Origin of the sequence: Sphingorhabdus lacus (genome assembly GCF_009768975.1) — a bacterium.
Taxonomy (GTDB): domain Bacteria; phylum Pseudomonadota; class Alphaproteobacteria; order Sphingomonadales; family Sphingomonadaceae; genus Sphingorhabdus_B; species Sphingorhabdus_B lacus.
In genome coordinates this window covers 1897761-2012076 of record NZ_CP035733.1, presented here as the reverse complement: position 1 = coordinate 2012076, position 114316 = coordinate 1897761, and the positions used below count along the sequence as shown (strand labels likewise).

Genomic DNA, 114316 nt, shown 5'->3' with positions numbered 1-114316 from the left:
GCCTGACCAAAGGCAGCAGCGATTGTATGCCCGGCTATGTCGGGATTGAATTTACCGCTTATGGCGATGACTGGCTTCAGGCCCGTATGCCGGTGAACGAGCGGACGAAGCAGCCCTATGGCCGCTTGCACGGCGGCGCGTCGGTGGTGCTTGCCGAAACCATCGGTTCAACAGGCGCGGCGATGACCGTCGATCGCAGCAAATTTGCAACCGTCGGGATGGAGATCAACGCCAACCATATCCGCCCGGTCAAGGACGGCTTCGTCACGGCAACCGCGCGCGCGGAATCGATTGGCCGCACCACGCAGATCTGGTCGATCCGGATCGAGGACGAGGCGGGCAAACTGGTCTGCATTTCGCGTATCACTATGGCTGTTATTCCGACCGACAGGGCGTAATAAGACGCGAGGACCCAGACAATTGCCGTGCGCGGGATGTCCTGCTATCGGTTATATGACACCGCTGGACAGATATTGGAAACAGACAGATGACGATCAGATATGTCCGTGAATTCAAGGGATTTGCCGGCATCCGGCTCGAATCGGATGATATCGGCACGGCGGACGATCCGTCGATCATCCTGCTGCACGGGTTCGGGCAAACCCGCAAAGTGTGGGAAGATGTCGCCGTCGGTCTGGAACAGGCCGGACGCCATGTCATCAATGTCGACCTGCGCGGCCATGGCGGCAGCGACTGGTCATCGGACAGCCGCTACGGCTTTGACGCCTATGTCGAGGATCTGCGCGCCGTGCTGGGACAGATGCGGACCCGGCCAGTGGTCGTGGCCGCCATGCACAGCGGCTGGATCGCGACCGCCGCGCTCGCCGAGGATGCCGCAACGCTCGCCTCGGGCCTGATCCTTGTCGATCCCCCGGCGGAGAAGGGCGGGCAAACCGTTCGCGCCGCGGCCGAGACAGTGTCGGCCTCGCTGCTGCAGGGTCTGGCAAAGCCCGATTATGACACGAAGCTGCTTGATCTGTTCCATGTCGACGGAACGGGCGAGCGCCTGTCGGTGGCGGCACCGCATATCAATATCCCCGTCCTCTTGATCCGCGGGGCCTTGGGCAGCGTGGAGCCCGATACCGCGTCGCCTGCCTTTGTGGCGGCCTTTCCCGATGTGGAGGCTATTGACGTCGATGGCGGCGGCTTGCTCGTCAACGCCGAACGCACCGAAGCCTTTAACGGCCTGCTCATCGACTTTCTGGAGCGCAAGCAACCGCGCTTCATTCCCGAATATCGCTCGGGCTCCGACGCCCGCACCTTGCGCGACGCGATGGGCTGCTTTGCGACCGGCATCACCATCATCACCGCGCACGCCGCCGACGGCAAACCCATTGGCCTCACCGCCAACAGCTTTACCAGCGTATCGCTCGATCCGCCGCTCCTGCTCGTCTGCATCGCCAACAATGCGGGCAGTGCGGAGACCTTGCGCTCGGCCGAAAGCTTCGCGGTCAACGTGCTGCAAATCGGGCAGCAGCCGGTGTCAAACCTGTTCGCAGGGAAAGGGGAGGACCGCTTTGCCGGAACCCGTTGGGAAGTGGGCGAATATGGCGCCCCCATCCTGCCCAGCTCGCTCGGCATCTTCGAATGCACGCGCAATGCCCTGCATGAGGCGGGCGACCATTTCCTGCTGGTCGGCAAGGTTGAAAAGGCGAGCTTTGAACCCCGCCGCGATCCGCTGCTCTATTTTCGCGGGAAATACCGGCGGCTCCACTTCACCTGAACCCCCCCGCGATTGTGGGCGCGACAAAAATGCGCTATGCTCGGGCCTTCGGGAAATAGGGGGACTTGCCGTGGCACGAACAACAGGGTGCATCTTGGGCGTCATGGCTGGTCTGGGCCTCGCGGTTCCACTCGCGGCGCAAACTGCGAAATTGCCGATCGCCGAAGGTGTCTGGGTCAAAACCGACACCAAATGCGAAACCGCCACCACCGCGCATGTCTTTGGCGGGAAACGGTTCGGCACCTTCTATTTCTACGGCCCCAAACAAAGCATGGGCCCCGCCAATGAAACCGAACCACTGGTCCGCAGCAGCAAGGTCGCAGGCGGCTTTGTCATGGTGAATGAAGGCCCGTTGGAAGTGGCGCCGCGCCCCAATGGCCAGGCGGTTGTCCGCGCCAATTCGCCCAGCCAGGGCGTGCAATGGACCGACGCGGTCCGGCTCTGCCCGCCTGCAACGCTTTCCAAAAAGATGCGCGACGCGCTGACCAAGGCGGGCCTGATCAAAGCGGCCCCCCGCCCCTAAAGCATCCGGCGTTTTTGCAGGATCGCCGGAATCTGTTCCTTGAACGGAAAGAAACCCCTGGTCGCATGGGGCCAGAAATCCTCGTCCCATTGGCGGCGGACCGGACACAGGGTGATGCCCGCCGCCTTTAAATCCTTGCCCATCTGCGCCAGATCGTCCGCCATCGGCCCCACCGGCGCATAAGCGGTCAGGACCTGCCGGACCCCGGCAAAATGGGCCGATGCAATCACCTGTTCCGATGTAATGTGCGGATAGGTCGCAACGTCGCATCCCATCTGGAAACCCACCCGCGCCGCGGTGTCGCTCAACGCGCTGTCCACAAAATCCTGTGCCTTTGCGCCCCACAAATTATTGTTCCCGCCCGACATCACCGCCCCTGCGATCCGCGCGCTTGGGGCCAACTGGTTCTCCGGCGTCATATCCTCATGCGTGACCAGCAACAGCGCGGGTTGCGCGGGGTCGAACCGCTCCACCGGCGGCAGAGGCAGGGCAGGCGGCGCGGGCTCCTCGCTCAGGTCAAAGGCTTGCGTTGCCAGCCCATCCGGCGCGAACCGGCCATTGGTGAACCGCGCGATATTCTCCCGCGTGGCGAGATAGCTTTTGCCCGCGGTCTGCAACCCCGCCACCCAGCGCCACGACAGCGTGTTGCTGGCGGCGTCCGCATCGATCAGGTGCCGCAAAAAGAAATCCGCCCCCAATTCCCACGGCAGGCGCAGCGTGAAAATCCAGATGGACGCAAACCACATCCGTGCATGGTTGTGCAGATACCCCGTATCGACCAGCTCGCGCGCCCAATGGTCAAACCCGTCAATGCCGGTCCGCCCGCCTTCGGCATCCGCCAGACCGGCGTGGTCGGTCCAACTGTCGCGCCACCGGTCGCGCCCCGCACGAAAGCGGGTCCACACCGACGGCCGCATTTCCAGCCATCCCTTCCAATAGGTGCGCCACAGCACCTCCTGCACATATTTTTCCGCCGCGGCCAGGCTATGGCGGTCCAGCACGGCGGCGACGACCTCTTCCTCTGTAATCAACCGGTACCGCACATAGGGCGACAGGCGCGACACGGCGCCCGGCTGATCCGGTCCGAAATCGGTGTTGCGGCCGGTGGCATAGGCGTGCGCGGCATGGGGCGCGAAATGGTCCAGCCGGTCCAGGGCATCTTCGCGTGTTGCCGGAAAACGGGGGGACGGTTTCATGGGGCCAGACCTATCCCAAGTCCCCCGCCCTGTCAGTTAGGGCGTTTTGCGGTAGAAAATGACGGCCACTGGTCGTGGCCGGCGTTTTAGATGGGGCTTAATTAACTGTAAAATTAGCGATGTCCTGTTTTGAACAATGTAGGACAATTCGACTCCACATTCGGATCCGGATGGGGCAGGATTATGGCTATGGAAAAGATAAAGAAATCACTCGGGTCAGGCGTTACACGGCTGTCAGAAATTGTCACTTTTTGGACGGCTCTTCCTGCGGGTGCCGTCGCCCTAATGAGTGGGTATTTATCTTCGGGTGTTAGCTGGATCGCTGCCTTAGGCCCATTCGGTGTTTTTTCAGCAGGTCTAATGGGCTTTTTCTTGTCGTCCTTGGGTCTAGCCGCAATAACTAAGAACAGACTTTGGCGGCTGCAGGTGGATACCGCAAAGCGACTTATAGGTGAGAGCTCTCCGTTTGACCCAATGGAGAGCATCTTTGTAGATAAACGGATAAAAATTGCTGACCTAATAAACCCTTATGATCAAATCATCATAGGAAAGAAATTCATCAATTGTGAGCTGATAGGACCAGCGAATATCATCCCAATGTTAGGAAACGGGAAGTTCACAGGCAATCGATTTGACCAATCTGATTCCGTTGAAATACGGAATGATGCTAAGCCTTCCAATGCTATCGGGTTTGTCGACTGCGACATTGAAAACTGTCGCTTCTTTAGAGTTACTATTTTTTGGCAACAAGGTGCACGCAAAATTGCGGATGAAATCATCACCAGTCAGAATTGGCTTACGGTTATGGAAGACTCTCAGTTGGCTTTAGAAGACAGAACTCCGGAAAACAAAGTGAACGCCAAGCCTAAAACAAAAGGTCGACTTTGAGCTCCTAAAAGATCGTTTTTGGGAGGCCCTTACTTGGCGCATTAACGCTGGATATTTACCCCACTCATTTAAGGCGCATTGGGATACTAAGCCATTGAAATGTAGGATCGCATTTGCCACTCCCAATGAGCCCTTTTCCCAACGGGAAAAGGGCGCGCTCTTTGAAATTGGGAATTAATGAAAATGTGCGGGATTTTTTCCTGCGTTGAGGGATGGAATGTCATTTTTTTTGGGGGTTTCAGCCATTGCGTTGGCGTGTGTCGGGATGTTAGCTTTTCTTTACAAAAAGGCTGTGCAGGCTTCAGCCGAGTTAACAAACGCGATAATCGCCGGTTGTAAGCCGGGCCGCTAACGGCCATAAGCGTGGAGTGCCGGAAACCCATATCATCGCCGCAATAGCCTGGGCCATCGTGCTGGGCGGGGCGGGGGGTGCCTTGACCACCATCGGTCTGTGGTACCGCAATCTCAAAAAACCGCGCTGGCAACCGCCCGACTGGTTGTTCGGGCCCGCATGGACGGTGATCCTCGGCCTTGCCGCATGGGCCGCGGTCCTTGGTTGGGAAGGGGCGGCGGATGCCGACGGGCGCAGGACGATCCTGATCCTCTATGGTGTCAACTTTGTCTGCCATTTGCTCTGGTCGCCGCTGTTCTTCACGATGCGCCGTCCGGACTGGGCCTTGTTCGAGGTGGTGTTCCTCTGGGGGTCGGTGCTCGCGCTCTGCATCGGGCTTACGCCCTATTCGCTGTTGGCGAGCTGGCTGATCGTGCCCTATCTGGCGTGGGTCAGCTTTGCAGCGATCCTGAACCTGATGATCGTGCGGTTGAACGGGCCGTTCGGGGCGAAGTTCGGGAAAGGGTGATTTGGCCCTTTGAACGGCGCCCTATGATCCGGTTTTAAAAGCCCCAAAAGCGTGGGGCTGGACCGCTGAGCCGCGACCCATGTGCCATTGAGGGGCCCGAAAAAGGGCTGTCATCGTCGACCGCGCGGATGGGGGCCACCGAACTGAACAAGGTGCGCGGCATATTGATGAACGCGTTGTCGTAACTGCCCTGCTCGATGGCATAAAGTTCATGATAGGCGCCAACGCTGTCCGTCGCCTTTACCGCTTCGTTGAATGTGGCCCAGGCAGGGGTCCGGTTCGGGAGCTTCGCGGTCGAATAACGCTCCAAATCCTCCATTGACCGCCAATATTGGATCAGAACCGTCGTGCGGCCGAACCAGGTCTGGCCCCCCAGAAAGCCGGGGTCCCCGTTGTCGTTCAGTTCGCGCAGCATTTGCGACATCTGGAACACCAGCGGAAGCCAGCGGTGGATGTGCCATGGCTTGTTGATGCGGATGCCGATCAGCAGCACGACAAAGGGCTCATCAAGGCGAGCGATCCAGCGACCTTCGTAAATCTCGTTCATCGTTCCATTTCCTTTGATTGCGGTGCCGAGGGTGGCGCTTGTGCGACCCCCAAGGCGATGCCAACACGTTGCAAGGCGGTCATTGCAAAGCCGTTTCGGGTTTCAGGACTAAGTTCCAGGGTATCGAGCGCGTCGCTGCGCATCAGGCTGACAATGCCGTGCAGGCTCGACCAGATGAACAGGGCTTCGCGATCAATGGCTTCCTGATCGAAGGGCTGCCCCCGTTCGGTGAATATGCGGTTCAACAACGTCTGGAGCACGCCAAAGGCCGCCCGCGCGCCCTGCAGCATTTCACCATGACGTTGGGGATCGGGAAGCGCGCCGCCAAAGATCAGCCGGTATTGCAGCGGCCGCGACAGGGCGAAATGGACATAGGCCATGCCCATGGCCAGCGCATCTGCGCCGATATTGTCCGTTTGGGGCGGCGCATTCAATGCGGCGGCAAACTCGGCAAAGGACCGGCGGATGACCTCGGCCAGAACATGGTCGCGGCTGGGGAAATGGCGATAGGGTGCCTGGTGGGATACGCCAAGCCGGCGCGCGACTTCGCGCAGGCTGAGACTCTCGATCCCGCGCGATTCTATGATCGCGGTGGCTTCGGTTATGCACGCTTCCCGCAAATCGAGCCGGGACGGTTGGTCAGCATCCGGCGTCATGGCCGGGGGCGCACTTTCTGTAATGGAGAAAGCAAAGCGAACGTCGCGCACATTATGAATCATCCTCGACCCGGCCCCTCATTTTACATGAGTTGACACTGTCTACAAGTTAGGCGGGAGCATATGCACTGTCAACGGGAGTCACGGAAGGCCATGTAAAGAATTGCTAAAAGCGTAGGGATATGGGGGCCCGGAACCGCGACTATGGTGGGGAGTGGAAATGGTAGACGCTGAGGGGTTCGAACCCACGACCCGCTGATTAAGAGTTCCGCATTAAGTGGTAATTCAGTGTAACTGATGGTCACTTTAGGGCTCGCAAGCTAGTAAAACCACGACATTCCAATCACTCAGCGTCATTCAGAGGCAGCCAAGGATGGCGGCCGTTCGGTGTTTGACGCGGTACTTGAAGGAGAGTGTTGAATGTCCGTATCCAATCTAACTGAAGCCCGCATCCGGGAGATGCCCTTGGGATCAGGTATACATCGAGATGCCCAAGTGAAGGGGTTGATGGTTGTTTGCCACAAAACCACAAAGACATATTCTTGCCAAGGCGACGTAAGGCGCAATGGCCGCCATGTCCGAACTGTCCGGGTCAAAATTGATCGGGTGGACAGGATTGGCCTTCGCGATGCCCGCAATAAAGCGAAGTCCATCATGTCTCAGATACAGTCAGGCATTGACCCGACTGAAGGCCCTGCCGAAACAGGTATTACCCTCGAAAAGGCATTGGATGCCCACCTTGAGGAAAAGACGCATCGCCCTCGTACAGAGGAAGGCTATCGCTACCACCTTGATCATTATCTGAAGCATTGGAGAAAGAAAGCTATTGCCGACATCTCGCGTCAAATGGTGCGTGACCTGTATGCGGAGTTGAAGCGCAAGCACGGCGAGACAACTGCTGCGAGTGTCATGCGGACGCTTCGGGCAGTCGTGAATACAGCCATGCGCATCGATGAGACATTGACTGGCAATCCGGTAGCTGCCTTGCACGTTCCATCAACGAAGCGTCGTAAGGTCGCGCCGTTGGACATTAGCGATTGGTGGCAGAAGGTGATGAAGCTGGCACCGATGCGGCGCGATTTGCATGTTGCCATGTTGCTGACTGGCGCACGCCGATCTTCGATCCTTCAGGTAAAAAGATCCGAGGTAGATGTCGAAAAGGCGATCCTGACGCTTACCCACATGAAGACAAGTGATGAGGCTTTGCAGCTGCCAATGGGTCGGAGGCTCGCCCAGATTCTCGGCGTGAGGATGGATACTGACGAACCGCTCGGCAGTGAATGGTTGTGGCCGTCAGCAAGCAGCAAATGCGGCCACGTCATGGAACCAAGGGAGGATAATCTGCCCAGTCCACATGAATATCGCCACCATGCCAGGACGCTCTATATTGCTTCTGGAGTGCCCTATGCAGAAAGTGCGCTGCTACTCGGCCAGAAGCTACCGGGAGCCTCAGGTGGCTACGTACATGCTTCACATCTTGTCGAACACCTGCGGGTTCACACTCAGGCACTGGAGGACTTCATCTTTTCCCACGCAGTGCCCAAAATTCAAGCTGTGAGGGAAACTGACTACGTCGATCCTTTGGGTTTCAAATTAGCGCTGAGTGCTCCTGAATGATGGGTTCCTGTTCCATCAACCTGAACTAGCAAGAGTGGGTAAGTCCCCAACTAAGGCCGGGCAATTTGCCCGGCCTTACTTTTTCTGGAGCTGGCAAATGCAAGAACTCACAATTGACGCGATCCGCACCGTTGTGCGGGAAGAGCTAAATCAAATTTCGACCCCTTGGTTGGATCCGGACGCAGCCGCTGCCTATCTCGGCTCGACTTCGGGAACCCTTAGGAACTGGAGGGCGAGGGGACAGGGCCCCAAATATCACATCATCCAAGATCGCTTGGTCCGCTACCATCGAGACGATCTAGACGCCTTTGTGACCAATTAACTTTCTAGACAGCTCTAGCTGATAGCCAAAAAGAGTGGGGCACTATCAACCGTAGTTGAAAGCGCCCCACGTATGAGCCGGAATGGATTGGGCTCATCCGCCAGACAGACATTGCAACTTAACTAAGAGGATTAGACTATGTCTGATGACACTAGAATTACGTCAAAAATCGCTGCCAAGCAGCCAACATTCCTTCGCAGTGCCGACTTTATCGCCCTTGCAGGTAAGCGGCCAGTTCACAAAAACTGGACTACCGATTTAAGAGTAAGGTTCGACGCCGATGAAGCTGAAAAGCGATTGCTTGAGGGTAAGAATGTAGGGGTCGTGCTTGGTGCATATGACCTTGTTGTCGATGTTGATCCTCGCAATGGTGGCGATGATTCATGGCAGCGCTTGCAGGCCGATTTAGCTATCGATGCTTCTGCTTTTCCAACCGTTCAAACTGGCTCAGGCGGGTTGCACGTTTATATGCGTTTACCCGTTGGCGTAGGTCCTTTGAAGAATGACCTCAGCAAAGAAGGCTACCCCGGCGTCGAACTCAAATGCATTGGCCGCCAAGTCGTGGCCCCCGGCTCATGTCATCCTGATACGGGTCGGGAATATGTTGTAATTCGGGATATTGATCCGCTTGAAGACGATTTGGGACTGCCATTTGCCCCATTCGAGTTGATTGCGCTTGGTGAAAAAAATGTCGCATCTTCCGCTTGTGGCAGCGGTAATAAATCACCCGAATGGCTGGCGGATGCATTAGAGCATCTGGATGTTTCAATTTATAGCGGTGACCATGACAGATGGCTGGAGTTGATGATGGCCTGTCATGACGCAACCTCTGGAGCAGGTTGTGACGAATTCGTCTTATGGTCGATTGGTGACTCTGCATATGCAGATCAAGCAGAGGTGATAGCTCGTCGTTGGGATGGTCTCAGTTCAGATGCTACAGTGCGTATTACCGCGGGTACTCTTTATAAACATTTGTCAGACGCGGGTGTTGCGCACTTGATTAAGCCTGATTTTGAAGAAGCAGCGAATGATTTCGACGACGTTGACCCATTGGACGAACCTTTACTCCTTCATGCAGTCAGCGATACGAAGGCAAAGCGACAGGCTAACGCGCAGAAGGCGCGGGAAGTGAAAGCTGAAAAAGGCAAGCTTCGCAAATTGGAAGCCGCCGCCAGCCTTGAAGACTATGCAAACTGGCTAAATGCAACTTTTGTGTATGACCGAGCTACTGGCAACCGCATAAACGTCGAAACAGGTGAAGTCTTCGATGATCGCGTGTTCGAGAATGAAAATGGCCCCGGTTGGGCTAGATCGGGCGGTAAAGGTTCGCTGCTGACTGCTATCAAGACAGGTAAGGCGGGAATAAATCTGCGCTCAGTGAAGATGGCTGCATGGTTCCCGGGGCGAGAGCGCTTTGTAGCAATCGATATGGGCACGCATGAGGATCACGCGCTTAATGTCTGGTATGACACTACTCTCGCGCCTGTCGAAGGCAATCATGAGTGGTTCGAGAACGAAGTAGAGCGTCTATTTCCCGACGATAAGCACCAGCAGTCGATACTGCTCGATTATTGGGCAGCTCGTTGTATGGAACCCGGTCGTAAAGTGCGCTGGCAACTGGTAATCGAAAGTGCGCAAGGTATTGGCAAAGGCCAGATGAAAAATGGCTTCAATACTCTTTTTGGCTGGAGCAATTGCGGAACCTTTGGTGTGACCCAGATATTGGATAAATACAATAACTGGCAGGTCTCGTCGGCAAATTTATTTGGTGAGGAAATTGGGTTTGGTACGTGGAAAGAAGCAAAGGCCGCGTATGAAAATATGAAGGCGCCGATCACTGACGACTTTATTGCTGTCCGCCCGATGCAGCGAGAAAGCCAAGTACGTGTGCCGAATGGTACGAATTATATCGTTCATCGCAACCCCGGCTATAAGTTTTACTGCCCTGATGATGATCGACGCATTTGCTATTTACAGCCATGCCCTGAAGAGATTGATGAGAAAGGCAGGCACAACCAGCAGCTTGCAAAGCATTACTCCAGTAAGGAGGATATGGCTGCTGTCCGTTGGTGGTTGATAAATGTTTGGGCGCGTGAGCGGATTGTGATGTCCGACGATGGCGTAAGCATTGCAGGTGTCGGGTCTGTTCGCTTTGATGAAGACCCGCCGATGACTGAGGCCAAGCGTAAGCTGATACGTGATAGCTTTCATGCCGATGGTAATGATGTATTGGACTATTCGAAGCTTGAGAATGTCATAAAAAAACTCGATCTGTTTGCGGCAGACGACGTGCTTACGCTTGTCAAAGAAAACCACCTCGATAGGCTCGATGCGACAGACGAACAGCTTCTGCTTGCGATCCGTAAATGGTTGAACGCGGTCGGCTATAAAAAGCACTCGCGAAATACCAATGGTGCATCAATCACTTTGTATTCGCCGATCAACGATGAAAAGTGGTCAAATATAGGACCTGCTGAGCGTGAGCGTCAGTACCTATTTCGAGCTCACTGACCCAAGACACGCTGTGTCCGGGGACAAGACATGATCGAGCCAACTATTCTTGCATATGCTCGTTTTCTAATCGTTTCTAATCCATATTTCACGTTATTGAGCAGGAAAGGGATTAGAGATGATTAGAAACAGCTACTTTTTTTTAAATTCAGATTAGAGGGTGTCGTCTTGTCAAGACACGCTGGAAGTGACTGAAACTGGCCCGATGTGTCGAAGGCAAATTGACAACCGGCGCTGATATGCCTGTTGCTTAATTTCTAAAACGCGCGCGCACGCGTGCGTGCGCCAATACTAGAGGACCCGCGCAACGATTCATCGATCAGAGCGGGTCCTTAGAATACGAGGAAGGGTTCAAACCCTCGACGAGCCTATCGTTACATGGAACTTATGTATTGGCATGCTCCAGCAGTCGCTCCTTCGCTTCCGCGATCTTTTCAGCACCCTCGCCGCGCCATGTATCGACATCATGCTTTTCTTCGTCGGCGTCCTGGCGAAGCCCGTTGATCTGCACATGATCCCATTGGTGCAGCACGTAGAACTCTTTTGCGTCGGTGTCATAGCACAGCCACCACCAGTCTTCATTCTCGGCCATGGGGCCCCTTGTCCTCGAACCTAGTTTTTCTCTCAAAATGGGCATGTAGTCTCCAATTCTTTTGTGGTGGCCACATAGGAGCGGCGGCTGAATAACGATAGGGTTAGTCTTCAAAATCCAGACCCATGCACAACCAAAATCAGACCAACTGAGTATCTATTAGGGGATATGGCTCAATCCAAGCTTTGCCGATCAACGGCTTAACCGCTGGTTGTACTCCCAAGCACCGATCACAGTACCGGCTATGCTGGTTTCTTGGATCAATACCCGCGTGCAATTACGCCCGCATGACAAAACTGACACGCAGCGAAAAGTCCATTCTCAATCGGCAAGCGCATGCTGCCGAAAGGGCAACTGTAGCCAAACCGCGTGGCCTCGATCCTCTTGATGAGCCTGTGCAAACGCGGGTTAGTCTCAAGCCAATCCCATGGAACAAGACTGTCCTTACAATCGAGGAACGAGATGCTGTCAGTGTTGCACTCTTGGGTGGTTACCCGCGTGCAGAGATCGCCGTTGCATTAGGTGTCAACGTCACCACGCTGCGTCGGCTGATCACCGATGACAAGGTGTTGATGGATGCTGTTGCTGCACGCAAGGATCTAGAAGAGGCAGAGTTATGCGACCTGCTCACAGCCAATGCCCGGCGAGGAGACAGTGCTGCGGCCATGTTCTTGCTCAAGGCGCGCCATGGCTATCGTGATCGCGACGATGCCAACCAGAAGCGAGATGAGGGTAAGAAATTCGGGGTAATGCTTATGCCAGCACCGATGTCTTTTGATGATTGGAGTGCTTCAACTGCTGCACAACAAGCTCAATTCAGGGAAGGCGATCCAACTACTAGCGCCTTTGCACCAGGAGCACAGGAACTTGCGGATCGGGCTCAACGTCATGCCCTAAGGACTCGCACGATCTTGAGTGATGGGATGAGCATGGAACGGTGTGTCTGATGCGGCAAAGTCATTCAGGTCGCGGAGCGATAGAGCAGTGTGTCCGTGGAAAATCAGCGGAACCAATCTTGATTGGCGATGGTTTAGCCCCCATATATGGAGCGTAACGTCGAAATGATACAGTGTCTGAAAAAAATGACAGCGGCGACTTCATGCAATATTACCGCGCGCAAGGGCGGTAATATTGTTGCAGGGGGTTTGTCAAGTGTGTTAGATATCCTTTGTGTTGTGATTCACACTCAGCGCCCATTCAGGTGGGCCCTACTAACGTGAATTTAACATATTTAAACGATTGAGTGCATACCCAGCGGCAACGGCCGATCCGCTGGGAAACGAGAGAGCGGATGTTTTCTCGAAGGCCAATTGAAAGGAAGTTGCTGCGGCGGATGCTGTAGCAATATGGAGTTGACCATGAGCGAACTAGATCTCTTAAAGCAAGAGTTGTTCGGCAATCCGGACAACGCTATTTCCGATATCAAGTTTTACCCCGGCGAAAGCCGTGAACACTCGATTGAGGAAATTGCTGCGTCAATACGTGCCGCAATAACCTCAGTAAAAAATGGTGGCGGTCGTCCTATTGACCTAAGCATCTAATCCACCTAGCCCTCGTCGTAGAATTTGCGATGGGGGCGGTTTTGGATTACAAAGCACTTTATAATGCGCGACAAAAGGAAGCTGAAAAGGTACCACGTGAGTGGTATGTTGATCAGTTAAAAGGGCTTCCGTGGGTGAATGATATTTCGATTAAAATCGAAGATTCACTCAAAAAAAGTGTTTTGACTGGCTTTGTTTATAGATCAGGCCTTATTTCTCACGGTGGATTAGAATATTACGATTATAACGTGATATTGGCGGGTGATCTATTAGAACCGCAAGAACGCTTTGTCGCAATCAAAGAGATCATGCATGGTTACTTTGATCCCGAAGACGTTTCGTATGCCACAGACAGTGCCGTCGCACTGGAAAACCATATGTCTCAGATGTTTGACGAATATGGTAGCGGAAAGCGCTCAAAGCATGTTCAGGCAGACGGTATGGCCCTTTGGATGGCACTTGGTGTGATTTGCCCTGCACACATCCGAGAAAAATATTTAATGGACAAAACGCCACCAGAACAGGTCGCCGAAATTCTCAATATACCCCTTAAACAAGCGCAAAATTTGCTCTCCGACAGATTTGATGCGGAGATCAGCCAAATTTTAAACTGAGGCTGCTCGGAAATCCACTGTATCAAGAATTCAAAACCTCAAATCGCGTATCTGGCGATCTGCGCTCAGTTAATAATTATATTCTAGTATCTTATCCGGTGTCAGGCCTGACTGACACCGAATTGAGCACTGCTTGGCGCTTGTTAAACAGCCCCGCGCCGGACTTTTGCTTCTCGATCAGTAGGGACTTCAGGATCTTCCCGGCGTAGCCTTGACCGATACCAAGCGATTGAGTCCTTAGTTGTTCGTGCATGGGGGAACTTATCCATCACCCTTGCTAGCACCTCTTCGTTTGTCATCCCCTTTTTGATCTCTGATTCCGCTAGCGTGCCTATCGTACGGCCCCAGTGCTCTTTGAGCAGAAACGTGTTGATAGCCTCTCTGGCAGCGTCTGACAGATTGACGCCGAGATCCTCCGCGACCTCCTCCAAACCGGCATACTGATCTTCACGCAGACTAATTGTTATACGTTTCTGCATTTTGCTGCTTGACGCATCACTTGTCATCACTTATCTGCTCCCTCACGTTGCATCACTGTGATGCTCGTAGCGAATGAGTGTAGGAGAAGCAAGATGATATACGTTAGTTTTAATGCAGCCCCTGGCGACAGAATGGAATGTGCAGTGAAGTTTGATACGGACTTTGAAGCAAAGGCACTATTGGCTGGTCAAAGCATGCCGGTCACATGCGATATTGACATTCCAATGACGCCGACGATCCAAGCTTTTATAGCAGACCTGATTGAATCCGCCGCCATTGCGCGTTTGAAAAGCGGCACCGGCTGCCTTGGGAGAGCCTGAATTGGACCAACTTCGTGAAGTAGGCAATCAAAGTGCAAGTTCGTCTAACCGAAGATAAGTAAGCCAGAACTCAAATTGCCCATTAGTACCAATCGGATGTTCGCCTCGGTGTTTATCAAGCACCGTGGCAGACACCGAAAATAGGTCACCCGGCGCTAATGTTGGTCCCGAATTTTCCCCGACCAGCCCATTCCATCATCTGTGTGTTGCACCGAGGCAAATGCGTCTCGGCCATATCCTGCGATGGCAGGTAAAAGCTTGGGCTGCGCCCGGGCATGGTCGATCCCAGAAGCTTCGAGCGAGACGCGAGAACCTTCAAAGGAGTAAAACATGCCCGCACCCACTGCAAAGCTCGGCGTCAAATGGCTGAGCCCGACCGATATCAGGTCAACACTAGACAGCATTCATACTAACCGTAATGCCCACTCAAACTTGCTTCGCCGACTGACCGAAAATGTCGAACGGCATAGGCAACAGGTTTCAGAGTCGCTCCGTAGCCTTGACGCCAAAGATCGCCCATCTGTTGTGGCGAAATCAGTAAGCGGCAAGCGTTTGGAATTAGTGCGGGAAACTGCCGACCAAAGACTGGCCCACACTCGCGAGCTAGTTGCGCTGTCAGACCGCATCAAGTCGGCAGCGATACATTACAAAAGCCCTGTGCAAATGTTGATGCGCGATACCCTTGGATCCGAACGTCGCAGCCGCATCATGCAGCAGATCGCCAACTCCGGCCCTGTGGAGCTTGCGAGCTTGGCCGAGTTCGCTGCTGCAACGTCTGATAAGGAACTGGCCGCTGCGCTTTGCAGCCGCGTCTCTGACCTTAACCGGATTGATCGACCGTTCTCATCGGTAGATCTGGCTAACGTACTATGTGGCGAGCTTCACCGAGAGCTCGGGCAGGCCATTCTGGAGGCCGAGCGGCGTGTTTTAGAGGCACTCAACGAAGATACCGAGTTCGAAACTGGAAAGCCCAATCCGCAGCGTTCGGTGGAGATCGCGATGTTGAAAAAGCGCGAGCAAGAAGTTGGAGCATATCAGGCTGATGACGAAGTAGAGGAAGGGGCAGCAAACGACGATGCTGCACTGATTGACGACACGCCAACTGGCCGCATCGAGTCTGGTCTGCAGTCCAGACGGAATCCCGGCTCAACTCCTGCTAACCCTGTATAAAGGACGGAATAGGTCATGACTGATTTTGACCCATGCTTTATTGCAGGCGCCATAGAACGCTTCTCAGGTTATCAGATCGTAGGTTTCTATGAAGCTTATCGGCTCCTTGGTGGCACTGGCGATCCAGACATGATGCCTGTCGAGATGCGTAAGAACCTGGTAAGGTTGCTCACATTTCTTGGATATAAAGAGCAGTGGGCAGGTACGAAAGAAGGCGATGACGTAAGCCTAATGTGGGCGCGAAACCCATGGCCTGCCGACTTTCTCAGTTCCGGGGAAAAAGAAACCTGGATTGCTGCCTTCGACGTCAAAAAGTAACAAAACCACCCGGTCGGCAAGACTGACCGGGCCAACGTACTAGCCGCTGATTGTGATTTGAATGCTTTCGACAGGAACGCCAAAATAAATTGCTAAGCCTTTTTTTGCTTCGGCGATATTGAATCCTGCATCGTTGTTTTTGGCTTCTGGCTCTGAAACGTTTGCGAGACCTTCGGTAGACTTTGGCATTGGTTTGAAAACTAGTTTTGCAATATCCAAGCCCATTGATTTCATGGCTGAGGTGTCGGAATAGGTTACTGGGTTTCGTTCCATGCCGCGAAATTCAGGAATTGAAACCTCTGCATATTCACTGAATAGAATTATGTATCGGTCGCGGTCGTTGCGATTATCAACCTTCCTTATTCCGGATACTTTACCAACAAGGAAAGCTGATCGGTGTGGTTCCGGTCTCACTCCGCATTCTTCGTCGTACTTTCTGTCGGCATTGCGTGTGCAAACCACATATTTAACGTGGTTCATGCTGCTTGGGTTGAGAACCCATGACTGCGTGCCTCCTGCCTCCAAGATGGCATCCACCGTTTTGGCCGTGAAAACAATTAAAGCTCCGTCGTGCATTTTCATATTCCTCTGTCTGGCACGGTCCTTACTAATAGATCAAAATATATTGTCAATAAAAAGTACATAAAAACTATAACGGATTTATAGTCAATCAGTTTGCTCAGGGCGCTTCAATTTTGATAGCCAAATCATGAAACGCCACTTTGCCAATCAGCGAGCGATGCAGGGAACGTGCGCACACCTGTTGTAAGACTATTCAGCGGATTCATTGGTGAAAATGTCACAAGATTGCGCCTCGAGCTAAACTTTTCACACGATAAGTTAGTTGATGACGCCGAAATCGATATTGCCTAATCAAGAGGCACTGAATGGAGGCCTCGCAACCCCAATTGTGCGGTTTTATGACGGATTTCGTTGATTTTGTATTTCACGCTCGGCATCCTTTTCCTTAAGTCGAACGAAAGGCTTTAACCATTTCGAGCCGGCGCGATTTCTTCCCATTAAAAATATTGCGGGTAGAGCTGAGTTGCTATTTTGTTCCCTAAAGTTGTGTGCCATACGCGATTAGATTAACGAGAGGTTTCGATATGAACGCCGTAGAATTATTTGTGGGTGCGGGCGGCATGGCACTCGGCGGCAGTAAGGCAGGCCTTAAACCTAGGGCCGTTGTTGACTGGGACAAATGGGCTTGCGAAACAATCAGACAAAATGCGCGTGCTGGGATCGCTCCCTTTTCCCGCTGGCCACTGCACGAATGCGATGTGCGCCAATTTCGTTATGACCAAATTGGTTCCAAAATCGACGTAGTAACCGGCGGCCCACCATGTCAGCCATTTTCACTTGGTGGCCGTCATATGTCATCGTCCGACTCTAGGGATATGTTTCCAGAAGCCGTGCGCGCAGTCCGGGAATTGCAACCGAAAGCGTTCGTATTTGAAAATGTAAAAGGGCTCACAAGGACAACATTTAGAAATTATTTTGAATATATTCGGTTGCAACTAAAGCACCCGGAAATTGTGCAATCTCAAGAGGAAGATTGGACCGATCATCTTCGTCGGTTAGAAGACTTTGAATCTGCTAACGCGGACCGCGGGCTTTGCTATCAGGTCTTAACGGAGGTTTTGAACGCTGCTGACTTTGGCGTCCCGCAGAGACGAGAGCGGGTTTTCTTCGTTGGCATAAGAAGCGATCTGAAAGCTGCTTGGCATTTCCCTAAGTCTACGCACTCGCGTGAGCAATTAGCCGTCGAAAAGTGGATAACGGGAGATTATTGGGAACGCAACGGGGTCGACAAGAAACGGCAGGGTGCTGCGCCAAATAAATTGCCTACGCGGAGCAAGGTTCGAGCTGGGATTAAAGCATGGAGAACAGTGCGAGAAGCTTTAGCTGACTTACCCGATCCCGAAAGAGATCCAGAACGTTGCAAGCAGATATTAAATCACCGGTTCCAACCCGGGGCGCGATCTTATCCAGGGCATACTGGAAGTCCATTAGACGAGCCGGCAAAAACTCTAAAGGCCGGAGTGCACGGTGTGCCCGGCGGAGAAAATATGCTTCGCCGCCTAGATGGTACTGTTAGATATTTCACGGTGCGCGAATCTGCTCGACTACAAACTTTTCCAGATGAAATGGCTCTACACGGATCGTGGTCTGAAGCCATGCGGCAACTAGGTAATGCTGTCCCTTCAGATCTAGCTAAGACTGTAATCGAGAGTGTTTTGAAATCTATCAAATGAAATTTGTAATTCGATCATGCATCCGCTTTAAAACCGGATCGTGAATTTGATCATTGAGTTCGGCGACTCGCTTTGCGATCAAGTCAGCAGCCACAGTCGCTCGTTCAGTTGAACCTTGTGGGCGACCGCCTCTCCCGGGATGTAATGAATCCCACAAGGGTGGCTTGCCACCCATCCGGTGCACACCCACAACTTTACTACCAAAACTCATGCCGTTCCAAGGTGGCCTAAAAACCCGTATCATCACTGACTCTGCGAGAGCAATATAGGCGTCGTTTAATACCAGGTAACGACACGAAAAATCCTCTATCGAGAGGTTTTGCACTGAATCAATTGATTTGGCGTGTTGGTCTATGCGGTCAAACAATTTTTGTTTCGAACTGGACTTAGGATTGAACCCTTGCTTCGCGCTCTCTCCGGCAGCCTTCCCTATGTAAACGGGATACTTGGCTCTCCCGGCGTCATAAGCGATTAAGTCAGCATAAGCAGGGTGTGCCCCGCGATAATACAATGCATAAATACCTGCACCTCGGAAAGGGGTTTGGGGAGGCATTTGTACAAGGGGCTGTTCGAGCAATTCAACCGCAAGAGTTACACCTACGTTCTCAACAGCAAGCGGATCGAAAGGGTTAAAGTCAGTGTCTAAAGAGCTTTGTTTTTTAGATGGCATACCTCACACAGTTGCATCAAACATTTGGCAGCTCAAGCTATAGATTCCTCAGAACTGAGATAGGTTATTAGCGTGTCGACCCGACTGCGAATTGAAGCCGCGTCGTTTGATGATCGAGCAAGCTCGTCGTACTCGATCCAATCAAAATTGATGCTTGTGTCTTCGGACGCAAAGGCATCACGGTTTGCTTCTCGCGCGCGCTCAAAGTTTAGTAGCTTTTGTCGAGTTAAGTTTGTTTGCGGGTGTTTTGAGAAAAGCACGTAATAAACAACAACCATACCACTTGATTTTAGCAGTGGGTCATTGTTTGCGAACACGGCTGTCATATCTTCTAAAGTTGCCTTAGTGCGTTCGACAACTTGCGAAAAAGCGCTTTCTGGTCGAAGCCGATTTGATTTGACGAAATCATCTAATCGAGCTTTTTTCGTATCAACGACAGTCGGATAGTATTCCTCAATGAGTAGCTTTGCTGCCACATCGTAGTGTCGATAGCGGGTTGGGGGGAAGGCAACTTTGTCCGTGAGGAATCTGTGGCCAGCTAAATTTCGAATGATGTTAGGTAATGCTCCACCAAAGGCATTGCGCTTCTCAGCCGCGTTCAGTGGAACAGCCTCATTCAGTCGAGAAAACATGTCCTCGATGAAATCGAGGTCGTCGGCCGTCACGACCATCACTGATAAGCTGCGGGCATGGAGCTTTATTAGCAACCGCGGATATTCCTTTTCGATATCCGAAAAGGTCATCCCAGCTGCGTTATATTCTTCATTTTCGTAAAACTTGAAATCAGTGGAAAGCGCAAAACTTCCGTCGATGAATTCCCAGATTGTTTCTAGCCGTTGGCGGCCGTCGATGATCGCGTAATCTTTCCCCGCGCGTGCATGGACACCGGTCAAATAATGAAAATACAATTTGGGAATATCGTAACCGTTTAAAAGGGAGTCGATGAACAATTGCTTATTTTTGAGTGACCAAACGCCACCTGGACGCTGATAATCAGGTGACAGCTCTACAGACTCTCGAATATCGTTAAGAGCCAGTACAGAAGAATCTGGCATCTCGTGAATGTGAAAGCTTTTCATTGATTACCACCGATAATTTGGTCGCGAGCGTGGTTTGCCACGTTTTGCAATTCTGGAAAAAGAGATAGGCGATTGACGTTAAGCATTTCTAAGCCTGTTCGCAATTCGGCGACCACGTCGCCAGGTATGATATAACGCCAAATATGATCTAACCGAGCTCCCTCATTAAGGGGATCGAGATTTTTATGATGTAGCGTGAACACACCTTGCTGGACTTGTATCCGCGCATTGTTGCGAGCAGCAATAGCTGCAATGGGTTCCAATGCAAAACCTGTGCGCAGAAATTGTGAGGGCAGGTAGGATTTCAAATCCTCATCATCGTCAAAACCTGGTATATCTGCTTCATGAGCACCTGCCCATTTGGAAGCCCTGTTTAGACCAATGGGATCCATGGCCCAGAGAGCCGCCGCACACTTTGGATCTACCGGACTGTCGCCATCCAACGCAAAGTACAAACCAACAAGAGCGCTTTCAGTCCAATCAAGCAAACGCGTGGGGAGACCGTGATGCTGCATAATAAAAAGCCACTCCCACTCTGTCGCAGGACGTGAAGGTACGTGAGAGAACGCATTTTGCTTAAAACGCTTAAATAACGCCCTTTCGGCATCAACCCCACCATGTCGAGTAATGTTTGGCTGAAGATCCCATGAGGCGTCGCGTTGACCTCTGTACCAAGTGGGCTGTCCTTTAGGCAGGTCTTCCTTCAGAAATTCAATCAAATCTGAAAGCGATCGAACCTCTTTATCGTCGTACTTCATTCTCAACCCCCTTACACTTGAGTTGTTGTATAGGAGTTCGCTCAACGCGGCAAAAGTATTTACGGTATCTATGCGGTGTTCGAGACACCGACATCGTACGCGATAACGATTTTTAGCTTACAAATATATGATAAATAAACAAAAAATGGTAGACGCTGAGGGGTTCGAACCCACGACCCGCTGATTAAGAGTTGGATTTCGATGGTTCCCCATGTGTCCATAAACGTCTGAAAAATAGTAAATATCTATCTTGCGCTGTCTCCATTGTTCTTGTAATGTTCACTAGTAGGTAACGCCAAATGTTACCTAGGTAACGGACAATTCTGGGTAGTTTTATGAGCGGTCAGAGGCAAGATTTGGAGTTTCAGAAGCGCTTAAAAATTGGGCTCACGGACGCCAAGATTAAGGGCTTGGCGAAGCCGCTCCATGGTCAAGTGGAGTATGCAGACCAAACCGTCCCTGGGTTAAGGTTGCGAGTAGGTGCATCGGGCGCAAAAACATTCATTTTGCGGAAACGAGTTGGCGGTCAGTCACGAAACATCACGATTGGTCGCTTTGGACCTCGATGCGGGTTGGTCGATGCCCGCCGCAAAGCTCGGCAAATGATCAACGATATCGAGGCAGGCAGCGACCCCAGCAAAGAGACAAAAAAGAGCAGGCAGGTTGCTGCCTTAACTGTTCGGAACATGTTGCCTGACTATCTTGCCTTCAAAGCTGGTCGCCGACGTATTGATGAAACCGAGAGAATATTTAACCGAAACATTTTGCCTGAAATTGGTGATCGCTTGGCAGACAGTGTGACGCGAGGGGACGTGACGCGGCTGGTGGATAAAGTTGCACGTAAGGCGCCGGTCCAAGCCCGAAATGTTTGCGCCCAGCTCAGCGCGTTTTACACATGGGCGCTGCCGCGTCTTGATCGCTTAGATTCAAACCCTTGTCGCGATGCTGGTCGGCCGCCTGCGCCAAAGGCTCGCGACCGTGTGCTTTCGGATCGTGAATTGGCAGTATTGTGGGATGCCCTGGGCAATGAGCACGAGCCTTGGACCTCGGCAATCAGACTTTTGATTTTGACCGGTCAGCGAAGGAACGAGGTGTACTGCGCGGAATGGGTCGAATTCGACACAAAGCAACGCATTTGGACAATTCCTGCCGCGAGAGCAAAAAATGGCAAAACCCACATTGTGCCGCTTTCCGATTTTGCGCTGAATATCATCGAAAAGCTGGAGCGAACAGGCACGAGTTCAAAGCTCTTTCCTGCCAAATCTAGTCCTCATAACGGCGCCAGCGGGTTCAGCAAAGTTCAGGCGCGGCTTCGGTCGGCTGTTGAGAAAAAGCTTGGGAATGTAGATGAATGGCGACTTCACGATCTGAGACGCACTGTAGCAACCGGCTTGCAAAGAATTGGTGTAAGGTTGGAGGTGACGGAAGCCGTATTAAACCATGTGTCCGGAAGCCAAGCAGGCATTGTTGGCGTCTACCAGCGCTACAGTTTTTCGTCTGAAAAGCGATCTGCTTTGGATGCTTGGGCGGATGAGGTACAGCGTATCCTGCAAAGTGAGCGGCACTAATTTGGTTTCGCTCCTACTGGTTTCGGGCAGTCAACTTCGAAGGTATTTGTGACGACCAATTCACTTCAAGTCGATCAAATCCAATTTTGAATCCTTCGACCACGACCATGCCTCTTGATGGCAACTGGACACCCTCGGTAGGTTGCAGCACCCATACGCTGTTATCAGCGGTTGTGATGATCGTTCCACGCCGACTCTGCTTGATATGGCCGGTAACGCGCAATCTCTCCGCGGTGCTCATTAGTCTCCCAAATTCCCCCGCCAAAATGACAGAATGCTCCGGACATAGGCTGGCGTCTCACCATTCATGGGAATCCCCTTCACACGAGACACTGCTCCTGGTCCAGCATTATAGGCAGCAAGTGCCAGATGGATTTGACCGAAACGGTCAAACATCTGCTTTAGGTACCGGGCTGCACCGGTAATATTGGTGTATGGGTCGAAGCGATTTGCGACGCCCAGCTCCTTTGCAGTTGCAGGCATTAACTGGCCCAAGCCGCCGGCACCTGCATGGCTCACAGCTATCGGATTGTACCTCGACTCAGTCCAGATCAGCGCATCGAGTAGCCCTGCGGGTAATCCAAACCGGGTTTCGGCGGCATAGACGTGCGGCAGAAATGCCGCTCTTCGGAAATTTGTCGGACGTTTTTTTGGTTTGAGCTGAGGACTCGTTTGCAACTGACCTGCCTGACTGCCTTCAGTGGCCGATTGTTCGGCCGCTTCGTACCGAGACCCCGCCTTCCAGTGGCCGTGTTCAATCAACTGAAATCCCGACTCGTCATTGATTCGGTAGCCGATCGAGGACGTTTCGGAGGCTTCGTTGGGCGTTGGGCTCGAAACTATAGCCTGTGGTTCATCCGGTAGTTCGCTCGCGAAAGCCGCTGAAAGCGGCACTGCGGCCAATAGTCCCAGGGCAACATATCTCATCACTTATTCCTTCTCGCGATTGTTGATGCGAGAACATACAATGAACATGTATGTGTAGGAAAACTCCACACGGTGCAGAGTGGAGGCGGCCAAGGCCACAGCGAGCCTTAGGCAACAGGAATGATCGATGACGAAGACCGCAAAGCATGTGCCCATTGCCCTCGAAAGACGCGCACGACAGATTGTTGACGCGCTTGGCGGCCGTTGGACGGGTCGGCAGGGCATGTGCTGTTGTCCGGCCCACGACGATCAGACCCCGTCGCTTTCCGTCGGGCTGACAAGCAATGCGATCCTGTTCCACTGCTTCGCGGGTTGCACGAGCGACGAAGTTCTTGAAGGCTTCAAGCGGCACGGCATCCAACCGCGCGATCTGTTCGATGGGAAGGGCGGACCGATCACTATGGCCGCGAAGCCGTTCGGACCAGATGCCAACGCTTGCAGGCTTTGGCGCGAAGCTGTTCCGCTCGCAGACACGCTCGCCGAGCGCTATCTCGTCAATCGATCCACACCACTTCGTTCATCTGAATTGCGGTATCTCGACCGAACGCCGTTGGGACGAAAGCCCAACGTTCGCTTTCTGCCTGCACTCATTGCGGCAGTGCGCATGGATATCGGCATCGTCGCGATCCAACGCACGTTTCTCGATCCAGCAACTGCGATGAAAGCCGCATTCTTCAAACCAAAGCGCGCGCTAGGGCAATTGGGGGCAGGGGCGGTTCGCCTGTCGGAGCCGTTGAATGGGAAGCTCGGATTGGCTGAAGGAACAGAGAGCGCGCTTTCGGCGCAAACTCTGTTTGGCATTCCTTGCTGGGCCACGCTCGGAAATGAGCGGTTCGGCATCGTCTCACTTCCTGAAAGCGTCACCGAGTTGCACCTGTTTGTCGACAACGACAAGGGAGGCGAGCTGGCGCTGAAGCGCGGGATGGAGGCTTATGCGCACCCAGGACGAACGATCATTCCGCACCAGCCAGATCGTCCCGGCAATGACTGGAACGATGAGCTTCTGGATCGGCTTGGCAGGACGGCGGCTGCCTGAAGGCAGCCTGGAGGGGAGGAGGCTCTAGGTCCTTTGAGGCCCGGTCGGCAATCCTGCGAAGATCGCTGGCCTCTTTCAGGAGGCCGAACCCATGAACCAGCCCGCATTCATTCTCGAATTCTCGCCCAACGAAGTCCCTGCGATCGCTGCTGCGCGTAGCCTAGCGGGCGATCTTGCTGCCAATGTGCCGATCACGCGAAAACATCTCTCAGAGACCTTTACCCGACTGACGGGCGCTACCGATGCTGACAATCGCTGGTCGCTTTCTGATACCCATGCCGCAGTGGAGCTGGCGCAACTTCTCTACTTGCAAGCTCTATCCAAGATCACTCCTGCCAGCGAAATGGCGGAAGCCTTTGATTGCTTCGACAGAATCGAAAGCCTTACGCCAATCCAGTATTACCGGTCCGAAGAACAGGTTCGATTTCAGCAATTCTCGACACCGTTGCGCCTAGCCTGGATCGCGGCGCGTGCGGCTGGATCGTCGAGCCGTAACCTGACCCTCGAACCGTCGGCCGGAACCGGCATGCTGGCCTATTGGGCGCAGCAGAGCGGCTCCAAACTTGCGCTCAATGAAATCCATGTCTTGCGGCGCGACGCACTCCATACGCTCTTCCCTGATGTAAGGACTTCGATGCACGATGGTGAGCTGATCGACGAGCTGCTCGATCCTGCGATCTTGCCTGACACCGTCCTGATCAATCCGCCCTATTCGGTGGGGCTTGAGCGCGGCGAAGATGGCCGCACAGGTGCTCGCCATTTACGTTCTTCGCTGGCCAGATTGGCAACTGGCGGCAGAGCCGTTGCGATCATGCCCGAATGGTTCGACCTCCATGCCTTTGTTGAGCGCTCACGGATGCCGCTCGCCGTCCGCCTTAATGTTTCAATGGACCGCGCCTTTGCGCGTGCCGGGACCTCGATTTCAACGCGGCTTATCGTTCTCGACAAGGTTGACGATAATCGGACTCCTGTGACCTACCATATCGGTGATCTCAGCGAGCTTGTGTCGCTCGTTGATGCCCTGCCGATCCGTGCATCGCACCAGCCGCTGCCTGTGCCCGCCCGACCCTTAAGGCCCGCTCTGCGAGTAGCGCCGCGAACGATAAGCCGCCCAATCGCGCCGGTTCCTTCGATCTCATCCAACGCTGCTGAACTGCATGCGCTCGAGTTTGTGCCGCTCGATGAAGCGGCTCCCATTTCCGAGCAGGTGGGTCACTATCTCCCATATCGGCCCAGCCGGATGATCATCACCGGCGCGCGCAATCATCCAACGCCGCTCGTGGAATCGGTCGCGATGGGCTCGATTGCTGCACCCATTCCCCATGTCCAGCCGCTGGTTATGGCAAATTGTGTTGCTGACGGACTTCTGTCCGACGCGCAGCTCGAAACCTTGGTCTATGCAGCAAATGCCTTCGAGCGCGATCTTCCCGGCCTCTATCTGCCCCATGACAATGGATGCAGTTTGCAGCCGCATGAAGAAGGCTCAGTCTATCGTTGCGGCTATTTTCTGGGCGACGGTACGGGTGCGGGAAAGGGCAGGCAGGTTGCAGCCATTTTCCTCGACCGTTGGCTGCGCGGCGAACGTCGTCATATCTGGCTGTCGAAAAACGAAGCGCTATTGGAGGACGCACGACGCGACTGGAGTTCGCTTGGCGGGCTGCCGCTCGACGTCCAGCCGCTTTCGCAATGGAAACTCGGGCATAAAGTCACGATGGCCGAAGGCATCTTGTTCGTGACCTATCCGACGCTCCGGTCGGGCCGCGCCGATGCGACGCGGCTGCAGCAAATCCTCGATTGGGCTGGCGATGACTTTGACGGTGTGATCGCCTTCGATGAAGCCCATGCAATGGCCAATGCCGCAGGTGGGGAGGGGAGCCGGGGTAAGGTCAAAGGCAGTGAGCAGGGCATTGCTGGCGTACGCCTCCAAAATCTGCTGCCGCGTGCTAGAGTTCTTTATGTCTCCGCCACCGGCGCGTCCGATGTGAATAATCTGGCCTATGCAGCGCGGCTTGGCCTGTGGGGCCCGGAAACCGCCTTTGCGACCCGCGAGCGCTTTGTCGATGATATTCGCAAAGGCGGAATTGCTGCAATGGAACTGGTCGCCCGCGATCTCAAATCGCTGGGCCTTTATACAGCACGTGCGCTGTCCTTTGCCGGTGTCGAATATGACATACTGGAGCACCAACTAACTGAGGTACAGATCCGGGTCTATGATGCTTATGCTGAAGCATGGGCGATCATTCATAGCAATCTGGGTGAAGTGCTCGAAGCCACCCGCATCGTCGATGCAGATAGCGGCATTACGCTCAACAGGGGTGCCAAGGCTGCAGCCCTTTCGATCTTCGAAGGCACCAAGCAGCGTTTCTTCGCGCAGCTTCTTCTCTCGATGAAGCTGCCAAGCCTGTTGCCAGCGATCGATACGGTGCTGGCGGAAGGGAATTCGGCGGTGATCCAGCTCGTCTCGACGGCCGAAGCCATGCTTGACCGGCGACTTGCCGATTTGACCCCGGAAGAGCGCGAGCATCTCGAAATCGATCTCTCGCCGCGCGAATATGTGGTCGACTATCTGCTGCAAAGCTTCCCGGTCCGGTTGATGCAGGTGTTCGTCGATGAAAATGGCGATGCGCGTTCCGAGCCAATGAGCGATGCCGACGGCAATCCTGTCTTGTGCCGTGCGGCCGTCGCTGCCCGTGACGCGATGATCGAACGACTGTGCGCGCTTCCGCCTGTCGCCACCGCGCTTGATGCCATCATCGAACGCTTTGGTGTCGATGCAGTGGCCGAGGTCACAGGACGCTCGCGGCGTTTGGTGGTCGGAACCGACGGTAGTCAAAAGCTTCAGTCGCGTTCGCCCCGCACCAATGTCCTCGAAACCCAGGCCTTCATGGACGGCGACAAGCGCATCCTTGTCTTCTCCGATGCCGGTGGCACAGGGCGCAGTTATCATGCCGATCTGAATGCGAAGAATCAGGAGCGCCGGATCCATTTCCTGCTCGAGCCAGGCTGGCGTGCCGATGCTGCCATTCAAGGTCTCGGCCGCACCAATCGGACAAATCAGGCATCAGCGCCGTTGTTCCGCCCCGTCACAACCAATGTTCGGGGCGAACGGCGCTTCATTTCGACAATAGCGCGGCGCCTTGACAGTCTGGGTGCGCTCACGCGCGGCCAGCGCCAAACCGGCGGGCAGAATCTGTTCAATCCTGCCGACAATCTTGAGAGCAATTACGCAAAAGACGCGCTCATCCGCTGGTTTCATCTGCTCTTTCAGGGCAAACTCGAAGCCGTCAGTCTTGACCGCTTTCAAAAATTGTCAGGCCTCAAGATTGAAGCCGAAGATGGCGGCTTGCTGGATGAGCTACCGACGATCCAGCGATGGCTCAATCGTATCCTTGCCTTTCCGATCCATTTGCAAAATGGCATATTCGATGAATATCTGGGCCTTGTCGAAGCCTGCGTCAATGCCGCGCGTGCTGCAGGCATGCTCGATCTTGGCGTCGAAACTATCGCTGTCGAGGATTATCAAATAGTCTCGGATCAAGTCCTGCGCACCGACACTGCATCGGGTGCCACGACCCATTTGCTTGAGATCGAGATTGCGCGCCGCCAGCGGCCGCTCGGCTTTGACGATCTCGCCAAAATCCATGATCTAGGGGCTGTTCATGCCCGTCCGATGCAAAACGAACGGTCCGGGCGCGTCGCGCTTGCCGTGCGTGCGCGCGGGCTTCTCACCGATGACGGCGAGCGCATCGAACGATTTGAACTCGTCCGGCCCTTGCGCGCCGAATATCTGACATCCGAGCAGCTTGGGACAAGCAACTGGCAACCGGTCGGGCGCGAACAGTTTGAGAATGGCTGGCGCGCCGAGACCGCCGAAGCGCTGGCATCGCCAAAACGCGAGCGACTCCATCTTGCGACCGGCCTGCTGCTGCCAATCTGGGACAAGCTTCCGGGCGATTATGTTCGGGTGAGCCGGATTGCAGCGAAGGATGGCCGTTCACTTCTGGGGCGCGAGATCGGCATGGGCGACATTCCAGAGTTGGCGCAAACGCTAGGCAAAGATCTCGATCAATCCCTGGATCCAGCCGATATTGCATCGGCCGTTATGAAAACGGGCAAACCATTACCGTTCCGCAGCGCGGAAGCGCTGACGGTTAAGCGCTCGCTCGTCAATGGCAGCCAGCGGCTTGAGTTGACGGGTTGGTCTGCTGACCGCTTGGATTGGTACAAAGCGAAAGGCTGCTTCACCGAGATCATTCGCTATCAAACGCGGCTGTTCGTTCCATCCAGCGATGCGGCCGCGATAGTCGCTCGCATTGCCAGCCGGCAGCCGTGATTGGGGATTTTCCGAATATGCGGCGCGATGCTTCAGCCGGATGCGGAAGAGGTCAGCTTTTCTACCTTTGCCAGGAAGAACCGCTCGCTCCAAAGATCCGCCGAGCGAAGCTCCGCTGGCCGGAGGAACCGTGCTACATCGTCACCCGCCGCCTTCCAATCGATCTTGGTGATTGCGTCGGAAAGCGCCGCTTTCAGCCACGCGATATCGACGGGAATGGTCTCATCGCCTTTCCACGGGCCTGCCTGAACAAGTGCGTTCCGCAAGAGGAGGAGATTGGGCGCGATATCGCGCGAGACATACCAGGAAAAATCGAACCAGTCGCGACCCTTCAAAAAGCCGCGACATAACAGCGCATGGATCTTGAGCGCGAAATTGGACTGCAGATCCTGATGACGAACTTCATAGTCCAAAGGAAAATCGAGAAAGCTGGTGGCCTCGCCCGAGCCCAAAGGCGGATTAACGTCGATCTCAAGCTTGATCCGGATTGCCTTCCGCCGGTCTTGGCCAGCAAAGGATAGGTCCAGCTGATTGGCAACAGAATCGTTCTTGAGAAGAGCTGCATGGATGGCCTTATCCATTCGGGCAGGCGGCTGCGCGTCAAGCTTGACGCCGAATTCGGCAGCGACTTGGATGAGCCCGCTCAGATAAGGCGACCAGTCGAATTTTGGGTCAGGTGCGCGCAGCAGAAAATCCAGATCTTCTGAAAACCGCGGCAGTCCGTGCAGGATACGCAGGCTGGTGCCTCCCTGGAACAGGGCGACATCGAAAAAGTCACTTCGCCATAGCGCATAAAGCGCAATTTCCTGGAGGATTTCCTTGACCGCATTTTCCTCTTCAAGCGGATTTGCGGCGGCATATCGGTTGAGACGCTCCTTGATCAGATCAATCATGTCTCGAACTCCGTCGGCCAGTTGCCTTCCCGCTCACCAGCGCGTCTCCGAGTTGGTCGAGAAACGCGTTTACAGCCTTATGCTTGTAGACGGGCTTCAAAGCGGTAAAATCTGCTCGATTGAGCGCAAACAGATGCGTTTCATCGATCCGCATTCCGCTCGTCAGCCACTCCAGGCCTTGCCAAGGCTGTTTGCGCAACGCTACGAGATCGAGGATGGCCCGCAAGGGCTGCGCGACGAGAACGGTATGCTTGCCGAGGACGACCCGGTCGACGCTGGTCAGCAGGCGATATTGATGGATAGCGAGTGGGTGAAAGGCAAAGCTGCCGAAGGCTTCGGTTGCATATTCTAGCGTCTTACGGCCTGGCGATACACTGGCAGTTGTAAACACGCTTTCCGGGATCCAGCCATGATAGGAAAGTGCCGTCTCGAATGAGATGTAACTGCCGGGAAGCAGGCTTTGCGCGACGGCAAAGGGATGGACCGGCTCGGTCCGATAGTCAGCTGCGAGCACATATGTGCCGCGCTTGATGCGGACAAGCGCTCCCTCCTTGATCGCACGGTTGACCAGCCCGTACCGGCGCGCGGCACTACCGCCAACAAGCTCTGCGAGCTGCCGCTCTTCAAGGACGCGGCCTGCCAATCCCGCTTTTGAAATTTCTTTGACCAAAGCTGTCATAAAATTCTCAATACTTCCAAAATATGAAAGTTTCAAGAATTTTATCCCCATTGGCCGATTGGCCTGAGCAACGCAGGATGAGCGCCGTTCGCTCATCGGAGGAGAGAGGGGAGGGTTCCTTGAGCGGTTGGGCTCTGGCGGCCGAATGGCGGCGCGTCGGCTCGCACTTCAGGAGAAATCCCATGATCAAGTCAATTCCGTTGAACAAGCTTATCGCGTCCCCCCGGAACGTCCGCAAGCGCTCTGATCCGGTTGCAGATGCTGAACTCAAAGCCAGCGTTGCAGCGCACGGCCTTTTGCAGAACCTTGTGGTCCGCGAAGGCAAGAAGGGCCAATATGAGGTTGAAGCAGGCGAACGTCGCCGCAAAGCCTTGCTCGCGCTTGCGGCTGACAAGCAGCTGGCGCGCACGTTTCCGGTTCTGTGCCTGGTTCTCGACGGCGATGAAACGCAAATCCTTGAAGCCAGTCTTGCCGAGAACTTCCACACGTTGAAGATGAACCCGGCCGATGAAGCACAAGCTTTTGCAAGCATCATCGAAACCGGCGCAACGCCTGAAGATGTCGCACGGCGCTTTGGCTTGACCGTCCGCTTCGTCGAAGGCCGGTTGCGCTTGGCATCGCTTGCCCCTGTGGTGTTCGAAGCGCTGGCCGCAGGCGAGATCACGCTCGATATGGCGAAAGCTTACGGCGCGACCTCCGATCAGGCCATCCAGGCGCGTGTCTATGATGAAGTCGTCCAATCCTGCTACCGCGCGTCGCCCGACAGCATCCGACGAATGGTCCTCAACAGCACCGTGCGCGGCAGCGATCCGCGTGCCAAACTGGTCGGGAAGGACGCCTATCTTGCAGCTGGCGGGCGGGTCGACCGCGAGCTGTTCGACGATGAAGAGAATGAAAGCTGGCTCGACGTTGCGCTTCTGGAAAATCTTGCCAACGCCAAGATGGAAGAGGCGGCAGCCAGTGTTGCGGCAGAGCAGGGCCTTGCCTGGGTCAAGCCGACGCTCGACGTCTATGTGAGCCATGACCTTGTCGAAGGCTTGCACCGCGTACCCGTCCCGCCGCGGGTTTACTCCGACGAGGAACTCGCGCGCATCGAGGAGCTTGATGCCGACTATGACGCGCAGGCGGTCATCCTCGAAGATGAAGATGCGAGCGAGGACGATACTCGTGCAGCGTCCGAAGAAATCGAGCGCATCGATGCCGAAATCGCCGCAATCCGTGACCGCCCGGTCGAACTCGACGCAGATATAAAGCGCGAAAGCGGGATGATCCTGACGCTCGGCCGCGACGGCGTGCCTACGCTCCAGCCGCAATATTTCACGGAAACGCTTGTCGTGAGCGCAGGCGAGGAAGGTGCGGTCGAGGTCGTCAGCAGTGGACCGGGTGACAAGCCCGCTCGCGCGGCGATGTCGCAGCGGCTCGTCGACGAACTTGCCATGCAACGCCGTGACGTACTGGCACTCCATGTCGCAAGCGATCCCGCGCTCGCCCTCGACCTCTTCGTGTTCATCCTGGCCGACGCGGACACCTACCGCTGGGCATCATCCCCCGGCCTCACCATCCGGGGCTCTGCCGCCTCGGGTCCGGCGCACGACTTTGAAGCGAAGGATGCAGCGGCCACCGTTGCAATCGCCGAGCTGCGCGGCGGTCTCGATGAAAGTTGGCGCGCGGGCGACAGCACTGCCGAGCGCTTCGACCTGTTCCGCCGTCTTGACGATGAAGCGCGTTCGGCATGGCTTGGCTGGGTGGTCGGCCGCACGCTTGAGGCGAGCCTCAATGTGAGCGGCAATCGCGGCAATGTCTTCCACGATCATCTGGGGCAGTTGACCGGGATCAACATGGCAGCCTGGTGGCGTCCGACGGCTGCCAATTATTTCGACAGGGTGTCGAAGGCCGTCATTCTCGAGGCCTTGACCGATGTCGGTGGCCCGACGCTTGCTTCGCGTTTCTCGGCTTCGAAGAAGGGTGAACTCGCCGCAAGTGCTGAACGCATCTTTGCCGGCAACTTCATCACCGAAGTTGAAGTCAAAGAGCGCGCGCTCGCATGGCTGCCCGCAGCCATGCGCTTTGCGGATGCATCTGGCGATACACCTGCGACCGAGGCCGATGCCGACATCGCAGCAGACGCAGCAGACGGTGCTGAACCGGATGCCGGTGGGTCGACCGCCGAAGATATGGTGATCAACCAGGAAACAACCGACAATGCAGGTGTCGAACTCGCCGCCTGACCTCCTCCTGACAGGACGGGTTTGAGCCTGCGTTGGAAGCGGCTCCCTTGGCAAGCAAGGGGGCCGCTTCTTCTCATCGCCAACCGCAAGAAGAGGAGAGGGGGCCTGTGGTCCATGTCGATTGCCGGACTGGTCCGGCCGACATTCAGGAGTTTCCCACATGGCCTATCATTCGAAACGCGCTGGCCTGTCGCCTGCGACCCGCATCACCAACCAGATCATCGAGAGGCTCGAGGCGGGAACCAAACCCTGGGTCAAACCCTGGCGTGGCCTCCCGGTGTCGCGCCCGTTGCGCAGTTGTGGCACGCCCTATCGGGGCATGAATGTTTTCTGGCTCTGGATGGTCGCCGATATGTGCGGCTACGCATCGCCCTATTGGATGACCTTCGCGCAGGCGAACAAATTGGACGCGCAAGTGCGCAAGGGCGAGAAGTCGACCATCGCGATCTTCTACAAAAGCTATTCCAAGGAGGTCGAAGCTTCCGAAGCTGGAGAACCACAGGAAGAAAGCCGCCGTGTGCTTCGTGCCTATGCCGTGTTCAATGCCGACCAGATCGACGGATTGCCCGAACGCTATCATCCCGCGCACGATCTTGCGCTGGTCGAACCCGAGGGACGCAAAACCGAGCTTGATGAATTCTTCGGTCAGATCCCGGCGGTACTTCGCCATATAGGCTCTGAGGCCTATTATGAACCGTCGCCCGACCGGATCACCATGCCGTCACCCGAGCTGTTTTCAGGCTTTGACCATTATTATGCGACGCTTGGTCACGAATTGTCGCACTGGACCGGGCATGGATCACGGCTCGACCGTAATCTCAAAAACCGCTTCGGCAGTGCGGCCTATGCCGCCGAAGAACTGATTGCTGAATTGTCGAGCGCGATATTGGGCGCTGAACTCGGACTTCCCGTTACCCATCTCGACAATCATGCAAGCTATATCGACCATTGGCTCAAGCTGTTGCGCGACGATGACCGCGCAATCCTGACTGCAGCCGCGCGCGCCGAAGAAGCAAGCGCCTTGCTTTTGAAACTCGGTGGCCGCGAATGTGGCGTCAGTGAGGCAGAGCCCATGACAGAAGCGGCCTGAATGCGGAGCATTCATCGATGCAAAGATTATACTATTCATTTGAATGAATATATGTCATTATATGCAAATGAAAGGAAGCATGATGGCTACCCGTTTCAAGGCCGATGCACAGGAGGATGCCCGCGTTCTCACCTCTGCTATTGCAAGAATAGCAGATTATTGGGGTCTGAGCACCGCCAAATTGGGGACCATTCTCGGTCTCTCGCAGGCGACCGCCTCGCGGTTGACCACCGGGCGCACCATGCTCGATCCGGCGTCCAAGTCCTTTGAGGCGGGACAATTTCTGCTGCGCTTGTTCAGAAGCCTGGACTCGCTTCTGGGAAGCGACGACGCGGCAGCGCGCCGCTGGCTCCAGACGCATAATCTTGACCTTGATGCCCGGCCGCTCGATCTCATCGACAGCTTCAAGGGCCTACTGACCGTTTGCGACTATGTGGACGCCCACCGCGCTCGCGTCTGAGGTTCGTGCCTACGAAGGCCAAGTCTGGCGGGTGGTCGAGGCGCAGCACCGCATCTCGACCAACAGGCTTGCTGCCTCGCTTGCCGATCAGGCACGGCTTGAGGCGCTTGCGGAAGCCGCCAAACCGGATTTGCCCAAGGCCGCACAAGGTCTTCATTATCTGCTGGCTTCGCCCTTCCGCTATGGCCATCGCACTCCTAGCCGATTTCGTCGTGCCGATGAACGCCCAGGCATTTTCTATGCAAGCGAAGCCGAGGCAACCGCCATTGCCGAAACTGCCTATTGGCGCTTGCGCTTTTTCTTGCGTTCACCGGGGTTCGAGCCTTCCTCAGCCACGAGCGAGCATTCAAGCTTCACGGTCGACGTTCGCTCTGAGCAGGCGATCGATCTGACCTGTCCCCCCTTTGATGCCGAGCAAGCGCGCTGGACCGATCCCAACGACTATAGCGCCTGTCAGGACCTTGCTGCTGCCGCCCGCGAGGCATCGCTCGCTTTGATCCGCACGATATCGACGCGCGATCCGGAGGCGCGCTGCAACATCGTCATCCTCGAGCCAAGCGTCTTTGGTGGGCGCGATCCCGTGACGCAGCGGACCTGGCATTTGCGCTACGAAGAGGATCGTTTGACCGCATTTGCTGCCTTTCCGGCCGAGGATCAGCTGGTGTTCACAGCCGCCGGGTTCGGATTGGTCGGTCCTGGCTAAGGGTCGCAGACGCACTTACATGAATTCCTGACGCCTGAGGCGCGCGGCCACCGCCACAGCGAGAGAGGCCCTGGGCCAGCCGCCAGCCCTGCGCAACCCGCCCGGGCAGGCCCGTGTTGCGCTTGTTACACAAGCGCTGCCCGCGCCAGCCTGCCCTTGGCAGGTTCCCCTTCCGCTTCGCGTCGGTGCGCTTGCCTGCCTTCAGCTGGCCCTGACGGGCTCTCGCTGGCGGAGAGGCCGCTAGCAGCTAACTGTCAGGAGAACCACCATGCAAACAACTTTTGCCGAGCAACTTGCCGGGCTCGATCTTTCCGGTTTCACCATAGGCCCGCCTCCCGTCACTCAGACCGACTTTCCTTGCCCCGAGGCAGTCGCGCAAACACTTGAAGGCGTCTGGTCGGATCTTTTTGCGATGTTCAGCGACACAGCGCTTGAAGCCGATGCCGAGGATCTAGGCTGGGGCCTCGTTAATCTCTTTCACCGCGCGGCGGAACGCAAATCTACTGCGCTTGATCGTGCCACCGACGAGGTACGCGCGCTTGTGGCGAGCAACGATGGTTCGGAAATTTCGACGCACGAACTCGAAACGCAGATCGAACGCGCGCAATGTGCTGAGGCAAGCATGTTGGCGCTCGAAGAGATGCGTGAATTTGCCGCCGCGCTTTACATGAACGAGTTCGGCTCGTCCTGGAAACCCGTCTCCAGTTCGCGTTTAAATCATGGCGCCATGCTCACCTCGGCTGTGGTGCAGGGTCGCGACTTTTTGCGCGCAAGGAGCGCGTCCAAGAAGCGCGCCGCGATGCCCGAAGGTACCCCCGTCATATTCGCAGGCGGACGAAGCCGCTTTCCAACCGACGATGAAGCCAAAAGCTTTGCAACCAATGTCTGGGCCACACTCGACAAGGTGCATGGCACGGTTCCCGACATGGTGCTGGTGCATGGCGGCGATACCAAGGGTGTCGACCGGTTGGCGGCATCCTGGGCCGAACGTCGCGGGATCGCCCAACTGACCTTTGCGCTCGACCGGCGACTGGGTGCGCGCGCCGGGTTCAAACGTAACGAGCAGATGCTCTCGCTCGATCCGCGTTATGTCGTCGCCTTTCCGGGAAACGGCGTCCTAGAACGTCTGGTGATCGATGCCAAAGCTGCCCGCGTGACGGTCGTTGATCGCCGCGGTCCGCTTGGCACCTCCCCGAAGGCAAAAACCCCCACATCCGGGCAATGAGCCACCCTTCATTCGCGCCAGCGCCTCCGGGCGCTGGCGTATCTATGCCCAGAGGGGAGGCGTCCTTGGAGCTGTTGAGCCGCTGTGGAGGGTCAGCAGCGGTTTCGTTCACAGGAGGACAAGGACATGAATGACTTTTCGCAATTGGCCGCCAACTATCTGGCAGGTCAAGCCGAACGAAGCGCGATCGCTGACCAAGAAATTGTGGCGATGAAAGCAGTATTGCTGCCGCAGCTTGCAGCACATGGGATACTCACCGTCGAGATCCGTTTCGATGGCTATGGCGATAGCGGCGCGATCGAAGAGATAAGCTTTTTTGGCGCCAACGGCAAGGTGATGGAATGTCCCGATGTCGATGTCGCGTGCAAGGGCAAGGATGCTGTCAAACTCGCCTCTTTACTCGAAGATTTTGCTTATGAAGCGCTCGAACGGCACCATGGCGGATGGGAGATCAACGAAGGCGCCTTTGGCGAATTGCTGATCGATGTGGCAGACGCCAGCTTCCAGCTCGACTGCAATTTGCGCTTCATCTCCCATGACAGCCATTCGACCGAATTGTGAGGGAGGCAGATCATGGCACATTGCTATTATCACGCACTTTCTTCGGTGCGCAAATGGGGCGGAACGCCAGATGATTATCTCGCGCTCCACCAATGGTTCGACCAGTCGAAAGCGATCTTCGCCGACCCGCGCCACCGGGCCTTGCGCCACCATGCCGAGGGTATCTTCATGCTCGAAACGCTCTTCGGGGCGACGATCACTAACAGCGATGGAAAGCATGTCCCTGTCCGCCTGATTGGCGAGCAGCATGTCCTTGAAGACCTGGGTTTCATCCCCAGTTTTGCCGATTGGGGCCGCCTCATTGCACCCCAGGCCTGGATGTTCAAAGGGCGCCGCCTCGACCAGCCATCGGATGACACACCGCCTGTGGAGGTTCCTTCAGCACCGTTTCCGATTGCCGCTTGAACTTTCCCGGCTGCGGGCTGGGCTGTGGCGACATGAGGATGCGAGATTAAGCCTTGCCTGAGGCGGACCGGGAAGGGCTAAAACTGCAGAACGAGGAATGAGATAGCGACAGCATCTCTTCTGCAGTCTGTCTGCACCGGGGACCATACCGGCTTTTGCGAACCGAGGTGAACCAGCCAGCGGTCGGTTGCAACCCGAACGCTGCCGGCCGTGTTGCCCTTGCAGGGCTGCCCGCACCACCCGGCGCTTGTCGGGTTTCCCGCGTGAACGCGGTGCAACCGCCCGCTTGCCGTTTCTCCTTTTCCGTTCGCAGCCGGGGATGGTCCCGGATGCAGCATTCAGGAGAAGTATCATGACCAATCTCGTTATCCTCGTCGGCCGCATTTCGCGCGACCCCGAAACCCGCTCAACCCAGGGTGGAAGCTCGATCACCACGATTAATGTTGTCACCGACCGACCCGCCCGCAACAAGGAAGGCAAGACCTACAAGGACGAAAACGGCTACACCGTGAAGGATGCCGAATTCCACCGCGTGACCTGCTTCAATGGCTTGGGAGCAAACGTCGCCAAATATTGCAAGAAGGGCCAGCTGGTGAGCGTTGAAGGCCGGCTCCATTATTCGTCGTGGGAAGACCAGGATGGCGTCAAGCGCTATGGCTGCGAAATCTATGCGGACAAGGTTGATTTCCACACCAAGCCGCGCTCGGGCGAGAATGAAGACGCGCCGCCGATCGACGAAGATTAATCGGATGCCGCCACCAAAAAAGGCCCCGCTGGCGCGAGCTGGCGGGGTCTTTTCTTTTTGTCTGTAGCGAGGGGCGGCGGCAGGGGCATCGAGCCCCGTGCCGCCGCCTATAGGCGTTCAGGCCTTGCCTACTTTGGCAAGCGCTGCATCGATGCCAAGTGCGCCTGTCTGCTTCAAGAGCAGCCGCAATTTTGCAGGCTCGATGGTTTCTGCGCCGCATTCAAGCAGCACTTTCCCAAGTTCATTGGCAGCATCGGTGCGGAGTTTAGTTTCGCGCGCATCGAGTTCGCTTCTTTGGGCTTGCAGGCGTTTGAGCGCATCGACTGCGCTGGTTTTGGACCGGGCCATAAGATGTCCTTTCGCTGGCCGTTGGTCCCCTCCGATCTGCACATTATTGGCACCACCCGCGTGTAGGAAAATGAAATCTGCAGCAAAGCTTCCAAACCCATCCAATAAGGAGTGGAGGAGGAGGCTCTCTCACAAAATTCCAAGTCTAATGGGCAGGGCCAGGGCCGCGTCAAGGACGACAGGGCCCCACCATTTTTCCGGATGCGGCTCGGCTTTGCCGTAGCGCATCCGGAAAAATCGTTGCCCCCATCGCCGCTGGCGCGACCGCATGTACCATGCGGTCCCTGACCCGTCCTTCCTGCCCATTGTCCGCATCCTGATGCGAAGCATCACTTTAACATCAGGAGGTTATCATGAACGGTTCACAAGCACTCGAAAACGCACAACGAAAAGCCGACGAGCAGGCGCTTATGGCTGCCATGCACTGCGCTTATGCACGGTCGTTTCACAGCTACTTCAATCAATATATCCTGACCGATTTCGAGCGGGGCTATATCGTCGTCGACGAAGGCGATTATGGGGCATTACCCCAACATCTGGTTGACCGGATCGTGGACTCGGTTCCAAGCCAAATGCTCGACATGTTTTGACGCAAATACGCCCAAGGGGAAGTCCTTCACGGGCTTCCTCTTTTTTCTTGCTCGCGCGCCTATATTCCAAACAGCCTTTTGGTGCTGGCTATTGGGTGAGCGCTTTTTCGATAAGATATGCAAGCCTTACACCCGCCATTCGCAACCTGTCTTCTGCGATTTGACCGTTGGTTTTCAAATAGTCCTGATTGATCGAAATTCGTTCATCGTTAGGCCTGCTGCATTCTGTGCCTGCGAGGTTTAGATTGCAGTATAGCGTATTTTCTTTGCGCGTGATTGCATAGGATTCCGCCGCCCACTGCCAAGGCTGCGTTGAAGTCCACTGGGCTTTCTCTGCGGCAGTCGTCAATTTCCTTAGCCTGTCAACCGCACGATATGTCACTGTAAATCCGGCCCAGTCCTTGCTCAGCTTTGTTTGCAAGACATATTTTTCGACAAGGCATTTGTCCCAAACTGAATGAAGATTTGATTTCTTCCCGGAACCACACAGACCTTTCACCAGAAGGTAGTTTCCGCCGCGATCATCGGCGAACGAAATATGCAGAGGTTGGTGGATGTCGCCGACCCAGTGACCAAGGCCAAGCAAAGCTTTTGCACGTTCTTTTGCTGTTCGGTTCCGGTCGCCCAAAATTTCCAAATCGCGATCAATGCCTTGAAGAATGCAACTTTCGTTTTGAGGACAAACATCATCGGAAACCGACACGCGAGTGCGATCGTAATTTATGAAATGATCATCAGGATGCTTTCTCGGCATCTCATCTTCTTCAACACAGCCATAGTTGAAGGACCGATACTCGCCATCCGCTTTCAATAGCGCGTTGATCTTCTCGCGTGCCTCATCCGATACCGTTCGATAGGCATAGTCACACACTGTCAGATGCCCAGCTTTGCTCCACGCGAATGCTTTCGTCGGGAAGGCAATAGAACTGCTACTCGCTACGACGGCTAGCACTGTTAGACCTTGAAATATCTTGCCGTTCATCGCAATTCTCCCATGTTGACCAAATTTTGATATCATGTCGAATAGATGCAGTTCGTGACATGTATCACGCGTTCAACATTTTTAATTGCCTCTATCGCGATAGGACAAGTTTATCCGTGGATGTTGCGCGGCAAAACTCGCAGTCTGTTTAGAATCTCATTACTGGTCCACCCTTCGCAGTTGGGAAAATCTAAGCACACCGTACGCGACATGTCGCTGGTGAAAAATGACGGAAATCGGTGCGAAACTAGCAAAAACTGTAAGTGGCAACTTTCCAATCATTTTCAAATCACATGCCCCGATGATTTGAATCCAAATCATCCCCGAACCGCAATGGCGGTTTTCCGGGAGCTTCAATGTTCTTGACATGTTCTTATTGATGACTTAAATCCAAATCGCCTTCCGCAAGTGTGAACGGGCTCCTTTTCAAGGAAGGAGTTCGCAATGGCACGTCCATTGTCACTGCAAATCTATGTATCGAATGACCTCGCGCACCGCGTCCGTATGGCTGCGAAGGCCAATAACTTTAGCGTCAGCGAATGGGTGCGTTTGCTGCTCATGGCAGCCTGTGACGGCGAGGATCCGGCATCAGGGCAGGCCGCCTCAATCGAGCGTATTCACCGCCAGTCGGTGTTCGCAATGGTTGGTATCGATGCGCTGCTTGCCGGCCATGTCGATCCGCAGCTACGGGACCGCGCGCATGCGGCCTATGCGCGGCGCTGCAAGCAATTGGGGATTGCGACCGCTATCGTCGAAGGAGCTTCGAAATGAAGCGCAACCTTTTGAACTTCACCCGCGGCAGCCAGCTTCTGGGTCATTTCGGTTTCATGTTTGCAGCTGGGCTCAAAGGACCGCTCATTGTCGCTGCTATGGTGATCGGCGGTATGTGCTGGTGGACGCTGTCCGGCGGGCTTTCTACCCACGAAACCTATCTCGTCTGGATGCGGATTTATGCTGCAATCTACGGTTTCATGGAGTTCGATCCCGCCAAACTCATTTCCATTGAAACAGGGCTCGGTGGCACGGTCGAGCTCCCCTTAGGTACCGCCCAACATTATCCGCCGATCATGCTTGCTTGGGAGCATATGCTGGCATTGCTCAAGCAGGCACTCACGCATGCGGCGCTACTCCTTGTGCCTACCATGATTGCTTTCTACTGGTTCGCGTCGCACTTTGGCAGCCGGTCAAAAGAGCGCAAGCATGAACGCGGTGCGATGCTTGCGACCCTCACCGAATTGGTTGCTGAAATCGGCGAGCATAATGCGCGCGAACGCAAGCGCGAGCTTAGCGAAGCATTGGGCATCAAATGGCGGTACGCGCTTCCTGGCGAGTTGCGCCGACTCTTTCCTTATGCACCCTCGCATCTGGCGCAAGTAAGCTATCCATGGCGGCTCGAACAAAGCCATGCGATGCTCATTGGTACCACGGGAATGGGCAAGACCGTGGCGCTCTCCGACATGATCGAGGAGGCAAGGGCGAGCGGCCAGCGTGCCGTTATCTTCGATCTGACCGGTACCTTTATCGAGCATTTCTACGAGAGCGACCGGGACATCATACTGAATCCGTTGGATGCGCGTTGCCCACAGTGGAGCGTGTTTGACGAATGCCGCGATGAAGCCGAATTTTCAGCGGCAGCCGAAGCGCTTGTTCCGCATGATGGCGGTGGTTCCGAACAATTCTGGGTGCTGGCCGCACGGCTCTTGTTTGTCGAAATGTGCCTCAAATTGCGCGCCAAAGGCAGTGCAACCAACGAAGCCTTGGCAAGCGAATTGATGACCGCTGACCTGACACAGGTGCACAAATTGATGCGCGGGACGATTGCCGATCCGCTGACCGCGCCTGAGGCTGCACGCATGGCGGAATCGATCCGTGCAGTGTTCAACGCCAATGCCAAGGCGTTGAAGCTTTTGCCGCGATCAGGTCCGCAATTCTCGGTGCGGAACTGGGTTGAAAGCGACAAGCGCGACGGCTCGATGCTTTATATCTCGGCGCGCTATATCGACATGAGCGTCTGCTCGCAGCTGCTGACCGTTTGGCTCGATACCGCGATGAACACGTTGATGGCGATGGATCGTACGCGCGACTTGCGGCTGTGGTTTTTCATCGACGAAATGGGTGCGCTTCACCGTCTGCCAGCATTGGAAAAGGGTCTCCAGACCGCGCGCAATTTTGGCGGCGCGATTGTCACAGGCATCCATGCCTATGCCAAACTCAAGGAAGTATATGGGGACAATATGGCGATGACCTTGTCCTCGCTTGCCCGGACCAAATTGATCCTCGGAACCGCCGACCGCGAGACCGCAACATGGTGTTCGGACTTTATCGGCCACACCCAGGTGCGCGACATGGAGGAGGGCTATACTTACGGTTATAACAATGCCCGCGATGCCGTCAGCCTGACCCCGCGCAAGAATATCGAGCCGCTCTTGTTACCCGACCAGCTGATGAACCTGCCAAGGCTTTCGGGCTATCTCAAATTTCCCGACGGCTTTCCGGCAGCACCGGTCAAGCTTGTCCCTGTATCGCGCAAGAAAAGGGCGCAGCCGTTCATCCGGCGTGCGGGCGATGACGGTCCGCCGAACCGATCACACCCAGATCAAATGCCGCAATCCGAAGGCCAGACAGGAACTGATGAACATCCGTCCTCCAACGATGATGGTGCTGGCAAACGCGTTGTTCCCAAGCAGGGTGAATTGGCGCTGACCGAGAAGAAGTCAGGCTTGGAACATGAGCGTGCGGCGCCCGACCACCAGCCGCATCCTTCAGAGGCGGAAGCCACGACCAAACCCCTAGCCAAGCCCGAACCGTTGCAGCCAGACGAACCCGACAAGAACGCTGCGCAGCCGCAAATAGCCAAGCCCGATGCCGTCCAGCCTGCAATACCAACGGACAAGGTTTTGCGGGTCGATGCCCCATCATCCGAGGGGCAAGACCAATTGTTGTCGCCGGGCAGCATGCTGCCATCCAAGCCGGCACTTCAACCGCAACATAAAGCCCCGGAGCAGGGTGCTGGCAAAGCCGATGCAGCAAGACGGCTGATGCTCGAAGACGGGATGCGCGAGAGGGAAGAAGCGAAGCACGCGGTCGATCTGGGTGACCTCGACATGGACCTATAAGACCGCTCGTGCCGAAGGTTGCCGGAAGGCGTGATCGATGCTGTCGGTAGCCAATGTCCGCACAGCAGGGGGTGCCGCCAACTACTTTGCTGCAGACAATTATTACACCCGGGCGGACGCCGACCGCTCAGGCGAATGGGTCGGGCAGGGGGCGAAAGCGCTCGGGCTGGATGGCCGTGTCGAGGCAAAACAATTTGAGGCCATACTCAAGGGCTATCTTCCGGACGGCTCGCGTTTGGGGAGCGATTTGCGGCCGCACCGGGCTGGCACCGATCTCACATTCTCGATGCCCAAAAGCTGGTCGCTGATCGCACTGGTCGGCGGCGATACTCGCATCCTCGATGCTTATGCTGCAGCGGTCAAGGAGACGCTTGGCTGGGCTGAAACCCATCTTGCCGAAACCCGGATGGAGGTCAAAGGCCAGGAGAAGGTTGTGCCGACACGAAACCTGTTGGTGGCGATGTTCGGGCACGACACCAACCGTAACCAAGAGCCCAATGCGCATTTTCATGCCGTCGTTGCCAATGCAACCAAAGGACCGGACGGCAAATGGCGTGCACTCAGAAATGACAAGCTTTGGGAGCATAATACACTGTTGAACGCCATGACGATGGCCCGCTTCCGGCTGTCGGTTGAAAAGCTTGGCTATGAGATTGGCGAACAGGGAAAGCATGGCAATTTTGAAGCCAAAGGCGTTCCCAATGACATTCGCGACGCGTTCAGTTCGCGCCGCGCGGAAATCATCGACGCTCTGTCCAATATGGATAGCAAAGGCCTCGCTGCGCGCAATGCTGCCAATCTGATCACCCGTTCTGCCAAGCCAAAGATCGAGGATCGTGCGGCACTTGCACAAAGCTGGGCGGCGAAGGCTGACGAGCTCGGCTTTGACCCGGCTGCAATCATCGAACGGGCCAATGCACGTGCGGCTTCGGACATCGGCCATGTCCCGACTTTGTCCGAAAGGGTGGCGGAGAGCGTCGGCAATATGCGCTTGTGGGCCAGTGGTCTCGCCGAAAAACTGGGGCTTTCGCCTGTCGATCCCTTGATACCCAGAGCGCTGGGAAAGCGGAGCCCCGAGCAGATTGCAGCTGTGCATGCCGTTGCCTCGGCTGTGCGCCATTTGGGTGAACGTGAGGCGGCTTTTGCAAAGACCGCAATCTATAAGGCAGCGCTCGATTTTGGCCTGCCAACCGCCTTGCCGCAGATCGAGGAGCGCGTCGCACAGTTGCTGCGCCAGGGCCATCTGGTTGCAGGCAAAGGCGTCGATCGCGGCATGGTCACCAGTGCCGATGCGCTTGCGCTCGAACAACGCATTTTGAGTGCGGTCGACGAAGGGCGGAACCGCATCGCGCCCATCGTGGAACCCGACGTTGCGGGCGAACGGCTGCAGGCCCTTTCCCAACTCAAATATGGCATGACCCTCAACCACGGCCAGGAAGGGGCGGGGCGCCTGATCCTGAGCTCCCACAACCGCATCGTCGCCATCCAGGGAATAGCAGGGGCAGGCAAAAGCACCGTCCTAAAGCCGGTCGCCGACATATTGCGCGAAGAGCGGCGCGATGTGCTGGGTCTCGCTGTCCAGAATACACTGGTCCAGATGCTCGAGCGCGATACCGGGATAGCATCGATGACTGTGGCGCGTTTCCTGCGGCGTCATGCAAGCCTCCTATCCTCACCGGATCCGCTGAAGCTTGCCGAAGCAAGGGCGCAATATAGGGGAAGCGTCATCCTGCTCGACGAAGCCTCGATGGTCGGAAATAGCGATAAGGAGAAGCTGGTGCGGCTCGCCAATTTGCTCGAGGTTGACCGCTTTGCAAGCATTGGCGACCGCAAACAGCTGGGCGCGGTCGATGCGGGCAAGCCTTTTGATGTCATGCAGAAAGCCGGTGTTGAAACCGCGATCATGAACCTCAACATCCGTGCGCGCGACAAGACGCTGCGCGCGGCACAACATGCAGCCCAGGGCGGTCAAATTGCCGAAGCGCTCAATCGCCTCAAACCGCATATCGTCGAAGTGAAGGAGGATGCAGCATTTGCAGCCGCCAGCGCCTGGCTGTCGCTGTCGCCCGCCGAGCGCGAGCACACGTCGATCTATGCCTCGGGGCGTAGTTTGCGCAGCGCGGTCAATGAAGCCGTGCAGACCGGGCTCAAAGCCAATGGCGAGCTTGGTAAAGTGGCGCTCAGCGTCGAAACGCTCGCGCGCGTCAATCTGACCCGCGAGGAATTGCGTTATGCCAAAAGCTACGCGCCCGGCATGCTGGTCGAGGTCGCCAGGCGGCAGCGCAGCCAAGGTCTTCACGAAGGCCGCTACACGGTCGCAAGCGTCGATGCAGCCCAGGGGAGCGTCACGCTTGAAAACCGGCGCGGGAAGCAATTTATCTTCCGCCCGGGCCAGTTGCGACCGCAAGGCGATCAGGATCCGTTGCGCTTGTTCGAACCAAAGCCACTTGATCTGCATCAGGGCGACCGTATCCGCTGGACCGATACCGACCATAAGCGCGGGCTTCTCAATGCCGATCAGGCGCAGATATTGGCGGTTGATGCCAAGGGACTGACGGTTCGCACGTCGTCGGGGATCGAACAGCGGCTTGGCAAGGACGATCCGATGTTGAAGCGGCTCGACCTTGCATATGCCTTGAACGCCCACATGGCGCAGGGCCTGACATCGGATCGCGGCATTGCAGTCATGGACAGCCGCGAGAAAAATCTCTCAAACCAGCAAACCTTCCTGGTCACCATCACCCGATTGCGCGACGGGCTCACATTGTTCCTCGACAACCGGGACCGGTTGCAGGCGGCAGTAGAGCGGAATTCCGGCATGAAGACATCGGCACTTGAAGCAACCGGAATGCTCAAAAAGGCAGCAGCTGCAGGGCTTGCCAAAGGGCAGGAGGTCCAGACGAGCCAGGGACGCGAGCCACCCGAACGCGATCGCTCGATCGTCAAGCCGTTCGAGATTGGAATCTAGCTGCGCAGCAGCGTTGCCTTTTTGGCTGCCCATGAAAAAGAAGACCCGCCTTGTCGGCGGGTCTTTCAAAGGAAAGGATGTTTGAACTTATTGCCCAAACCCCTTGGGTCGCAAGGTCGTACTAGGCCCAATTTGCTAAAAATTCTTGGATAGAAACGTCAGCGTGCACAAAAGGCGTTTGACAATTTCGGCCAATGCGAACGCGCGGCCCGCTCAGAAATAGCCGAAAACTGCCATGAACAGGCTAAATGCCACCAGTGCCGATGCAATCCATTTCTCGACCATCCCGATCTCGAAATGTGGACGCTGTGTGCCTTCCTTCCAGATGCGCTGGCAGGCAATATCGTTGAACCCCGATCTTGTTCCTTCGAGCATGACGCGCTCGCCGATCAAGCGGTTCACGGCGCGCGAAGGCTCGATCTGCCAGTTGCCGCCACCGGGCAGCTTCAGAAGCGGTCCCTGCGCGCTATCGACGAGCAATCCGGTCTCGCGGACAGGCTGGCTTATGGGCATCGGTGATCTCGCCAATAACGGTCCCAGCGCAGAACGGTGCCGCTCTCGACCATTGCACAGGACAGGTCTTCGCCCGAGGGCAGGGTGCAAAAGGCAGCTGTGCGCGTACCGCCTGCCGAACCGTCAGAGCGGCAGTTCATCCGCGGTCCGCGCACGATGATATGACCGGTCTCATTGGACCCTCGCGCTCCACCCAGAAAGGCAACCAGCTGGTCGCGTGCTTCAAGCGCGGACGCGTCAGGGCAGGGTTGGTTGGTCCGGCAGCTTTCGTCCATCTCGCGCGCCGCAATTCCGGACAAGCGGACATGCGGGCCTTCAGCGCACCAGATCGGGCCGTCGCCGTCCCAGACATGCGTCGGTGTACAGGTGAAATTCTGGCCGGAAGCGACAACGGTCGCAGCAAAAAGCAGGAACATGGGAAGAGCTTTACTGCAATTTTCGCCCAAACCAAAGCACTCTGCCAACGATATTGACCGAGCGTCGGTCGAGGCCATGCCAGGTCGGATAGGCAGGATTGTCGCTGATCACCGAAATCAGCCTTCCCTTAGGTTCGAGCGCAATGCGTTTGACGCTCAGCGTATCGTCCATACGCAGAACATAGATGCCATCGCGCAGACGCGCTTGCCCATCGCCCAGATCGACCATGACATCGTCCTTGTCGGCAAGCGTTGGCTCCATGGAATCGCCGAGCACATGGATGATAGAGAGGCTGGGTCCGCGGCTTGTCGTCAGTTTGCGCAGCCACTTCTCGTCAAACCCGAACTGCGTGCACTTCTGCTCCATATCGGCAAGTGCGCCATGTCCGGCGGAAGCCGACACGTCGAGTACCGGCACCTCGACCAGTTCGACCACCGGTCCGCCACGCCGCGATGGACCACCTAGCAAGCTTTCCTCGACACCGAAATAGCGGGCGAGAATGTTGCGGTCGCCTTCGGACAGCATGCGCGGCGACCCGCGTTTGATGAACTGCTGGATATAGGCAGCGTTACGCCCGAGGAGGCGCGATATCGCCGAATAGTCATCGCCGTTTTTCCGGATCAGCTCGTCCAGTACTGCACGGGGATCGCTCATCGCATTTGGTCCTTTGTCTCGCTGCTAGGAATTTATCCTAGACTCTAGGAAGTCTTCCTAATAAGAACATAGCAAGAACACAAGCAAGAAAGTGTGAGTCTATGAGGCATCCTCTCCTTGGCGAAATCGAGCAATATATCGAGCGGCACGGGCTTTCGCCCACCCGGTTCGGGCGGCTTGCGGTTAAGGATCCGCGGTTTGTTTATGACTTGAGGGCAGGGCGAACTCCGCGCCTCGTCACGCAATCGCGTGTTTCAGCATTCCTGCGACAGGCCGATAGCTAATTGCGCAACTCAAGTCGATCTGTTTAGTCGATCGTTACTATCGGTCAAAGATTGAAAATCTGTCTCGGATGGTGAGCCCAAACTTCGCTATGGTCGACTTAGAAAGTAAAAGTGCTAAGGTCGAAAGGACGTGCTATCTGACTCAGTCAATTGTTGGAAATTGAACATTGTTGATACGCAATTCTGAACTTACGAAATTGGCCAAGGATGGCGAAGAATGACTACTGCTATCTTTGGGCTGCGACAACGTCATGTCTTGGAGCTTGGTAACGTTTTTGCCAACAAGGCTGGACATTTTTTTGTTGCCGACCAGAGCTTCGTCAATCGTTGCAATGAAAACAGCCTCTCGGCGAGTGATATAGAGTTTTTGCAGGCCAATGGGCATGTGCCTGTTGACAATAACCTACGTTCCTTAAGTCAGAAATTTCAACATGAAGCACGTTCAGCAAAGCCCGACAGACTCAATTATTTGATATTGGTTCCCACGCTTCGCTGCAATCTCAGCTGCACTTATTGTCAAGTTTCTCGAGTCAATGAAGACCGGTCTGGATTTGACTGGACCGATGAAATTCGGGATCAGGTGCTGAGTTTCATCAGTACGATTGACGGGCCTGAGATCAAAGTGGAATTTCAAGGCGGAGAACCGACGCTTCGACTGGATTTGATTAAGTCCGTAATAGACGCTTGCGGACGGTTTGAAAGCGCCGAGTTTATCATCTGCACTAACCTCGCGAGCCTAGGCGCTGAGTTTGTTGCTCTTCTCAGTGACAAAAGGGTCCATATATCTACATCGCTCGACGGCAACAGGCTCGTACATGAAAAGCAACGCACTTCGAGGTCGCAGTATACTGAGCAGTTTTTCGAAAATTTGAGATACGTAATCGATTTAATCGGAGCCGAACGCGTTTCAGCGCTTCCAACTATAGATCAAAGCAATCCTCCTGACCCCCAGGACCTCATCGACGCCTATACGACTCACGGGTTCAATCAACTTTTTCTCAGACCGATCAATTATCAGGGTTTTGCTCGAAAGCGCCACCCTGCATCAAAGAGCGATCACAATCAGTGGTGGGAATATTACGCCGAGTTTATAGAAGCGCTGATCCAACGCAATTTTGCTAACCAAGCGGTAATTCTCGAAGAAACTTATCTGTCCTTGTGCCTAAAGCGCATCTTCAGGATTGGCGTTGATGGCCATGTTGATTTGCGCAACCCCAACCCAGTTGGGATCGATTATGTCGTCATCGATCACGACGGCGCGCTTTATCCAACCGATGAAGCACGTATGCTAACGCGATCAGGTGTTGTTGATCTGAAAATTGGCGCGGTTGGCGAAGGCATCGATGAAACTCTGAAGCAATTGTTCAATGCCAATGTGTCGAATGATGATGATCCTCAATGTGCAGCTTGCGTATATCAGCCCTTTTGCGGCAGGGATGTTATCGACGACCTTTCGCGCTACGGTCGCATTGATCTTCCTCGCCATGAAACCTTTTTTTGTCAGAAACATTTGCGCCTTTTCGATCTATGTATGCGGCTCATCTACTCGGATGACCCAGCCGTCCAATATTCACTAGCCAAGTGGCTTGGATTGGCCGGTGCTTCATTGCCCGGCCAACCTCGCGCCTTATGATCCCGCTCGTTCATCAATGCCGAGCAGAAGGCCTAAATCGCTTTGTAACAAGGCTGCGCTATGACAACTCCATCGCCTACCCGGGCGACAGTCTGTTGCTTGCCGTCGATGAACAAAAAATGCTGTTTTCCGGCGATCATGGGCTGATAGAAATAGCAGGTACTGGCCATGACAGTTTTGACGGCGACGTCGTTGTTGTTGACCCCTCCAAGGGTTTAGTTGAGCGCCTCATTCGGGCCAATTCTGTTCACAATACTTTGCTTGTTACTGAGCAATGCGATCAACTTTGCGTTATGTGCAGTCAACCTCCGAAGAAACATCATTTGGACCGCTTCGAGGAATACCGGAGTGCTGCTGCCTTAGCGCCATTTGGAGCTACGTTGGGCGTATCGGGCGGCGAGCCTACACTTTATAAAGCTGAATTATTTGACCTTATAGAAGCAACCTTTGAGAAGCGGCCTGATTTGAGTTGGCATGTCCTTTCGAATGCGCAGCATTTTGAAGTCGACGATGTTGACCGGCTTAGTAGTCCCGAATTCAAAAATGTGACCTGGGGTGTTCCAATCTACAGCACGGATCCACTATCGCACGATGCGATCGTCGGAAAACAAGGCGCTTATACGCTGCTCGAAGCAGGTTTGAGTATCCTGATGCAAAGCGCTGCTAAGGTTGAACTCAGAACTGTACTAATGCAGACTAATTCCAACGATTTGTCGCTCATTGCCGATTTTGTTGCCCGATATCTCCGGTTCGTTGTTCAATGGTCTATCATGCAGCTCGAAAATATTGGTTTCGCTAAAAATCGCTTTCCGAACCTCTATTTTGACCATGCTACAGACTTTTCTCAAGTTGCTCGTTCGATCGACATAGCCACGCTATTCGGTATCGACATTGCCTTATTTAACTTTACTTTATGCAGTGTTCCTGAAAGTTATCGGGAATATTGTGCAGCATCCATCTCTGACTGGAAGCGAAAATTCCCGTCAGCTTGTGGTGGATGCAGCAAGCGAGAATTTTGTTCAGGATTTTTTGAATGGCATCCTGAATCACATTTGGACGTGAGGCCTTTATGAGCAGAGCGAACTTTTTAATTCCTTCGCTGCTAGCCGCAGGGTTTCTTGCGCCAACGTCTGTCGTGGCGACGAATGGAACTTTCGCATCGGGCCGCAAGGATACTATGGAAACAGGCAGCGACGTTACGGCGCTCTTCAGAAAACAGGCGGATGTTCGTCTAGCTCAGCATCGCAGCCACTCAAGTCACAGAAGCCATAGTAGTCATTCCAGTCATCGCTCAAGTAGCGGAGGAGGGTACTATCCCGTGTACACGCCTCCACCACCGCCAACTCCCCCGACTTCACGGCCTCGGGCACCGTCTTCAGGCGTCAGTGCCACGCCGTCGTTTCCGCGAACCGGATCTGGATCTGGCGGATCGAGCTCAGAAAATCCGACAACACTTTTCGGGACCGTAGGTAGTACAGAAACAGATCCATTCATTGATACGGTGAAGCAAGTTCAACGTGGTTTGATCTCCTACGGTTACTATGATGGTACTGATGATGGTATCGTCGGCCCTAAAACCAAAGCGGCTCTTGAAAAATTTCAAGGCGATTGGGGACTAAAGGTCACGGGTACGATTACGCCCGAAGTCTTGAAAGCGTTGGATATTGTCCAATAGCGGAAATTCCGATTTCGTTTGGGTAAAAAAAGGAGCTACTCCGATTGGTTACCAATTGAATATTCAATGATTTTTAAATCAGATTTGTTTCGCTAAGCAGGTGGTAGTGTAATTTTTTGATTTGGAGGGAAGCCATGAGTGATTTGCCTGAAATGCTGGTATCGGGCGAGGCTTCCAGACTATTTCCTGTGTTATCCGAAAATTCGAAGGAAGGGCGAACCCTCTCAATTTTCCTCTCTTGCCTTGAAAATGTTGGTGAGTTTGGCCGGACCATGCTTGCTGGACTTGGCGTGAAAGCTGGCTCCCGGGCAAGAATTGATACATTTACAGAAGTCGTATTCAAAAAGACGTCTGCCGAACAGGGAGAGCGGCCTGATGGACTAATTATCCTGCGCAACGGTAGTAAGGCGTGGACTGCGCTCGTTGAAGCTAAAGTAGGCGCAAACGACCTGACAAACAAACAGATCGAGGGGTATTTGGCGTTGGCTCGTTCCAACGGGATCGACGCTGTAATAACGCTTTCAAACCAATTCACGCCACTGCCAACCCATCACCCTCTCAACATTAGCGGCAGCCTAACAAAGAAGGTAACGCTCTTTCACTGGTCGTGGGGCTATGTGATTACGCAAGCTCAACTCCTGCGCGAACAAGGTGCGATATCTGATCGCGAGCAATTTATTCTGCTTTCGGAACTTCAACGATTTCTGCTTCATCCGTCGTCGGGTGTGAAAGAATTTGATCAAATGCCGCCGGCCTGGTCGGATATCTGCGCGCAGATTGCATCAGGTGCTGGTGTGTCCTCAAAAAACAGCTTGGCTGTGGAAGTGGCTGCAGGATGGCATCAAGCTCTAGATCGCATGACAGGAACACTGAGCCGACAGATTGGCAAACATGTGCGGGTTGGCATGGTGGCTGCCGAAACAGATGATCCTGCCAAACGGTTGAAATCTACTGTGAGCTGCCTTTCAGCCGAACTATGCCTGCGAAGCGAAATTATTGTGCCTGATGCGGCTTCGCGGGTCCAGATCGCCGCCGATATCCCTAAGCGTACCATATCTTTTGGGATGAGGATTAAGGCTCCCGGCGATCGGAAATCCACTAAAGCTCGTTTAACTTGGCTGTTGCGACAGTTATCTAGCGCTGAGCCCAACGACCTGTACGTTCGGTTTGCATGGCCGGGAAGTTCGCCTAGTACTCAATATCCGCTCGCTAACTTGCGGTCTAATCCAAATCTGCCAGCGCAGGACCGCCCCGGAAAAGTGCCGCATTCTTTTGATGTCATCATTGTGCGGGAACTAGGGACCAAATTTGTGCAGAGAAAGAACTTCGTAAGCGACCTTCTCCAGTCAGCTAGTCAGTTCCATGCCTCGGTTGTCGAAAATCTTGCAACTTGGCAGCCCAAACCGCCGAAGATTTCTGATGATCGTCGTACACCCGCCTCTGTCAGCACCGTGGCGATGCGCGACGAAATGGAACAAGAAGCTATGCAGCGATCTGGCATTTAACGCTAACAATGCGGTCATAAAACGATCCTGGTCCATTTGTTATAATGCGCCATTCATTCACCAATAGAGTCGCTGGCCTCCAAAAGTATCGGAGGCCAGCAAAGCCTTAAATGTCGGTTCGCTCCGACAGCGTCAGCGCGTCATCGACATCAACACCCAGATATCTGACTGTGTTTTCGATGTTGGTATGACCCAGTAGAATCTGAATAGCCCGCAGGTTACCGGTAGCCTTGTAGATTAAGGATGCCTTTGTCCGGCGCATCGAGTGGGTACCATATTCGCGCTTGTCGAGCCCGACTATCGATACCCACTCATCGACAAGGCGTGCATATTGTCTGGTGCTGAGATGGCCCAAGTAATCGATCCTACTCGGAAATAAGAAATTGAAGATCGTGCCGCCGCGACGCCGCAGCCATGCTTCAACGCTTCTTCGCGCCTCGGTCATTATCTCGAACTGCACAGGCCTATTTGTTTTTTGTTGGATGACGGTGGCTCTATTACGGATTTGCCCTCCGCTGACGATGTCACCGATTTTCAGCTTAACGAGATCACAACCGCGAAGCTTGCTATCGATAGCTAGGTCGAACAAAGCCCTATCCCGCAGTCGCCTATGTTCATCTAGGTAAAAGCGAATTGCCCAGATGTCTCTGGGCTTTAATGGGCGTTTGCGCCCGACATTTCGCCCAGCATTCCAAGGTCGCCGTTCGTGTACGGCAGGGTCAAGATCCGAATGTCCCATGATGTTGCTCCGTTGGCCGGAATGGCCGAACAGAGACTAACAGCATGTTGCCGGCAGGTTCAGACGATGTTAGTGAGAAAGAAAATTACATCAATCTTACAGACCTTTATTGTAATTGTCTTAGAGGTCAAGCCACTCCACCTCACCACTGCCCAGCTCGTAAAAAGCGCCCACAACCTTCAGTGTTCCTAGTTCCTGCGGACGCCGCAGTGCAGGGGAGGCTTCTTCCTGCAGTTCGCGAACCACGCGTTGGACATTATGGCGGGCGGCGGTGTTGACCAGATCGTGCTGGCAATCGTCGCCAACCTCCATGATCGCAGGATAAAGCGGCTGAAGCACCTTGTTGATATTGGCTGAAAAGCCATAATGCTCTTTCACGACTGAAACGGCAGCACGCACTGCGCCGCAATTTTCGTGGCCCATCACGACGATCAAAGGCACGCCTAATGCGGTGACGGCAAATTCAAGGCTGCCGATTGCCGTTGAACACAGGCTGTTACCTGCGTTGCGCACAATGAACAGCTCGCCAAGGCCGCGCCCGAACAGCAGTTCGGGCGTGACCCGCGAGTCCGAGCAACTGAGATAGGCAGCAATCGGATGCTGGGCGGCGGCCATGCGCAGGCGGCTCATCCGGCTACCTTGGACGGTCATTGGCTCGTCAGACAGAAAACGGCGGTTCCCTTCCTTGAGCAGCGCCAGCACATCGTCAGGGGTCATCGACAGGGTCATCCGGGTTTTCCATCTTTTCTGGGCGCGAGATAGATGAGGGCGTTGCGCGCGGCCCATAGAAGCAATGCGATGACGAAGACCGTAGCTGACAGGACGAGCCACGCTCCGGCCTCTTCGTTCATCGCGGCAGCTATCCGGACAAGTGCTGTTACTTGCATGCCAGCAAAAGCAATTTTCGCGACCTGAGGCAGTTCCAGCGGCCGGCCCGAATGGCCCTGGGTGACACGGGTGACCATGGCAATCAGCAGGCTGCCAGCAAAGCCGATAGTCAGGGCATGCTCCGGCGCACGACCAAGTGGGAACCCCAAACTGGAAAGCGCAGTGAGCGCAAATCCGACAGGTGCCCATGCAAATCCGATGATGAGCACCCAGAACAGCGCAGGGGCCTTTGCACGCGGCCACCATTTCCAGCTCATCAGAGCAGTGAGGACGCACAAAATCGCTGCTGCTACCGCGCGCAATTGATCGACGTAGAACAGCTGCCCTGCGAGCAGCAGCACGGTACCTCCCCAATAGGCGCTGAGTGCCCAAAAAGGTCGCCAGCGCACATATCCCGCGACAACACTGCCCGCAAAGAACGGGATCATGCGGTGGCAGACGGTGACGAACACAGGCAACAGAAAAGCCCAGAGGCCAAAGCCATTGGCAAGCGGCAAAGTGGGGCTTGCAGGGTTCAAAAGAAACGCCATCAGGGCAATTTGCCCAATCAGACCAAACACAAATGCGGCAAGGATTGACCAGCCGTGCCAAGTAGGAGGCTTTCCATCAAGGCGTTCGCGAAGAGCAATCGAGAGCAGTACGCTGAAACCCCACAGACATGCTAATGACGCTGAGGCGAAGGCTGAAGCGAGCAGCCTATCGTTACCAGACAGCAAGGCTCCCCAAGACAGCAATGTAGCGAGGCCATATCCGCCAGCGACGGGCGCAAAGGATTCGTGTTCAAGATCCGGATAACCTATCCAGCGCGGGAACACCGTCAGCAGGAAACCGAAAAACAGAGACGGTAGTGCCAGATAAACCAGAATGGGCGCATGCAGCGGTGCCTGCGGACTATCTCCGCCTGCAGGCGCCGTCGTACCAAAATACAGCCCCGACAGCACCGCTAACCACCACATCATCATGGCCGCGAGTTGAACGACGCCGATCAGGAACAGCAGCCGATGGGGTGCAGCAAGCAGGACCGCGGGTTTTACCACAGGCCGTGGCTTCCGCCCACTGCGCCGATGGTGGCAATTGTCGATACGGCAAGTAGGATGCGGTGCATCCGTTCCATGCGCTGAAAATCCTGTTGAGGCTGTGGCGAGGCCGCCATACGTTTGTGCAGGAACAGCGGTTCGAGCGCGAACAGCATAACTGCGAATAGCAACCACACCAACAGCATCGCCCACATCCACCAAAAATGCAGATTGACAAAGCGGCTCCACAAGTCGGTACGCCAGACCATCCAGAAGCCGCTGGCACCCGCCAGCAGCACCCATATCCGCGCCTGCCAGGCAAAGCCGCTTTCTATGGCGTGGAAGGCTGATAAGCGCTCGGCGGGTGGATATGTGCGACGAATGGAAGGCATGACCACGCTTGTCACAAAGGCTACGCCGCCAATCCACATCAGGACAGCGACGACATGGATTATACGGGCGAGTGCGAAATCATCCATCATGAGCCTCGGCACATTCATGAAATTGATAATCATCAATATCATTGATTAATGTCAATTATTGTAAGTTTGTCCTGCGTTATTCATCCGGCATGGAAAAGCAAATCCTCATCCCCAGCCTCGCCGTTCTCGCGGCGCTGACCTGCACCTCTCCGGCCTTTGCGCAATCGGCGAACGAACCGCAGACGATTACGCCTTACGCCGACATTCGTTACCGGCTGGAACTGGTGGATCAGGACGGGTTGCCCGAAAATGCGACTGCATCGACCTTGCGGGTTCGTGCAGGACTCAAAACGCGCGAGTGGAACGGTTTCAGTGCCCTCGTAGAGGGTGAAGCCATCGCCCGCGTCGGGCCCCGTCATTACAACGATACGGTCAATGGCCTGACCAGCTATCCAGTTGTAGCGGATCCGTCGGATGTCCTGCTCAATCAGGCTTGGCTGCGTTACAAGCCGGTGAAGGAAGTCGAGGCGGTTGCTGGACGCCAAGCGGTGAATTTCGACAATCAGCGATGGATCGGGTCGGTCGGCTGGCGACAGAATGACCAGACGCTTGATGCCGCGCGTGTCACGGTCAAACCGGTCAAGGGCGTAGCGCTCGACTATGGCTATGCTTGGCGCGTCAACCGCGTCTTCGGCCCTGATTCCGCGCAAGGCATCTGGCGTGACGATGACATCCACATGGTCCGCGCCAGCATCGAAGCAAAGCCTGCTGGAACGGTGACGGCCTATGGCTATTTCCTTGATTTGCCCGATGCACCGCTTTCCTCTTCGAAAACGATCGGTGTCAGGCTGGCTGGCGAACAGAAGCTGTCGGGCAAAGCCAAGCTGCTCTATGCGATGGAATATGCCAACCAGCGTGACCTTGGCTCGAACCCGAGAAACTTCTCGCTCGATTATTTGCTGGTTGAGCCCGGCATTTCGGCGGGAGCGGTTACTGTCAAAGCCGGTTGGGAGCGTCTGGAAGGCAATGGCGTAAGCGCGCTGCAAACACCGTTGGCCACGCTGCACGCTTTCAACGGCTGGGCTGACAAATTTCTGAGCACGCCAGCCAATGGATTGCGTGATCTATACGCCGACGTCGCGGTGAAGTTTCCCGCTGTCGGTCCGATCAAGGGGGCTAATGCGCGGCTACAATATCATGACTTTAATTCAACACGGGGCGGGCTGAACTATGGCAGCGAATGGGGTGCCATGCTGGCAGTTCCGATTGACAAACGGCTGGCCGCAACACTGAAATTCGCGCGCTATAAAGCCGACGATTCTGCCACTGACACCACAAAATTTTGGTTCTCGCTCGACCTGAAACTCTGATTCATCCCGGCCGATCGAGGAACGGGTCAGGGCGCGCAAAGGCAGCCAGCAGTTCGGTATTGGTGATCTGCACGGTGTTGCCGGAAACGATCACACCATGCGCGGCCAGCGCACTGAACGCGCGCGAGAGATTTTCGGGCGTCATTCCAAGGAGTGACGCGAGGATACGCTTTTCCACGGGTAGATCGAACTGCACCGCGCCCCCCCGTTCACCGCTTTCGAGCAGGATGAAATTACCCAACCGCTCGACCGACTGGCGCAACTTCATATCTGTGAGCGCGCGCACAAAATAACGGAAACCGAACGCCAGTTCCTGCATCGCCCCGCGCATCAGCGACCGGTCGTTGTCGATGGCATCGCGGATCAACGGCGATGGGATCATCAGGATGCGCGATGCGGTCAGCGTGCGTGCCGACATCAGATAAGGTTGATCAGTATAGGCGGCTGCCAGAATGAAGCTGCGCACCGGGCGGACTATGGCCATCGATGTTGTGCGATCACCATTACCGGTAAACAGTTCGACCATTCCATCGATTAGGATGTGCAGGAAATCAGGTTTCTGCCCAGTGTCGAACAGCTTGAGCGCTGGCGGAAAGACCTGAAGGAAGGCAGCTGCAAAAATCTGTTCGCGTTGCTCGGGATCCATCGAGGCAAATAGGGGCAGCGCAGCAATTTCCGGTTTTTCAGCAGCGCGCACGCAGACCCCTCCGTTTCGATATACGAAGATGTAAACGCTCAATTGATTAATATCAATCGAACAAATGACAGATCGCATCGCAGCTTTTGACCGCGATCAGGCCAAACCCATTTTGCTTCTGTTGCAGAGGCAGGGTTGATCCACGTCAAGAAACTCGCCGCGCACGGTAGCAAACCGGACACCAGAATTTTCTCGCCACAAAGGGGCTGGTCATGGTTGCATCAACGGTTTCGTCAAAGCAGCAGCAAGGGGCGCTGTGGCTGAGTACCGGAGCGTTCACGGTCTGCTTTGCCGTGTGGACAATTTTCGCGATTATCGGGATCGAGATCAAGGCCGAGCTCGGCTTGAGCGACACGCAATTCGGGTTGCTCGTCGGCACGCCGATTCTGACCGGATCGCTCGTTCGCGTTTTTCTGGGCATCTGGACCGATCAATATGGCGGGCGGCTGGTGTTTCCGCTGACGATGCTTGCCTCGGCAGCGTCGACCTTTCTGCTTTCTTATGCCGACACTTATATCCTGATGCTGGTTGCTGCATTGGGATTGGGCCTTGCGGGCGGGGGTTTTGCGGTCGGTGTTGCCTATGTCTCCAAATGGTTCCCGCAGGAAAAGCAGGGCACTGCGCTTGGCTTTTTTGGCATGGGCAATGTGGGTGCGGCGGTAACGAAGTTCGCAGCCCCCTTTGTGATGGTCGCGATGGGCTGGACAGCGGTTGCGCAGATTTGGGCGGCGGCGCTTGCCATCATAGCCGTCTTATTCTTCCTGTTCGCCAAGGACGATCCGGATTTTGCCGCGCGCAAGCATAGCGGTGCGAAACCCAAATCGCTGACCGAGCAGTTGGAACCGCTCAAGCACCAGCAGGTTTGGCGTTTCTCGCTCTATTATTTCTTCGTATTCGGCGCCTTCGTCGCTCTGGCGCTGTGGCTGCCGAAATATATGAGTGAGGTATATCAAGTCGACGTAAAGATTGCAGGCATGCTGGCCGCAACTTTCTCGCTCTCCGCCAGCCTGTTCCGCGCTTATGGTGGGATGCTGTCGGACAAATATGGTGCCCGCAAGATCATGTACGCGACCTTTGGCGTGTCGATGATCTGCCTGTTCATGCTGAGCTATCCGTCGACCGACTATGTCATCCACGGGATTAAGGGTGACATCGCCTTCTCCACCTCGATGGGACTGGTACCGTTTGTGATCACAGTGTTCGTGCTGGGCTTCTTCATGTCGCTCGGCAAGGCTGCGGTCTATAAGCATATCCCGGTCTATTATCCCGACCATGTCGGCTCTGTCGGCGGCATGGTGGGTATGGTGGGCGGCCTGGGTGGCTTTGTACTCCCCATCGTCTTTGGCGTCGTCAGCGATTTGACCAATGTCTGGACGAGCTGTTTCATGGTGTTGTTCGCACTGGTAGTTGTGGCGCTTGGCTGGATGCACATGGCGATCCGGCAAATGGAGCAGAAAGCCAGCGGCATTGATTCGCGCAGCCTGCCGCAATTCCCCGAAATGGCAGAGCTGCATGATCCGTCAAAACATGCCGCAGGCGAAACCCGCGTGCTGGAGGAATGGAAACCGGAGGACAGTACATTCTGGGAAACAACGGGCGAACGCATCGCACGGCGCAACCTTTACATCTCGATCCCGGCCCTCCTGCTAGCCTTTTCGGTATGGATGGTCTGGTCGATGGTGGTGGCAAAGCTGCCTTTGATCGGTTTCGATTACACGACTGACCAGCTCTTCTGGTTGGCAGCACTGCCAGGACTGTCGGGGGCGACCTTCCGGATATTCTACAGCTTCATGGTGCCGATATTCGGCGGGCGGCTGTGGACGACGCTCAGCACGGCGTCACTGCTGATCCCGGCTTTCGGCATCGGCTATGCGGTGCAGAACCCAGATACCCCCTACATCATCTTCCTCGTGCTGGCGCTGCTCTGCGGCTTTGGCGGTGGCAATTTCGCATCGTCGATGTCGAACATCAGCTTCTTCTTCCCGAAGGCGCAAAAGGGCAATGCGATGGCGCTGAATGCCGGGCTTGGCAATCTGGGCGTGTCGGTGATGCAGTTCATCGTGCCGCTGGTGATTACCGCCAGCGTGTTTGGCGCGATGGGCGGCGATCCGCTGCCCAACAAGGAAGGCGGCGAGCTCTGGTTGCAAAATGCTGGCTTCATCTGGGTGCCGTTCATCATGGCATCGTCGCTTCTTGCCTGGTTCGGAATGAACGACATTGCCGATGCCAAGGCCAGCTTTGCCGAGCAGTCGGTAATTTTCCAGCGCAAGCATAATTGGCTGATGTGCTGGCTCTACACCGGCACTTTCGGCTCGTTCATCGGCTTCTCGGCTGGCCTGCCTTTGCTCGCCAAACACCAGTTCCCCGATGTCGACGTGCTGAAGTTCGTGTTCCTTGGACCATTGGTGGGTGCGATCAGCCGGGCTGCGACCGGCTGGGTATCAGACCGCTGGGGCGGTGGGCGTGTCACCTTCTGGGTGTTCGTCTTCATGATGATCGGCGTCACCGGTGTGATGTACTTCCTTCAAGCAGGGAACTGGTGGGGCTTCCTCGGTATGTTCATCTTCATGTTCTTCGTGACGGGCGTGGGCAATGCCTCGACCTTCCAGATGATCCCCAGCATCATGCGCAGCGAAATTCCGCGCCTGATGCCCGAATTGAGCGCGTCTGAACAGGTGCGGCAGGCAGAGAAGGAATCGGCCGCAATCGTCGGCTTCACGTCGGCGATCGCTGCCTATGGCGCATTCTTCATCCCGAAGAGTTTTGGCAGCGCGATTGCAGCCACAGGTTCGCCGATGGCAGCACTGATCGGTTTCTTCGCTTTCTACGCCAGTTGCGCCGCGCTGACCTGGTTTGCCTATACGCGGCCCGGCGGGCTGCTCCACTCCATCGAACGTGCGCCCAAGGCCACTCTCGCAACCGCTTGAAAGGGCAAAGATCATGAGCCAACTTCTCGACCGCCTGACCTTCTTCAACCGGAAGCGCGAAACATTTTCCGACGGCCACGGTGTTACCACCAGCGAGGCGCGCGATTGGGAGGATGGCTATCGCAAGCGCTGGCAGCATGACAAGATTGTGCGCTCGACCCACGGCGTGAACTGTACCGGAAGCTGTTCGTGGAAAATCTACGTCAAGGGCGGGATCATCACCTGGGAAACACAGCAGACGGACTATCCGCGCACACGGCCTGAACTGCCCAACTATGAACCGCGCGGTTGCCCGCGTGGGGCCAGCTATAGCTGGTATATCTATTCGGCCCAGCGGCTGAAATATCCGTTGATCCGTTCGCGTCTTGTCCGTTTGTGGCGCGAGGCGCGCAAGTCAATGAGCCCGGTGGCTGCGTGGACTGCGATTGTCGAGGATGACCAAAAGCGGAAAAGCTATACTGCAATCCGCGGTCATGGCGGTTTCGTCCGCGCGCATTGGGACGAGGTGACCGAGATCATCGCCGCCGCCAACGCTTACACGGCAAAGAAATATGGCCCCGACCGGATCATCGGCTTCTCACCGATCCCGGCGATGTCGATGGTCAGCTATGCCGCGGGGTCGCGCTATCTGTCGCTGCTCGGCGGCACCTGTATGTCCTTCTATGACTGGTATTGCGACCTGCCGCCCGCCAGCCCGATGACATGGGGCGAGCAGACCGACGTGCCTGAAAGTGCCGACTGGTATAATTCGGGATTCCTGATGATGTGGGGATCGAACGTCCCGCAGACCCGCACCCCCGACGCGCATTTCATGACCGAGGCGCGCTATCGCGGCACCAAGGTCGCGGTGGTGTCTCCTGATTATGCCGAGGCGACCAAATTCGCCGACCTTTGGCTCAATCCGAAACAGGGCACCGACGCAGCGCTCGCTATGGCGATCGGCCATGTCATCCTGCGAGAATATCATCTCGACCGGCAAGTTGAATATTTTGAGGATTATTGCCGCCGATACACCGATTATCCGATGCTGGTTCGCTTGGTCGAAAAGGGTGGCACCTATGTGCCCGAACGGTTGCTGCGCGCGTCCGACCTGAAGGGCAATTTAGCCGAGAAGAACAATCCCGAATGGAAAACTGTCGCCATCGATGACGCCAGTGGCAAGCTGGTAACGCCGTTGGGCTCGGCAGGTTTCCATTGGGGCGAAGAGGGCAAATGGAACCTTGAGGAGAAAGACGGCGCGGGCAGCGACGTCAAGCTGCGCACAACCTTCATCCTCGATGCTGATCGCGACGATGTGGTCGACGTTTCCTTCCCCTATTTCGGCAACCGCGAGCACGACCATTTCAAGGGCACCGATCATCCCGATGTGCTCAACCGGCGCGTGCCCGTGCGACAGATCGAGACCAAAGAAGGTAAGACATTTGTTGCTACCGTTTTTGACCTGTTCTGCGCCAATTACGGCCTCGACCGCGGGTTGGGCGGTGAGCATGTGAGCAGCGATTTTGCCGACAATGTCCCTTATACTCCCGCTTGGGCTGAGAAGATCACCGGCGTTCCCGCCGAACAGATCATCACCGTCGCGCGCGAATTTGCGACCAATGCCGAAATGACCAAGGGCAAGTCGATGGTTATCCTCGGGGCCGGTCTGAACCACTGGTACCATATGGACATGAACTATCGCGGCATCATCAACATGCTGGTGATGTGCGGGTGCATCGGTCAGTCGGGTGGAGGCTGGTCGCATTATGTCGGGCAGGAGAAACTGCGCCCGCAAACCGGCTGGGCACCGCTGGCCTTCGCGCTCGATTGGGCTCGTCCGCCGCGGCAGATGAACTCGACGAGCTTCTTCTACGCGCACACCGACCAGTGGCGTTACGAAACGCTGGATGTGGATGAAATCCTCTCACCGACGGCACCCGATGGCGATTGGTCAGGTTCGCTGATTGATTACAATGTCCGCGCTGAACGCATGGGTTGGCTGCCCAGCGCACCACAACTCAAAACTAATCCGCTCGAGATAACTAAGGCAGCCAAGGCTGTAGGGATGGAGCCAAAGGATTATGTCGCCTCGGCGCTGAAATCGGGCGAACTGGAGATGTCATGCCGCGATCCGGACGATCCGGCCAACTGGCCGCGCAACATGTTTGTCTGGCGTTCGAACCTGCTCGGTTCGTCGGGCAAGGGGCATGAATATTTCCTCAAGCATCTGCTCGGCACGCAGCATGGTGTGCAGGGCAAGGATCTGGGCGAAACCGGCGCGCAAAAGCCGCAGGACGTCGTCTGGCATGACGATGCGCCACAGGGGAAACTCGACCTGCTGGTAACGCTCGATTTCCGCATGTCGACGACGTGCGTCTATTCGGACATCGTTCTGCCGACCGCCAGCTGGTACGAAAAAGACGATCTCAACACGTCGGACATGCACCCCTTCATCCACCCGCTGTCGGCTGCGGTTGATCCGGTGTGGGAATCGAAATCCGACTGGGAAATTTATAAGGCGATTGCGAAGAAATTCTCCGAAATCGCGCCTGAGGTGTTGGGGGTAGAAGAGGATGTCGTGCTGACGCCGATCCTGCACGATACGCCGGGTGAGATTGCCCAGCCATTCGATGTCGAGGATTGGGGCAAAGGCCAGACGCCGCCCATTCCGGGCAAGACGATGCCCAATGTAGCGGTTGTCACCCGTGATTATCCCAACGTCTATAAGCGCTTCACCGCGCTCGGCCCGCTAATGGAAATGATCGGCAATGGCGGCAAGGGGATCGCATGGAATACCGAGCATGAAGTCGATCTGCTGCGCCGCCTGAACGGCGAGGTGCTTGATGAGGGCACGTCGAAAGGCATGGCAAAGATCGAAAGCGCCATCGACGCTTGTGAAGTGATCCTCAGCCTCGCGCCAGAAACCAACGGCGAGGTCGCGGTGAAAGCCTGGGCGGCGTTGTCAAAGAACACTGGCCGCGACCACACGCATCTGGCCCTGCCCAAGGAAGAGGAGAAGATCCGTTTCCGCGACATACAGGCGCAGCCGCGCAAGATCATTTCCTCACCCACATGGTCGGGTCTGGAGAGCGAGCATGTCTGCTACAATGCCGGCTATACTAATGTTCATGAACTGATTCCCTGGCGCACGCTGACCGGGCGGCAGCAGCTTTATCAGGACCATAAGTGGATGCGCGCCTTTGGCGAGGGCTTCTGCGTCTATCGCCCGCCAATCGATACCAAGGCTGTGAAGCCGATGCTCGACGAGGCGAAGGATGCGCCGCATGTCATCCTCAACTTCATCACCCCGCATCAGAAATGGGGCATCCATTCGACCTATACCGACAACCAGCTGATGCTGACGTTATCGCGCGGCGGGCCGATTGTGTGGATGAGCGAGACTGACGCTGCCAAGGCGGGGCTGGTCGATAATGACTGGGTGGAGGCGTTCAATTCGAACGGGGCGCTGGTCGCTCGCGTCGTCGTCTCGCAGCGCATGAAAGAAGGCACGCTCTTCATGTACCATGCGCAGGAAAAGATCGTGAACGTCCCTGGATCGCCGCTGACTGGCCAGCGCGGGGGCATCCACAACAGCGTTACCCGCGCCGTCCTCAAACCGACGCACATGATCGGTGGCTATGCGCAGCAGAGCTACGGATTCAACTATTATGGGACCGTGGGCTCCAACCGCGATGAATATGTCATCGTCCGCAAACTCTCAAAAGTCGATTGGCTCGAAGGCCCGGCGACGCATCTGGAGGCAGCAGAATGAAAGTTCGCGCACAAATCGGCAAGGTTCTGAACCTTGATAAATGTATCGGCTGTCACACCTGCTCGGTCACCTGCAAGAATGTTTGGACCAGCCGCGACGGCATGGAATATGCTTGGTTCAACAATGTCGAGACCAAGCCCGGGATCGGCTATCCCAAGGATTGGGAAAACCAGAAACGCTGGAATGGCGGCTGGGACGTCAAGGGCGGTCGGCTGAAGCCGCGCATGGGAGGGAAATGGCGGCTTTTGTCGAAAATTTTCGCCAATCCCGATTTGCCTGAAATCGACGATTATTACGAACCCTTCACTTTCGACTATTCACATCTGCAGCAGGCCAGAGAAAGCCAGGCCTTCCCCACCGCGCGTCCCCGTTCGCTGATCACCGGCGAGCGGATGGAGAAAATCAACTGGGGTCCGAACTGGGAGGAAATCCTGGGTGGAGAATTCTCGAAGCGGTCGGAGGACTATAATTTCGAAGGCGTGCAGAAGGAGATTTACGGCCAATTCGAAAATACCTTCATGATGTATTTGCCGCGGCTGTGCGAACATTGCCTCAACCCCACCTGCGTTGCCGCTTGCCCCTCGGGGTCTATCTACAAGCGCGAGGAAGACGGCATCGTCCTGATCGATCAGGACAAATGTCGTGGCTGGCGCATGTGCGTTTCGGGCTGCCCGTACAAGAAGATCTATTACAACTGGAAAACCGGCAAATCTGAAAAATGCATCTTCTGCTATCCGCGGATTGAGGCGGGGCAGCCGACGGTCTGTTCAGAAACCTGCGTCGGGCGCATCCGCTATTTGGGCGTGATGCTCTATGACGCTGACCGTATCGAGGAGGCAGCCTCTGCCGAAAATGTCGAGGACCTGTATCAGGCACAACTCGATATCTTCCTTGATCCCAACGATCCGGCGGTAATCGAGCAGGCGCGCAAGGATGGCGTGCCCGAGGCCTGGTTGGAAGCAGCGCGCCACTCGCCGGTTTGGAAAATGGCGATGGAATGGAAGGTCGCTTTCCCGCTCCATCCCGAATACCGCACGTTGCCGATGGTCTGGTATGTTCCGCCATTGTCGCCAATCAGCTCAGCGGCCAATTCGGGGCAGATTTCGGTCAACAACAATATGCCGGATGTTCGCTCTTTACGCATTCCGCTCAAATATCTCGCCAACCTGCTGACGGCGGGTGCGACCGAACCGGTGGCGCTGTGCCTTGAACGCATGCTCGCCATGCGCGGCTACATGCGTTCGAAAACGGTCGAGGGTGTCGTCGACGAAAGCATCGCCCATGCCGTCGGTCTGACCGGAGCGCAGATCGAAGACATGTATCATGTCATGGCGATCGCCAATTATGAGGACCGCTTCGTCATCCCGACCGGCCACCGCGAGGATGCCGAGGATATGTATGACGAACGCGGCAGTTGCGGCTTCTCCTTCGGCAATGGCTGTTCGGGCGGGGAGACCAAAACCAACCTGTTTGGTGCTCCTGCGCGCAAGAAACTGCAAACTCCTACGCCACATATTACTGGGGAGGTGTTCTGATGGGCACGGTCACTTTACGCGCGCTATCGGCGCTGCTCCACTATCCCGATGAAGACTTGCGCGCTGCGGTTCCGGAAATCCGGCGGGCGCTTCTGCTCGAACGAATTGTCAGTGAAAAGCAGATGCTGAGACTGGAGCCACTTTTGTTTCGCCTCTCTGGCGGCGATTTGATTGCGTTGCAGGAACATTATGTAGAAATGTTCGACCGGGGCCGGACGCACAGCCTGCATCTGTTCGAACATGTTCATGGCGAGAGCCGTGACAGAGGGCAGGCAATGGTCGATCTGCGCGACCGTTATGTGGCGGCAGGGCTCGATCCGGCCAGCAATGAGCTGCCCGACTATCTGCCCCTGTTCCTCGAATATTGCTCAACCCTGCCAAGAGAAGAGGCGCTCGCCGAACTCTCCGAACCCGGCACGATCATTGCGACGCTGGCAGACCGGTTCGATGCGCGCGGCACGGATTATGCGGGCCTGCTCGCCGTGCTGCGCGAACTCTCGGGTGGTCAGAGCGTCCCGCCCGAAGCGATGATTGTGGTAGAGGATCCCGACGATCTGGAGGCACTCGACGCAGCGTGGGAGGAGGAGCAGATTAGCTTCGGTGCGATGGCGCCTGCCGCCCCAGATGCAGCCCCTGCTTGTCCGCAGGCGCAAGCCATGGTCAGCCGCCTCCTCGATCCTCTCCATGCAAACCAACCGGCAAGGAGCCTGTGACATGGCCGATTTCCTTAATCACATGCTGTTCGGCATCTATCCCTATATCGCACTTGTCGTACTCGCGCTTGGCTCCGTCATTCGTTATGATCGCGAGCCCTATAGCTGGCGATCCGGCTCCAGCCAGCTTTTGCGACGTCGGCAATTGATGTGGGGCTCGGTGCTGTTCCACGCGGGCGTATTAGTCATCTTCTTCGGACATCTCGGCGGCTTGCTAACGCCTATCGCGCTGTTCGATGCATTGGGCATTCCGCACGGTTCGAAACAGATACTGGCGATCGTTGCGGGTGGCATTGCAGGAATACTGGCCTTTGCCGGCGCCACCCTGCTGCTGCATCGTCGGCTGTTCGACCCACGCATTCGCAAGACGTCGAGCTTCAGCGACATTTTGATCCTGCTGCTGCTCTGGCTGCAGCTGGTGCTGGGGCTGGGAACCATCCCGGTTTCGATGAACCATCTCGACGGCGGCGAAATGGTCAAGTTCATGACCTGGGCGCAAGGGATATTCACCTTTCAAGGCGACGCCTCCTCTTATGTTGCCGATGCGCACATCATCTTCAAAACGCATCTGGTGCTCGGCCTGACGATCCTGTTGCTCTTCCCCTTTACCCGCCTTGTTCACATGCTCTCAGCTCCCGTCCGCTACGTCTGGCGCCCGGGTTATCAAGTGGTTCGCTCGCGCAAGTTGGGGTTGCGTCATGGCTGACGTCCTCGAGCACCCTTGCGTCATCGTGAATGGCAGGGAGATTGACGCCGCTCTGATTGCTGCCGAGGTCCAGAACCATCCCGCACCGGCACCCGATCAGGCGTGGGAGGCCGCTGCACGTGCGCTTGTCCTCCGCCAGCTACTGCTTGATGAAGCCGACCGGCTCGAAATCATGAGCGTCGGGCTGGTCGATGCCGAAGGGCGCAAGCTGGCGGAAGAAGATGCCCGGATCGAGGCGCTGCTTGAGCAGGAGGTGCAATGCCCGCACGCCGATGAAACGGTTACACGGCGTTTTTACGCGCAGCATAGCGATCGGTTCAGGTCGCCAACTTTGGTGGAAGCCGAACATATCCTGTTTGCGGCCTCGCCCGATGACAGTCTGGCTTATGGGCTGGCTACCGGCGATGCGCGGACTACGATACGCAAGTTGCAAGCACAGCCAGGGCTTTTTGTCGAATTGGCGATGAAACACTCGGCCTGTCCTTCCAAAGAACAGGGCGGTAATTTGGGACAGATCGGGCCGGGGCAAACGGTCAAAGAGTTTGAGGATGTGCTGTTCGCGTTAGAAGAGGGCATGTTGCATCTGGAGCCGGTCAAGACCCGCTTTGGCGTGCATGTGATCCGCGCCGGTCGGCGTGTCGAAGGCCAACAACTGCCCTTTGAACTGGTGCAGGAAAAAATCGCGCAATATCTGGAAGAGGCGAGCTGGCGGCGCGCGGTTGCGCAATATCTCTCCATACTTGCCTCGCAGGCGGACATACAAGGTGTGGAGTTGGGTGGGGCAGACGGGCCGCTAGTGCAATGACGGACAACCTGTCAGCCATTTCGAATCCGCTGGTACTTGCGGACAACTACGGACGTCGCTTTGAATATCTGCGGCTGTCGCTGACCGATGTCTGCAACTTTCGCTGCAGCTATTGCCTTCCTGACGGCTACCGTAAAGCCAAGGGTGTACCTACAAATCTCTCAGTCGATGAAATCCGCAGGCTTGTTTCGGCCTTCGGCACATTGGGTTTGTGGAAGGTGCGTCTGACGGGTGGGGAGCCTACCTTACGCCGGGAGTTTCTGGAGATCGCAGCGGCGGTTGCCGGGATTGAAGGCGTCGGGAAGGTCGCGATCACGACCAACGGCTATCGGCTGGCTGAACGTGCGCAAAGCTATGCCGATGCCGGTATCAGCGCGATCAATATCAGCATGGATTCGCTGAAGCCCGACAGGTTCCGCGCGATTACCGGCCATGACCGGCTATCCGAAATTCTTCGTGGTATTGATGCCTGCAGGCAAGCCGGGATAACCAGCGTAAAGCTTAATTCGGTATTGCTGAAAGGATTGAACGAAGACGAGCTTGATGACTTTATCGCTTTTGTCGTCGAGCAAGACCTGACGCTGCGCTTTATCGAAGTGATGCGCACAAACGACAATCCGGAATATTTCGCCGCACATCATCTGCCGGGGGCCTTCGTCACCAATCGCCTCGAACTACTTGGCTGGCAGCGTCTGGAGAGGCCAGCTGGGGCTGGCCCAGCGATCGAATATGCTAATGCGCTAGGGCCGGGCCGGATTGGTATCATTGCGCCTTATTCGAAAGATTTTTGCGCCAGCTGCAACCGCCTTCGCGTTTCAGCGACGGGCAAACTGCACCTGTGCCTGTTCGGCGACGCAGGCATCGATCTTCGACCTTTGTTGCAGCAGGATGGCCAAATAGACGAACTGGTTCAACGCTTGCAGCAATTGGTCGCAACCAAGGCCCCGGCACACCTGCTGCATCAAGGCAATAGCGGATCGACCCCGCACCTTGCTTCCATCGGGGGGTGACCATGGCTGGCATCAACGAAAGCCTGACTTTTTATCCGCTCGGCACGGCGGTGCTGACGATTTCAGATACGCGCAGTGAAGAGAGCGACACGTCTGGCGCTCTGCTAGTCGAACGGCTGACAAAGGCAGGGCACAAACTGCTTGACCGCGCCATCGTGCGTGACGATGTCGACGCCATTCAGGCGGTCTTGCAACGCTGGATTGCCGATCCTGAAATAGAGATCATCCTCACAACCGGCGGAACCGGATTTTCGCCGCGCGACAACACGCCCGAAGCGGTGAAGCCGCTGCTTCGCCGCGAAATGGACGGCTTCGCCATCGCCTTTCAGCAAAAGAGCCTACAGACCGTTGGCGTGGCGGCAATGCAATCGCGCGCCTTTGCCGGACAGGCGGGTGACAGCTTCATATTCTGCATCCCCGGTTCGACCGGCGCTTGCCGCGACGCATGGGACGGTTTGCTAGAGCTGGAGTTCGATAGTCGTCACAAGCCTTGCTCGATTGCGGGGGCGCTGCCACGGCTGCGGGATGTCTGTTCCTAGCTGAAGTACCTGAAAGGGAGCGAACTGGGACGGCGACAGGATTTGCCATCTCAATTATTAGATATGGCCGTGAACGGACGTCTGGAAAGCCTGATGCTCGCATGGAAAGCGGACTTTCCGGAATGTCCAACAAAGCAGTCACCATGTCGGAGCGGATTTCTCCGAAACCCGCTCGCAAATGAGCGGGAGATTTTAGGGTCGCTCTCTGGCCTCACAGGTTCGGCCAGGGTGCGGCGCTTTTGTCTGACCCGCTGACACTCTTGCCTCTCTCCTTGCTGGATGCCCGCAGGCGCACATTCCCGCGCGCAGGACGTCCAGCGTCGTCGCGCCGTTGCAAGGGTGTCGTCTTGGTGGCTCGCGCTGCGAGCCCGGGGCGCGATGTTTTGTCGAAACCATCTGCGATCCCCCGCCACGAATTCACACAAAAGACCATCAGCAAAGTCGTGCGTTCTAACGAATTTGCTGACTTCGAGGGTTCGTTCGGCTATTATCAAATCACACACTGCAGAGTTGAGGTGGCCAGCGAGCAGTCAGAAAGGAATTAGCTCAATGGACAACAAACCCGTGACATTTGAGGATCGCGAACCGAGCGATGCGGGCCGACAATGGTCTGGCTTCGCTGAAATCGATCAGGCAATCGCCGAGAACCGATTGACAGAGTATCGGCTGCGTAAATCATGGAGTGATCCATTCGCTCGGCGTTTGGGGATCGTGATCGCGATCATGTTTGCCGGCTTCGCCGCCTTCGTCATTATCCAGGACGTTTTTTGAGCGCCTATCTTTTCCATTCTTTCACTGCATCGGCGGCTTCTTCGCTTGCGCCTTGCGCACCTTTGGTGGTGCCATCGAGATAATCGCGAATGGTATCGATACGCCTGCGACCGGATTGTTGAGCAGCCTTCACCTCTCCACGAACGAAGCCCGGAGTTGCGTTACCCCCTGCCGGCCGGGCACTGCCAATGCCAACCTTCGAGTTACCCCTGACGTCAGCTGCTGACGATACGCTAGGCTTGGAGACCGGCTTTCCAGGTGCAAGGACCAGCTTGTCTTCTATTCTTTCGCGCAGGGTGTCCGCATAGCTGTCGACAAAGCGCGCTTGGAGCGCTTGGCCCTCTGCACTTAGTTGGAAGTCTATGTCATCAAACCGCGCATTGCCGTAAAAGTCGCGGTTGCGCTCCATCTCGCCCAGACCCCATTCGCGGTAGGTCTGCGACAGGTTCAGGTTGCCGGAGGCGCTATTTCCTTTGAACAAAGATGCCTGTTGCTCCAGGCGGTTTGCGATCTCTTCAGAACGCCGGGCTTCTTGCGTAAAGCTTTGGGCTTCGGTCAGCGACGCGTTCATGCCATTCGCGCTGGTCGATATCGACGAGCTGGTCGACGTGCTGACAGTCCTGACGAAGCTGTCGCGCGCGCTCGACCAGTTCCGGCTGTCGGAGATCTGCTTGAGGCTACCCATGATGCGCGAACGATCTTCGGACGCTATGCCGATATCGCTGTCGGCCCAGCTTTGGTTGCGTCCGCCTTTCAGCCCAACGCCTGCACTAAATACACCGCCGTTCACCCCTGCGCCGCCATTTGCTTCACCGTTCAAAAACCAGCTAGTGGTGATGTCATCGGATGCGCGGCGGCTGAGCCCATATTGGCGCTGCAGCGCTTTCGATGCCTGATCGACCTCGTTGAACGCGGTGTTGACGCTGTCGGAGTTGGTCTGGCCGGTTGCGGTTTCGAAGCTGCTGCCCTTGCTGACCTGGTTGCGCAGTTCCTGAAAATGCGTGACTGCATTTGCTGTCGATTGCTGCGCGAGGTTCGAAAAAGTCTCGCTGTTCGATTTGGACTGGCTGGCCATTGTAGAGAGGCGCGACGTGAACTCCTGACCCAGTGTTGGTGTGAACGGATAGCTTGAATTCGGGAGCTGGTCGTAGCTGCCTTCGCCAAAGCTCGTCGTCATCGTGCCGCTCTCGCTGTAACCGCGCGTTTGGGCGGCACCATAAGTGAAGGATGGCGCGACATTGCCTTGGGCGAACTGGCGTGTCAGCACGTTCGAGGTCTCGAAGCTGGTATTGCCGAGAGAGACATTGCCGGTGCTCGCCTCGCGTGCGGCTTCCTCAGCGGCGTTCTGGCTCGGATTGAGGTAGGAGGTGGCATGGTGCGAGATCGCCATGGCCCCCTTGGCTACCCCGCCTGCCAAGAATGGCACCGAGGCAATGAGATAGCCAGCCAATATGCCGATATCGCTGTTAACGTCCGCCATGCCGGTGAAACTTGCAAGCGTCATGCCGCCATTGCTGGCAGCGGTCATGTCAGCAGCACCCTTAAACATGAGCATCATGTGGAGGATAACAAAAAGGGGCCCCCAAGCTGCCAAATAGAAGAAGCCTGTGACATAGCCTTTGAGCGCAAGAGGTCCGGTCTTGGGCATCAGAAACAGAGGGAAGAGGACCGGGAAGAGCGCATAAAACAGGACCGTCAATACGACGTTGAGGAGCGGTACCCATTTCATGGCATTGCTCGCGATCGAACTGTAGGTTCGCTCGGTCTGGATATCGGCACGGGTTTGGGCATAGACATCGACATTGCCAGCCCCGCTTGCGCCGCCCATTGCGTGCATGGCCTGGCTCATCGCGTTGATGGTGAGTGTCTGTTTGAAGATCGCCGTTGCGTTCGATGAAACCCCGGTCAGATATTGATAGGCGACCGGCAGATCAGCAAAGAGCTTGGCCTTGGCGAGGGCTGCTGTCTGGTTGGGGTAGAGCTGTCGGCCAAATATATTTCCCATGCCGTCAATGAGCTGCACCCATTGGCCGTTGAGGCTGGTATAGGCCTCCCGGCAGGTGATGATATTGGCGGTAACTTCGCCGGTTGATGTGTCGCGGGTCAGGAAACGCTGTGCGCGCGCCTGGCTGCCCGGCGCAATCGTCGCCCAGATGTCGGTACTTTCGGCGAGCTGCTTCATCGAATAGCGGCCAAGCAGCACGTCGTAAAAAACGCATTGCCGGAAATGCTCGTCGAGATTGGCAGCAAATTCTGGATCGGAAATGCGCAAGGATCGCGTCGCGTCATACAGCCGCGCGCCGTATATCATCCCGTTCTTTGAATAATTGAGGTCGCCGGGCAGCCCGAACACCACTTCGGCCGAGCCGGTAAGATAATCGCCGATCTGGCTGGTAAAGCTTGCCATGAGCGCGAGGCCCAGCGGCACATTGGCAACCTGCGACGGCGCGAGGCTCGGATTGAGCCTGTCGGTCACCTGCACATCGAGCCGCGGGACCATCAGGCAGCTGTACATCAGGGTCGCTCCCAGGAACCAGTTGATCCATGCGCGCCAGTCCTGATTGAACGCCAGCATCAGTGCAGAAAAACCCAGTCCCATGACCATGACGACCTGGAGCAGTCCTTTGTAACCGCCATTGCCGGTCCACGCCGCGACCGCGTTAAAGACATTGACCAGATAGTCGCCGCCACCGACCGTGAAGACTTCGACCATGTTTGATTTTCCTTGTTCGTCAGTTCGCGAGGCTGCGGGTCTGGACCGCGCGCGACCAGTCGAGCGATGCCGCCATGCCGGGCGACATCGAGGCTGCGAGCACATTTTCGAGGAAGGCTGTCTTCTCGATGATCTGCATGATCGCGTTGACGCGGAGATGCGTGTTGGCTTGCCGGTCAGCAAGGCTCTGGCGGACCGCATTTACCTGACCCTGCCACATTGCGATCTTGGCTTCATCGGCACCGATAAAACTCGACATCGACCGGCCTGCTTCGCCGGTGATGCGGTCGAGAATGGCAAAGAGCAGGTCGACGCTTGCAATCTCGGCCAGGGTTTCGCGGTCATCGGTCGGCATGCCGCGGCCATAAGCGGCTTGCACAGTGAGGATCTTGTAGAGTGGCACCGACGCCACCTGCAGCAGCTCCTTTTGCGCTTCGGTGATCGGCGTATCGTCGCGGATCGCCTGCACCATACCTTCGATGAGCGCTGCCACGCGCGGGCGCAGCGCCTTGGACGTAGGAAGGTTCAGCGTCTTGAAGGTAGGGTTGAGGCATTTGTCAGGCTCGTCGCAGTCGAAGATTTTGACGGGCGCGCCCTGGGTGCCGTCGAGCAACGCGGTTACGAGCGTCGAAGACGCATCGCCTGCAAAGGGTACAAACTTGCCTGCTTCCTCGTCCTTTGGCGGAACATAAATGATCGTGCCGATGAGCGTCATCGCATATTCGGCGAGCTCGCGGTCGAATGTCCCGCCCGGTGAAAAGAAGGCCGATTTTTTGAGGATGGTCCAAGTGTAGTTTCTGGGGACGCCGCTGTTCACATCATCATATTTGCCAGCCCCCTGGGCAGTCGTGCTCGCGCGCTGGCCGCGCGTGCCGCAGCCATGTTTGGCAGCGGCATAGTCTGTAAAGATGCCTTCGCTATTGCCGATGGCTTCGCAGATCGCTTTGTCGGCGAGATCGCCCTTGGGCCAGATGCCGCCGACCAGACCTTGCGCCATCTCGCAGCTGTTGATGTTGAGATTGTTCATGAGCTGAGCTTTCTGTGAAAACTCCTGCATGATCTTCGAGCATTCGGGGCAGACAGTGTCGATCGCGAGACTGAAGGCAAAGCCGACCGCATTATTGGCAACGGCTTTGAGCATTGCCACAATCTCGCTTGCGTTGATGAAGCTGAAGCTGCCTGCAAAAATATCGATCCCGCCGCAGCCTGCACGCGCTCGCGGCAGCTGCAGATTGGCGATGCTGGTCGTCTTTTGCGGAAAGCGCGTCCAGACATTGCCGAGACTATAATAGCCCGCCGACTGGCCTTCGAAGGCGGTCGGTCCTGTCACATTGGCGGCGCCGCCGACATCGTTCAAGAACGAGTCCATCGAACTGCCGACATCGGCCTGGGCGGAGGTCAAAGGCAGCGTGAAAGCGAGGAGCGCGGCGATTGCCTGTTTAAGTCTAATAGTCATGGCCGGCTTCCTTTTGCGTGAGGAGATAGATGCGGTCCTGCAGTTCATCGGCAGACATCACGCCATAGCCGATAGGGATGGGGCGGCCCTTCAAGGCGTCCCAGAGCACGACCGCGGGCGTGACCTTTGGCTCCAACCCCATTTTGGCCCGCTGGTTGGTCTCGACGATATAATTGGGAAAATGGCGGGAAGGCCCGCCATCGGTCGAGATAGCGCGCACAGTGATACCCCAGGTTCCGGTGACCGAGCGCACAATCGGTGCCATGACCTCGCAGGCACCGCAGCTTTGTGCGAAGAAATAGAAAAGCCCGTAGCGCGCTGAGAGCCCCGCCATCACGCCGTTGCGCTCAGTAGCCCGGCTATCCTGCCATTGCCGTTTGGCGAGCGTCGAGACCGGGCGCTGGAGCGTGTAATCGAGATCGGGATCCTGCCAGATCGCGCGCTGCCAGACGTCGCTAAACAGCGACGCCCGGTCGAGCTGTTCGCGCTGGAAGCGCACATAGGCCGTCACATTGGCGGGCGTTGGCTCGAGGATCGCGCGTGCTTTCAACTCGCGCAATTCAGCCGTGATCGCCTCCATACGGGTGACGGCATCGGGGATTGGTACGGGTGCCGCTGTTTCTGACTTTGGCGTTGGCTTGGGCCTGGTGCAGTAGAACCAGTAACCGAGCTTTCGCTCCTCGCAGTAAAAGGCGTCATTTTCTGCAGGTGCGTCGGTGGCGCCGGTCTGAGCAACTGCTGATTGAGTGCTGAAGGCTGTGATTGCGAGCGCGATCATGCCGGCGCGCGCATAGCGGTCAAATCTGGGCATTGGCATAATAATCCTCGATTTTCTGCTGGATTTGGCTGGCGGCTTCGAGTTCGTCGGGAAGGCGCGCTGCCGCTGTGAATTCGGCATAGACTTCGGAGAAATCCATGGCTGAGAGATCGAGCCGGGCAAATTCGTCGATGGTGAAGCCTGCACAGCTTTCGGTCTTGGGTTTGCCCCAAGGCTTTGGCAGCTGCTTGCGACCCTGTTCCTGGAGGATGCGCGAGAGCTTCGATTCAAAGCAGCAATAGACCTTTTTCTTGGTGAGGCAGACGCCCAGGAAACTGTCCGAACAATAGGTCCCGACATAAGCGCAGAGGCCTTGCGCATCACGCTCGTGGAGGAGTAGTTCCTGCGCGCTGCACCCAAGCGATACCAAGAGACTGATACCGGGGATGAGCGGAAAACCCTTGCCCTTGCAGCAGTTGAGGACGCCGAAGACCTTGGACGAGCAAGTGTTGCGCGTGCCGCGGAACAAGGTGAGCGACGCGGGGTCAAATTCGCGGCGTGCCTGATCGAGCGCATTCAATGCGACAACGGCATCCTTGAACTCATCATTGGCCTCGCGCTCGATCGTCTCGCAACTGCCATCGATGCAATAGACATCGCCGTCACAGATGAACTGGCTGGGGGATTGGGGCTGATCGGGGACCGGACAGTCATAGACCCGCTCCCATGTCCGGCAGGGTTCATCGGTCAGACAATCCTCGCGCACCAGATTGCAGCCGGGCGTTTGCGAAAGGCTTTGGCAGTCCTCCGCTTCGGCAAAGCTCCGGCAAGTGTAGCTGCGCGCCCAGGCCCAGCAGGGCTGGGTGACGGCAACGCCGTTGATGATGCGTGTCACCGGATCGCTGTCGGTGCAGGTCTCGCTATCCTGTGTGCAATCAGGATCGGCTGCGAGCGGTGCACATTGGCTCTCATCACGCGCCGCGACGATGCTGTTCTGGGTCGTGGTAGCGCGGACCGTGCCGCCTGCCACTTGCGACGGGCAGCTCAATATCGTGACCGGTTCGCCGGGCTCGATGCAATAGCGCTGGTTGTTGGGACGGGTCTCCCATTCGAGACAGGTGCCGGGTCGCTCGCCTACATAGTCGCATTGCTGATTGTCGAAGAGCGCGCAGTCATCGACGCGGTTGAACAAATGCGTGCCAAAGGCGCTGCACCAATAGGTGTAGCGCGTGGCGGGCGTCACCGAGACATTGAGCGGAATATTGCAGCCTCTCTGCTCTTCGGCAGCGGTAAAGCCCGTATTGCAGGTAGCAAAATAGCGCGTTGACGTGCCGTTGGCCGAGGGCAGGGGAACGCAGCGGCCTTGGGTGCCGCTTACCGTCATTCCGCTGGTGTAGGTGAGCGGATCTTCGCTGATCGTCTTGCTGCGCGCGATGGTCGCATCGAGATCGACCGGTGCAAAGCGCACGCGGTTGTCGATTGACGAGCGCATCGCGCGATAGCCGTCGTGACTGCTCGTCTGGCCTGCCGCGGCACCTGCCATGCTATCTGGATCATCGAAATAGTCCGATTGCAGTGGATTACCATCAAAATTGGGAACGCGCCCGGCATCGGGATCGGTGCTCGCTGCACTTTGTGCGGCTGCCGCCTTCTCGCGGCCAAAAGCCGTGCCTTCGGCCTTGGCGGCGGCCGTCGATGTCTGTGCTGCTGCAGGGGATACCAGCTGCGGGCCTGCAAGCATGAGCATGGCTGCAAGCCATTTGGGGGCAGCGCGCGTCATGGCCTGGCCTTTCGAAGCGCTTTGAGGTGGAGGCCCGCAAGCCGGGCGCCGGGACCACCGCCTGCGACAAAAGTTTCAAGCGCATGTTCGGCGCTGACATTGCCTGTCATCCGGTCGTGCGGCGGGACGTTCGACACACAATCAAAGCCGTCGCAAAGATCGAAGTCGCTTGCGGTGACGACATAGGCAGGGACGGCGTCGATGTTGAAGGCGCGGAAGAGGCGGGGATCGAGCCCGACACTTGCTGGCAGGTCTTCATTGCCGCTCACCTTGAGCAAGGCTGAGGTGAGCGCCTTGGCGCTTCCTTGCGGGAAGCCGCGAAACACGACCACACCGCCTGCTTGTGCGACATCGGCGATCATCGCTTTGAGCGCAGGCACCGGCATCGACACGCTGGCAAAGGCAATGAACCGCGGCGCTTCGCCGATCTGTGCTTCGTCAAAATCGGCTGTGTCCGCGACAAGCCGGTCGAAATCGAAAGGGAGGCCCGGCGAGGGGCGAGGAGCGGCTTTTGCAGCGCTCGCGTACCGGCTGCCATTGGCTTCGCCTGCTTGGGCGCTGGCTTTAGCACTTTCATGCAGTTCTGCAGCGCGCGCCCGGGCGGTGTCGCTTAACGCCTTGGCATCGGGTTCGGCTTCAGCCGCGCGTGCACGAATGGCGGCCAGATCGAGCTCGGTCTCGGCGCTTTGCGCGGCAAGCCCTGCAACAGCAGCCGTGCCAATCGACAGCGTGAAGGTCGCAAGGAGGAAGGGATGTTTCATAGCGCGCAGCAATTCCGTTTGCGCCAGACCAGATAGCCCATATCCTCACCGATCGCGGGGATGACCTGGCCTGCCGAATTGAAGGTGGTCGAGGCGCCAATCGGCGCGCAGGCATAGCGGCCCTTGGTCAGCGGATTGGGGTTGGTGGGCTGGAAGCGATATTGTTGCTTCCTCATCACCGGCATCAGATATTTGCCGCACAGGCCTTTGGAGCCCATCGTTCCCCACGCCACAAGCTGGCGGTGGAGCTTGTAGGCAAAGCGCGACAGCGCGAGCTTCGACGCCTGGACATGGCCGATCGTCGCCGAGACATTGCCGTTCAGCGGATACATCGAGCCCTGACAGCCCGCGCACCAGAAGAGCTTGTCTGAAGGGAGTTTGCGTGTTGCCATCACACAATCAGCGGCGCAGGCGGCGAGCGCCAAGGGGTTGGCAAACAGCACCGCTTCGGGGTTGATGATCGCGGTGAGTTCGGAATCCTGCCAGAGCGGATCAATCTCGGTGATGTAGAGAATATCGACCGAGGCGGCTTCGAGGCAGAGAAAATCTGCGACCAGCTCCATCCAGTAGATGAGCGGATAGGCATACCAGTGGATATGCCATTGCGAGTTATACTGCGTTGCACCGCCCACCGCTGACGGCCCGGCGATCGTCTTGAAGCCGATGTCGAAACCGGGATCGAGCTTCAATCCACCCAGATTGACAAAACACCAGGGCTTCATCGAGACGTCGGCAAGGCGCACCGGCTCCCAGAAGCCCATGGCAATGCCGGGGCGGATCCCGCACAGGCATAGAGGCGAGTCCGTATTATCGGGATCGGGGCGGTTCGATGGCCAGATTTTGAGGCTCCCCACCGAAATCGGAAACAGGCACGACCAGCAAATATCGGTAATCGGGTTGACGAACTTGCCGGTGCAGCGCCCGGGACCCGCATCGGCTGACGCAGGCGTTGCTGCCGCACCGAATGCAAGAATCAATGCCAGAAATGTACTGTAAAGCCTTGATTTAATGTTCATGATGGCTTCTCCATGGCCTTGGCGAGCGGCACTTCGCGCAAATGGAGGATGCGTCCCTGCTGCTCGACAATCGCCGGAACCGCGCGGATGCCGAAGCGTTTGACCAAAGTCCCGCCCTGGTCGAAATAGAAGCGCCGCTGGCGCGCGCGCATCAGATCGAGCGGCGCGCCTTTAACAAGGATCAGCTTGGCATCCGCCTGCTTGTAACGTGCAATTGCCCAGGCGAGCTGACCTGCATCGTCGCCGTCGATGAAAATGAGTTTCTGTCGCAAGCCTACGGTATCGAGCGGGTTGACGCGCGTGCCGGCAGATATGATCAACCGGCCCTTGTCGTCGCTGATATCGGCTTCGACCGTGATCGACGGATCGAACGTCCATTGCCTTGGGCTGCTCGCTGTCCCGAGACCCGCAACCGGCTCGGGTCTGTTGACCCGCGCGATTGTCCGCCGCTTGAGGTCGGTGTTCAACCGTGCGGTTTCGCCGCTGGCTTCAAGGCGCTGCAATTTGGCGCGGATTTGCTCGAGCAGATCGGGTTCGACGATCGGAAAGACCGTGCCTTGCTGGCCATAATCTTTCGCGGCAGCGGGCGCTGTCGCACATAACAGCCCGAGAAGGGCGACCAAATATTTCACAGGATCGCCCTCCCGACGCCAAGGACGCGCGGGCGGCAGATCCAGCCAATTGCTCCATAGCGGCTGTCAAAGCCGTCGACATGGTCGGTGCCGACATAATAGCAGCCTCTGGGGATCGTCCCTGTCGGCCCTAAAGCCAGCTTCTCGCCGTTGCGGCTCTGGACCTTGGCTTTGGCGACAGGCTTGCCGTTGATGAAATAGGTTCGTGCCTTTTCGCTGATGTGGTCGCCTGCAACGCCGAGCACCTTCTTGGCAAAGGGCTTGGGTTCCTCGCCAAAATGCGCATCGAGCAGCGCCGAGGGCGGAGGATCGAACACGATGATCTCGCCGCGCGTTGGCATCACTCCGCGCTCGAGCCATATCGCCCAATAGGGAAGGCTCGGGGAGACATTGATCATTAGCGCATGGTCGCGGGCAAAGGCCGACAGGCTTGAAAGACCCATCGCCGCAGCTGCCAGCCCGCCCCAAAGCGCGAGCCTTTTGGGAATGCGCGACACAAGGTTTTTGCTATTTTTGGTCATCGACCTTGCTCTCGAGACGGCGCGCGACATCGGCGCGGACGGTTTCGGTGAAGTCGGGGGCCGAACCTGCAATCACCGCTTCAGCGACCAGCACGGTGCGTCCTTCTATACGCAAGGTTGCAACCGAAGCTTCGACGGCTTTCAGATAGCGTTCGACCCGAGCTTTCATGATTTCGGGTGGGTTGCCGCTCCGGGCTTCGGCCTCGACAAAGGCGCCCATCATGCCCGCAAGCTCGACGGTCACAACTTCGCGTTTCTTGACCTCGACGAGCGCGGTGGTTGCCCAGCTCGCCCAAAGCCCTGCCAATAGGATGCCGCCAAAATTGGCGAGCGTGGTCAGCGAATAGCCCGCAAAGCGGCGTTCGGGCTTTGGCGCATCAGATGTTGCCAGTATGTTCTCCATCACTTTTTTCCTTCATCGAGCGCGCGCATAAGTTCGGAGACAAAGCGCGGCGTGCGCCAAAGCGCGATCAGGACTACGGCTGCGAAAAATCCCGTTTGCAATTCACCCGAAAAGGCGAGTTGGCGCGCGGTCTCGGCGCCCAGATAGCGGTTGGCGATGTTATCGAGCTGGAGGAAAAGCAGGTCCATGTTCCAGCCAGAAATCAGAAGGAAGAAGAAGAGCGGCAGACCCAGCGTCATCAGGAAGGTGGTTACGGCAAAGCCGCTGCTTCGGATCATGATATAGCAGCTGTCTGAGAGGAAACGCCGCCAGGGAAAAGCGCTCTCTCTTGAAACATGTTTACCGGCATCGGCCGCCCGGTCCATGGGTGTTGTGAAATCAAATGTCATTGTATCAATTCCTTATTCGGTTAGTTTCAGAAGTTCTGTGGAAAGGCGATGCGCTCGATCGCGTCCGCCAACTGCATCCCGCGCGCAAGTTCGGCATCGATTTTGGCGAAGGTGTCGGGCGAGCTTGAAAAGAGCGTTGCTGAATAGTCATCGAGCACCAGCCGTCCGATGCTCTCGACCTCGGGGCCCTTGATGAAGACCTCGCTATAGTCTGAGCCCGAGCGTTTGAGGCTGCGAATGAGCGTCTCGGTGCGGTCGTCCATGTCGAGGCGGCTTGCGCGCTTGAAGTCGGCAATGGTTTCGGGCTTTTGCTGGAGGATGAGCATCCAGTCGCTGTTCTCGAGCGCTGCTGTTGCTCCATCGGATTTGTAATAGTCGTTCAATGATTGCGTCGCGGTTGCGAGCGCCCCGCCATATTTGCGGCAGGTGCGCGCATAGGTCTCGACAAATTCGCCCATCGACCCGCCCTTGAGCATCGACCAGGCCTCGTCGATCAGTAGCAGTTTCCTGACCGAGCGCGGGCTCCGGGTCATCGCCTGGCTGGTCATAAACATGATTGCCGAAAGCACGACGCTTCTGAGATCCTCGCGGGTGGCCAAATCGGACATTTCAAAGACGGTAAAGTCGGCGTCGAAGTTCAGACTCGCTTGGCCCGCAAAGAAAGCGCCATAGCTGCCGCCTGCCATATAGGGTGCAATCGACACTGCGAGATTTTCGGCAATCGGATTGGCGGTCGCCACTAGTGCGCGCGCAATGGCATTGATCGAGCCGCGCGTCCCGTCCTCGGTCCAGACCTTCATCACCGCTGAATCGACAAAGCCGCGTTCGGCATCGCTCAAGGCTTCGCTGTGCCGCGCCATCTGGCCGATGATGGCCTTGACCATCCCGAAACAGTCGAGCCGGTAATCCTCGTCCTCGCTCGCCCGCTCGGCGTCGATCATCGAAAAGGGATTCAAGCAAAAGCCCGAGGCAAGCGTGAACTCGACAAAGCGGCCACCCTGAAGCTTCACCGAATGTTCAAAGCTCCGGCCATCGTCGATCACGACAACCTGCGCGCCAGCGCCGCGAAGTGCTGCACACATTTCCTGCAAGAGCACCGACTTGCCCGACCCCGATTTGCCGCAGATTGCGACATTATGGTTGCCGGCTTCGTTTTCGAAGGGCGACCAGAAAAAGGGCTGGCCGCGCCTGCCGACGAACAGCAAATGCGGCAAGGGTCCGCCCAGATATTCGCCCTGCAGCGGTGCGATGTTGGCGGCCGTTGTCGAGAGCAGCGTTTTCATGCGTTTCAGCCTTTCCATGTCTTTCGCCAGCCCGTCGGCAAGTGTGAGCGGCATGGCTGCGAGCAGTCCCTGGATTTGCAGGAAGCGCTCGTCGATCAGGTCCCAGCCTGCCGCCTTGTAGATCGACTTGATCGCGCGCTCGTTGCGGTCGCCGGCACCCAATGGCGAATAGGCCGTGACCCCGTAAAAGACCTTGGCGAGCTTTCGGCCTTCCTGCAGCTCGGCCTGGACATGTTGCCATTCGGCGGATTGCTCGGCGATTTTGGGCAAGAAACGCGCACTTTTTGTGCCTGCAAGACTTGTCGTGCGCATGAACTTGTATCCAGCGCGCGCAGAGGCTGCTTCCTGCGAGGGATAGGAAAGGCATAGCATTGTGGCGGTCGGGCAGGGGAAGCGGAGCTTGTCGGTGAAAAGGTCGCCGATCAGCCGCGAACATTCCCACGGTGCCCAGCGCTGGGGCATGTTCCGCACCCCATAATGGCGGATGTCGAAACAATCGGGATAGACGGTACCGATTTCGGGAACGCCCTCATTTTCTTCGCCGGTGGCGCGAAAGCGCTCGGTTCGCAGCAGCATCCGGTCTTCCTCGACCAGAAGTTCGATGTCGCGGCGCACGACCTGCGCTGATATCGGATCGAGCGGATTATAGGGGCAAGCATCATCCTGCGGCGCGGTCGTTGGCGAGGTCAGATCGTCGATCAGCGCAATCAGCCCCTGGGGTTCGATCTCGCGGACGCCAAGGTTCAGCGAGCGCAGCATCGCCATCAGCCCGTCGCGGGTCTGGACCAGTTCTTCATCGCTGATCTGGGCGTTCGTCGGCACACCAAGCGATACGAACAGCTGGTGGTGGCGGGTATGAAAGGGCGCATCGCCGCTCCCTGAATTCCAAACGAGGCCGTAAAGCCGCTTCGCCCTGTGCCTCGCGATCGCTTCATAGACGCCGCCCTGGGCATAGCGCGGCGCAAACCAGGGTGCGACGATTCCGCTGATCCGGGGGCTTGCATGATGCAATATCTGCAAACAGGCACCCGGCGGCAGCCCCTCGGAAAAGAACTGCCCCAATATCTCGCCGGTCCGTTCATCAGCGCCAATGAGCGGGGTGACCCCGAGGACAAAGCCTTTCGAGCGCGCATTGAGGTAGAGCCTGCTCCGCGGATCAAAGACGCGGTAGGGAAGCCAGTCGGAGAGCATGTCGAGCAGCAGCCCGCCGCGCGGGGCTTCGACCGCTTCGGCATCGCCCAGCAAGCCTTCCAATAGGCGCGATTTCAACGAAGCAAAGCCGAGCGCCATCATTCAGGCTCCTTTGCGGACCTGGCAGCGTCGATCGCTTCGGCGCTCGGATAGACGGGTGCTTCTTTGCTATCAGGGTGTCGAGGGGTCCGGACATGCGGGAGGGGGGCTGACATGTCGAACCCCTCGACCGCCGGTGCGCTGGCACCGGCAACAGCCTCGCGCGCCGTGGAGGGGAGAGCCAGCGGCGAGGCTATGGAAAAGGGATCTTCGGAAAAGCTGGTATCTGGCGAGGCCTGTTGACGTTCAACGCTCGCCGGGGTGGCAACAGACGGCAATGCCTGCGCAGCCTTTAGGGCGCGCGCGACCGAGCGAGCATAGGCGCTTGTGCCATCCTCTGCTTTGCGACGGAGCCGCGCGGCCCAGTCAGTCCGGTCGATGACTGCCCAGGCAACCGCTTCTTCATGAAGGATGCCCGCTTCATCGACGTGGGCTGGAAAGACGATACGTACCGTGCGTTCGCGGCTGCGCGTCCGGTCACCTTGCGCGACAGCCGCGCGGGGCAAGCTCGTCTGCGCATTACTATCGCTGCCAAGCGTTGCCATTGCCGCAGCATCGATCCGGCTTGCAGGCTGGCAGTGCTCGATATTGTTCTTGTCCTTGGCGCGGCATTCAAAATCGCCCGCGATGTTGGTGGCAAAGGTTGCACAGCCGCTGGTCGCTAAAAGGAGTGGTGCGGCAAGGATCAAAAGGGGGAGGGGGCGCATCGGGGTCATCCGTTGGTTGGAGCGGCGTTGCTCATGAGAAAGGCCTTGAGCTCGGGACCTGCGCGGTAGCCTTCGAGCACCGCGCCATCGGACGGACGCACGACCACGGGCGTACCGCCAAAGCCGTGCGCCTTGGCAAAGGCCTCATTGGCATCGAGCCCCTTGGTGTTACAGGCTTTGGTAGCTGTGAGGGGCTGGCCGGCATAGGCTTTGCGCAGAGCCGTTGCAGGCTCGACGGCACAGAGCACGGCTTCGGCAAGCGTGCGGCTTTCCTTTGCGAGAATCGAAATCGGCCGCTCTTCGACGCGTGCGCCGATTGCGATCAGTTCGGCCTCCAATTTCTTGCAATAGCTGCAGTTGAAATCCGAAAAGACGATCGCCTTGGGGCCGTTTGCAGGCCCCCAATGGATCGCACCTTTGGGATCGAGCCCCGAAAGCGAGACCTTGGCAGGTGTCGCACGGGACGGCGCTGCGCTGTCATCACTTGCATCCGGACGGCGGGCGGCACCTGCCGCCAATAGATCGGGATTGAGGGCAAGCAGCCTGGCCGCGGTCAGGTCCTGGCGGGCTTCCATGTCATAGATGCGGCCAATGACCAGATATTTGGCTTTATGGTCGACATAGAAGAGCGTGGTCTTCGAGGCGACCTCGCACAGCCCCGCCAGACCCTTGCAGTCAATTGCATCGATCGGCGTTTTGGGGAGCCGCAGCTTCAATGCTTCGCGCACCTGGGCGATATCGGGGCTTGCGATTGCGGCTCCGCCATAACGGGCAGCGCTCCAGCCTGTGGCAGCGGACAGGGCTACCAAAGCGAGCCCGAGCCCGCCTGCCTTCAGCCAGAAGCGGCGTGGTTGTGTGTCTTCGGTCATTGTCTGTTCCTCACATAGACGCCGTCGAGAAAGACGATGTCGACACTGATCCCGGTCGGCATTTCGACGACGGGCTGATATTGTTCGGCGCGTTCGATGAGATATTTGCTCACCGTATCGGCAGCATCGCCGGCACCCTGGCCGAGCCCGCCGCCCAATATGTCACCGGGCGAAAGCTTCGAGCGGCTGCCATCGGCATTGGCGGTCACACCTGAAAAGACGCTATTGGCATTGGCCGAAAAGCCACGTCCGAAGCCGCCGATGATCCCGGCGAGCAGTGCCTGGGAGACCAGACTGCCTTCGCGGCTAACGACGCGGCCGCGTACGCCCGATTTGCCGGCAAAGCTGATAAAACCCTTGACCTCGGAGACCGCGACACGCCCGCCGGGCTGGTCGCAGGTCATCTTGGCAAGCTTCACATAGACCTTTTCCGACGAGAGATCGCCGCGCGCCGATCCATTGACCACGCAGCCGGTGAGCCTTGTCGTCAGCACCCGGCCATTTTGCATGACCGAACGGGCAGGGCCGGTAATCCGTAGCACCACCGGCAGCGGATCGGTCTGGCTCGAGACGCCCGCCGAGGCATCGACGCCGACGATCACCGTTGCAGGCGCATAGCTGTTGGGCGGCAGATAGTCCGGGCTATCCTCGACCAGCAGCGGCGGCAGGTCGGGACGCGATGCCTTCAGGCCGCCTGCCGCCTTGTCACTACCGAAGCTCAAGAGCTTGACCTCGCCCGGCGGCAGCATGCCGCCTGCATCTGGTCTGGATAGGGTTTGGGTGCCAGCGACGTTGCCGGCACGGCCACGCGCGTCATAGCCGCCAGCTTGCGGGCCATATGCCGGAACGGGCGGGGGAGGGGGTGCAGCTGCCTGTGCGGCAAGCTGGCCCTTCAATGCGGCGTTTTCGGCTGAGACCGCATCGATCGCCGCTTGTCCGTCGACCCGCATCGCCTGGTTCTCGGCTTTGAGCGCCGCCATCTGCGCTTCGACATCTTCGCGCGGGAGTGCCGCGTCTTTCATCGCCTTTTGCTCGCGGGCAATCGCATCGAGCCGGTTGCCATAGCTTGCGACAAATTCCTTGTGCGAGAGATTGCGGTTCACCAGACCGGTCGTGTCGATTTCCTGCGCCGCTGCCGTTTGGTCACTCCCTGCCTCGCTGTCGCTACCGAAGATGAACCAGCTGGCACCGCCCAATAGGAGCGCGCCGACGGTGCCCAGGAGCATTTGCTGGCGTTTCGCCGTGCGCGCGTTGAGCGCTGCAAGCGACAGCGATGGCGGGTGCGAAGTTGTTTGCGTTTGCGGTTGAGCTTGGGATTGCGGATTTGCGCTGGGGGTTGCGGGTTCAGTCATGACCATATTCTCCATTTGCGCCGACAATGAAGGCGGTGGTGGAAGCACCCGCAGCAAGGCTTGGCTCGTTCAAGCTGATCGCAAGCGTGTCCTTGGGCGCGAGATCGCGTTCGGCGAGCGGCAATGGTTTCTTGCCGCGATTGGTGAGGCGAAGGACCTTTCCGAAAAGTGCAGCACCCCGATATTCAGCGATCAGCTGGATTTCGAGATTTCCCACGCGCGCTGCAGGGCTTGCCGACTGGCGGATTTCAAAGCCGTCGATTGTCTGATCGGTCGCCATCGCCTGGATGAGGCGGACAGCACTTTGGTTTTGCGGGGTCTGCTGTTCCCAATTCGCAGCATCGCTCTTGGCAAGCGCCGGATTGCTGATGAACAGCTGCTGGGCTTCGATTGTCTCGGCCTTGCAGGCAAATTTGTAGACGAAGCCCTTCTTGGTCGTAGCAAAAAAGCTGATCGAGCCTGCCGCATAGGTTTCGGGGACCGAGATATAGATATCGCCGCGCACCGGCTCGTTGGTCACCGCAAAATCATTATAGGGTGTGCCGCTCGAGATTTTCGAAACACTCGCAAACTGGTCGCCGATGAGCGCGATGCGGGTGAGTTCCTGCTTCGACACCACGCATTCGATGCGCGCATTGTCGGCGGCTTGTTTGTATTGGTCAGCAAAGGCAGCGCCCGGCATCAGGCAGGCCACAATTGCACAGATGCAAAGGACGGGATTATTCCGCATCGTCATTCTCCTCTGGATTTTCGGGCGTGTTGATCTGGGTGAAGCCAGCGAGCCCCAAACGCAGGCCCTGATAGCTCCAGTCGAAACGGAAACGGCGTTCGTCGCTCGCAATGACCTGCGCGCCGACAAGCGTTTTCAAGGTGCCATGCACTTCCGACGTCAGCTTGTTCGGATCGACGATAAGCCCCTTGATGACAAAGGCTTGGGTGACATCCGAACCGCGCTGTTCTTCGACGATACGCACCAGCTCGGCCTTGAGACTGCCATGATGGGCAGGCGAGGCGAGCTCCAATATCTGCGCCATCCAGTAATCGAGCCCTTCGGGGCTGCGGTTGAGGAGCATCAGCGAGGCATCGCGGGTTACCAGTTCGAGATAGTCGGCACTCACCCCGCTTTTTGAAATACTCAACGGCTTGGCGATCGTCGGCACCAGCACGACCTCGCGGTCGCGGGTGGCAGCAAGTCCGCCGGTCACAACCAGCGCCAGACCAAGCGCGACGCTGGTCAGCGCGAGCAGGTTCCTCTGGCGAAGGAGCGACTGGCTGCGCTCGTGCGAAATATGGGTCAGCATGGTTTTCCCTCACCCGGCCAGAAGCCGGCAATGGGAGGGCGGCGTTGCGACCAGACCGGTAAACCCTGAAGGCAGATACCAATAAGCGGCATGGAGGACCCATGAACTGGCACGCCCTGCTTTTGCCTTCCGCAAGGTGAACCAGGCTCCGGCTGACACGATAATGCCGATGAAGATATGCTGGCTTAGGATTCCCCAGGTGAAGGGGATGATGATCCCGGCAAACTCGTCGAGCGTCCAGAAGCCGATAAGCTCCGGATCGTCGAGCCGCTTGGGAACAAGATATCTGTCTGTCATGGTGCCACCCTCCTTTTTGGTGTGCCGATCAGATCACAGCAGTGATGGTCGAGGTGACAATCGGCACGCCGGTGCCAACACCGATGCCAACGGCAACGGGCACAGCGATCTGGCTCAGTGTGAAGCGGCCAGAGGCAAGGCCGATGAGACCGCCTGCAAGGCTCAGCACGGTGATGATCTTGCCGCCCGAGCCTTCGAGAAAGTCGGTGAACTTGGTGAGCGCTGGGGTGAAGGTGGTGTCGGCACCGGCATAAGCAGCCGTTGCCGCAAGGGCTGCGATCGCGATCGGCAGCGCTAGACCGGTCATTTTGCCGAGCCGGGGTTTGAGGGACATTGTGGTCATTGATGCATTCTCCATCGAGAGGGTGGGCAGCGATATTGTTCGCTGTCTGTTCTTAATGATGCGCTAGGAGAGGGATAGGAAAGTGGAATGTGCTCCGAGCGTTCTATGGGGAGCGCGTTTTGCGAAAGCGCGGCAAGCACCGACTGCGAAAGCGCCAAAAGCCGTCAATCATGCGCCGACATGCGGCCGGAGAATCGGCCACCAGCGAGCGGAAAATGCGCCACAGAGGCGAATCGTCTCAAAATAGGAAATCCTATATGTTCTGCTAATGTTCTTTTCTGTTTCCTACAGGCACGATGTCCACATATTGAATCGAATCAATAGCGATGAACAACGAAAGGACATCCATCGATGCATATGGAAATAGCCGAGCGCCCCAGAGTTGATCCGGTACTGGCGCGCACATTGGCAAAGGCAATTGATGGGTCATCCAAGGCTCGGCGCACGATCGCACGTGAGACCGGACTTCATAAAGATGCTCTGCTGGGTGTTATTCGCGGGACGCGACCGGTGACGACTGAGGAAGCGCTACGGCTGCTCAGCGCTTCTGGCGTTCCTCCCAAAGGCGTATTGGCGCTTGCGCTTGCAGGACATGAAGATCTGGCGTCCGAATGGATGCATCAGGATATGGGGCAGTTCTGGGATGAGCTGTTCACTGCGCTGCCAGCGACAATTGCCGAGGCTTTGGGCGAAGATCTGCAAGAGATCAGGCCTCGCTGGGCCGTTGGGACCTCGCGGCTTGTTGCCAAATTGCTTGCTGATCATATTCGCGATGTCGTGAATCGTGATCTGTCCATTCGATAGAAGGAAATCGATATGCGATCCGAAACGTATCTTGTTCCGCAACCTTCTACAGATGTACCGATCGACGTCGTGCAGGCTAAGTCGCGTCTTATCCGGCTGCCAGAAGTGATCAAGCGTGTTGGGTTGAGCCGTTCAGCTATTTACAAACGAATGAGCGAAGGCAAATTTCCCCGATCCCGTTCACTTGGCCCTAAATGCGCCGTTTGGGTAGAGGTTGAAATTGATGCATGGATTACCCAGGTTACTGAAACAGTCTACAACTCTGACTAAAGGCTGATTTTCAAGAAGCCTACATGCGCTGCGGGATTTGTCAGAAGCGCAGTGGGAACCAGTCTGGCTGCTGCTGATGGAGCGAAGTAGCTGAGCGCATACCACTGGTGATAATCGGCTCTTCCTGTTTGGTTTGCTCCAAGTGCTGCAGACCGGGGGCGTCTGGCGCGACATGCACGAGCGACATAGCTTTCGCAAAGAACCGAATGAAGCCCTCCGCCGAGGGTCGAGACTATGTTCCTTCATAAAGTCCTCACTGAATAACCTCAGTTCAGGCTGTTGGACATATCGGCGTCAAGCATCGGTACTTCATTGATCGCTTGCAGCTTTGCGAACCCCTCGATCACTCGATCGTCAATTTCCATCCTTTTCTGATATCGGCAGGGCTGTCGTGTGTTTAATCCGGTCAAGGACTACACTTGTCCTGACGCCTGCGACATCGCCATGGCCGAGCAGTTCGTTGTTCATCAGTTTCGAGTATGCCCGCAAATCAGGGACGACAATTCGCAGAAGGTAATCGAGATCTCCCGTGGTCGAGGCGCAAGATAAGACTTCGTCCAGCATGGTCATACGGTCATGGAACTTTTTGACGACATCCGGCGCGTAAGAACTAAGCGATACCATTACATAGGCTTCCACTTGCAAACCCAACTTTTGCTCGTCCAGCAGAGCGACATGGCCGGCAATGATACCCTCATTCTGCAAGCGTAGAATTCGCCGGGATACCTGCGAGGGCGAAAGGTGAACACGCTCGCCCAGTTCAGCGTGTGAAAGGGACGAATCGCTTTGGAGGTGCTTCAGAATTCTCCGATCAATCCGGTCCATGCGTCAATCTATCACTATAAATCATAATTGCGCGAATATCGTGCATAGTAAAAGCTGTCACCCCTGATTTTCGCGCACACCACGCGCTCTGTCCTTGGTAATCAGTCACTATGCCTTCCCGGCAAGCGCAACATCACTAGCAAAGGCTGGACCCGTGATTGAACCGACACACCGACAGGACCTTTTTGAGAATCCGCTTGGACTCGATGGGTTCGAGTTCATTGAGTTTTCCGCTCCGCAGAAGGGCGTGCTTGAGCCCGTTTTTGAATCCATGGGCTTCACAAGCATTGCCCAACACCGGTCAAAAGACGTCGCATTGTGGCGACAGGGTGGAATCAATCTTATCGCCAACTATGAACCTAGAAGCCCCGCGGCCTACTTCGCAGCCGAACACGGCCCCTCCTGCTGCGGGATGGGCTGGCGTGTTCGCGATGCGGCAAAGGCCTATGCGGCGGCAATTGAACGTGGTGCTGAACCGGTTGCCATCCATGCAGGGCCGATGGAATTGAAGCTGCCGGCGATCCGCGGAATCGGTGGCTCGATCATCTATCTGGTGGACCGCTACGAAGGCCATGAAAGCGGCAGCGATCTCTCGATCTACGATATCGACTTCGTCTACGAACCCGGGGCAAACCTTCATCCGGTTGGTGCTGGCTTCCACACCATCGATCACCTGACCCACAATGTGTACGGCGGGCGCATGGCTCACTGGGGGGATTTCTACGAGCGCGTCTTCGGCTTCCGCGAAATCCGCTATTTCGACATCAAGGGTGAATACACAGGCCTGACCAGCCGCGCAATGACTGCGCCAGACGGCAAGATCCGTATTCCACTCAATGAAGAAGGTCAGGCGGGCGGCGGTCAGATCGAGGAGTATCTTCGTCAGTACAATGGCGAAGGCATCCAGCATATCGCCTTTGCCAGCGATGATCTGATCGCATCGTGGGATGAACTCAAGGCTTGCGGAACGCCGTTCATGACCGCGCCGCCGGCGACCTACTACGAGATGCTCGACGAGCGGCTGCCCGGCCACGGCGAGCCGGTGGCCGAACTGCAGAAGCGCGGCATCCTGCTGGACGGATCGACCGCGGAAGGCGATCCACGGCTGCTGCTGCAGATCTTCTCCGAAACAATGATCGGCCCGGTTTTCTTCGAATTCATCCAGCGCAAGAAGGATGAGGGCTTTGGTGAGGGTAACTTCACTGCCCTGTTCGAGAGCATGGAGCGCGATCAGCTGCGCCGCGGTGCGCTTCAGATGGAAGGAGCCGAGTGATGACGACCTCGGCACCCAGCCTGAAGCGCATCCACCATGTTGCCTATCGCTGCAAGGATGCGAAAGAAACCGTCGAGTGGTACAGCCGCGTCCTAGGCATGGAATACACCACCGCTTTCGCGGAGGACAAAGTGCCCTCGACTGGTGAAGACGATCCGTACATGCATATCTTCCTCGATGCGGGAGGCGGCAATGTACTGGCGTTTTTCGAGTTGCCCAACCAGCCGGAATTGGACCGCGACCGGAATACTCCTGCCTGGGTTCAGCATCTTGCATTCGAGGTGGCTGATCTGGACGCGCTACTGGCAGCCAAGGCCCATGTCGAAGCTCAGGGCATCGAGGTGCTCGGCCCAACATACCACGGGATCTTCAAGTCGATCTACTTCTTCGACCCCAACGGACACAGGCTCGAATTGGCCTGTAATATAGGCACACCGGAGCAATATGCGGAGCTGCGTGAGCTCGCTCCGGTTATGCTGGAAGAATGGAGCCGGACGAAGCGAGCACCGCGTCATGCGGCTTGGCTGCACACGGAGCCCGCTGAATGAGCCATATCGATCATACGCATGATCGCGAGGCGAGCAGCTGGATAGATGGAGCTGACGAGCACCCCGACTTCCCGGTACAGAACCTACCGCTTGGAATCTTCTCTCTTGGTGATGGGCAGCGACGTGTCGGAACCGCTATCGGGGACTCAATTCTTGATCTGTCCGGTCTTTCGCGTGACAGGCTCCTTCCTGACAGCGTTCGCCCAGCACTGGAAACGGGCACGCTAAATGCGCTGTTCGCACTATCCTCCGCGGAGAGACAGGAACTTCGCCATGGGGTGTTTGCGAGCCTGACGGATCGAACGAGCCGAGTGGCTTTGTTGCCGCACCTTTATCCGTCGCAGCATTGTACAATGCACCTGCCGTTCACGGTCGGCGACTATACCGACTTCTACGTCGGCATTCATCATGCCACCAATATCGGCAGGCAGTTCCGGCCTGACAATCCGCTGCTACCAAACTACAAGTACGTACCGATCGGCTATCATGGCAGGGCATCTTCAATTCGCCTCTCGGGGACTCCGGTCATTCGTCCGAAAGGGCAGCACAAGCCGTCTTACTCTGACTTGCCCGGTTACGGCCCGACCTACCGTTTGGACTACGAGCTGGAACTTGGAGTCTGGATCGCAGGAGAAAACGCGCTGGGCGAGCCGGTTCCGATCAGCAAGGCGGGCTCGCGCGTTGGCGGCCTATGCTTGCTCAACGACTGGTCGGCGCGCGACCTGCAGGCATGGGAGTATCAACCGCTCGGCCCGTTCCTGGCCAAGAACTTCCTCACCAGCGTTTCGCCCTGGGTAGTCACCGCAGAGGCCCTGGCACCGTTTCGCATAGCTCAACCTGCCCGGCCCGAAGATGATCCAGCGCCGCTGCCCTATCTTTTCGATGCAACTGATCAGGCCGAGGGCGCATTTGCGCTCACGCTCGAGACCTGGATCGCGACACGAAAAATGCGTGAAGCGGGAATGCCGCCGCATCGGCTGGGGACCGGTCCTGCCACATCAATGTACTGGACGGTTGCACAGATGGTAACTCACCACACGGCCAATGGCTGCAACCTGATGCCCGGCGATCTGCTTGGTACAGGCACGATTTCGACTCCGGATCCGTCGGGCCTGGGTAGCCTCATGGAGCTGTCCCAAGGGGGCAAGGCGCCTGTGACCTTACCGGATGGCGAAGAACGAAGCTTCCTCGAAGATGGTGATGAGCTGATCCTGTCTGCCCGTGCGGTGCGCGACGGCTTCCGCTCGATCGGCTTCGGCTTGTGTAGCGGAGTGGTGGAAGCGGCCCGAACATGATCCGATTGCACGACTACTGGCGCTCGGGTGCGGCTTATCGTGTGCGCATCGCCCTGAACCTCAAAGGCGTACCATACGAAGCGCTTAGCCATGACCTGCGCACTGGCGCGCAGCGCTACCCGTCCTTCCTGGCGGTAAACCCGCAGGGACTGGTTCCTACGCTAGAGATGAACAGTGCCTGCCTAACCCAGTCACTGGCAATTATCGAATGGCTAGAGGAGAGATACCCGGAGGTTCCGCTCTTGCCTTCAGATGCCGAAAGTCGGGCTATCGTGCGAGGCATGGCGCAGGTCATCTGCTGCGACATCCATCCGCTGAACAACCTTCGGGTCCTCAATGCCTTGCGCAACGATTTCGGTGCCGATGAGGCGGCGGTCAACGACTGGATCGCGCACTGGATCCGAGGCGGCTTCGAGGCGCTCGAGGCTTTAATTGAGAAGCATGGCGGCCAGTTCGCGTTCGGTGACACAGTAGGCTTGGTGGATTGCTGCCTCGTCCCGCAAGTTTACTCTGCCGATCGCTTCGAAGTCTCATTGGAGACCTTTCCCGCCATTAAAGCGGTAACGAAGAATGCAAGGGCGATAGCGGCTTTTGCAGATGCGGCCCCTGAGCAGCAGGCCGGGTCGGGCTGAATTCCGCCACCAATCCCTATGAGAGCCTGACCATAGAAACCAGGTCATAGCCGGCCAAGATCGTACGGTATGGCGCAAAGTACCGGCCGAACGTGGAGAAAAATTATGCATCAAAGTCAGTTCAGATCACTAGCCCAACAAACGCCTGATGCCTTGCTCGGCCTTATCCGCCTGTTTCAGGAGGACCACCGGCCGCACAAGATCGACCTTGGTGTGGGGATCTTCCGAGATGATCAGGGTCTTACGCCGGTATTGGGTGCCGTCAAGGCGGCTGAACGTATTCTGGTCGAGCAGCAGGATAGCAAGTCCTACCTAGGCCCGGTTGGTGATTCCGGCTTCGTCGATCTGACGGCACGTCTCGCGCTAGGCGATGATCTCGCGACTTCGCCATTCCTAGTCCGCTTGCAAACCCCGGGGGGCAATGGCGCGCTCCGCCTTGCATTCGAGTTGCTCGCAGAAGCCTCGAAGGATGCAGTAGTTTGGGTTGGCAGCCCGACTTGGGTGAACCATTTTCCCCTGATCGCTTCGGCAGGCCTTGAGAGCCGCTCCCATCGTTTCTACGACCCGGCGACTTTGCGGATTGATTTCGATGGCATGATGGCCGACCTCGGGTCTGCCAAGTCAGGGGACGTCATCCTATTGCATGGATGCTGCCACAATCCTTCTGGCGCGACTTTCAGTAGTTCAGAATGGACGGAATTACTCGCGCTGTGTCAGCGACAGGGCCTGCTTCCCCTCATTGATTTTGCCTATCATGGGCTTGGGGATGGTCTTGAGGCTGATGCAGCACCCGTGAGGATGTTTGTCGAGAACTTGCCTGAAGCTATTGTCGCCTACAGTTGTGACAAAAACTTCGGCATGTATCGGGACCGTGTTGGATCCCTATTCGTGAAGGCCACAACGCACGCTGAAACTGATGCTGTGCGCTCGCAGCTTTTCGGAACCGCGCGCGCTATGTGGTCCATGCCGCCGGACCATGGTGCGGCGACATGCCGAATCATCCTTTCCAGTCCCGAACTTCGATCCGTTTGGCAGGAGGAACTGGCGTCGATGCGGGAAAGGATAAACGGGCTCCGAAAGGCTGTTGCGAATTCACTGCCGCAACTGTCTGCGGTCGCCAATCAACGCGGGCTTTTTTCGCTGCTGCCCGTCTCAAAAGATGCGGTGCAGTTGCTCCGGGAGGAAAGGGCGATCTACATGGCGCCGGACGGTCGCATCAACATCGCGGGATTAAGTGAGGCGAATATGCCTCATTTTGTGCAATCGATCTCTGGATACTTAAGTTGAAAGGCGTCCAGCCTGGACCTGTCGCTGGCATGTTTGAATCAGGTTTAAGCGGAATTTTTCCTCAGCTTGGTCGTATCGAGCCCAAGCCAAAAATCCGAGAGTTTATCCAGAACGGAGGAGCTATGCTTGGTCTATAAAGTTTTGGAAATACCATATGCTTGCGAAAGTCCGAACTTCTATGATTGCACTCAATGGCTTTCCATTCTATCATGTCGACAAAGTGTCGGCAAAAAATGTAACTGTCGCTGTTGGACAAGGAGTTTAGGGCAATGAAAGAGCATGATTCGATACCTCTTCCCGATCGGATGGATTATCCTCATCCGGAGATGATCGAGCGTGCGGAAGCGTTTTACGAGGAAATGCGGAAGCGCCATACGGTAAGGGAATTTTCCGACCGTCCGGTACCTCGCGAAGTGATCGAGTACGCCGTGAAGGCTGCCGGTACTGCCCCTAGCGGGGCCAATCACCAACCTTGGTACTTCTCCATCATCGGATCGGCGGAACTGAAGAAAGAGCTGCGGGAACGCGCAGAAGCGGAAGAGCGCACATTCTACAGTGGCAAGGCAGGCGAGGAGTGGCTCGACGCGCTTACGCCACTTGGAACTGATGACCAGAAGCCATACCTTGAGACCGCTCCCTGGATCATTGCCATCTTCGGGCAACGCAAGGGGGGCATTCGCAAGGGCATCGAGCGCCAGAACTACTACGTTCCGGAGTCGGTCGGGATTGCGATGGGCTTTTTGATCTCAGCCTTGCACCATTCCGGTGTAGCGACGCTGACCCATACTCCCAAGCCAATGACCTTCTTGAATGATATGTGCGGTCGTCCAGCTTCCGAAAAACCCTATCTTCTGCTGGTGTGTGGATATCCGGCCGACGGCGCGACGGTTCCCGTCCATGCCAAAGTCAAAAAGCCTTTCGAAGAGATTGCGGATTATCGCTAGTGCCAGCGGGGTTGGGCGAACAAGGATAGCAGCTCGCCCAACCCCTAACCTGTCCCAGTAGGTGCTCATTTGGATGGTTGCGCCCTTGGTTCAAGAACCTCCAAGCTCAGCGCCGACGGATACGAAGAACCCCGCAGGATCGTTATTCGAGCCGAACGGGGGGATGCGTTGTCGGTGGCGATATCGTTGCCGGTGCCTGGATTGACGCTGATAAACGGGTAGGCGCTGCTGAAGACGGATAAACGCAAGCGATGGCCGACGCGCAGCGTATGCCCCTTCTCGCCCAGATTAACTTCGAGCTTCACGGTTTCGCCTGGCTTCAAGAGCGCAAGACGACCAGAACCGCCACGATAGCGGGCGCGTAGAACGCCGGCCCATCCGGAATCAAGACGAATGGCAGCACCATCGGGTGCTACATCCTCAAGCAAAGCAACCATGTCGAAGTCCGGCACGTCAGCCCGGACATAGATCGAAAGCCTCGCGTTTCCGAGAAGAGTGAGAGGAGTCTTGAGCGGCGGTGTAGCGTATGTAAGAACGTCGGTGCGCGCCAGTTGGTGAGAGATGTCAACCGGCCCGATTAAACCCCCAGCTATGGCCCTGTGGCCATTCGCCGGAAGGTCACTGCGAACGGGGTTTGCGGGATCGTGTGTGTACTCGTCGAGCGCGTTTTGGCTTGGAGCGGCCTCAAGGAGGCCCTGACTGGAGATTGCATTGGCTCGCCCCGATCCGCCGAGAAACAATTTTCTGGACTTCACAAGGGGACTGGGAAGGCGCTCCGTCTCGATCCAACGGTTCTGGCCCGGAACGAACATCTGAGCGGACGGCCAGGCTGGACGGCTCGCTGTTCCCTTTAAACACCAGTCGAAGAATTCCCGGGCCATCCGCTGGCCGGGCTTGTGGCCCCTGGATTCGACTGCAAGTGCGCCGATCCTGTCGATTGGCTGCCCGGTGTCACGGGAATAGCCGCCTTCTGACGCTCCGGAATGGTCCCAAGGGCCGACGATGATCCATTGGTCATCTGAAGATGCCGCAAGTCCGCGCATCGCTCGATAATTAGCAATGCTGCCTGGCAATGTTGTGTCGTACCAGCCAGTGAAAGTTAGCGCCGGTACATTGATGCGGCGGTAATCTTCGAGACTGAGATGAACGTCGGCCCACATGTTGTCTGAAGTCTGGTGTTCGAGAAACTGACGGTAGACCGGGACTTCGACGCCGTGGGCCGCAAGGTCAGCCGTCAGGAGGGGGCGATGCGAGAGTAGCTTGTCATAGTCCACTGGACCAGCTTTGCCCGCATGGGCAGGAGTTACGCGCAGCGTCCAGCCCAATGCCCAGCCTTGCATGAAGGCGCCGCCAAGGAAAGGGGGGCCGTCAAATCCACTCTGGAAGTTTGCATTGGGGCTAATGCAGGCAAGCCCCCGGGGCCTGCCAATTGCGGTCTGGATTGGGTATGTGCCACTGTAGGAACTGCCGCGCATACCGACTTTCCCGCTCGACCAGGGCTGGCCCGCAACCCATTCGACGATCTGAGGCCCGTCATGCCGGGCATCTGCCATAAAAGTGTGCGTTCCTCCGCTAGCCCCGGTGCCGCGGGCATCAACCACCATAAACGCGTAACCATGCCCTGTCCAAAAAGCGTGTTCACCCGAAAAACTGAAGGTGCTGCGCCGTCCGTAAGGCGTTACTTCAAGAATGACGGGATGCGGCCCTGCGCTGTCAGGCAAGTAGAGGTCGGCTGCAAGAGTAGTCCCATCATTGAGAGGTATCGAGACACTCTGCGCACCTTCGCCAATCTGACTTTCGCGGGCTGGAGCATCAGGATGGCGCGGCAATTCGGCAGAAGCCGGTCCAACGAAAGCGATTGCGGCAGCTATCGAACTAACTATGAAACGCATCATCCAAGCTCCTTTTCGTGAATGCTGCTTAATGCGAGCCGAGAACCGTGTTCGGTCTTGCGGAAACATCAAAGCAAATATGGCATGTTGCTGACTTCATTCGGAAGTTGCCCTTCGATGCAAACCTTCGTCGCGGTTTGGCTCAACGATTTTCCTGAAGTGTGTCAGGGACAGCGAAAACAGTAGGGCAGCCAAGGGCCCCAGAACTATTCCGACCAGCCCGAGCGAATAGCCCAGCTGCCCACTTTGGGTGAACAATCGCTCATTCAACGCGGCCGTTATAATTGGTCCAAGAGAGTAGCCGACAAGGTTCGTCGTAATGAAATAGATGGCCGCCATCCGGCCTCGCAATTCACCTGGTGTCGCTTGCTGGATCGCGAGCAGCGATATGGTCGGAAGCATGGAAACGAAGAGTACGGCTAGGCTCAAGGGCAGCAGCACAGTATTACTGGACCAAGGGGCTGCCATGCTGGCAAGCGACAAGGCGATCAGGATTGCACCAAGTCGCAGGACGCGAGCTGCCGCATCCGAAACGCCCTTCTGCTGCATCCGGCGCACGATGAAGCCCCCGGCAAGGATGCCCAACGGACCCAGGAGCAAAAACTGGATGCCTGTGAGGAGCCCCACATTGGCAGGCTGCCAGCCATATCCCCTGATCAGGTAGGAGGGCAGCCAGTTCATGAAGGCAAATGACATGATGGCCACAAGGCAGACTGCCGAAAAGTGAGACAGGATCCACTTGCGGGCTGAGAAAAGGAAATTTGCCAACCCTGCCTTGCCATCAAGGGCATAGGTTTCAAGGCGGCGCGGCGGCTCACGCGCCGACAGAGCCAGCAAAACGCCAAGAATGCCGGGCAGGCCACATGCAACAAAGGCAAACCGCCAGCCCTCTATGGGTGGCAGGCTGGCGATCTGGAGCGGTCCTATGATTTCGGAGAGGGATAGCAGCAGACCCCCGCCAACCAGAGCCAGGCCAGTTCCAAACATGGCGGCGGTTCCGTAAACGCTGGTTGCTACTGCCCGTCTCTCGGGGCGAAAATAGTCGGCGATAAGTGAAATTGAAGCCGGGCTCGCCACAGCCTCGCCCATCCCCACCACAGCCCGCGCGACAATCAAAGCTTCATAACTGTCTGCAAGACCGCAGGCGATCGTTCCTGCAGTCCAGAGGGCAATGCCAGCAGCGAGCAGCCGGAGACGATGCATTCGATCCACCATCCAGCCCAATGGGAAGCCGAACAGCGTATAGAATACCATGAAAGCTGGCCCCTGCAGGACTCCAATCTGGATATCGGTGAGAGCGAGTTCGGTTCTTATCGGGTCTACAAGCAGGTTCAGAATCTGCCTGTCGAGGATCGCAACTACGGAAATAAACATGAGAACGGCTACGCCGAACCACGCCGATATCTCCGACCCGGAAGAGCCTGATGATGATGGTTGCAATATCCTCTCCTAGGTCTTTCCGTTCTGGTCAGGTTTCGTGGTAGGCTTGGTCCGGCAATGGACAGCCTAGAAACTAGCCTGCGCTCGTCGATTTCATCAAAACGATGCCGGTCAGTATCAATATTGCGGCAACGACCCGGGTGGCAGTCGCACTCTCACCAAGGTAGAAGATGCCTACGATGAAAGCCCCGATTGCGCCGATCCCTGTCCAGACCGTGTAGGCTGTGCCCAAGGGCAGAGTCCTCATTGCGAGGCCAAGGAGTACGAAACTCCCCGTCGATGCTACGAGCGTTACGACGCTGGCACCTGGACGACTGAAGCCAGCAGACAATTTCATGGCAGTCGCCCAGACTATCTCCAGAAGACCAGCAAACAGCAGATATACCCAAGCCACAATACACTCCAACAATGAGCCGGGCGATCACTCGAACACGCAGCCGGGATTTAGAATTCCTTTAGGATCCAACGCGTTCTTAAGAGAGCGCATCATAGCTATTTCTTCGGTTGAACATGTGCGGAGGAGCCAGTCCCGCTTTTCGTAACCAATCCCGTGTTCGGCGGAAATTGTACCCCCGAACGTTTCGAGAGCTCCATATACATCTTCGTCACAGTCTTCCCTGAGAGCTTCCTTAAGGCCCGGCTTTACAAAGAAATGAAGATTGCCATCTGCGATGTGGCCCATCGTATAGCAGATGCTGTTAGGCCATCGGCGCGTCAGATTGGTCTCGACGAGTTTCACGTAGGCCGGCATGTCACCAATTGGAACGCCAACGTCGTAGCCAAAAGAGGGCTTATCGCTGAGGAATGGCTCGAGAGTTTCGCGCAGGTCCCAAATACCGCGTCGTTCCTGTTCTGATTTGGCTATGACCGCATCTGTGATGATGTTCTCGTTGAATGCAAATTCCAGAGTGTCGGTGATAACGGTTTCGTTCAGTTTCGAGTCCGCCCCTTCGGTTTCGATAATTACATAGAAGGCATGCCGATCAACAAACGGGCTGCGACGATTGAAAAAACGCAATTGCTCTTCCAGGTAAGACTGCCACATTACTTCGTAGGCCGAGAGCATTGTACCGAACTTCAATTTCGCGAGCTGCAGCAGTTGGGTTACCTGATCAAATCCGCGGAGACCGATTAATGCAGTTTGGCGATGTGGTTGCTGGGGAAACAGCCGCAACACGGCGCGTGTAACGACTCCCAATGTGCCTTCTGTGCCAATGAAGAGCTGCTTGAGGTCAAACCCGGCATTGTTCTTAAGCAATTTGTTCATTGACGAGACAATGGTGCCATCCGGTAGGACCGCTTCAAGCCCCAGAACCAGACCTCGCATGGATCCGTAGCGCAAGACATTGATGCCGCCTGCATTGGTCGAGATGTTTCCGCCTATGGTGCAGGAACCCCGAGCACCCAAGTCGAGAGGAAAAAGCATGAGGTGGCTAGCCGCCTCTTCCTGAACGGTCTGAAGAGAAGTCCCGGCTTGGACGACACAACTGGCATTTATCGGATCAATGTTCTCTATCTGATTCATGCGTTCGAGCGAAATGGCAATCCGGTCGCCTGTCGGCTCAGCTCCTGCAACCGGTCCAGTGCCGCCGCCTACTACAACTACCTGTTGCGAAGCCTCATGGCATAGGCGCAGTACAGTACTCACTTCGGACGTCGTCTTTGGACGCGCCATTGCCAATGCCGACATTGGCTGCGAATTCCACAAACTAGTGGCCCGAGATCTGAGTGCTTCACCCGTCAGGAAACCGCAAGGGCCAAGCACAGATGATAAAGCTTGCAGCAATCCGTTGGCGTTGCCTCCACCCATGTGTTCAACCTCGTCCCGAAATAAATGTTGCCGACTCATTGTCGACAAGAGTAGAGCAGCTCGAGGCCGATGCAAAGGGGCTTATTAAATGTGCGCGCCCGCTTGAAAGTCGGCGGAACTCAAATGTGAGAACAATGGGGAGCGGGCCGAGTGGAAACCAGCCAAGTGAGCGGTAGTGCAGGGCAACCCAACGGACAGCTAGTCGGTGCGCAGCCAGCCAAGCTCTTTGTCGGATATGGGGCTGTCGCAGCGCCTTATGAAATGTTACGAGCGCCTGCTCTTGCGATCCTTCCCGGGCTGTATGCCAAGGAGTTTGGTTTCGCATTGGCATCAATCTCCATCGCAATGCTTTTTCTGCGACTAACCGATGGTGCCACCGATCTCGCTGTCGGTATACTTTCAGACAAGACAAGAACGGCATGGGGGCGTCGTAAGCCCTGGCTATTCGCGAGCATCTTCCTCGCCATCCCGGCGGCCTACGGACTCTATGTTCCGGGTGATGACCCGACGATTTGGTCATTCACGATTTGCTACTTTTTCTTTTTCCTCGCTTGGACGATGTTCGAGATTCCATACACGGCCTGGTCTGCAGAGTTGGCTGACAAGTATGAAGAACGGTCGCGACTGGCAGTCTGGCGAGGTCTTGGGCAGAACACCGGCCTCATCTTGTTGAGCCTCGTGCCACTGCTCCCATTTCTTCCTTCAACGGAAATGAATTTTGCCGCGCTCCATGCCATGTTCTGGTTGATCGCAATCGCTTATCCGCTCGGGATACTCTACGCCATCTTCTGGTTACCGAACGGCCAGGCAGTGGCTCAAGCCGAACATTCGGGCTTTCGCGAGACGATTGCAGCCATTCGGGTGAACCGCCCGTTCCAGTTGTTCCTCACAGTCGCGTTCCTTTCCGACTTTGCGGTGGGGTGCATGACTGCACTCTTTTTCCTGTTTTTCGACACCTATCTCGGCGTTGGCGAATCCTTCACAGCCATTTTCTTGACTGCAATCGTGGTTTCGACATTGTCTCTCAAATTGTGGCAGCATCTGCTGAAACGGACTTCGAAGACGCGTGTCCTGCTCGTGGGTCTGGTGGGTGGCGCTATCGCCGGAGCGACAATTGCTTTGCTCCAACCTGGACCGAACGCTTTGGCATTCTTCATCGGCTTTATGGCTTTGTTCTATACTCTTGGTGTTGCCCGTGATGTGGCGCTCTACGCCATTTTCGGCGACATTGTTGACTATGATTCCTGGAAGTCGAATGGAAACCGGGCAGGAATTTACTCATCTGCCTGGATGGTCCTGCGCAAAATTGCCTATGCTGCAGCGCCTGCATTCGCCTTTCTTGTTGCCGGGCTGTTCGGCTTTGACCCTTCGGCCGGATCTCAATCAGAAATGGCGATCTTCGGACTCAAGGCAGCCAACGGCTACCTCCCTGCCTTGTTCCTGACCGCAGCGGCACTGCTGGCCGCCATGTTCCCAATCACCAGGGCTCGGCACCGGATTATCCGCCGCAGACTAGAGCAAAGATCCCTTCGAAACAGCGGATGATCGGTGTGAGATTTGCCCCCCTATGGCGCGCGGAATTTCGCGCTACTCAGCGGCTTGCCTTGCCGCTGATCCTCACAAATCTCTCCTTGACGCTAATTGGAGCGACGGATGTCGTGATGATTGGCTGGCTTGGGGCCAACGAGCTCGCCGCCGCGTCCCTCGGCTCAAGTCTGATCATGACCACAGTCATATTCTGCATGGGCCTCATCACCGCAACAGCGCCAATGATGGCAAGCGAGCGGGGCCGGAAAGCGCATAGCGTCCGGGATCTTCGCCGCACATTCCGGCAAGGGCTCTGGGTGTCCGTGGTAATCTCCAGCCTTGTATGGCTCGTACTTTGGCAAACGGCTCCTATTCTTAGGATGCTCGGTCAAAATGAGGATCTGGCATCTCTCGCAGGCACTTATGTCCGAGCTTGCATGTGGTCGATACTGCCCTATCTATGGGTGCTGTTGATCAGGAACTTCCTCTCCGTAATGGAGCGCCCCGGCTGGTCTCTTGTGGTCGGCATTGCTGGTGTATTCGTCAATGCAGGTTGCAACTATGCTCTGATGTTCGGTGGTTTTGGCCTGCCGGCAATGGGACTGGTCGGGGCTGGAATTGGCAGTGTGCTGGCCAATCTTTTCATGCTGCTGGCCATGATGGCTATCCTCAGAATGCACCCGCGGTTTCGGCGATATTCGCTGTTTGGCCGATGGTGGCGAAGCGATTGGGCTCGTTTTCGCACGCTCTGGAAATTTGGTGTTCCGATTGGCGTGGCGATGGCGCTTGAGGATGCGATATTCATTGTCGCGGTGATGATGATGGGCTGGTTCGGTCCAAATACTTTGGCGGCCCATGCGATTGCGCTCCAAATTGGCAGCATCGCTTTCATGGTGCCTCTAGGCTTGGCCCAAGCTGCCACGGTACGTATTGGCATCGGGTTCGGAAGGCAGGACCATGGCTTGATCAGACGAGCCGGCTGGACTGCCTTCTTCCTGACGATTGCTTTTATGGTCGGCATGGCGTTGCTCATAGCAACGCAGCGGGACCTATTGGTATCGCTGTTCATGAGTGCCGAGCATCCAGCCCATTCGGAGATCGCGGAACTTGCAGTTTCCTTTCTCGGGATCGCAGCGCTAATCCAGATTGCCGATGGCGTGCAAGTCGTCTGCACCGGGATGCTGCGTGGCTTGCACGATACGCGATGGCCGATGATTTTCGCCTTCTCGGGCTACTCCGTGTGGGGAATCGGATTTGGAGCCTGGTTGGCCTTTGCGCGCGGCTGGGAAGGATTGGGTATCTGGGTCGGGCTGGGCAGTGGGATCTCTGTCGTCGCCCTGCTGGTGCTTGGGCGCTGGCTACTCCGGTACAGGCTTGGTCTGCTTCCTGCATCGTCTGGCCACAATTGACGGTTGAACAAACTGCCAAATTGACCGATCGCTCTGTGATGATGGGTCTTTCTCCAGAGGTGATCGATCGGACGGGTGTCAGCTCAATGACAAGCGATTGGAAGGACGCTCGGTCAGGCGCTCCCGCATTCTGACTGCAATTGTATCAAAATCACGCCTCCCTGCGGCTTCCGCAGCGTCAGCGTCGCGTACTTCTATTGCTTCCACTATGGACCAATGCGCGTTGATCCAGTGACTTTCGAGGTCGTGATCGTCAAGTTCAGAGACATCAAGAAGATAGGAGCCTAAGATGCGTTGCCCCTGATCAAGCAACTGCCGCATCCAGTTCGCGTAGAATGCGTTTCCAGACGCGTCAGCAATCTCCAAGTGAAACTCTCGATTCAGTCGGACCATGAGCGCCATGTTGCGCTCGCGCGTCGCCACGCTGTGCTGGTCATGGATTTGCTTGATGCGATGAAGCTGGGCCTGCGTCCGATTTGTCGCAGCTAGCCTTGCCGTCAGGCGGTAGAGCAGCTCTGTGGCATCCAGAAAGCTGGGAATGGCAATCATGTCGAACGGAGCTACGATCGAACTGCGATTGCGCAGGGTCTTAACTAAGCCTTCTGCAGCAAGCCTGATCAAAGCCTCGCGGATCGGGGAGCGTGACAATCCGAATCGTTCAGCGAGATCCGTTTCGTCGAGGAGCGTGCTGGGCTCCATTTTCAGAGTTAGAATCTCTGTCCTAAGCGTCTCGTAAACCGTATCTGCGCCTGAACCGCGAACTGGCTTGCGTCCGGGCTTGGTCGCGCTCCCTTTGGCGTTACGACCAGACCGTTCTGATTGAGCCATCGTGAATCTCCTAAGCAGACAACTGTTAAAGTTGTTGTCGGCGAGGCCCTACATGAACTGACGGAAGGTCGCTACAAATAATCCGGCTACATTTCGAGTCCGTAGAACGCATGGCCGGGCACAAGCCGGCAAACAAAACAGGCCGGACCTTGTTGAAGGTCCGGCCTGCCGATCCGCCTTAGTAGCGGTAGCTAAGACCCAAGCTCCATGTTCGGAACTGGCCCGGAGGTGCGAAATTTCGGCCATCGTAGAAGGCGAAATAGCGCTGATTGGTCAAGTTCCTGCCGCTAGCCTGCAGCGACCAGTCTCCGATGTCATATTTGACTAGGACGTTGACGAGACCGGTAGACTGAAGAATGAAACGGTTGTCGGCCTTATCGAAGGCCTTGCTACGATACTGGTATTCAACCCTCGCGCTGGCTTCGCCTGGGCCAACCGCGATTTTGTCTAACGTCAGTGCGGCAGTTCCTTGGAACTTTGGAGCACGGGGCAGGGTATTACCGGAATAGTCGACCGGTTGAGCCGTTGTGTCATCCAATGTGAAGTACTCATCAAACTTCGTGTGCAAATAACCGGCGCTGAGATCAAGACGCAGATTGTCACTCAGACGGAAGTTGCTCAGCGATGCCTCAAATCCCCAGATGGTCGCCTTGCCGGCGTTGAGAACCGTATAGAACGGAACCCCGGCAGGGTCGGGATTGCCATCTGGAAGAAGCGGAATGCCGCCAACCCGAACCTGCATGTCACGATAATCGTAGTAGTAGCCAGCGAAGTTTAGGTAACCATTGTTGCCGGGCAACGTCGACTTCGCACCGACTTCATAAGCGTAGAGGGTTTCCGGTTTGACCGTGGCAGGTTGCGGCGTTCCATCAACTGCAAAACCTGTCGTGTTGTAGCCTGACTGAAAGCCCTTGGAGACTGAGGCATAGATCATCGTTCCGCCAGCAGTGGTATAGTCCAGACCGACTCGACCAGTAACCTCGCTCTGCGTGCTCCTTAAATCAAAAGATTGAGAGTCTGCAGGGCCGTTGCCTGTGAACCGATTACGGACTCGGTCGCGGTTGTAACGAAGGCCTACGTTTGCCCGGAGCTGTTCGGTGAGGTTATAGTTGAGGTCCCCGAAGACGGCAAAGGTCTTAACTGTGTTGTCGGTAGCACTGTCAAGCAATCCATTGACGACCGGGACAATATCAACTCGACGCGTCTCGCCATCCTTAGAGTCCATGAAAAGGCCGCCAATCACCCAGTTTGCCTTGTCGCCTTCGTATGCGATTTGCAATTCTTGGCTGAACTGTTCAGCATATTGCGGGAAAGAGATTACAACTTGGACCGGTTGCTGCAGTGGGTTCACGTCCAGCAGAGACCGTGGCTCGTTATAATCCGTATATCCTGTAACCGAACGCCATGAGTATCCGCCGCCCAATTCGCCGGACAGCGTGAGACCTACAAGATAATGATCACGCTCACCGACAGGTTTGGTTGGGTTGTCATAGTATCCCTTGTTCCACCCATAAAGCGGTTTGCCAGCTGAGGTCAGGGCGATGAGTTCGCCAACGCCGCCCGTTTCATTGGTGTATTGCGCGAACAAGTCGACGTCTACCGGTCCCGCTTTGCCCGTAAGAGTAAGGCGCCCACCAGTGAACTCGTTACCATCTATCCGCTTGTTGTTCGCTACGTTGATGATGCGACCGTCAGCACGGGTAAGCGTGCCCGCTAAGCGAAGCGCCCACTCACCACCGAGTGGTGCATCGAGGCCCGCATAGGCACGTACCGTATTCTCGCTTCCATATTCGAGCTTTGCACCGAAGTCGAATTCCTGACCTGGTCGACGCGTGATGATGTTGACTGCACCACCTGTGGCGTTGCGGCCGTAAAGGGTGCCTTGAGGCCCCTTTAGCACTTCAATCTGACCGACATCGAAGATCCAGCCAAGCGACGACGCCGTTGAAGGCATATAAATGCCATTCACGTGCGCGGCAACGGCCGCGCCGTTTCCGGGCACCTGCGCGCCAACGCCGCGCATGGTAATCGTAGCCCGCGTTTCGTAGTTCTCCATGAAGAAGCCCGGAACTTCGAATTGCAGGTCCTTGAAGGTGACTTTGCCGAATTCCTCGAGATCGCTGCCACCCAGAACCTGAACAGTCTGCGGCACCGATTGGATATCTTCCTCACGCTTGCGCGCGGTTACGATAATCTCAGAGCCGCCGGCCTCTTCGGCATTGGTTGCCTCTTCTGCGAATGCGGTCTGAGGAGCGAACGCCAGAGCAGCCGCCACTGCTGCCCAAGACGACAAAGTCGTCAGGCGACGCCGCAAAGCTTCGCGGCCTTTGATGCACAAATTGTTCACTTCACGCTTAGACATGTATCATCCCCTCACCTTGGCTGTGGAGCCCGCATTAAAGGCGCCTTGGTCGACATTATGTCGACAATATGTATACCAAGATTTTCCATGATGCAAGTCATTCAAGATTTGATCACTTGACACCGCATTCCCAACGATTTTCATAGTCATTGTGCGAACCACTTACAGCGAACGCTCCTCTGGTCGGACAGAGGTCATGACCAATGCACTGCCGACAAGTACCATACCCGGAACATCGACTGGCGACAGCAACTCACCAAAGACCCAAGAACCAGCCAAGACTGCGGCTCCGCCCCCTCGCTGAGATCCCGTCATGCTTCAACCTGAGAAGGAAACAGACTTTAGCCGAGTCATGGCGCGCATACCGTCCAGCCCACCTTCGATGCCCAAGCCGGACTGGCCATGCGGTTCGAAAGCCCCGGCCGTTGCGTCGAGCGCCGTTGCTCCGGGACTGCCTGCGATAGTCACAGATCCGGCCTTGACGGCTCGCGCCAAGCGGAGCGAGCGTCCAAGATCACGCGTCCAGACGTTCGCCGCGAGGCCATAGGTGGTGCTGTTGGCGATCTTGATCGCCTCGATTTCGTCGTCAAATGCAAAGACTGACAACACCGGACCAAAGATTTCCTCTTGGGCAATCCGCATGTCGCTGCGGACATCAGTGAATACGGTCGGCAACCAGTAACAAGCCTCGTTGCCTTCAGCGGGCCCACCGGGCAACACTGCAACTGCGCCTTGATCCTGACCGGCTGCAAAATAACGCCGTACTCTGTCGTGCTGTTCCCGACTGGCGAGCGGCCCAAAGCTTGTGGTCTCGTCAAGTGGGTTGCCAGCTTCAATCTGACTTGCAAGAGTGACAACGCGTTCGACCAGCGCATCGTGAATAGAACGCTCCACGAGCAGTCGTGAGCCTGCCACACAGACCTGCCCCGAATTGAACGTGATGCTTCCAACGACTGCTTCAGCAACAGCGTCGAGATATTCCATGTCGGCGAACACAATCTGCGGCGACTTACCGCCGCACTCAAGAATGAGGCGCTTCATGTTCGACTGGCCGGATAACTCGATAAGTCGCTTGCCGGTTGCCGTGGATCCAGTAAATGTCAGGAGATCTACATCCATGTGAGAGGCAAGAGCAGCACCGGCACCAGAACCCAGGCCCGGGACGATGTTCAGCACCCCGTCGGGAATGCCCGCCGCCGCCGCAAGCTTACCCAGCTGCAAACAGCTAAGGGAGGCAACTTCGGACGGCTTGAGGACGACCGAGTTGCCTACGGCGAGCGCGGGGGCGATCTTGGTGATCCCGATGTAGGCTGGGAAGTTCCAGGGCGTGATCGCGCCGACAACGCCAACCGGCTCGCGCAGATTGAGTAGCAGCGTCGAAGGATCATTAGGGATGACCTGGTCGATCAACTTGTCCGCCGCTTCGGCCGCGACCCGCACGGCGTCAGCAGCGGCCCGCATGTCTGGCGCTGAAGCGCTGATCGGCATGCCCATTTCAAGCGTATCGAGCAGCGCCAATTCGTCCGCATTGCGTTCAATGGCGTCAGCAAAATTCATTAGAATGCGAGCGCGCGCGCGTGGGGACAGATTGGCCCAGGTGCCCTGTTCAAACGCGGCACGTGCGGCGGAAACGGCGCTGTCGATCTCCGCGGCACCACAAGCCGGCAAGTCGGCTATACGGCTTCCGTTCGCCGGATTGAAAGTTGCGAAGTGCTCCGTCGTACTAGCCTCAATCTGGCGACCATTGATCCAAGGCCTAACATCAAAGCTTATGGTCTGAGCCTTTACCGCCCAGTTTGCTGGCGCGTGTTCGAAGGAATTCATAAATTCATCTCCATCATCGGATAGGCGTGATTCTTCCAGGTACGCGGAGCAGTTCGGCCGCACGCTCCCCGATCATGACGGTTGGGGCGTGAAGGTTTCCGGAAGTTACCAGAGGAATGACCGAGGCATCCGCAACCGTCAGACGATCGACACCTCTTACACGCAGCTGTGAGTCGACAACCGCAGACGGGTCGTCGCCCATCCGGCATGTGCCGCAAGCATGATAACAGATACCGGCATTTTCACGGATATAGGCTTCGAGAGCGGCATCGTCTGAAAGATCGAAATCCGGCGAAACTCGCTTGATCACACGATCCGAAAAAGGCTTGGTTCGAGCAATGCGGTCAACAAGGCGCACTCCTCGCATCAGGCGGATCACGTCGTCACGGTCACCCAGAAGGTTGGATTCGATCAGCGGTGCTACGCGGGAGTCAGGCGACCTGAGCGCGATCCGACCGCGTGAACGAGGGTGACACAGCGAAGGCGATAGAGAGTAGGTGTTGACTCTGGAGTTGAACGTGAAGTTATCTTCAAGATAGCCCCAAGGTCCAGAAAAGAGCAGCAAATCGGGTGCCGGCTCCTGTAGGCTGCTGCGCGCATAGGCCAGGATATGACTGGCACAGGAAGTTGCCTGGCCTCGCCTGGCCAAGGCAAACTGCAGACCCGAAAGCACCAACTGGTGCCATTGCATGGCCGAACTGTAGGTCCGGTCTCGGACCTCGTACTCAATGTAGAGTTCTGGGTGGTCATGGAGATTGCCACCAACTGACGGGCTGTCAGCTACTACAGTTATGCCATGCGTTTGAAGTTGCTGCGCTGGCCCGATACCAGAAAGCATCAACAGGTGTGGAGAGCCGAAGGCGCCTGCACTCAACACAATCTCTCGGCGCGCTTTAACCTCGAAACGCTTGTTGTGCACTGACAACTGCACGCCGCTTGCGTGACCTTGGTCAAAGGTTACCTTTTCGACCTGGGTGTGAGTAAGGACCCGGAGATTGGGTCGCCGCCATGCCGGGCGCAGATAAGCAGTGGCACTATCCTGACGCAGTCCGCGAAGCTGATTGGTCTGCGCGATACCGATGGCTTCACCTTGTGCTAGATTGATGTCTCTGACCGACTGGATTCCGACAGCGCTTGCCGATGCGATCAAATCCCCGGTGCTGCGATGAGGTGATCGAAGGATTTCGACATGTACGGGGCCGGACTGCCCTCGGCCTTGGAGTCCCGGACAGCGTTCAGCCCGCCGGAAAAACGGCTCAACATCCCGCCACGACCAACCCAAAGCGCCCATCTCAGCCCAGAGGTCAAAGTCGCGGGGCAGGCCAATGGCATAGATGACCCCATTGATCGAACTGCTGCCGCCAAGGATGCGCCCCCTGCGCCATATCTCGGTTCGGTCGAAACGGCTTGGATCGCTCTCGGCTTGGTACAGCCAAGCATAGCGCTCCCAATCCTTCACGAATGACTGGCCTCCCGGAATTCGGAACTTCCAGTTGCGTTCTGAGCCTCCGGACTCGACCAATAGCACGGAGACCTTCGGATCCTCACTCAATCGCGAAGCAATTACGCAGCCCGCTGAGCCTGCTCCGACGATAATATAGTCGTACTCAGCGCCACTTGGCAGGGGCTCGACGGTATTCATCATCTCAGCGACTGTCGGCTCGCCGGTAGGTTCCGTCATGGATGACCGTCCAGGTTGCACCCTTGTCTGTTGAAAGTTCCCAGTACTGCCTGTTCCCGCCATCGGGCAGCGGCGAGAAGCTCATGCGGTGGAGGCCTACCATACTGTCCAAGTCATTCTCACCAGTCAGGATAAGGGTATCGCCCTGAAACTTGCCCGAGAGGTACATTGTCGCACCATCGTCTGTAACATAGATTAGACGCCAGAGCTGATCCGACTTGTCAAAGAACATGTGCGCCCGGCCAAAGCCGCTGATCGCTCCTCGCCAATGCTCTACCAGCAAACAGCCGCCAAGTACCGATTCAACTTTACTCTCGCCAGCCGGCTCGCCTCCAATGCCGGTAACTTTGAACTCTCCGATCTTGAAATCGAGTTGACGGTATACTGGATCTGTGCACCCTGTGCCGGGAGGACCTGCCTGCACCTCTGCACGGCTAACGCAACCGCTGACGGCGACCAGGGCAGCAGTGAGCCAGATGCCTCTCCTAATATGTTCCATCATCACACTTAACTCCCTACAAAACATAGGCACTAGCTGGATAAATTCTTGTCGACACATTCAATACACATTGTATGTTAAGGCCGCAACTGTTTGATACGAGAGACGTGATGACCATAATTAGCGATAATGCCCCAGGCAGCCGGGGGCGCGCAGATTACTCCGTCCGATTCGTGCGTGTTCCAATGCGCGATGGAGTCGAGCTTGGCGCCATTCTTTACCTGCCGATAGACCGATCCGACCGGCTGCCGACGGTGATGGAAATGACCCCCTATCTGGCAGACAATCTGCATCGTGAAGCCATATCGTTCACACGGGAAGGCATGGCATTTCTCGCGGTTGATTGCAGAGGTCGGGGGGGGTCGAATGCCGAGTTCCAGCAGTGGGTCAATGACGGACCGGATGGATATGACACGATCGAATGGATTGCCGCCCAGTCGTGGAGCGACGGCCAGGTTGGCCTGACAGGTGGGTCATACACTGGCTGGAACCAGTGGATGATCGCGGGCACTCTGCCCGCATCCTTGAAAACCATAGTCCCTTCCGCGGCGTTTATGCCAGGGTATGACATTCCTCGTGGAGGCATTGGTTCGCCTTACATATACAGGTGGCGACTGACCCTCAAGGGACACTCAATCTCCTGGAACATGGCCGCTGATGTGCTTCTGTTCAACCGAATCCAAGGCGACCTCTACGCACGCAACCGCTCATATCTTGAAGTACAGGATGAGCTGGGCTTCCATGCCACCGGGTGGGAAGACGATCTCCTCAGCACGACTTGGGGTCCCATTTGGGAAGCCCGGCGTCCCGCGCAAGACGCGCTTTCAAAACTCGATATTCCCGTTCTCTCACTCACGGGCCTTTATGACACTTGCCTGATCGGCACTCTCGAGCACCACAGGCGCCTTCAGCAGCATGGCAGTGACAAGGCCCGGGAGAACAACTATCTGGTCATCGGTCCCTGGGATCATCGCGGCATGGATGGATGCGACCAGGTATACGGACTGAAGTTCGGACCGGCTGCCGCATTGGATGTTCCGAAGCTGAAGTTCGACTGGTATCGGTGGGTCTTCGGCCATGGGGAAAAGCCTGCATTCTTGGACGCCCCGATCAAATATTACCTGACTGGCAACGAGGAATGGCGCAATGCCGAATCGCTGGACAGCCTTTGCTCCAAGAGCAGGCCGCTGTACCTTGCTTCTGACGGCAAAGCTGATGACATTTTCCGCTCCGGATGGCTAGCGGACGAGATCGGGAACACCCCGCCCGACAGCTTCGTCAGTGATCCGAACGACCTTCGCCCGCTCGAAACTGAATCCACTCTCAGTAATTCGCCGGAACTTGCGTCAGGCGGCGGTGCAGTTTTTCCCCGAGCTTACAACAGCCTCTTCTTCATTCTGGGGGGAGAGGATCCGACCAATGCCGTCTTCTGCCACAATACCTACGGCCAAGGTGTGATTTATCACACGCCGCCGATGGACGCGCCTGCCGAAGTAATAGGCGAACCAGCACTGGACCTGTGGGTCACCTGCGATGCGCCTGACGCAGATCTGGCCGTGCTCCTCTACGAGGTACTCGAAGACGGGTCCGTCATCTTTCTCTCTTCGAGCCAGTTGCGTTTGCGCCATCGTGACGGTGGCGACGAGACGATGCCCCTGAACACGCCTGTTCTTCTTAAGTTTCCGCGCTTCCGATTTGTTGCCCGGCGAATTGCGCGAAACTCTCGCCTGCGTCTTGTCGTGCGCGCGACAGCCTGTTCCTTCATGCAGAAGAACTTGAACTCGGCCACGCCGGTTCCGGATCAGCAGCCTGGCGAGGAACGCGTAGCCAATATCCAGGTGCTTCACGATCTAGAACATCCCTCGCTCTTTAGACTTCCCACCAGCCCGGAGTTTGCACGATGATTTCGAAAAAAGCACCTCTGGTCATCGCTGTTGCCACCATGCTGACAGTATCGGCGGTCGCCTATGCAACGGATGAGGGCAACGGCACAAAACAGCCTGCCACACAGGTTATCACCCTCGGCACAGGAGGAGGACCAGCCTATCGCGACAAGAGGGCGATGTCATCGAATGCCTTGGTGGTCGGCAAGGATGTCTATCTTGTCGACACCGGGGATGGGCTTATGCATCGCTATGCGTCTGCCGGGCTGGACGTCGGACAGGTAAAGGCCGTCTTTATCACCCATCATCATTTCGACCACAATGCCGACCTTGGAGCCCTGCTGACGTTTCGCTGGCTGGCCAACGACCTGCTTGGAGAGTCAAGCCAGCCACTACCGGTGATTGGCCCGCCGTTGACTGTCGGGTTCGTTCAGCACCTTGCAGCGGCATTCCGTCCAACCGAACTTGCGCCGATCACAATTGGCGGGACAGAGCCTGGACCAATTGCGCTGACGGTTAGGGCTCAGGATCTTCCCGGTGACCTGCTCGAGCCGAAAGTCATTTACCGAGATGACAAGGTCACGGTCACTGCCGTCCTCAACAATCATTACCACTTTCAGGAAGGCAGCGCAGCCGCTCGCAACGCCCGTTCTTATGCATTTCGCTTCGACACCACTGATCGTTCAATTGTCTTTACAGGCGATACCGGCCCATCGCCTCGTGTCGAAGCCTTGGCAAAAGGGGCCGATATCCTTGTCGCCGAAGTCATCGACCTGCCGAGGATCGAACAGCAGTGGCGCTCACGCGGTGACTCTGATCAGGCCCAAGTCGATGCCTTGATGGCCCATCTCCGGCAGGATCATCTAACGCCAGAAGATGTGGGTAAGATGGCATCGTCAGCAAAAGTGGGAATGGTCGTACTGAACCACCTTGTACCTGGCTGGGATGACGAGACCGATCCAGAGGCCTACGCACGTGGCGTGCGCCGTTACTTCACTGGTCGTGTCGTGGTCGCGAATGATCTCGACCGCTTTTGATCCGGCACTCTGCGGGATTGGCAGCTTTCGGCGATTATCCAGGATGCGTCTTGCCACTCATCCCCACAACTCCGCCTTGGGCAAACCAATCCGAAAGTTGGCTGTTTCAAGGCTGGGCTGATGGTCTTCGCTAAGCCAATGGCTGCCCAGATCCACCAGCACGGCGCTTGGCGCAAGAAGAGTGGCAGGCGCTTGGGCAAGAGACGATCCGCCGTTGCAGCCAATCATCGTCTTGTAGCCCAGCGCCACCGCCTGTCGCTGAAGCGCCAAGGCTTCAGTGAGACCACCGGTCTTGTCGAGCTTGATGTT

109 protein-coding genes (2 of these 109 only partly in view) are annotated in these 114316 nt (G+C 56.5%); 57 read left to right on the top strand and 52 right to left on the bottom strand.

The genetic code is table 11. The features are described 5' to 3' along the window. The 3 genes from EUU25_RS09460 to EUU25_RS09450 all read left to right on the top strand — a co-directional run. Window positions 1-398 carry the 3' portion of a hotdog fold thioesterase gene (locus EUU25_RS09460; protein ID WP_158900417.1) on the top strand. The gene continues 40 nt to the left of window position 1, outside the view, so the window shows 398 of its 438 coding nt (coding positions 41-438); its start codon lies off the left edge, out of view; it ends in the stop codon at window positions 396-398. A gap of 89 nt (window positions 399-487) precedes the next feature. Beyond that, on the top strand, window positions 488-1723 hold the full coding sequence (locus EUU25_RS09455) for an alpha/beta fold hydrolase (protein ID WP_158900415.1): 1236 nt from the start codon (window positions 488-490) through the stop codon (window positions 1721-1723). Between the two features lie 70 nt (window positions 1724-1793). After that, on the top strand, window positions 1794-2246 hold the full coding sequence (locus EUU25_RS09450) for a hypothetical protein (protein ID WP_158900413.1): 453 nt from the start codon (window positions 1794-1796) through the stop codon (window positions 2244-2246). Here EUU25_RS09450 and EUU25_RS09445 read toward each other — a convergent pair. Beyond that, on the bottom strand, window positions 2243-3442 hold the full coding sequence (locus EUU25_RS09445) for an FAD-binding domain-containing protein (RefSeq protein ID WP_158900411.1): 1200 nt from the start codon (window positions 3440-3442) through the stop codon (window positions 2243-2245). The two genes, EUU25_RS09450 and EUU25_RS09445, sit on opposite strands and share 4 nt — an antisense overlap. Window positions 3443-3631: 189 nt before the next feature. Here EUU25_RS09445 and EUU25_RS09440 point away from each other — a divergent pair, with 189 nt between their 5' ends. Beyond that, a complete protein-coding gene (locus EUU25_RS09440; RefSeq protein ID WP_158900409.1) occupies window positions 3632-4330 on the top strand; it encodes a hypothetical protein in 699 nt (232 codons plus the stop codon). A 368-nt stretch (window positions 4331-4698) separates the two neighbouring features. Next, window positions 4699-5190 carry a TspO/MBR family protein gene (locus EUU25_RS09435; protein ID WP_246162636.1) on the top strand — a complete coding sequence of 164 codons (492 nt, stop codon included), beginning with the start codon at window positions 4699-4701 and terminating at the stop codon, window positions 5188-5190. A gap of 34 nt (window positions 5191-5224) precedes the next feature. Here EUU25_RS09435 and EUU25_RS09430 read toward each other — a convergent pair whose 3' ends face one another. After that, window positions 5225-5737: a DUF4188 domain-containing protein gene (locus EUU25_RS09430; RefSeq protein ID WP_158900407.1), complete on the bottom strand. Its 513-nt coding sequence runs from the start codon at window positions 5735-5737 to the stop codon at window positions 5225-5227. Further along, window positions 5734-6456 (bottom strand): TetR/AcrR family transcriptional regulator, encoded by a 723-nt coding sequence (locus tag EUU25_RS09425; RefSeq protein ID WP_158900405.1) that lies wholly within the window; start codon window positions 6454-6456, stop codon window positions 5734-5736. Before EUU25_RS09425 ends, EUU25_RS09430 begins: the two co-directional genes overlap by 4 nt. A gap of 357 nt (window positions 6457-6813) precedes the next feature. Here EUU25_RS09425 and EUU25_RS09420 point away from each other — a divergent pair, with 357 nt between their 5' ends. From EUU25_RS09420 to EUU25_RS09410, 3 genes are all read left to right on the top strand, one after another. Then, the gene (locus tag EUU25_RS09420; protein WP_158900403.1) at window positions 6814-8010 is read left to right on the top strand and encodes a site-specific integrase; all 1197 of its coding nucleotides are present in this window, start codon (window positions 6814-6816) and stop codon (window positions 8008-8010) included. Between the two features lie 97 nt (window positions 8011-8107). After that, entirely contained in the window at window positions 8108-8332 is a 225-nt protein-coding gene (locus EUU25_RS09415) for a helix-turn-helix transcriptional regulator (RefSeq protein WP_158900401.1), read from the top strand. A gap of 138 nt (window positions 8333-8470) precedes the next feature. Beyond that, window positions 8471-10843, top strand: a complete 2373-nt coding sequence (locus tag EUU25_RS09410; RefSeq protein ID WP_158900399.1) for a bifunctional DNA primase/polymerase — start codon at window positions 8471-8473, stop codon at window positions 10841-10843. A gap of 385 nt (window positions 10844-11228) precedes the next feature. Here the strand turns inward: EUU25_RS09410 and EUU25_RS09405 are convergent, their stop codons facing one another. Next, a complete protein-coding gene (locus EUU25_RS09405; RefSeq protein WP_158900397.1) occupies window positions 11229-11435 on the bottom strand; it encodes a hypothetical protein in 207 nt (68 codons plus the stop codon). 287 nt (window positions 11436-11722) lie between these two features. Here EUU25_RS09405 and EUU25_RS09400 point away from each other — a divergent pair, with 287 nt between their 5' ends. The 3 genes from EUU25_RS09400 (at window position 11723) to EUU25_RS09390 (ending at window position 13590) form a co-directional block, all read left to right on the top strand. Beyond that, the gene (locus EUU25_RS09400) at window positions 11723-12382 is read left to right on the top strand and encodes a hypothetical protein (RefSeq protein ID WP_158900395.1); all 660 of its coding nucleotides are present in this window, start codon (window positions 11723-11725) and stop codon (window positions 12380-12382) included. A gap of 411 nt (window positions 12383-12793) precedes the next feature. Next, window positions 12794-12976 (top strand): ParB N-terminal domain-containing protein, encoded by a 183-nt coding sequence (locus EUU25_RS09395; protein WP_158900393.1) that lies wholly within the window; start codon window positions 12794-12796, stop codon window positions 12974-12976. Between the two features lie 41 nt (window positions 12977-13017). Continuing rightward, a complete protein-coding gene (locus tag EUU25_RS09390) occupies window positions 13018-13590 on the top strand; it encodes a hypothetical protein (RefSeq protein ID WP_158900391.1) in 573 nt (190 codons plus the stop codon). Window positions 13591-13733: 143 nt separating this feature from the next. Here the strand turns inward: EUU25_RS09390 and EUU25_RS09385 are convergent, their stop codons facing one another. Then, window positions 13734-14096: a ribbon-helix-helix protein, CopG family gene (locus EUU25_RS09385; protein ID WP_246162991.1), complete on the bottom strand. Its 363-nt coding sequence runs from the start codon at window positions 14094-14096 to the stop codon at window positions 13734-13736. Between the two features lie 117 nt (window positions 14097-14213). Here EUU25_RS09385 and EUU25_RS09380 point away from each other — a divergent pair, with 117 nt between their 5' ends. The 3 genes from EUU25_RS09380 (at window position 14214) to EUU25_RS09370 (ending at window position 15878) form a co-directional block, all read left to right on the top strand. After that, window positions 14214-14390, top strand: a complete 177-nt coding sequence (locus EUU25_RS09380) for a hypothetical protein (RefSeq protein WP_158900387.1) — start codon at window positions 14214-14216, stop codon at window positions 14388-14390. A gap of 330 nt (window positions 14391-14720) precedes the next feature. Then, window positions 14721-15560, top strand: a complete 840-nt coding sequence (locus tag EUU25_RS09375; protein ID WP_158900385.1) for a hypothetical protein — start codon at window positions 14721-14723, stop codon at window positions 15558-15560. Window positions 15561-15575: 15 nt separating this feature from the next. Further along, complete coding sequence (locus tag EUU25_RS09370; RefSeq protein WP_158900383.1) at window positions 15576-15878, top strand: hypothetical protein; 303 nt, start codon at window positions 15576-15578, stop codon at window positions 15876-15878. 39 nt (window positions 15879-15917) lie between these two features. On the opposite strand, the gene EUU25_RS09365 is transcribed toward EUU25_RS09370, so the two are convergent. Continuing rightward, window positions 15918-16460: a hypothetical protein gene (locus tag EUU25_RS09365; protein WP_158900381.1), complete on the bottom strand. Its 543-nt coding sequence runs from the start codon at window positions 16458-16460 to the stop codon at window positions 15918-15920. A gap of 524 nt (window positions 16461-16984) precedes the next feature. Between EUU25_RS09365 and EUU25_RS09360 the strand changes: the two genes are divergently transcribed. Then, window positions 16985-18133: a DNA cytosine methyltransferase gene (locus EUU25_RS09360; protein ID WP_158900379.1), complete on the top strand. Its 1149-nt coding sequence runs from the start codon at window positions 16985-16987 to the stop codon at window positions 18131-18133. On the opposite strand, the gene EUU25_RS09355 is transcribed toward EUU25_RS09360, so the two are convergent. From EUU25_RS09355 to EUU25_RS09345, 3 genes are read right to left on the bottom strand one after another with little or no spacing between them, the layout of a single operon-like run. Next, complete coding sequence (locus tag EUU25_RS09355) at window positions 18126-18803, bottom strand: Eco29kI family restriction endonuclease (RefSeq protein ID WP_158900377.1); 678 nt, start codon at window positions 18801-18803, stop codon at window positions 18126-18128. The two genes, EUU25_RS09360 and EUU25_RS09355, sit on opposite strands and share 8 nt — an antisense overlap. A gap of 32 nt (window positions 18804-18835) precedes the next feature. After that, entirely contained in the window at window positions 18836-19882 is a 1047-nt protein-coding gene (locus EUU25_RS09350; protein ID WP_158900375.1) for a DUF262 domain-containing protein, read from the bottom strand. Then, on the bottom strand, window positions 19879-20640 hold the full coding sequence (locus EUU25_RS09345; RefSeq protein WP_158900373.1) for an FRG domain-containing protein: 762 nt from the start codon (window positions 20638-20640) through the stop codon (window positions 19879-19881). Before EUU25_RS09345 ends, EUU25_RS09350 begins: the two co-directional genes overlap by 4 nt. Before the next feature lie 335 nt (window positions 20641-20975). On the opposite strand from EUU25_RS09345, the gene EUU25_RS09340 reads away from it, so the two are divergent. Then, window positions 20976-22208, top strand: coding sequence for a tyrosine-type recombinase/integrase (locus tag EUU25_RS09340; protein WP_158900371.1), 1233 nt, complete (start codon window positions 20976-20978; stop codon window positions 22206-22208). Between the two features lie 13 nt (window positions 22209-22221). Here EUU25_RS09340 and EUU25_RS09335 read toward each other — a convergent pair whose 3' ends face one another. Beyond that, a complete protein-coding gene (locus EUU25_RS09335; RefSeq protein WP_158900369.1) occupies window positions 22222-22449 on the bottom strand; it encodes a DUF5818 domain-containing protein in 228 nt (75 codons plus the stop codon). After that, the gene (locus EUU25_RS09330; RefSeq protein ID WP_158900367.1) at window positions 22449-23135 is read right to left on the bottom strand and encodes a lytic transglycosylase domain-containing protein; all 687 of its coding nucleotides are present in this window, start codon (window positions 23133-23135) and stop codon (window positions 22449-22451) included. The genes EUU25_RS09335 and EUU25_RS09330 overlap by 1 nt, the downstream gene beginning before the upstream one ends. A 127-nt stretch (window positions 23136-23262) precedes the next feature. Between EUU25_RS09330 and EUU25_RS09325 the strand changes: the two genes are divergently transcribed. Together EUU25_RS09325 and EUU25_RS09320 are read left to right on the top strand one after the other, a co-directional pair. Next, the gene (locus EUU25_RS09325; RefSeq protein ID WP_246162634.1) at window positions 23263-24171 is read left to right on the top strand and encodes a DUF7146 domain-containing protein; all 909 of its coding nucleotides are present in this window, start codon (window positions 23263-23265) and stop codon (window positions 24169-24171) included. A gap of 91 nt (window positions 24172-24262) precedes the next feature. Next, window positions 24263-28504, top strand: coding sequence for a strawberry notch family protein (locus tag EUU25_RS09320; RefSeq protein ID WP_158900365.1), 4242 nt, complete (start codon window positions 24263-24265; stop codon window positions 28502-28504). A gap of 32 nt (window positions 28505-28536) precedes the next feature. Here EUU25_RS09320 and EUU25_RS09315 read toward each other — a convergent pair whose 3' ends face one another. Beyond that, window positions 28537-29397, bottom strand: coding sequence for a nucleotidyl transferase AbiEii/AbiGii toxin family protein (locus EUU25_RS09315; RefSeq protein ID WP_158900363.1), 861 nt, complete (start codon window positions 29395-29397; stop codon window positions 28537-28539). Continuing rightward, the gene (locus EUU25_RS09310) at window positions 29390-30076 is read right to left on the bottom strand and encodes a type IV toxin-antitoxin system AbiEi family antitoxin domain-containing protein (protein ID WP_158900361.1); all 687 of its coding nucleotides are present in this window, start codon (window positions 30074-30076) and stop codon (window positions 29390-29392) included. Before EUU25_RS09310 ends, EUU25_RS09315 begins: the two co-directional genes overlap by 8 nt. A 182-nt stretch (window positions 30077-30258) precedes the next feature. Here EUU25_RS09310 and EUU25_RS09305 point away from each other — a divergent pair, with 182 nt between their 5' ends. From EUU25_RS09305 to EUU25_RS09270, 8 genes are all read left to right on the top strand, one after another. Then, complete coding sequence (locus tag EUU25_RS09305) at window positions 30259-32304, top strand: ParB/RepB/Spo0J family partition protein (protein ID WP_158900359.1); 2046 nt, start codon at window positions 30259-30261, stop codon at window positions 32302-32304. A 160-nt stretch (window positions 32305-32464) separates the two neighbouring features. After that, a complete protein-coding gene (locus tag EUU25_RS09300) occupies window positions 32465-33394 on the top strand; it encodes an ArdC family protein (protein WP_158900357.1) in 930 nt (309 codons plus the stop codon). 79 nt (window positions 33395-33473) lie between these two features. Beyond that, window positions 33474-33854, top strand: coding sequence for an antitoxin Xre/MbcA/ParS toxin-binding domain-containing protein (locus EUU25_RS09295; protein WP_246162633.1), 381 nt, complete (start codon window positions 33474-33476; stop codon window positions 33852-33854). Further along, window positions 33826-34557: an RES domain-containing protein gene (locus tag EUU25_RS09290; RefSeq protein ID WP_158900355.1), complete on the top strand. Its 732-nt coding sequence runs from the start codon at window positions 33826-33828 to the stop codon at window positions 34555-34557. Before EUU25_RS09295 ends, EUU25_RS09290 begins: the two co-directional genes overlap by 29 nt. 268 nt (window positions 34558-34825) lie before the next feature. Continuing rightward, the gene (locus EUU25_RS09285) at window positions 34826-35782 is read left to right on the top strand and encodes a DUF2493 domain-containing protein (protein ID WP_158900353.1); all 957 of its coding nucleotides are present in this window, start codon (window positions 34826-34828) and stop codon (window positions 35780-35782) included. Window positions 35783-35908: 126 nt separating this feature from the next. Beyond that, complete coding sequence (locus EUU25_RS09280; protein ID WP_158900351.1) at window positions 35909-36343, top strand: DUF6878 family protein; 435 nt, start codon at window positions 35909-35911, stop codon at window positions 36341-36343. A 12-nt stretch (window positions 36344-36355) separates the two neighbouring features. Continuing rightward, entirely contained in the window at window positions 36356-36748 is a 393-nt protein-coding gene (locus tag EUU25_RS09275; RefSeq protein WP_158900349.1) for a DUF6915 family protein, read from the top strand. Between the two features lie 352 nt (window positions 36749-37100). After that, window positions 37101-37493 carry a single-stranded DNA-binding protein gene (locus EUU25_RS09270; RefSeq protein WP_158900347.1) on the top strand — a complete coding sequence of 131 codons (393 nt, stop codon included), beginning with the start codon at window positions 37101-37103 and terminating at the stop codon, window positions 37491-37493. Between the two features lie 117 nt (window positions 37494-37610). Here the strand turns inward: EUU25_RS09270 and EUU25_RS09265 are convergent, their stop codons facing one another. Then, the gene (locus EUU25_RS09265) at window positions 37611-37841 is read right to left on the bottom strand and encodes a DUF6437 family protein (RefSeq protein ID WP_158900345.1); all 231 of its coding nucleotides are present in this window, start codon (window positions 37839-37841) and stop codon (window positions 37611-37613) included. Between the two features lie 353 nt (window positions 37842-38194). Between EUU25_RS09265 and EUU25_RS09260 the strand changes: the two genes are divergently transcribed. Then, a complete protein-coding gene (locus EUU25_RS09260) occupies window positions 38195-38431 on the top strand; it encodes a hypothetical protein (protein ID WP_158900343.1) in 237 nt (78 codons plus the stop codon). Window positions 38432-38519: 88 nt separating this feature from the next. Here the strand turns inward: EUU25_RS09260 and EUU25_RS09255 are convergent, their stop codons facing one another. Then, a complete protein-coding gene (locus EUU25_RS09255; protein ID WP_158900341.1) occupies window positions 38520-39413 on the bottom strand; it encodes a S1/P1 nuclease in 894 nt (297 codons plus the stop codon). A gap of 444 nt (window positions 39414-39857) precedes the next feature. Here EUU25_RS09255 and EUU25_RS09250 point away from each other — a divergent pair, with 444 nt between their 5' ends. From EUU25_RS09250 to mobF, 3 genes are read left to right on the top strand one after another with little or no spacing between them, the layout of a single operon-like run. After that, window positions 39858-40184: a hypothetical protein gene (locus EUU25_RS09250; protein WP_158900339.1), complete on the top strand. Its 327-nt coding sequence runs from the start codon at window positions 39858-39860 to the stop codon at window positions 40182-40184. Beyond that, the gene (locus EUU25_RS09245) at window positions 40181-42529 is read left to right on the top strand and encodes a type IV secretion system DNA-binding domain-containing protein (RefSeq protein WP_158900337.1); all 2349 of its coding nucleotides are present in this window, start codon (window positions 40181-40183) and stop codon (window positions 42527-42529) included. Before EUU25_RS09250 ends, EUU25_RS09245 begins: the two co-directional genes overlap by 4 nt. 37 nt (window positions 42530-42566) lie before the next feature. Continuing rightward, window positions 42567-45497, top strand: coding sequence for a MobF family relaxase (gene mobF / locus EUU25_RS09240; protein ID WP_158900335.1), 2931 nt, complete (start codon window positions 42567-42569; stop codon window positions 45495-45497). A gap of 213 nt (window positions 45498-45710) precedes the next feature. Here mobF and EUU25_RS09235 read toward each other — a convergent pair whose 3' ends face one another. The 3 genes from EUU25_RS09235 to EUU25_RS09225 are packed head-to-tail and all read right to left on the bottom strand — an operon-like array spanning window position 45711 to window position 47081. Then, window positions 45711-46010, bottom strand: coding sequence for a DUF5818 domain-containing protein (locus tag EUU25_RS09235; protein WP_158900333.1), 300 nt, complete (start codon window positions 46008-46010; stop codon window positions 45711-45713). Then, window positions 46001-46426, bottom strand: coding sequence for a thermonuclease family protein (locus EUU25_RS09230; RefSeq protein ID WP_158900331.1), 426 nt, complete (start codon window positions 46424-46426; stop codon window positions 46001-46003). Before EUU25_RS09230 ends, EUU25_RS09235 begins: the two co-directional genes overlap by 10 nt. 10 nt (window positions 46427-46436) lie before the next feature. Further along, window positions 46437-47081: a S24 family peptidase gene (locus EUU25_RS09225; protein WP_158900329.1), complete on the bottom strand. Its 645-nt coding sequence runs from the start codon at window positions 47079-47081 to the stop codon at window positions 46437-46439. Between the two features lie 101 nt (window positions 47082-47182). Here EUU25_RS09225 and EUU25_RS09220 point away from each other — a divergent pair, with 101 nt between their 5' ends. The 5 genes from EUU25_RS09220 (at window position 47183) to EUU25_RS09200 (ending at window position 52178) form a co-directional block, all read left to right on the top strand. Further along, entirely contained in the window at window positions 47183-47365 is a 183-nt protein-coding gene (locus tag EUU25_RS09220) for a hypothetical protein (RefSeq protein ID WP_158900327.1), read from the top strand. 217 nt (window positions 47366-47582) lie between these two features. Beyond that, window positions 47583-48998: a His-Xaa-Ser system radical SAM maturase HxsB gene (gene hxsB / locus EUU25_RS09215; protein ID WP_158900325.1), complete on the top strand. Its 1416-nt coding sequence runs from the start codon at window positions 47583-47585 to the stop codon at window positions 48996-48998. Beyond that, entirely contained in the window at window positions 48995-50071 is a 1077-nt protein-coding gene (hxsC, locus tag EUU25_RS09210) for a His-Xaa-Ser system radical SAM maturase HxsC (protein ID WP_158900323.1), read from the top strand. The genes hxsB and hxsC overlap by 4 nt, the downstream gene beginning before the upstream one ends. Next, window positions 50068-50673, top strand: coding sequence for a His-Xaa-Ser repeat protein HxsA (hxsA, locus tag EUU25_RS16705; protein WP_158900321.1), 606 nt, complete (start codon window positions 50068-50070; stop codon window positions 50671-50673). The genes hxsC and hxsA overlap by 4 nt, the downstream gene beginning before the upstream one ends. Window positions 50674-50807: 134 nt before the next feature. Next, window positions 50808-52178 carry a hypothetical protein gene (locus EUU25_RS09200; RefSeq protein WP_158900319.1) on the top strand — a complete coding sequence of 457 codons (1371 nt, stop codon included), beginning with the start codon at window positions 50808-50810 and terminating at the stop codon, window positions 52176-52178. Window positions 52179-52284: 106 nt separating this feature from the next. Here the strand turns inward: EUU25_RS09200 and EUU25_RS09195 are convergent, their stop codons facing one another. The 4 genes from EUU25_RS09195 to EUU25_RS09180 all read right to left on the bottom strand — a co-directional run bounded on the left by EUU25_RS09195 (window position 52285) and on the right by EUU25_RS09180 (window position 55300). Next, window positions 52285-52917 (bottom strand): tyrosine-type recombinase/integrase, encoded by a 633-nt coding sequence (locus tag EUU25_RS09195; protein ID WP_158900317.1) that lies wholly within the window; start codon window positions 52915-52917, stop codon window positions 52285-52287. Between the two features lie 120 nt (window positions 52918-53037). Further along, complete coding sequence (locus EUU25_RS09190) at window positions 53038-53646, bottom strand: carbonic anhydrase (protein ID WP_158900315.1); 609 nt, start codon at window positions 53644-53646, stop codon at window positions 53038-53040. Further along, complete coding sequence (locus tag EUU25_RS09185; protein ID WP_158900313.1) at window positions 53643-54842, bottom strand: NnrS family protein; 1200 nt, start codon at window positions 54840-54842, stop codon at window positions 53643-53645. The genes EUU25_RS09190 and EUU25_RS09185 overlap by 4 nt, the downstream gene beginning before the upstream one ends. Continuing rightward, window positions 54836-55300 (bottom strand): hypothetical protein, encoded by a 465-nt coding sequence (locus EUU25_RS09180; RefSeq protein ID WP_158903277.1) that lies wholly within the window; start codon window positions 55298-55300, stop codon window positions 54836-54838. Before EUU25_RS09180 ends, EUU25_RS09185 begins: the two co-directional genes overlap by 7 nt. Before the next feature lie 92 nt (window positions 55301-55392). On the opposite strand from EUU25_RS09180, the gene EUU25_RS09175 reads away from it, so the two are divergent. Further along, the gene (locus EUU25_RS09175; RefSeq protein ID WP_158900311.1) at window positions 55393-56613 is read left to right on the top strand and encodes an alginate export family protein; all 1221 of its coding nucleotides are present in this window, start codon (window positions 55393-55395) and stop codon (window positions 56611-56613) included. A 1-nt stretch (window position 56614) separates the two neighbouring features. On the opposite strand, the gene EUU25_RS09170 is transcribed toward EUU25_RS09175, so the two are convergent. Next, window positions 56615-57310 (bottom strand): helix-turn-helix domain-containing protein, encoded by a 696-nt coding sequence (locus EUU25_RS09170; protein ID WP_158900309.1) that lies wholly within the window; start codon window positions 57308-57310, stop codon window positions 56615-56617. Between the two features lie 212 nt (window positions 57311-57522). On the opposite strand from EUU25_RS09170, the gene EUU25_RS09165 reads away from it, so the two are divergent. The 9 genes from EUU25_RS09165 to EUU25_RS09125 all read left to right on the top strand — a co-directional run bounded on the left by EUU25_RS09165 (window position 57523) and on the right by EUU25_RS09125 (window position 70067). Further along, complete coding sequence (locus EUU25_RS09165; RefSeq protein ID WP_158900307.1) at window positions 57523-60237, top strand: nitrate/nitrite transporter; 2715 nt, start codon at window positions 57523-57525, stop codon at window positions 60235-60237. Between the two features lie 13 nt (window positions 60238-60250). Further along, the gene (locus EUU25_RS09160; RefSeq protein WP_158900305.1) at window positions 60251-63988 is read left to right on the top strand and encodes a nitrate reductase subunit alpha; all 3738 of its coding nucleotides are present in this window, start codon (window positions 60251-60253) and stop codon (window positions 63986-63988) included. Next, on the top strand, window positions 63985-65523 hold the full coding sequence (narH, locus tag EUU25_RS09155) for a nitrate reductase subunit beta (protein ID WP_158900303.1): 1539 nt from the start codon (window positions 63985-63987) through the stop codon (window positions 65521-65523). Before EUU25_RS09160 ends, narH begins: the two co-directional genes overlap by 4 nt. After that, window positions 65523-66236 (top strand): nitrate reductase molybdenum cofactor assembly chaperone, encoded by a 714-nt coding sequence (narJ, locus tag EUU25_RS09150; RefSeq protein WP_158900301.1) that lies wholly within the window; start codon window positions 65523-65525, stop codon window positions 66234-66236. Before narH ends, narJ begins: the two co-directional genes overlap by 1 nt. A gap of 1 nt (window position 66237) precedes the next feature. Further along, window positions 66238-66942, top strand: coding sequence for a respiratory nitrate reductase subunit gamma (gene narI, locus EUU25_RS09145; RefSeq protein ID WP_158900299.1), 705 nt, complete (start codon window positions 66238-66240; stop codon window positions 66940-66942). Further along, entirely contained in the window at window positions 66935-67747 is an 813-nt protein-coding gene (locus EUU25_RS09140) for a peptidylprolyl isomerase (RefSeq protein WP_158900297.1), read from the top strand. Before narI ends, EUU25_RS09140 begins: the two co-directional genes overlap by 8 nt. After that, window positions 67744-68757, top strand: a complete 1014-nt coding sequence (gene moaA, locus EUU25_RS09135) for a GTP 3',8-cyclase MoaA (RefSeq protein WP_158900295.1) — start codon at window positions 67744-67746, stop codon at window positions 68755-68757. The genes EUU25_RS09140 and moaA overlap by 4 nt, the downstream gene beginning before the upstream one ends. 2 nt (window positions 68758-68759) lie before the next feature. Next, window positions 68760-69296: a molybdenum cofactor synthesis domain-containing protein gene (locus EUU25_RS09130; protein ID WP_158900293.1), complete on the top strand. Its 537-nt coding sequence runs from the start codon at window positions 68760-68762 to the stop codon at window positions 69294-69296. Between the two features lie 549 nt (window positions 69297-69845). Continuing rightward, on the top strand, window positions 69846-70067 hold the full coding sequence (locus tag EUU25_RS09125) for a hypothetical protein (protein WP_158900291.1): 222 nt from the start codon (window positions 69846-69848) through the stop codon (window positions 70065-70067). A 4-nt stretch (window positions 70068-70071) separates the two neighbouring features. Here the strand turns inward: EUU25_RS09125 and EUU25_RS09120 are convergent, their stop codons facing one another. The 18 genes from EUU25_RS09120 to EUU25_RS09035 are packed head-to-tail and all read right to left on the bottom strand — an operon-like array spanning window position 70072 to window position 87901. Beyond that, window positions 70072-72780, bottom strand: coding sequence for a conjugal transfer protein TraG N-terminal domain-containing protein (locus EUU25_RS09120; protein WP_158900289.1), 2709 nt, complete (start codon window positions 72778-72780; stop codon window positions 70072-70074). A 19-nt stretch (window positions 72781-72799) separates the two neighbouring features. Further along, window positions 72800-74236, bottom strand: a complete 1437-nt coding sequence (locus EUU25_RS09115) for a conjugal transfer protein TraH (RefSeq protein ID WP_158900287.1) — start codon at window positions 74234-74236, stop codon at window positions 72800-72802. Beyond that, the gene (locus EUU25_RS09110; protein ID WP_158903275.1) at window positions 74226-75014 is read right to left on the bottom strand and encodes a conjugal transfer protein TraF; all 789 of its coding nucleotides are present in this window, start codon (window positions 75012-75014) and stop codon (window positions 74226-74228) included. The genes EUU25_RS09115 and EUU25_RS09110 overlap by 11 nt, the downstream gene beginning before the upstream one ends. Window positions 75015-75033: 19 nt before the next feature. Then, entirely contained in the window at window positions 75034-76773 is a 1740-nt protein-coding gene (locus EUU25_RS09105) for a conjugal transfer protein TraN (protein WP_425505177.1), read from the bottom strand. Further along, complete coding sequence (gene trbC / locus EUU25_RS09100; protein WP_158900285.1) at window positions 76770-77534, bottom strand: type-F conjugative transfer system pilin assembly protein TrbC; 765 nt, start codon at window positions 77532-77534, stop codon at window positions 76770-76772. The genes EUU25_RS09105 and trbC overlap by 4 nt, the downstream gene beginning before the upstream one ends. Beyond that, window positions 77531-78550, bottom strand: a complete 1020-nt coding sequence (gene traU / locus EUU25_RS09095) for a conjugal transfer pilus assembly protein TraU (RefSeq protein WP_158900283.1) — start codon at window positions 78548-78550, stop codon at window positions 77531-77533. The genes trbC and traU overlap by 4 nt, the downstream gene beginning before the upstream one ends. Beyond that, a complete protein-coding gene (gene traW / locus EUU25_RS09090) occupies window positions 78547-79182 on the bottom strand; it encodes a type-F conjugative transfer system protein TraW (RefSeq protein WP_158900281.1) in 636 nt (211 codons plus the stop codon). The genes traU and traW overlap by 4 nt, the downstream gene beginning before the upstream one ends. Further along, on the bottom strand, window positions 79179-79703 hold the full coding sequence (locus EUU25_RS09085; protein ID WP_246162628.1) for a S26 family signal peptidase: 525 nt from the start codon (window positions 79701-79703) through the stop codon (window positions 79179-79181). The genes traW and EUU25_RS09085 overlap by 4 nt, the downstream gene beginning before the upstream one ends. Further along, entirely contained in the window at window positions 79690-80106 is a 417-nt protein-coding gene (locus tag EUU25_RS09080) for a TrbI F-type domain-containing protein (protein ID WP_158900279.1), read from the bottom strand. Before EUU25_RS09080 ends, EUU25_RS09085 begins: the two co-directional genes overlap by 14 nt. Next, complete coding sequence (locus EUU25_RS09075) at window positions 80106-80495, bottom strand: hypothetical protein (protein ID WP_158900277.1); 390 nt, start codon at window positions 80493-80495, stop codon at window positions 80106-80108. Before EUU25_RS09075 ends, EUU25_RS09080 begins: the two co-directional genes overlap by 1 nt. Window positions 80496-80521: 26 nt before the next feature. Beyond that, window positions 80522-83068: a type IV secretion system protein TraC gene (gene traC / locus EUU25_RS09070; protein ID WP_158903269.1), complete on the bottom strand. Its 2547-nt coding sequence runs from the start codon at window positions 83066-83068 to the stop codon at window positions 80522-80524. Next, window positions 83068-83775, bottom strand: a complete 708-nt coding sequence (locus EUU25_RS09065; RefSeq protein WP_158900275.1) for a conjugal transfer protein TraV — start codon at window positions 83773-83775, stop codon at window positions 83068-83070. Before EUU25_RS09065 ends, traC begins: the two co-directional genes overlap by 1 nt. 5 nt (window positions 83776-83780) lie before the next feature. Further along, window positions 83781-84644 (bottom strand): DsbC family protein, encoded by an 864-nt coding sequence (locus EUU25_RS09060; RefSeq protein WP_158900273.1) that lies wholly within the window; start codon window positions 84642-84644, stop codon window positions 83781-83783. Continuing rightward, entirely contained in the window at window positions 84641-85996 is a 1356-nt protein-coding gene (locus tag EUU25_RS09055) for a TraB/TrbI/VirB10 family type IV secretion system protein (protein ID WP_158900271.1), read from the bottom strand. The genes EUU25_RS09060 and EUU25_RS09055 overlap by 4 nt, the downstream gene beginning before the upstream one ends. Continuing rightward, the gene (locus EUU25_RS09050) at window positions 85989-86726 is read right to left on the bottom strand and encodes a type-F conjugative transfer system secretin TraK (protein WP_246162627.1); all 738 of its coding nucleotides are present in this window, start codon (window positions 86724-86726) and stop codon (window positions 85989-85991) included. Before EUU25_RS09050 ends, EUU25_RS09055 begins: the two co-directional genes overlap by 8 nt. After that, complete coding sequence (locus EUU25_RS09045) at window positions 86716-87297, bottom strand: type IV conjugative transfer system protein TraE (RefSeq protein ID WP_158900267.1); 582 nt, start codon at window positions 87295-87297, stop codon at window positions 86716-86718. The genes EUU25_RS09050 and EUU25_RS09045 overlap by 11 nt, the downstream gene beginning before the upstream one ends. 9 nt (window positions 87298-87306) lie before the next feature. Next, entirely contained in the window at window positions 87307-87594 is a 288-nt protein-coding gene (gene traL / locus EUU25_RS09040; RefSeq protein ID WP_115548939.1) for a type IV conjugative transfer system protein TraL, read from the bottom strand. Between the two features lie 28 nt (window positions 87595-87622). Beyond that, window positions 87623-87901 carry a hypothetical protein gene (locus tag EUU25_RS09035; protein WP_187351317.1) on the bottom strand — a complete coding sequence of 93 codons (279 nt, stop codon included), beginning with the start codon at window positions 87899-87901 and terminating at the stop codon, window positions 87623-87625. A gap of 387 nt (window positions 87902-88288) precedes the next feature. Here EUU25_RS09035 and EUU25_RS09030 point away from each other — a divergent pair, with 387 nt between their 5' ends. Together EUU25_RS09030 and EUU25_RS09025 are read left to right on the top strand one after the other, a co-directional pair. Further along, on the top strand, window positions 88289-88741 hold the full coding sequence (locus EUU25_RS09030) for a transcriptional regulator (protein ID WP_158900263.1): 453 nt from the start codon (window positions 88289-88291) through the stop codon (window positions 88739-88741). 12 nt (window positions 88742-88753) lie between these two features. Continuing rightward, entirely contained in the window at window positions 88754-89011 is a 258-nt protein-coding gene (locus EUU25_RS09025; protein WP_158900261.1) for a helix-turn-helix transcriptional regulator, read from the top strand. Window positions 89012-89365: 354 nt separating this feature from the next. Here EUU25_RS09025 and EUU25_RS09020 read toward each other — a convergent pair whose 3' ends face one another. Then, window positions 89366-89836 (bottom strand): Lrp/AsnC family transcriptional regulator, encoded by a 471-nt coding sequence (locus EUU25_RS09020; protein WP_158900259.1) that lies wholly within the window; start codon window positions 89834-89836, stop codon window positions 89366-89368. 157 nt (window positions 89837-89993) lie between these two features. Here EUU25_RS09020 and hppD point away from each other — a divergent pair, with 157 nt between their 5' ends. From hppD to EUU25_RS08990, 6 genes are all read left to right on the top strand, one after another. After that, complete coding sequence (gene hppD, locus EUU25_RS09015) at window positions 89994-91109, top strand: 4-hydroxyphenylpyruvate dioxygenase (protein ID WP_158903267.1); 1116 nt, start codon at window positions 89994-89996, stop codon at window positions 91107-91109. Beyond that, on the top strand, window positions 91109-91657 hold the full coding sequence (locus tag EUU25_RS09010; RefSeq protein ID WP_158900257.1) for a VOC family protein: 549 nt from the start codon (window positions 91109-91111) through the stop codon (window positions 91655-91657). Before hppD ends, EUU25_RS09010 begins: the two co-directional genes overlap by 1 nt. After that, window positions 91654-92952 carry a fumarylacetoacetase gene (gene fahA / locus EUU25_RS09005; RefSeq protein ID WP_158900255.1) on the top strand — a complete coding sequence of 433 codons (1299 nt, stop codon included), beginning with the start codon at window positions 91654-91656 and terminating at the stop codon, window positions 92950-92952. The genes EUU25_RS09010 and fahA overlap by 4 nt, the downstream gene beginning before the upstream one ends. Next, on the top strand, window positions 92949-93584 hold the full coding sequence (gene maiA, locus EUU25_RS09000; protein WP_158900253.1) for a maleylacetoacetate isomerase: 636 nt from the start codon (window positions 92949-92951) through the stop codon (window positions 93582-93584). The genes fahA and maiA overlap by 4 nt, the downstream gene beginning before the upstream one ends. 69 nt (window positions 93585-93653) lie before the next feature. After that, entirely contained in the window at window positions 93654-94871 is a 1218-nt protein-coding gene (locus EUU25_RS08995) for an amino acid aminotransferase (protein ID WP_246162626.1), read from the top strand. Window positions 94872-95140: 269 nt separating this feature from the next. Continuing rightward, window positions 95141-95815, top strand: coding sequence for a nitroreductase family protein (locus EUU25_RS08990; protein WP_158900251.1), 675 nt, complete (start codon window positions 95141-95143; stop codon window positions 95813-95815). A gap of 65 nt (window positions 95816-95880) precedes the next feature. On the opposite strand, the gene EUU25_RS08985 is transcribed toward EUU25_RS08990, so the two are convergent. The 4 genes from EUU25_RS08985 to EUU25_RS08970 all read right to left on the bottom strand — a co-directional run bounded on the left by EUU25_RS08985 (window position 95881) and on the right by EUU25_RS08970 (window position 100837). Next, complete coding sequence (locus EUU25_RS08985) at window positions 95881-97710, bottom strand: CocE/NonD family hydrolase (RefSeq protein ID WP_158900249.1); 1830 nt, start codon at window positions 97708-97710, stop codon at window positions 95881-95883. Between the two features lie 93 nt (window positions 97711-97803). After that, window positions 97804-99147 (bottom strand): MFS transporter, encoded by a 1344-nt coding sequence (locus tag EUU25_RS08980; RefSeq protein ID WP_158900247.1) that lies wholly within the window; start codon window positions 99145-99147, stop codon window positions 97804-97806. A 73-nt stretch (window positions 99148-99220) separates the two neighbouring features. Then, window positions 99221-99541 (bottom strand): DMT family transporter, encoded by a 321-nt coding sequence (locus EUU25_RS08975; RefSeq protein WP_158900245.1) that lies wholly within the window; start codon window positions 99539-99541, stop codon window positions 99221-99223. A gap of 27 nt (window positions 99542-99568) precedes the next feature. After that, window positions 99569-100837, bottom strand: coding sequence for an FAD-binding oxidoreductase (locus EUU25_RS08970; protein WP_222848783.1), 1269 nt, complete (start codon window positions 100835-100837; stop codon window positions 99569-99571). A gap of 270 nt (window positions 100838-101107) precedes the next feature. Between EUU25_RS08970 and EUU25_RS08965 the strand changes: the two genes are divergently transcribed. Both EUU25_RS08965 and EUU25_RS08960 read left to right on the top strand, forming a co-directional pair. Then, complete coding sequence (locus tag EUU25_RS08965) at window positions 101108-102502, top strand: MFS transporter (RefSeq protein ID WP_158900241.1); 1395 nt, start codon at window positions 101108-101110, stop codon at window positions 102500-102502. 5 nt (window positions 102503-102507) lie between these two features. Then, window positions 102508-103893, top strand: coding sequence for an MATE family efflux transporter (locus tag EUU25_RS08960; RefSeq protein ID WP_246162625.1), 1386 nt, complete (start codon window positions 102508-102510; stop codon window positions 103891-103893). Window positions 103894-103971: 78 nt separating this feature from the next. Here EUU25_RS08960 and EUU25_RS08955 read toward each other — a convergent pair whose 3' ends face one another. The 5 genes from EUU25_RS08955 to EUU25_RS08935 all read right to left on the bottom strand — a co-directional run bounded on the left by EUU25_RS08955 (window position 103972) and on the right by EUU25_RS08935 (window position 111090). Then, on the bottom strand, window positions 103972-104721 hold the full coding sequence (locus tag EUU25_RS08955; protein WP_158900237.1) for a GntR family transcriptional regulator: 750 nt from the start codon (window positions 104719-104721) through the stop codon (window positions 103972-103974). A 178-nt stretch (window positions 104722-104899) separates the two neighbouring features. After that, window positions 104900-107083 (bottom strand): TonB-dependent receptor, encoded by a 2184-nt coding sequence (locus EUU25_RS08950; protein ID WP_158900235.1) that lies wholly within the window; start codon window positions 107081-107083, stop codon window positions 104900-104902. Window positions 107084-107401: 318 nt separating this feature from the next. Continuing rightward, window positions 107402-108907 carry an aldehyde dehydrogenase family protein gene (locus EUU25_RS08945; protein ID WP_158900233.1) on the bottom strand — a complete coding sequence of 502 codons (1506 nt, stop codon included), beginning with the start codon at window positions 108905-108907 and terminating at the stop codon, window positions 107402-107404. 13 nt (window positions 108908-108920) lie between these two features. After that, complete coding sequence (locus tag EUU25_RS08940) at window positions 108921-110588, bottom strand: GMC family oxidoreductase (RefSeq protein WP_158900231.1); 1668 nt, start codon at window positions 110586-110588, stop codon at window positions 108921-108923. Continuing rightward, entirely contained in the window at window positions 110554-111090 is a 537-nt protein-coding gene (locus EUU25_RS08935; RefSeq protein ID WP_158900229.1) for a hypothetical protein, read from the bottom strand. Before EUU25_RS08935 ends, EUU25_RS08940 begins: the two co-directional genes overlap by 35 nt. Window positions 111091-111272: 182 nt before the next feature. On the opposite strand from EUU25_RS08935, the gene EUU25_RS08930 reads away from it, so the two are divergent. Then, the gene (locus EUU25_RS08930; RefSeq protein ID WP_158900227.1) at window positions 111273-112991 is read left to right on the top strand and encodes a CocE/NonD family hydrolase; all 1719 of its coding nucleotides are present in this window, start codon (window positions 111273-111275) and stop codon (window positions 112989-112991) included. Next, window positions 112988-114007 carry an MBL fold metallo-hydrolase gene (locus EUU25_RS08925; protein ID WP_158900225.1) on the top strand — a complete coding sequence of 340 codons (1020 nt, stop codon included), beginning with the start codon at window positions 112988-112990 and terminating at the stop codon, window positions 114005-114007. The genes EUU25_RS08930 and EUU25_RS08925 overlap by 4 nt, the downstream gene beginning before the upstream one ends. A 57-nt stretch (window positions 114008-114064) precedes the next feature. Here EUU25_RS08925 and EUU25_RS08920 read toward each other — a convergent pair whose 3' ends face one another. After that, window positions 114065-114316 carry the 3' portion of a dipeptide epimerase gene (locus EUU25_RS08920; protein ID WP_222848782.1) on the bottom strand. Its footprint extends 744 nt past the window's final position, so the window shows 252 of its 996 coding nt (coding positions 745-996); its start codon lies off the right edge, out of view; its stop codon occupies window positions 114065-114067.

Coding starts and splice junctions, on each gene's coding strand:
- EUU25_RS09190 (WP_158900315.1), bottom strand. CDS start 53,646: ATGACCCTGTCGATGACCCCTGACGATGTGCTGGCGCTGCTCAAGGAA.
- EUU25_RS09130 (WP_158900293.1), top strand. CDS start 68,760: ATGGCTGGCATCAACGAAAGCCTGACTTTTTATCCGCTCGGCACGGCG.
- EUU25_RS09120 (WP_158900289.1), bottom strand. CDS start 72,780: ATGGTCGAAGTCTTCACGGTCGGTGGCGGCGACTATCTGGTCAATGTC.
- hxsC (WP_158900323.1), top strand. CDS start 48,995: ATGATCCCGCTCGTTCATCAATGCCGAGCAGAAGGCCTAAATCGCTTT.
- EUU25_RS09455 (WP_158900415.1), top strand. CDS start 488: ATGACGATCAGATATGTCCGTGAATTCAAGGGATTTGCCGGCATCCGG.
- EUU25_RS09225 (WP_158900329.1), bottom strand. CDS start 47,081: ATGAGCGATCCCCGTGCAGTACTGGACGAGCTGATCCGGAAAAACGGC.
- EUU25_RS09010 (WP_158900257.1), top strand. CDS start 91,109: ATGACGACCTCGGCACCCAGCCTGAAGCGCATCCACCATGTTGCCTAT.
- trbC (WP_158900285.1), bottom strand. CDS start 77,534: ATGAAACATCCCTTCCTCCTTGCGACCTTCACGCTGTCGATTGGCACG.
- EUU25_RS09230 (WP_158900331.1), bottom strand. CDS start 46,426: ATGTTCCTGCTTTTTGCTGCGACCGTTGTCGCTTCCGGCCAGAATTTC.
- EUU25_RS09355 (WP_158900377.1), bottom strand. CDS start 18,803: ATGCCATCTAAAAAACAAAGCTCTTTAGACACTGACTTTAACCCTTTC.
- EUU25_RS09265 (WP_158900345.1), bottom strand. CDS start 37,841: ATGGCCCGGTCCAAAACCAGCGCAGTCGATGCGCTCAAACGCCTGCAA.
- EUU25_RS09375 (WP_158900385.1), top strand. CDS start 14,721: ATGCCCGCACCCACTGCAAAGCTCGGCGTCAAATGGCTGAGCCCGACC.
- EUU25_RS09425 (WP_158900405.1), bottom strand. CDS start 6,456: ATGATTCATAATGTGCGCGACGTTCGCTTTGCTTTCTCCATTACAGAA.
- EUU25_RS09320 (WP_158900365.1), top strand. CDS start 24,263: ATGAACCAGCCCGCATTCATTCTCGAATTCTCGCCCAACGAAGTCCCT.
- EUU25_RS09165 (WP_158900307.1), top strand. CDS start 57,523: ATGGTTGCATCAACGGTTTCGTCAAAGCAGCAGCAAGGGGCGCTGTGG.
- EUU25_RS08940 (WP_158900231.1), bottom strand. CDS start 110,588: ATGACGGAACCTACCGGCGAGCCGACAGTCGCTGAGATGATGAATACC.
- EUU25_RS09400 (WP_158900395.1), top strand. CDS start 11,723: ATGACAAAACTGACACGCAGCGAAAAGTCCATTCTCAATCGGCAAGCG.
- EUU25_RS09075 (WP_158900277.1), bottom strand. CDS start 80,495: ATGACATTTGATTTCACAACACCCATGGACCGGGCGGCCGATGCCGGT.
- EUU25_RS09415 (WP_158900401.1), top strand. CDS start 8,108: ATGCAAGAACTCACAATTGACGCGATCCGCACCGTTGTGCGGGAAGAG.
- EUU25_RS08990 (WP_158900251.1), top strand. CDS start 95,141: ATGAAAGAGCATGATTCGATACCTCTTCCCGATCGGATGGATTATCCT.
- moaA (WP_158900295.1), top strand. CDS start 67,744: ATGACGGACAACCTGTCAGCCATTTCGAATCCGCTGGTACTTGCGGAC.
- EUU25_RS09445 (WP_158900411.1), bottom strand. CDS start 3,442: ATGAAACCGTCCCCCCGTTTTCCGGCAACACGCGAAGATGCCCTGGAC.
- EUU25_RS09315 (WP_158900363.1), bottom strand. CDS start 29,397: ATGATTGATCTGATCAAGGAGCGTCTCAACCGATATGCCGCCGCAAAT.
- EUU25_RS09235 (WP_158900333.1), bottom strand. CDS start 46,010: ATGCCCATAAGCCAGCCTGTCCGCGAGACCGGATTGCTCGTCGATAGC.
- EUU25_RS09370 (WP_158900383.1), top strand. CDS start 15,576: ATGACTGATTTTGACCCATGCTTTATTGCAGGCGCCATAGAACGCTTC.
- EUU25_RS09030 (WP_158900263.1), top strand. CDS start 88,289: ATGCATATGGAAATAGCCGAGCGCCCCAGAGTTGATCCGGTACTGGCG.
- EUU25_RS09180 (WP_158903277.1), bottom strand. CDS start 55,300: ATGGATGATTTCGCACTCGCCCGTATAATCCATGTCGTCGCTGTCCTG.
- traC (WP_158903269.1), bottom strand. CDS start 83,068: ATGGCGCTCGGCTTTGCTTCGTTGAAATCGCGCCTATTGGAAGGCTTG.
- EUU25_RS09160 (WP_158900305.1), top strand. CDS start 60,251: ATGAGCCAACTTCTCGACCGCCTGACCTTCTTCAACCGGAAGCGCGAA.
- EUU25_RS09025 (WP_158900261.1), top strand. CDS start 88,754: ATGCGATCCGAAACGTATCTTGTTCCGCAACCTTCTACAGATGTACCG.
- EUU25_RS09060 (WP_158900273.1), bottom strand. CDS start 84,644: ATGACCGAAGACACACAACCACGCCGCTTCTGGCTGAAGGCAGGCGGG.
- EUU25_RS09250 (WP_158900339.1), top strand. CDS start 39,858: ATGGCACGTCCATTGTCACTGCAAATCTATGTATCGAATGACCTCGCG.
- EUU25_RS09325 (WP_246162634.1), top strand. CDS start 23,263: ATGACGAAGACCGCAAAGCATGTGCCCATTGCCCTCGAAAGACGCGCA.
- EUU25_RS09430 (WP_158900407.1), bottom strand. CDS start 5,737: ATGAACGAGATTTACGAAGGTCGCTGGATCGCTCGCCTTGATGAGCCC.
- EUU25_RS09440 (WP_158900409.1), top strand. CDS start 3,632: ATGGAAAAGATAAAGAAATCACTCGGGTCAGGCGTTACACGGCTGTCA.
- EUU25_RS09245 (WP_158900337.1), top strand. CDS start 40,181: ATGAAGCGCAACCTTTTGAACTTCACCCGCGGCAGCCAGCTTCTGGGT.
- EUU25_RS09125 (WP_158900291.1), top strand. CDS start 69,846: ATGGACAACAAACCCGTGACATTTGAGGATCGCGAACCGAGCGATGCG.
- EUU25_RS09275 (WP_158900349.1), top strand. CDS start 36,356: ATGGCACATTGCTATTATCACGCACTTTCTTCGGTGCGCAAATGGGGC.
- EUU25_RS09285 (WP_158900353.1), top strand. CDS start 34,826: ATGCAAACAACTTTTGCCGAGCAACTTGCCGGGCTCGATCTTTCCGGT.
- narJ (WP_158900301.1), top strand. CDS start 65,523: ATGGGCACGGTCACTTTACGCGCGCTATCGGCGCTGCTCCACTATCCC.
- traL (WP_115548939.1), bottom strand. CDS start 87,594: ATGACAGACAGATATCTTGTTCCCAAGCGGCTCGACGATCCGGAGCTT.
- EUU25_RS09385 (WP_246162991.1), bottom strand. CDS start 14,096: ATGACAAGTGATGCGTCAAGCAGCAAAATGCAGAAACGTATAACAATT.
- EUU25_RS09035 (WP_187351317.1), bottom strand. CDS start 87,901: ATGACCGGTCTAGCGCTGCCGATCGCGATCGCAGCCCTTGCGGCAACG.
- EUU25_RS09330 (WP_158900367.1), bottom strand. CDS start 23,135: ATGAGATATGTTGCCCTGGGACTATTGGCCGCAGTGCCGCTTTCAGCG.
- EUU25_RS09195 (WP_158900317.1), bottom strand. CDS start 52,917: ATGGGACATTCGGATCTTGACCCTGCCGTACACGAACGGCGACCTTGG.
- EUU25_RS09140 (WP_158900297.1), top strand. CDS start 66,935: ATGGCTGACGTCCTCGAGCACCCTTGCGTCATCGTGAATGGCAGGGAG.
- hxsB (WP_158900325.1), top strand. CDS start 47,583: ATGACTACTGCTATCTTTGGGCTGCGACAACGTCATGTCTTGGAGCTT.
- EUU25_RS09055 (WP_158900271.1), bottom strand. CDS start 85,996: ATGACTGAACCCGCAACCCCCAGCGCAAATCCGCAATCCCAAGCTCAA.
- EUU25_RS09290 (WP_158900355.1), top strand. CDS start 33,826: ATGTGGACGCCCACCGCGCTCGCGTCTGAGGTTCGTGCCTACGAAGGC.
- EUU25_RS09295 (WP_246162633.1), top strand. CDS start 33,474: ATGATGGCTACCCGTTTCAAGGCCGATGCACAGGAGGATGCCCGCGTT.
- maiA (WP_158900253.1), top strand. CDS start 92,949: ATGATCCGATTGCACGACTACTGGCGCTCGGGTGCGGCTTATCGTGTG.
- traU (WP_158900283.1), bottom strand. CDS start 78,550: ATGAACATTAAATCAAGGCTTTACAGTACATTTCTGGCATTGATTCTT.
- EUU25_RS08930 (WP_158900227.1), top strand. CDS start 111,273: ATGCGCGATGGAGTCGAGCTTGGCGCCATTCTTTACCTGCCGATAGAC.
- EUU25_RS09300 (WP_158900357.1), top strand. CDS start 32,465: ATGGCCTATCATTCGAAACGCGCTGGCCTGTCGCCTGCGACCCGCATC.
- EUU25_RS09280 (WP_158900351.1), top strand. CDS start 35,909: ATGAATGACTTTTCGCAATTGGCCGCCAACTATCTGGCAGGTCAAGCC.
- EUU25_RS09350 (WP_158900375.1), bottom strand. CDS start 19,882: ATGAAAAGCTTTCACATTCACGAGATGCCAGATTCTTCTGTACTGGCT.
- EUU25_RS09405 (WP_158900397.1), bottom strand. CDS start 11,435: ATGGCCGAGAATGAAGACTGGTGGTGGCTGTGCTATGACACCGACGCA.
- EUU25_RS09175 (WP_158900311.1), top strand. CDS start 55,393: ATGGAAAAGCAAATCCTCATCCCCAGCCTCGCCGTTCTCGCGGCGCTG.
- EUU25_RS08995 (WP_246162626.1), top strand. CDS start 93,654: ATGGCGCAAAGTACCGGCCGAACGTGGAGAAAAATTATGCATCAAAGT.
- EUU25_RS09345 (WP_158900373.1), bottom strand. CDS start 20,640: ATGAAGTACGACGATAAAGAGGTTCGATCGCTTTCAGATTTGATTGAA.
- narI (WP_158900299.1), top strand. CDS start 66,238: ATGGCCGATTTCCTTAATCACATGCTGTTCGGCATCTATCCCTATATC.
- EUU25_RS09110 (WP_158903275.1), bottom strand. CDS start 75,014: ATGATCGCGCTCGCAATCACAGCCTTCAGCACTCAATCAGCAGTTGCT.
- EUU25_RS09410 (WP_158900399.1), top strand. CDS start 8,471: ATGTCTGATGACACTAGAATTACGTCAAAAATCGCTGCCAAGCAGCCA.
- EUU25_RS09065 (WP_158900275.1), bottom strand. CDS start 83,775: ATGCGCCCCCTCCCCCTTTTGATCCTTGCCGCACCACTCCTTTTAGCG.
- EUU25_RS09420 (WP_158900403.1), top strand. CDS start 6,814: ATGTCCGTATCCAATCTAACTGAAGCCCGCATCCGGGAGATGCCCTTG.
- EUU25_RS09340 (WP_158900371.1), top strand. CDS start 20,976: ATGAGCGGTCAGAGGCAAGATTTGGAGTTTCAGAAGCGCTTAAAAATT.
- EUU25_RS09045 (WP_158900267.1), bottom strand. CDS start 87,297: ATGCTGACCCATATTTCGCACGAGCGCAGCCAGTCGCTCCTTCGCCAG.
- EUU25_RS09360 (WP_158900379.1), top strand. CDS start 16,985: ATGAACGCCGTAGAATTATTTGTGGGTGCGGGCGGCATGGCACTCGGC.
- EUU25_RS09365 (WP_158900381.1), bottom strand. CDS start 16,460: ATGAAAATGCACGACGGAGCTTTAATTGTTTTCACGGCCAAAACGGTG.
- EUU25_RS09050 (WP_246162627.1), bottom strand. CDS start 86,726: ATGCGGAATAATCCCGTCCTTTGCATCTGTGCAATTGTGGCCTGCCTG.
- EUU25_RS09270 (WP_158900347.1), top strand. CDS start 37,101: ATGACCAATCTCGTTATCCTCGTCGGCCGCATTTCGCGCGACCCCGAA.
- EUU25_RS09305 (WP_158900359.1), top strand. CDS start 30,259: ATGATCAAGTCAATTCCGTTGAACAAGCTTATCGCGTCCCCCCGGAAC.
- EUU25_RS09220 (WP_158900327.1), top strand. CDS start 47,183: ATGAGGCATCCTCTCCTTGGCGAAATCGAGCAATATATCGAGCGGCAC.
- EUU25_RS09080 (WP_158900279.1), bottom strand. CDS start 80,106: ATGGAGAACATACTGGCAACATCTGATGCGCCAAAGCCCGAACGCCGC.
- fahA (WP_158900255.1), top strand. CDS start 91,654: ATGAGCCATATCGATCATACGCATGATCGCGAGGCGAGCAGCTGGATA.
- EUU25_RS09115 (WP_158900287.1), bottom strand. CDS start 74,236: ATGACTATTAGACTTAAACAGGCAATCGCCGCGCTCCTCGCTTTCACG.
- EUU25_RS09395 (WP_158900393.1), top strand. CDS start 12,794: ATGAGCGAACTAGATCTCTTAAAGCAAGAGTTGTTCGGCAATCCGGAC.
- EUU25_RS08945 (WP_158900233.1), bottom strand. CDS start 108,907: ATGAATTCCTTCGAACACGCGCCAGCAAACTGGGCGGTAAAGGCTCAG.
- EUU25_RS09310 (WP_158900361.1), bottom strand. CDS start 30,076: ATGACAGCTTTGGTCAAAGAAATTTCAAAAGCGGGATTGGCAGGCCGC.
- EUU25_RS09260 (WP_158900343.1), top strand. CDS start 38,195: ATGAACGGTTCACAAGCACTCGAAAACGCACAACGAAAAGCCGACGAG.
- hxsA (WP_158900321.1), top strand. CDS start 50,068: ATGAGCAGAGCGAACTTTTTAATTCCTTCGCTGCTAGCCGCAGGGTTT.
- EUU25_RS09335 (WP_158900369.1), bottom strand. CDS start 22,449: ATGAGCACCGCGGAGAGATTGCGCGTTACCGGCCATATCAAGCAGAGT.
- EUU25_RS09020 (WP_158900259.1), bottom strand. CDS start 89,836: ATGGACCGGATTGATCGGAGAATTCTGAAGCACCTCCAAAGCGATTCG.
- EUU25_RS08950 (WP_158900235.1), bottom strand. CDS start 107,083: ATGTCTAAGCGTGAAGTGAACAATTTGTGCATCAAAGGCCGCGAAGCT.
- EUU25_RS08925 (WP_158900225.1), top strand. CDS start 112,988: ATGATTTCGAAAAAAGCACCTCTGGTCATCGCTGTTGCCACCATGCTG.
- EUU25_RS09085 (WP_246162628.1), bottom strand. CDS start 79,703: ATGACCAAAAATAGCAAAAACCTTGTGTCGCGCATTCCCAAAAGGCTC.
- EUU25_RS09200 (WP_158900319.1), top strand. CDS start 50,808: ATGAGTGATTTGCCTGAAATGCTGGTATCGGGCGAGGCTTCCAGACTA.
- EUU25_RS08985 (WP_158900249.1), bottom strand. CDS start 97,710: ATGATGCGTTTCATAGTTAGTTCGATAGCTGCCGCAATCGCTTTCGTT.
- narH (WP_158900303.1), top strand. CDS start 63,985: ATGAAAGTTCGCGCACAAATCGGCAAGGTTCTGAACCTTGATAAATGT.
- EUU25_RS09255 (WP_158900341.1), bottom strand. CDS start 39,413: ATGAACGGCAAGATATTTCAAGGTCTAACAGTGCTAGCCGTCGTAGCG.
- EUU25_RS08970 (WP_222848783.1), bottom strand. CDS start 100,837: ATGTCGGCATTGGCAATGGCGCGTCCAAAGACGACGTCCGAAGTGAGT.
- mobF (WP_158900335.1), top strand. CDS start 42,567: ATGCTGTCGGTAGCCAATGTCCGCACAGCAGGGGGTGCCGCCAACTAC.
- EUU25_RS09105 (WP_425505177.1), bottom strand. CDS start 76,773: ATGACGCGCGCTGCCCCCAAATGGCTTGCAGCCATGCTCATGCTTGCA.
- EUU25_RS08935 (WP_158900229.1), bottom strand. CDS start 111,090: ATGATGGAACATATTAGGAGAGGCATCTGGCTCACTGCTGCCCTGGTC.
- EUU25_RS08955 (WP_158900237.1), bottom strand. CDS start 104,721: ATGGCTCAATCAGAACGGTCTGGTCGTAACGCCAAAGGGAGCGCGACC.